The 115,343-nt window shown below is 38.2% G+C and carries 113 protein-coding genes, 10 pseudogenes and 3 riboswitches (1 of these 126 running past the window's edge); of the genes and pseudogenes, 90 read left to right on the top strand and 33 right to left on the bottom strand.

Annotated features, from left to right (window positions below):
- The 3 genes from J7E67_RS04825 to J7E67_RS04815 form a co-directional block, all read left to right on the top strand.
- On the top strand, nt 1–518 hold the 3' portion of the coding sequence (locus tag J7E67_RS04825) for a response regulator (protein ID WP_214716840.1). Its footprint begins 199 nt before the window's first position; only the last 518 of its 717 coding nucleotides appear in the window; its start codon lies off the left edge, out of view; its stop codon occupies nt 516–518.
- 245 nt (nt 519–763) lie between these two features.
- Nucleotides 764–1,258, top strand: coding sequence for a flavodoxin domain-containing protein (locus J7E67_RS04820; RefSeq protein ID WP_214716839.1), 495 nt, complete (start codon nt 764–766; stop codon nt 1,256–1,258).
- Nucleotides 1,259–1,458: 200 nt separating this feature from the next.
- Complete coding sequence (locus J7E67_RS04815) at nt 1,459–2,490, top strand: ATP-grasp domain-containing protein (RefSeq protein ID WP_214716838.1); 1,032 nt, start codon at nt 1,459–1,461, stop codon at nt 2,488–2,490.
- A gap of 70 nt (nt 2,491–2,560) precedes the next feature.
- On the opposite strand, the gene J7E67_RS04810 is transcribed toward J7E67_RS04815, so the two are convergent.
- The gene (locus tag J7E67_RS04810) at nt 2,561–2,935 is read right to left on the bottom strand and encodes a nucleotide excision repair endonuclease (protein ID WP_088086990.1); all 375 of its coding nucleotides are present in this window, start codon (nt 2,933–2,935) and stop codon (nt 2,561–2,563) included.
- Between the two features lie 334 nt (nt 2,936–3,269).
- On the opposite strand from J7E67_RS04810, the gene J7E67_RS04805 reads away from it, so the two are divergent.
- The 7 genes and pseudogenes from J7E67_RS04805 to J7E67_RS04775 all read left to right on the top strand — a co-directional run.
- On the top strand, nt 3,270–3,851 hold the full coding sequence (locus J7E67_RS04805; protein ID WP_214716837.1) for a TerD family protein: 582 nt from the start codon (nt 3,270–3,272) through the stop codon (nt 3,849–3,851).
- Nucleotides 3,852–4,230: 379 nt separating this feature from the next.
- A complete protein-coding gene (locus J7E67_RS04800) occupies nt 4,231–5,739 on the top strand; it encodes a helix-turn-helix domain-containing protein (RefSeq protein WP_214716836.1) in 1,509 nt (502 codons plus the stop codon).
- 36 nt (nt 5,740–5,775) lie between these two features.
- Nucleotides 5,776–6,054 (top strand): hypothetical protein, encoded by a 279-nt coding sequence (locus J7E67_RS04795; protein ID WP_214716835.1) that lies wholly within the window; start codon nt 5,776–5,778, stop codon nt 6,052–6,054.
- Between the two features lie 251 nt (nt 6,055–6,305).
- A complete protein-coding gene (hutU, locus tag J7E67_RS04790) occupies nt 6,306–7,979 on the top strand; it encodes a urocanate hydratase (RefSeq protein ID WP_214716834.1) in 1,674 nt (557 codons plus the stop codon).
- A 21-nt stretch (nt 7,980–8,000) separates the two neighbouring features.
- The gene (gene hutI, locus J7E67_RS04785) at nt 8,001–9,293 is read left to right on the top strand and encodes an imidazolonepropionase (RefSeq protein WP_214716833.1); all 1,293 of its coding nucleotides are present in this window, start codon (nt 8,001–8,003) and stop codon (nt 9,291–9,293) included.
- Nucleotides 9,271–10,266 carry an agmatinase family protein gene (locus tag J7E67_RS04780; RefSeq protein ID WP_214716832.1) on the top strand — a complete coding sequence of 332 codons (996 nt, stop codon included), beginning with the start codon at nt 9,271–9,273 and terminating at the stop codon, nt 10,264–10,266. Before hutI ends, J7E67_RS04780 begins: the two co-directional genes overlap by 23 nt.
- A gap of 346 nt (nt 10,267–10,612) precedes the next feature.
- Nucleotides 10,613–10,960: pseudogene (locus J7E67_RS04775) on the top strand (alpha/beta fold hydrolase); the annotation flags it as partial.
- Between the two features lie 97 nt (nt 10,961–11,057).
- Here J7E67_RS04775 and J7E67_RS04770 read toward each other — a convergent pair.
- Nucleotides 11,058–11,624, bottom strand: coding sequence for an undecaprenyl-diphosphatase (locus J7E67_RS04770; protein ID WP_214716830.1), 567 nt, complete (start codon nt 11,622–11,624; stop codon nt 11,058–11,060).
- A 324-nt stretch (nt 11,625–11,948) separates the two neighbouring features.
- Here J7E67_RS04770 and J7E67_RS04765 point away from each other — a divergent pair, with 324 nt between their 5' ends.
- Complete coding sequence (locus tag J7E67_RS04765) at nt 11,949–12,320, top strand: hypothetical protein (RefSeq protein ID WP_214716829.1); 372 nt, start codon at nt 11,949–11,951, stop codon at nt 12,318–12,320.
- Between the two features lie 236 nt (nt 12,321–12,556).
- Here the strand turns inward: J7E67_RS04765 and J7E67_RS04760 are convergent, their stop codons facing one another.
- The 3 genes from J7E67_RS04760 to J7E67_RS04750 form a co-directional block, all read right to left on the bottom strand.
- Entirely contained in the window at nt 12,557–13,120 is a 564-nt protein-coding gene (locus tag J7E67_RS04760; protein WP_214716828.1) for a hypothetical protein, read from the bottom strand.
- A 269-nt stretch (nt 13,121–13,389) separates the two neighbouring features.
- Nucleotides 13,390–14,175 (bottom strand): spermidine synthase, encoded by a 786-nt coding sequence (locus J7E67_RS04755; protein WP_214716827.1) that lies wholly within the window; start codon nt 14,173–14,175, stop codon nt 13,390–13,392.
- A gap of 98 nt (nt 14,176–14,273) precedes the next feature.
- Complete coding sequence (locus J7E67_RS04750) at nt 14,274–14,417, bottom strand: hypothetical protein (RefSeq protein ID WP_214716826.1); 144 nt, start codon at nt 14,415–14,417, stop codon at nt 14,274–14,276.
- Nucleotides 14,418–14,920: 503 nt separating this feature from the next.
- Between J7E67_RS04750 and J7E67_RS04745 the strand changes: the two genes are divergently transcribed.
- Together J7E67_RS04745 and J7E67_RS04740 are read left to right on the top strand one after the other, a co-directional pair.
- Nucleotides 14,921–15,685 (top strand): TatD family hydrolase, encoded by a 765-nt coding sequence (locus J7E67_RS04745; RefSeq protein WP_308160739.1) that lies wholly within the window; start codon nt 14,921–14,923, stop codon nt 15,683–15,685.
- Nucleotides 15,686–15,878: 193 nt separating this feature from the next.
- Complete coding sequence (locus J7E67_RS04740) at nt 15,879–16,118, top strand: glutaredoxin family protein (RefSeq protein ID WP_214716824.1); 240 nt, start codon at nt 15,879–15,881, stop codon at nt 16,116–16,118.
- A 69-nt stretch (nt 16,119–16,187) separates the two neighbouring features.
- Here J7E67_RS04740 and J7E67_RS04735 read toward each other — a convergent pair whose 3' ends face one another.
- Nucleotides 16,188–17,453: a dicarboxylate/amino acid:cation symporter gene (locus tag J7E67_RS04735; RefSeq protein ID WP_214716823.1), complete on the bottom strand. Its 1,266-nt coding sequence runs from the start codon at nt 17,451–17,453 to the stop codon at nt 16,188–16,190.
- Nucleotides 17,454–17,710: 257 nt separating this feature from the next.
- Here J7E67_RS04735 and J7E67_RS04730 point away from each other — a divergent pair, with 257 nt between their 5' ends.
- From J7E67_RS04730 to J7E67_RS32515, 14 genes and pseudogenes are all read left to right on the top strand, one after another.
- Nucleotides 17,711–18,388 (top strand): response regulator, encoded by a 678-nt coding sequence (locus tag J7E67_RS04730; protein ID WP_214716822.1) that lies wholly within the window; start codon nt 17,711–17,713, stop codon nt 18,386–18,388.
- A gap of 43 nt (nt 18,389–18,431) precedes the next feature.
- A complete protein-coding gene (dcuS, locus tag J7E67_RS04725; protein WP_214716821.1) occupies nt 18,432–20,045 on the top strand; it encodes a DcuS/MalK family sensor histidine kinase in 1,614 nt (537 codons plus the stop codon).
- A 78-nt stretch (nt 20,046–20,123) separates the two neighbouring features.
- Nucleotides 20,124–20,233, top strand: a riboswitch (TPP riboswitch).
- Nucleotides 20,234–20,421: 188 nt separating this feature from the next.
- A complete protein-coding gene (thiM, locus tag J7E67_RS04720; RefSeq protein WP_214716820.1) occupies nt 20,422–21,234 on the top strand; it encodes a hydroxyethylthiazole kinase in 813 nt (270 codons plus the stop codon).
- Between the two features lie 15 nt (nt 21,235–21,249).
- Nucleotides 21,250–22,068: a bifunctional hydroxymethylpyrimidine kinase/phosphomethylpyrimidine kinase gene (gene thiD / locus J7E67_RS04715; protein ID WP_214716819.1), complete on the top strand. Its 819-nt coding sequence runs from the start codon at nt 21,250–21,252 to the stop codon at nt 22,066–22,068.
- The gene (thiE, locus tag J7E67_RS04710) at nt 22,065–22,721 is read left to right on the top strand and encodes a thiamine phosphate synthase (protein ID WP_214716818.1); all 657 of its coding nucleotides are present in this window, start codon (nt 22,065–22,067) and stop codon (nt 22,719–22,721) included. Before thiD ends, thiE begins: the two co-directional genes overlap by 4 nt.
- On the top strand, nt 22,721–23,233 hold the full coding sequence (gene thiW / locus J7E67_RS04705) for an energy coupling factor transporter S component ThiW (RefSeq protein WP_214716817.1): 513 nt from the start codon (nt 22,721–22,723) through the stop codon (nt 23,231–23,233). Before thiE ends, thiW begins: the two co-directional genes overlap by 1 nt.
- A gap of 25 nt (nt 23,234–23,258) precedes the next feature.
- The gene (locus tag J7E67_RS04700; RefSeq protein WP_214731111.1) at nt 23,259–24,584 is read left to right on the top strand and encodes an acetylornithine deacetylase; all 1,326 of its coding nucleotides are present in this window, start codon (nt 23,259–23,261) and stop codon (nt 24,582–24,584) included.
- Complete coding sequence (gene tenA / locus J7E67_RS04695) at nt 24,547–25,218, top strand: thiaminase II (protein ID WP_214731123.1); 672 nt, start codon at nt 24,547–24,549, stop codon at nt 25,216–25,218. The genes J7E67_RS04700 and tenA overlap by 38 nt, the downstream gene beginning before the upstream one ends.
- A gap of 7 nt (nt 25,219–25,225) precedes the next feature.
- Complete coding sequence (locus J7E67_RS04690) at nt 25,226–25,969, top strand: ABC transporter ATP-binding protein (protein WP_214731109.1); 744 nt, start codon at nt 25,226–25,228, stop codon at nt 25,967–25,969.
- Nucleotides 25,959–26,729 (top strand): ABC transporter permease, encoded by a 771-nt coding sequence (locus J7E67_RS04685; RefSeq protein WP_214731107.1) that lies wholly within the window; start codon nt 25,959–25,961, stop codon nt 26,727–26,729. Before J7E67_RS04690 ends, J7E67_RS04685 begins: the two co-directional genes overlap by 11 nt.
- Before the next feature lie 16 nt (nt 26,730–26,745).
- A complete protein-coding gene (locus J7E67_RS04680; RefSeq protein WP_214716813.1) occupies nt 26,746–27,750 on the top strand; it encodes an ABC transporter substrate-binding protein in 1,005 nt (334 codons plus the stop codon).
- A 179-nt stretch (nt 27,751–27,929) separates the two neighbouring features.
- Nucleotides 27,930–28,247: a hypothetical protein gene (locus J7E67_RS04675; protein ID WP_251026566.1), complete on the top strand. Its 318-nt coding sequence runs from the start codon at nt 27,930–27,932 to the stop codon at nt 28,245–28,247.
- Between the two features lie 114 nt (nt 28,248–28,361).
- Nucleotides 28,362–32,018 (top strand): annotated as a pseudogene (locus J7E67_RS32520) (DUF5724 domain-containing protein); the annotation flags it as partial.
- A gap of 9 nt (nt 32,019–32,027) precedes the next feature.
- Complete coding sequence (locus J7E67_RS32515) at nt 32,028–33,254, top strand: DUF4132 domain-containing protein (protein WP_483861509.1); 1,227 nt, start codon at nt 32,028–32,030, stop codon at nt 33,252–33,254.
- 54 nt (nt 33,255–33,308) lie between these two features.
- On the opposite strand, the gene J7E67_RS04660 is transcribed toward J7E67_RS32515, so the two are convergent.
- Together J7E67_RS04660 and J7E67_RS04655 are read right to left on the bottom strand one after the other, a co-directional pair.
- Nucleotides 33,309–34,037, bottom strand: a complete 729-nt coding sequence (locus tag J7E67_RS04660; RefSeq protein WP_214716810.1) for a protein-glutamine gamma-glutamyltransferase — start codon at nt 34,035–34,037, stop codon at nt 33,309–33,311.
- 54 nt (nt 34,038–34,091) lie between these two features.
- Nucleotides 34,092–35,327, bottom strand: coding sequence for an MFS transporter (locus tag J7E67_RS04655; protein ID WP_214716809.1), 1,236 nt, complete (start codon nt 35,325–35,327; stop codon nt 34,092–34,094).
- Nucleotides 35,328–35,709: 382 nt separating this feature from the next.
- Between J7E67_RS04655 and J7E67_RS04650 the strand changes: the two genes are divergently transcribed.
- From J7E67_RS04650 to J7E67_RS04625, 6 genes and pseudogenes are all read left to right on the top strand, one after another.
- Nucleotides 35,710–35,910: a cold-shock protein gene (locus J7E67_RS04650; RefSeq protein WP_066253749.1), complete on the top strand. Its 201-nt coding sequence runs from the start codon at nt 35,710–35,712 to the stop codon at nt 35,908–35,910.
- A 179-nt stretch (nt 35,911–36,089) separates the two neighbouring features.
- Nucleotides 36,090–36,920, top strand: coding sequence for a hypothetical protein (locus J7E67_RS04645; RefSeq protein WP_214716808.1), 831 nt, complete (start codon nt 36,090–36,092; stop codon nt 36,918–36,920).
- 138 nt (nt 36,921–37,058) lie between these two features.
- Complete coding sequence (locus tag J7E67_RS04640; protein ID WP_251026575.1) at nt 37,059–38,093, top strand: MBL fold metallo-hydrolase; 1,035 nt, start codon at nt 37,059–37,061, stop codon at nt 38,091–38,093.
- Nucleotides 38,094–38,435: 342 nt separating this feature from the next.
- Nucleotides 38,436–39,914 carry a SulP family inorganic anion transporter gene (locus J7E67_RS04635; protein WP_214716806.1) on the top strand — a complete coding sequence of 493 codons (1,479 nt, stop codon included), beginning with the start codon at nt 38,436–38,438 and terminating at the stop codon, nt 39,912–39,914.
- 282 nt (nt 39,915–40,196) lie between these two features.
- Complete coding sequence (locus tag J7E67_RS04630; RefSeq protein WP_214716805.1) at nt 40,197–41,555, top strand: MATE family efflux transporter; 1,359 nt, start codon at nt 40,197–40,199, stop codon at nt 41,553–41,555.
- A gap of 516 nt (nt 41,556–42,071) precedes the next feature.
- Nucleotides 42,072–42,440, top strand: a pseudogene (locus tag J7E67_RS04625) (hypothetical protein).
- 42 nt (nt 42,441–42,482) lie between these two features.
- On the opposite strand, the gene J7E67_RS04620 reads toward J7E67_RS04625, so the two are convergent.
- Entirely contained in the window at nt 42,483–42,671 is a 189-nt protein-coding gene (locus J7E67_RS04620; protein ID WP_214716804.1) for a hypothetical protein, read from the bottom strand.
- Between the two features lie 134 nt (nt 42,672–42,805).
- Nucleotides 42,806–43,003, bottom strand: coding sequence for a hypothetical protein (locus tag J7E67_RS04615; protein ID WP_066253763.1), 198 nt, complete (start codon nt 43,001–43,003; stop codon nt 42,806–42,808).
- A gap of 197 nt (nt 43,004–43,200) precedes the next feature.
- Between J7E67_RS04615 and J7E67_RS04610 the strand changes: the two genes are divergently transcribed.
- From J7E67_RS04610 to J7E67_RS04595, 4 genes are all read left to right on the top strand, one after another.
- Complete coding sequence (locus tag J7E67_RS04610; protein ID WP_214716803.1) at nt 43,201–44,187, top strand: LacI family DNA-binding transcriptional regulator; 987 nt, start codon at nt 43,201–43,203, stop codon at nt 44,185–44,187.
- 156 nt (nt 44,188–44,343) lie between these two features.
- Nucleotides 44,344–45,777, top strand: a complete 1,434-nt coding sequence (locus J7E67_RS04605) for a sucrose-specific PTS transporter subunit IIBC (RefSeq protein WP_214716802.1) — start codon at nt 44,344–44,346, stop codon at nt 45,775–45,777.
- Nucleotides 45,778–45,844: 67 nt separating this feature from the next.
- Nucleotides 45,845–47,317, top strand: coding sequence for a sucrose-6-phosphate hydrolase (locus J7E67_RS04600; protein ID WP_214731103.1), 1,473 nt, complete (start codon nt 45,845–45,847; stop codon nt 47,315–47,317).
- Between the two features lie 17 nt (nt 47,318–47,334).
- Nucleotides 47,335–48,321, top strand: a complete 987-nt coding sequence (locus J7E67_RS04595) for a carbohydrate kinase family protein (RefSeq protein ID WP_214716800.1) — start codon at nt 47,335–47,337, stop codon at nt 48,319–48,321.
- Nucleotides 48,322–48,391: 70 nt separating this feature from the next.
- Here the strand turns inward: J7E67_RS04595 and J7E67_RS04590 are convergent, their stop codons facing one another.
- Nucleotides 48,392–48,808: a DUF6220 domain-containing protein gene (locus J7E67_RS04590; RefSeq protein WP_214716799.1), complete on the bottom strand. Its 417-nt coding sequence runs from the start codon at nt 48,806–48,808 to the stop codon at nt 48,392–48,394.
- Between the two features lie 353 nt (nt 48,809–49,161).
- On the opposite strand from J7E67_RS04590, the gene J7E67_RS04585 reads away from it, so the two are divergent.
- From J7E67_RS04585 to J7E67_RS04560, 6 genes are all read left to right on the top strand, one after another.
- Entirely contained in the window at nt 49,162–49,881 is a 720-nt protein-coding gene (locus J7E67_RS04585; protein WP_214716798.1) for a sigma-70 family RNA polymerase sigma factor, read from the top strand.
- Between the two features lie 27 nt (nt 49,882–49,908).
- Entirely contained in the window at nt 49,909–50,490 is a 582-nt protein-coding gene (gene clpP, locus J7E67_RS04580) for an ATP-dependent Clp endopeptidase proteolytic subunit ClpP (protein ID WP_088087025.1), read from the top strand.
- A 278-nt stretch (nt 50,491–50,768) separates the two neighbouring features.
- On the top strand, nt 50,769–51,224 hold the full coding sequence (locus tag J7E67_RS04575) for a GNAT family N-acetyltransferase (RefSeq protein ID WP_214716796.1): 456 nt from the start codon (nt 50,769–50,771) through the stop codon (nt 51,222–51,224).
- A 22-nt stretch (nt 51,225–51,246) separates the two neighbouring features.
- Nucleotides 51,247–51,636, top strand: a complete 390-nt coding sequence (locus tag J7E67_RS04570; protein ID WP_168246077.1) for a YybH family protein — start codon at nt 51,247–51,249, stop codon at nt 51,634–51,636.
- A gap of 197 nt (nt 51,637–51,833) precedes the next feature.
- Complete coding sequence (locus tag J7E67_RS04565) at nt 51,834–52,160, top strand: antibiotic biosynthesis monooxygenase family protein (protein ID WP_214716795.1); 327 nt, start codon at nt 51,834–51,836, stop codon at nt 52,158–52,160.
- A gap of 114 nt (nt 52,161–52,274) precedes the next feature.
- The gene (locus J7E67_RS04560) at nt 52,275–52,490 is read left to right on the top strand and encodes a hypothetical protein (protein WP_214716794.1); all 216 of its coding nucleotides are present in this window, start codon (nt 52,275–52,277) and stop codon (nt 52,488–52,490) included.
- 251 nt (nt 52,491–52,741) lie between these two features.
- Here the strand turns inward: J7E67_RS04560 and J7E67_RS04555 are convergent, their stop codons facing one another.
- The gene (locus J7E67_RS04555) at nt 52,742–52,960 is read right to left on the bottom strand and encodes a hypothetical protein (protein WP_214716793.1); all 219 of its coding nucleotides are present in this window, start codon (nt 52,958–52,960) and stop codon (nt 52,742–52,744) included.
- A gap of 237 nt (nt 52,961–53,197) precedes the next feature.
- On the opposite strand from J7E67_RS04555, the gene J7E67_RS31765 reads away from it, so the two are divergent.
- Nucleotides 53,198–54,019, top strand: coding sequence for a GNAT family N-acetyltransferase (locus tag J7E67_RS31765; RefSeq protein ID WP_214716792.1), 822 nt, complete (start codon nt 53,198–53,200; stop codon nt 54,017–54,019).
- Between the two features lie 46 nt (nt 54,020–54,065).
- On the opposite strand, the gene J7E67_RS04545 is transcribed toward J7E67_RS31765, so the two are convergent.
- Complete coding sequence (locus J7E67_RS04545) at nt 54,066–54,287, bottom strand: hypothetical protein (protein WP_088087032.1); 222 nt, start codon at nt 54,285–54,287, stop codon at nt 54,066–54,068.
- A gap of 138 nt (nt 54,288–54,425) precedes the next feature.
- Complete coding sequence (locus J7E67_RS04540) at nt 54,426–54,743, bottom strand: hypothetical protein (protein WP_088087033.1); 318 nt, start codon at nt 54,741–54,743, stop codon at nt 54,426–54,428.
- A gap of 238 nt (nt 54,744–54,981) precedes the next feature.
- Here J7E67_RS04540 and J7E67_RS04535 point away from each other — a divergent pair, with 238 nt between their 5' ends.
- Entirely contained in the window at nt 54,982–55,575 is a 594-nt protein-coding gene (locus tag J7E67_RS04535) for a DeoR family transcriptional regulator (protein WP_214716791.1), read from the top strand.
- Nucleotides 55,576–55,633: 58 nt separating this feature from the next.
- Nucleotides 55,634–56,287 carry a YcnI family copper-binding membrane protein gene (locus J7E67_RS04530; protein WP_214716974.1) on the top strand — a complete coding sequence of 218 codons (654 nt, stop codon included), beginning with the start codon at nt 55,634–55,636 and terminating at the stop codon, nt 56,285–56,287.
- A 136-nt stretch (nt 56,288–56,423) separates the two neighbouring features.
- Here the strand turns inward: J7E67_RS04530 and J7E67_RS04525 are convergent, their stop codons facing one another.
- Together J7E67_RS04525 and J7E67_RS04520 are read right to left on the bottom strand one after the other, a co-directional pair.
- Complete coding sequence (locus J7E67_RS04525) at nt 56,424–57,161, bottom strand: metallophosphoesterase family protein (protein WP_214716790.1); 738 nt, start codon at nt 57,159–57,161, stop codon at nt 56,424–56,426.
- A 72-nt stretch (nt 57,162–57,233) separates the two neighbouring features.
- Nucleotides 57,234–58,331, bottom strand: coding sequence for an AbrB family transcriptional regulator (locus J7E67_RS04520; protein WP_214716789.1), 1,098 nt, complete (start codon nt 58,329–58,331; stop codon nt 57,234–57,236).
- A 213-nt stretch (nt 58,332–58,544) separates the two neighbouring features.
- Here J7E67_RS04520 and J7E67_RS04515 point away from each other — a divergent pair, with 213 nt between their 5' ends.
- On the top strand, nt 58,545–59,057 hold the full coding sequence (locus tag J7E67_RS04515; protein ID WP_214716788.1) for a hypothetical protein: 513 nt from the start codon (nt 58,545–58,547) through the stop codon (nt 59,055–59,057).
- A 61-nt stretch (nt 59,058–59,118) separates the two neighbouring features.
- Here the strand turns inward: J7E67_RS04515 and J7E67_RS04510 are convergent, their stop codons facing one another.
- Complete coding sequence (locus J7E67_RS04510; protein ID WP_214716787.1) at nt 59,119–60,381, bottom strand: MFS transporter; 1,263 nt, start codon at nt 60,379–60,381, stop codon at nt 59,119–59,121.
- Between the two features lie 236 nt (nt 60,382–60,617).
- Between J7E67_RS04510 and J7E67_RS04505 the strand changes: the two genes are divergently transcribed.
- The 4 genes from J7E67_RS04505 to J7E67_RS04490 all read left to right on the top strand — a co-directional run bounded on the left by J7E67_RS04505 (nt 60,618) and on the right by J7E67_RS04490 (nt 63,323).
- A complete protein-coding gene (locus tag J7E67_RS04505; protein WP_214731101.1) occupies nt 60,618–61,424 on the top strand; it encodes an HAD family hydrolase in 807 nt (268 codons plus the stop codon).
- Nucleotides 61,425–61,567: 143 nt separating this feature from the next.
- A complete protein-coding gene (locus tag J7E67_RS04500) occupies nt 61,568–62,131 on the top strand; it encodes a DUF2062 domain-containing protein (RefSeq protein ID WP_168243346.1) in 564 nt (187 codons plus the stop codon).
- 128 nt (nt 62,132–62,259) lie between these two features.
- Entirely contained in the window at nt 62,260–63,078 is an 819-nt protein-coding gene (locus tag J7E67_RS04495; protein WP_251026573.1) for a histidinol-phosphatase, read from the top strand.
- 65 nt (nt 63,079–63,143) lie between these two features.
- Nucleotides 63,144–63,323 (top strand): hypothetical protein, encoded by a 180-nt coding sequence (locus tag J7E67_RS04490; RefSeq protein ID WP_214716784.1) that lies wholly within the window; start codon nt 63,144–63,146, stop codon nt 63,321–63,323.
- A 122-nt stretch (nt 63,324–63,445) separates the two neighbouring features.
- Here the strand turns inward: J7E67_RS04490 and J7E67_RS04485 are convergent, their stop codons facing one another.
- A complete protein-coding gene (locus tag J7E67_RS04485) occupies nt 63,446–64,267 on the bottom strand; it encodes an SGNH/GDSL hydrolase family protein (protein WP_214716783.1) in 822 nt (273 codons plus the stop codon).
- A 193-nt stretch (nt 64,268–64,460) separates the two neighbouring features.
- On the opposite strand from J7E67_RS04485, the gene J7E67_RS04480 reads away from it, so the two are divergent.
- Together J7E67_RS04480 and J7E67_RS04475 are read left to right on the top strand one after the other, a co-directional pair.
- Nucleotides 64,461–65,342 (top strand): tetratricopeptide repeat protein, encoded by an 882-nt coding sequence (locus J7E67_RS04480; RefSeq protein ID WP_214731099.1) that lies wholly within the window; start codon nt 64,461–64,463, stop codon nt 65,340–65,342.
- Nucleotides 65,343–65,556: 214 nt separating this feature from the next.
- Complete coding sequence (locus J7E67_RS04475) at nt 65,557–66,930, top strand: M20/M25/M40 family metallo-hydrolase (RefSeq protein WP_214716781.1); 1,374 nt, start codon at nt 65,557–65,559, stop codon at nt 66,928–66,930.
- Nucleotides 66,931–67,046: 116 nt separating this feature from the next.
- Here the strand turns inward: J7E67_RS04475 and J7E67_RS32040 are convergent, their stop codons facing one another.
- Nucleotides 67,047–67,733 carry a YhcN/YlaJ family sporulation lipoprotein gene (locus J7E67_RS32040; RefSeq protein ID WP_214716780.1) on the bottom strand — a complete coding sequence of 229 codons (687 nt, stop codon included), beginning with the start codon at nt 67,731–67,733 and terminating at the stop codon, nt 67,047–67,049.
- Nucleotides 67,734–67,836: 103 nt separating this feature from the next.
- Entirely contained in the window at nt 67,837–68,745 is a 909-nt protein-coding gene (locus J7E67_RS04465) for an MBL fold metallo-hydrolase (RefSeq protein WP_214731097.1), read from the bottom strand.
- A 249-nt stretch (nt 68,746–68,994) separates the two neighbouring features.
- On the opposite strand from J7E67_RS04465, the gene J7E67_RS04460 reads away from it, so the two are divergent.
- Nucleotides 68,995–70,545, top strand: a complete 1,551-nt coding sequence (locus J7E67_RS04460; protein WP_214716778.1) for an amino acid permease — start codon at nt 68,995–68,997, stop codon at nt 70,543–70,545.
- A gap of 680 nt (nt 70,546–71,225) precedes the next feature.
- Here J7E67_RS04460 and J7E67_RS32250 read toward each other — a convergent pair.
- A pseudogene (locus J7E67_RS32250) lies at nt 71,226–71,322 on the bottom strand (EamA family transporter); the annotation flags it as partial.
- Nucleotides 71,323–71,702: 380 nt separating this feature from the next.
- Between J7E67_RS32250 and J7E67_RS04450 the strand changes: the two are divergent.
- The 5 genes and pseudogenes from J7E67_RS04450 to J7E67_RS32030 form a co-directional block, all read left to right on the top strand.
- Complete coding sequence (locus J7E67_RS04450; RefSeq protein ID WP_214716776.1) at nt 71,703–73,391, top strand: DUF6044 family protein; 1,689 nt, start codon at nt 71,703–71,705, stop codon at nt 73,389–73,391.
- Between the two features lie 23 nt (nt 73,392–73,414).
- Complete coding sequence (locus tag J7E67_RS04445; RefSeq protein ID WP_214731095.1) at nt 73,415–74,407, top strand: glycosyltransferase family 2 protein; 993 nt, start codon at nt 73,415–73,417, stop codon at nt 74,405–74,407.
- 8 nt (nt 74,408–74,415) lie between these two features.
- The gene (locus J7E67_RS04440) at nt 74,416–74,847 is read left to right on the top strand and encodes a GtrA family protein (protein ID WP_214716774.1); all 432 of its coding nucleotides are present in this window, start codon (nt 74,416–74,418) and stop codon (nt 74,845–74,847) included.
- Nucleotides 74,848–74,871: 24 nt separating this feature from the next.
- Nucleotides 74,872–74,988, top strand: a pseudogene (locus J7E67_RS32245) (hypothetical protein); the annotation flags it as partial.
- Between the two features lie 63 nt (nt 74,989–75,051).
- Nucleotides 75,052–75,274 (top strand): annotated as a pseudogene (locus tag J7E67_RS32030) (hypothetical protein); the annotation flags it as partial.
- A gap of 298 nt (nt 75,275–75,572) precedes the next feature.
- On the opposite strand, the gene J7E67_RS04430 reads toward J7E67_RS32030, so the two are convergent.
- Together J7E67_RS04430 and J7E67_RS04425 are read right to left on the bottom strand one after the other, a co-directional pair.
- Nucleotides 75,573–75,728 carry a hypothetical protein gene (locus J7E67_RS04430; RefSeq protein WP_214716773.1) on the bottom strand — a complete coding sequence of 52 codons (156 nt, stop codon included), beginning with the start codon at nt 75,726–75,728 and terminating at the stop codon, nt 75,573–75,575.
- 142 nt (nt 75,729–75,870) lie between these two features.
- Nucleotides 75,871–76,056, bottom strand: coding sequence for a hypothetical protein (locus tag J7E67_RS04425; protein WP_214716772.1), 186 nt, complete (start codon nt 76,054–76,056; stop codon nt 75,871–75,873).
- A 255-nt stretch (nt 76,057–76,311) separates the two neighbouring features.
- Between J7E67_RS04425 and J7E67_RS04420 the strand changes: the two genes are divergently transcribed.
- The 4 genes from J7E67_RS04420 to J7E67_RS04405 all read left to right on the top strand — a co-directional run bounded on the left by J7E67_RS04420 (nt 76,312) and on the right by J7E67_RS04405 (nt 79,688).
- Entirely contained in the window at nt 76,312–76,500 is a 189-nt protein-coding gene (locus J7E67_RS04420; RefSeq protein ID WP_308161349.1) for a hypothetical protein, read from the top strand.
- Nucleotides 76,501–76,598: 98 nt separating this feature from the next.
- Nucleotides 76,599–76,946, top strand: coding sequence for a hypothetical protein (locus J7E67_RS04415; RefSeq protein WP_214716771.1), 348 nt, complete (start codon nt 76,599–76,601; stop codon nt 76,944–76,946).
- 231 nt (nt 76,947–77,177) lie between these two features.
- Nucleotides 77,178–79,058: a molecular chaperone HtpG gene (gene htpG, locus J7E67_RS04410; protein ID WP_214716770.1), complete on the top strand. Its 1,881-nt coding sequence runs from the start codon at nt 77,178–77,180 to the stop codon at nt 79,056–79,058.
- Nucleotides 79,059–79,457: 399 nt separating this feature from the next.
- Nucleotides 79,458–79,688: a hypothetical protein gene (locus J7E67_RS04405; protein WP_214716769.1), complete on the top strand. Its 231-nt coding sequence runs from the start codon at nt 79,458–79,460 to the stop codon at nt 79,686–79,688.
- A 100-nt stretch (nt 79,689–79,788) separates the two neighbouring features.
- On the opposite strand, the gene J7E67_RS04400 is transcribed toward J7E67_RS04405, so the two are convergent.
- Nucleotides 79,789–79,992, bottom strand: a complete 204-nt coding sequence (locus J7E67_RS04400) for a VOC family protein (RefSeq protein ID WP_214716768.1) — start codon at nt 79,990–79,992, stop codon at nt 79,789–79,791.
- 216 nt (nt 79,993–80,208) lie between these two features.
- Between J7E67_RS04400 and J7E67_RS04395 the strand changes: the two genes are divergently transcribed.
- Nucleotides 80,209–81,192 (top strand): aldo/keto reductase, encoded by a 984-nt coding sequence (locus J7E67_RS04395; RefSeq protein WP_214716973.1) that lies wholly within the window; start codon nt 80,209–80,211, stop codon nt 81,190–81,192.
- A gap of 110 nt (nt 81,193–81,302) precedes the next feature.
- Here the strand turns inward: J7E67_RS04395 and J7E67_RS04390 are convergent, their stop codons facing one another.
- Both J7E67_RS04390 and J7E67_RS04385 read right to left on the bottom strand, forming a co-directional pair.
- Nucleotides 81,303–81,848, bottom strand: a complete 546-nt coding sequence (locus tag J7E67_RS04390; RefSeq protein ID WP_214716767.1) for a TetR/AcrR family transcriptional regulator — start codon at nt 81,846–81,848, stop codon at nt 81,303–81,305.
- Nucleotides 81,849–82,207: 359 nt separating this feature from the next.
- Complete coding sequence (locus J7E67_RS04385) at nt 82,208–83,596, bottom strand: aminotransferase-like domain-containing protein (protein ID WP_214716766.1); 1,389 nt, start codon at nt 83,594–83,596, stop codon at nt 82,208–82,210.
- Between the two features lie 224 nt (nt 83,597–83,820).
- Here J7E67_RS04385 and azlC point away from each other — a divergent pair, with 224 nt between their 5' ends.
- The 3 genes from azlC to J7E67_RS04370 all read left to right on the top strand — a co-directional run bounded on the left by azlC (nt 83,821) and on the right by J7E67_RS04370 (nt 85,614).
- The gene (gene azlC / locus J7E67_RS04380) at nt 83,821–84,564 is read left to right on the top strand and encodes an azaleucine resistance protein AzlC (protein ID WP_214716972.1); all 744 of its coding nucleotides are present in this window, start codon (nt 83,821–83,823) and stop codon (nt 84,562–84,564) included.
- Nucleotides 84,561–84,893, top strand: coding sequence for a branched-chain amino acid transporter permease (locus J7E67_RS04375; RefSeq protein ID WP_214716765.1), 333 nt, complete (start codon nt 84,561–84,563; stop codon nt 84,891–84,893). Before azlC ends, J7E67_RS04375 begins: the two co-directional genes overlap by 4 nt.
- A gap of 349 nt (nt 84,894–85,242) precedes the next feature.
- Nucleotides 85,243–85,614: an iron chaperone gene (locus J7E67_RS04370; RefSeq protein ID WP_214716764.1), complete on the top strand. Its 372-nt coding sequence runs from the start codon at nt 85,243–85,245 to the stop codon at nt 85,612–85,614.
- Between the two features lie 142 nt (nt 85,615–85,756).
- Here the strand turns inward: J7E67_RS04370 and J7E67_RS04365 are convergent, their stop codons facing one another.
- On the bottom strand, nt 85,757–86,566 hold the full coding sequence (locus J7E67_RS04365; RefSeq protein WP_308160737.1) for an MFS transporter: 810 nt from the start codon (nt 86,564–86,566) through the stop codon (nt 85,757–85,759).
- Between the two features lie 112 nt (nt 86,567–86,678).
- Here J7E67_RS04365 and J7E67_RS04360 point away from each other — a divergent pair, with 112 nt between their 5' ends.
- The 6 genes from J7E67_RS04360 (at nt 86,679) to J7E67_RS04345 (ending at nt 91,700) form a co-directional block, all read left to right on the top strand.
- Nucleotides 86,679–87,593 (top strand): VOC family protein, encoded by a 915-nt coding sequence (locus tag J7E67_RS04360; protein ID WP_214716762.1) that lies wholly within the window; start codon nt 86,679–86,681, stop codon nt 87,591–87,593.
- Between the two features lie 451 nt (nt 87,594–88,044).
- Entirely contained in the window at nt 88,045–88,494 is a 450-nt protein-coding gene (locus J7E67_RS32240) for a CBO0543 family protein (protein WP_374102993.1), read from the top strand.
- A gap of 96 nt (nt 88,495–88,590) precedes the next feature.
- Complete coding sequence (locus tag J7E67_RS04355; protein ID WP_214716761.1) at nt 88,591–89,616, top strand: threonine aldolase family protein; 1,026 nt, start codon at nt 88,591–88,593, stop codon at nt 89,614–89,616.
- A 93-nt stretch (nt 89,617–89,709) separates the two neighbouring features.
- Nucleotides 89,710–89,790, top strand: a riboswitch (ZMP/ZTP riboswitch).
- 183 nt (nt 89,791–89,973) lie between these two features.
- Nucleotides 89,974–91,173, top strand: coding sequence for a phosphoglycerate dehydrogenase (locus tag J7E67_RS04350; RefSeq protein WP_214716760.1), 1,200 nt, complete (start codon nt 89,974–89,976; stop codon nt 91,171–91,173).
- 131 nt (nt 91,174–91,304) lie between these two features.
- Entirely contained in the window at nt 91,305–91,430 is a 126-nt protein-coding gene (locus J7E67_RS31760; protein ID WP_285290631.1) for a hypothetical protein, read from the top strand.
- 123 nt (nt 91,431–91,553) lie between these two features.
- Nucleotides 91,554–91,700 (top strand): hypothetical protein, encoded by a 147-nt coding sequence (locus tag J7E67_RS04345; RefSeq protein ID WP_214716759.1) that lies wholly within the window; start codon nt 91,554–91,556, stop codon nt 91,698–91,700.
- Nucleotides 91,701–91,972: 272 nt separating this feature from the next.
- Here the strand turns inward: J7E67_RS04345 and ppnP are convergent, their stop codons facing one another.
- Nucleotides 91,973–92,287: a pyrimidine/purine nucleoside phosphorylase gene (gene ppnP, locus J7E67_RS04340; protein ID WP_214716758.1), complete on the bottom strand. Its 315-nt coding sequence runs from the start codon at nt 92,285–92,287 to the stop codon at nt 91,973–91,975.
- 461 nt (nt 92,288–92,748) lie between these two features.
- Between ppnP and J7E67_RS04335 the strand changes: the two genes are divergently transcribed.
- Nucleotides 92,749–94,146, top strand: a complete 1,398-nt coding sequence (locus J7E67_RS04335; protein ID WP_214731091.1) for an NCS1 family transporter — start codon at nt 92,749–92,751, stop codon at nt 94,144–94,146.
- Between the two features lie 93 nt (nt 94,147–94,239).
- Here the strand turns inward: J7E67_RS04335 and J7E67_RS04330 are convergent, their stop codons facing one another.
- Entirely contained in the window at nt 94,240–95,850 is a 1,611-nt protein-coding gene (locus J7E67_RS04330; RefSeq protein WP_214731089.1) for a PucR family transcriptional regulator, read from the bottom strand.
- Between the two features lie 150 nt (nt 95,851–96,000).
- Between J7E67_RS04330 and allC (J7E67_RS04325) the strand changes: the two genes are divergently transcribed.
- The 13 genes and pseudogenes from allC (J7E67_RS04325) (at nt 96,001) to J7E67_RS04265 (ending at nt 109,112) form a co-directional block, all read left to right on the top strand.
- Complete coding sequence (allC, locus tag J7E67_RS04325; protein ID WP_214716755.1) at nt 96,001–97,242, top strand: allantoate deiminase; 1,242 nt, start codon at nt 96,001–96,003, stop codon at nt 97,240–97,242.
- 55 nt (nt 97,243–97,297) lie between these two features.
- On the top strand, nt 97,298–98,503 hold the full coding sequence (locus tag J7E67_RS04320; RefSeq protein ID WP_251026570.1) for a pyridoxal-phosphate-dependent aminotransferase family protein: 1,206 nt from the start codon (nt 97,298–97,300) through the stop codon (nt 98,501–98,503).
- Nucleotides 98,504–98,611: 108 nt separating this feature from the next.
- Nucleotides 98,612–99,946 carry a uracil/xanthine transporter gene (locus J7E67_RS04315; RefSeq protein ID WP_214731085.1) on the top strand — a complete coding sequence of 445 codons (1,335 nt, stop codon included), beginning with the start codon at nt 98,612–98,614 and terminating at the stop codon, nt 99,944–99,946.
- A gap of 4 nt (nt 99,947–99,950) precedes the next feature.
- A complete protein-coding gene (locus tag J7E67_RS04310; RefSeq protein WP_214731083.1) occupies nt 99,951–101,144 on the top strand; it encodes an amidase in 1,194 nt (397 codons plus the stop codon).
- Entirely contained in the window at nt 101,141–102,007 is an 867-nt protein-coding gene (locus J7E67_RS04305) for a fumarylacetoacetate hydrolase family protein (RefSeq protein WP_214731081.1), read from the top strand. The genes J7E67_RS04310 and J7E67_RS04305 overlap by 4 nt, the downstream gene beginning before the upstream one ends.
- Before the next feature lie 58 nt (nt 102,008–102,065).
- Nucleotides 102,066–103,424, top strand: coding sequence for an allantoinase (locus J7E67_RS04300; RefSeq protein WP_214731079.1), 1,359 nt, complete (start codon nt 102,066–102,068; stop codon nt 103,422–103,424).
- Between the two features lie 352 nt (nt 103,425–103,776).
- Nucleotides 103,777–104,079, top strand: a complete 303-nt coding sequence (locus tag J7E67_RS04295; RefSeq protein WP_214731077.1) for a Ger(x)C family spore germination C-terminal domain-containing protein — start codon at nt 103,777–103,779, stop codon at nt 104,077–104,079.
- Nucleotides 104,080–104,547: 468 nt separating this feature from the next.
- Nucleotides 104,548–104,703: pseudogene (locus J7E67_RS04290) on the top strand (LLM class flavin-dependent oxidoreductase); the annotation flags it as partial.
- Between the two features lie 17 nt (nt 104,704–104,720).
- Nucleotides 104,721–105,023 (top strand): annotated as a pseudogene (locus J7E67_RS04285) (LLM class flavin-dependent oxidoreductase); the annotation flags it as partial.
- Nucleotides 105,024–105,136: 113 nt separating this feature from the next.
- Nucleotides 105,137–105,283, top strand: coding sequence for a hypothetical protein (locus J7E67_RS04280; protein ID WP_214716748.1), 147 nt, complete (start codon nt 105,137–105,139; stop codon nt 105,281–105,283).
- A 116-nt stretch (nt 105,284–105,399) separates the two neighbouring features.
- On the top strand, nt 105,400–106,647 hold the full coding sequence (gene allC / locus J7E67_RS04275) for an allantoate deiminase (protein WP_214731076.1): 1,248 nt from the start codon (nt 105,400–105,402) through the stop codon (nt 106,645–106,647).
- 123 nt (nt 106,648–106,770) lie between these two features.
- On the top strand, nt 106,771–108,345 hold the full coding sequence (locus tag J7E67_RS04270) for a phytoene desaturase family protein (RefSeq protein WP_308161348.1): 1,575 nt from the start codon (nt 106,771–106,773) through the stop codon (nt 108,343–108,345).
- A gap of 299 nt (nt 108,346–108,644) precedes the next feature.
- Complete coding sequence (locus J7E67_RS04265; protein ID WP_214731074.1) at nt 108,645–109,112, top strand: SRPBCC family protein; 468 nt, start codon at nt 108,645–108,647, stop codon at nt 109,110–109,112.
- Nucleotides 109,113–109,227: 115 nt separating this feature from the next.
- On the opposite strand, the pseudogene J7E67_RS04260 reads toward J7E67_RS04265, so the two are convergent.
- Nucleotides 109,228–109,923 (bottom strand): annotated as a pseudogene (locus J7E67_RS04260) (AraC family transcriptional regulator); the annotation flags it as partial.
- Between J7E67_RS04260 and J7E67_RS04255 the strand changes: the two are divergent.
- Nucleotides 109,879–110,082: a hypothetical protein gene (locus J7E67_RS04255; RefSeq protein WP_214731072.1), complete on the top strand. Its 204-nt coding sequence runs from the start codon at nt 109,879–109,881 to the stop codon at nt 110,080–110,082. The pseudogene J7E67_RS04260 and the gene J7E67_RS04255 overlap by 45 nt on opposite strands.
- A gap of 693 nt (nt 110,083–110,775) precedes the next feature.
- Here J7E67_RS04255 and J7E67_RS04250 read toward each other — a convergent pair.
- The 3 genes and pseudogenes from J7E67_RS04250 to J7E67_RS04240 all read right to left on the bottom strand — a co-directional run bounded on the left by J7E67_RS04250 (nt 110,776) and on the right by J7E67_RS04240 (nt 112,457).
- Nucleotides 110,776–110,931, bottom strand: a complete 156-nt coding sequence (locus J7E67_RS04250; protein WP_214716742.1) for a hypothetical protein — start codon at nt 110,929–110,931, stop codon at nt 110,776–110,778.
- 188 nt (nt 110,932–111,119) lie between these two features.
- Nucleotides 111,120–111,362, bottom strand: a pseudogene (locus J7E67_RS32510) (DUF6429 family protein).
- 966 nt (nt 111,363–112,328) lie between these two features.
- Nucleotides 112,329–112,457, bottom strand: a complete 129-nt coding sequence (locus tag J7E67_RS04240) for a hypothetical protein (RefSeq protein ID WP_214716740.1) — start codon at nt 112,455–112,457, stop codon at nt 112,329–112,331.
- Nucleotides 112,458–112,612: 155 nt separating this feature from the next.
- A riboswitch (cyclic di-AMP (ydaO/yuaA leader) is annotated at nt 112,613–112,757 on the top strand.
- 159 nt (nt 112,758–112,916) lie between these two features.
- On the opposite strand from J7E67_RS04240, the gene J7E67_RS04235 reads away from it, so the two are divergent.
- Nucleotides 112,917–114,743 (top strand): APC family permease, encoded by a 1,827-nt coding sequence (locus J7E67_RS04235; RefSeq protein WP_214731070.1) that lies wholly within the window; start codon nt 112,917–112,919, stop codon nt 114,741–114,743.
- Nucleotides 114,744–115,096: 353 nt separating this feature from the next.
- Nucleotides 115,097–115,240: a hypothetical protein gene (locus J7E67_RS04230; RefSeq protein ID WP_214731068.1), complete on the top strand. Its 144-nt coding sequence runs from the start codon at nt 115,097–115,099 to the stop codon at nt 115,238–115,240.
- Nucleotides 115,241–115,343 lie beyond the last annotated feature (103 nt).

Genomic DNA, 115,343 nt, shown 5'->3' with positions numbered 1-115,343 from the left:
GAATTGATTTACTTAAAGAAACAAAGCAGCAAAAGAAACAAATGGATGTAATCATGATTACCGCCACAAAAGAGATTCATAAGGTTCAAGAGGCAATTAGTATAGGTGTGTTTGATTATATCATTAAACCAGTGATTTTCGAGAGATTCAAACAATCATTGCTTAGGTATCAGGAATTTCATACCAAGCTAGTTGAATTGAGGAATGAAAATCTCCATGTCACCCAACAACAGGTGGACAAGCTGCTGCGAAAAGAAATAGATCGATCCCTTAGCGAAAAAGCTTATTTGCCGAAGGGAATTGATCCGCTTACACTTGAAAAGGTTTTGGATGTCCTGTCGAAAGTCGAATTCGGGTTAACAGCCGAATTCGTCGCCAAAGAAATAGGCGTTAGCAGAACAACGGCCAGAAGGTATCTTGAACATCTCATGTCTGAGGAAAAAATTGCAGCAGATTTAGCTTACGGAACGGTGGGGCGTCCTGAACGTGTCTATTTGGTAAGAAGTGGAGTCAAATAGTATAACCACTAATAAGAAGAAGGCTATAATGTAGAGCCTTCTTCCTTTTTGATGTAGGCAGTGATTAAGAAGGCGGTGCCTGACACCATGTTGTACCTTTGTTTAATTGTAATAATATTGCCAATATTACCACAGGCGGGGATTGAATTTAGTTATATAATTAGATTAAATCTTCATACCCGGCACGATAGCAAGTAAATGTGGCCGTTTTTTTTGTAATGTAATATGAAGGAGGGGTAATTGACATGAAAAGTTTAATTGTGTATTGCTCGTCTCATGGGACTACAGAAAAAGCAGTAAAATTTTTAAGCGGAAGTCTTGAAGGAGCAGTTTTAACGGTTGATTTGAAGAGGGAGAAAGAAGAGTTCGTACTTGCCAATTTTGATACCGTTATCATTGGCGGCTCGATTCATGCAGGGAATATTCAACGAAAAATAAAACAGTTTATAAGAAACAACCTAGAAACACTTTTGGAAAAAGACATCGGTCTTTTCCTTTGCTGCATGCATGATGGCGAGACCGCCATCGAGCAATTTAACAATGCCTTTCCACAAGAATTACGCAAAAATTCCGCCGCAATGGGGTTATTTGGCGGTGAATTTCTCTTATCAGAAATGAACTTTATAGAGAAACAAATTGTAAAAAAAGTGAGCGGTGCAACCATTGATCAATCCAATTTAGATTATGAGGCCATCAAGGAATTTGCGTCCAAATTAAATAATATAAAAAGTCTTGTTTAGTATCAGCTTCTTAAATTAAAAATGGAATGAGAGCGTTTCTGCATTTGCAGAGCGTTTTTTTGTTGTTTTTTAAGGGCTTATAGGCATTTTATTCGATGTCCCACATAGGAATATGAATTTTTTGTCAAATTTTGCTTATAAAAAAAAGAAACAATGACTATAATGAAAGAGGTCTTAATACTACAAGGAAGAGGATTCAAATGAAGATTTGGTTTAACAGATGGTTTACAACGGTTTCCCATTATATTGATATGATCCGGTTCAATGAAGATAAGCGGAAATTTATCATTTATGGGACACATCCGAACAAAGATGCCCTTTATTTACAAAATTGTGATTACGCCTTTGTCGAGCCAGATATATCTGGTGAAGAATATATTGGTTTTTGTCTTGAATTTTGTCAGAAGAATGGGATCGATATTTTTGTCCCAAGGAAAGAAAATGTCCTCATCTCAAAAAGGCTTAGTGAGTTTGAGGCTTTAGGTGTTAAAGTGCTAGTTTGCCCTGAAGCAAAGTTAATGGAGACAATGGATAATAAAGCAGATACCTATCGGCTTTTATCAAACGGAGCAGCAAACTTTTTGATTCCGGACTATTATGTCGTCAATAATATTGAGGATTTTAAGAGGGCGTATGAAAAACTCAAGGAAAAAGGACATAGGGTTTGTTTTAAACCAGTGATTGGTGAAGGTGCCAATGGATTTCGGGTCATAATAGACCAAATCGTGTCCATTGACCAGTTTTTCAATCATGGAATTGGTTTCCGTATTCCCTATGCCCATGCTTGCGAAATTTTGAGCCAGCAAGATACATTTCCTGACTTAATGGTGTTGGAATTTCTTGAGGGAAGAGAATATAGTATTGATTGTTTATCGTCCCATGAAAAATTGTATGCTGCTATTCCTCGAATGAAGGGGGATGGAAGAGTCAGGGAGCTTGTGGAACAGGCGGAACTCATTAAATTAGCTCACGATTTTCACCAGGAGTTTAGATTGCCATATGTATTCAATATTCAGGTAAAATACAACAACATTGGTGTGCCGAAACTGTTGGAGATTAATCCACGAATGAGCGGGGGAATGCACATTAGTTGTTTGTCAGGGATTAACTTGCCATATCAAGCCATCAAGATTTTACTTGGTGAAGAGGTGGAAGTAGTCAAGCCAAGGTTTGGAATTCGTGCAAGTCATATTGAAAAGGAAATGATTCTGAAATATGGGGATATTAGTTAATTGAACAGGCAAAGCAAAAGAAAAGAGCAGGTTATTTTGTATCGACCTGCTCTTTTCACTATTAGGAAGCTTATTTATAAAAAACTTTATCGATATTGTATTTTGCATGTAGTGTATTAATGATAAAGGTTTCATAAATTTCTCTCTCCATCGGATCTTCCACAACACATACTGCTATCCGATAAACTTCATCACGATGTAATTTGATCGGCGAAACAGTATCTTCAAAATGTCTTTTTACACGAGGGCGCAACTTCCTTGCTTTTCCTACAAATAGTAATTCGTCATTTGCGTTTGAAAATAAAATAATCCCGCCTTTGTCTCTTGGGATCTTATTGTAATCAGTAAATCCATAAACGCTGCTTAGCGGCGCCTCTATTTTTTCTCCAACTTGGTTCTTCTTCGTAATCACTATATCAGGATTAGGTATTTCAATTTTTATCATTAAGAAAATCGCTCCTTGCTTAAAATAAACGGTGTCCCCGTTTTGCTAACAGTTCATTATAGCACAAACTTTTGTTAATAGATTTGACTTTCTTATTTTAACCATTTTTCAGTCCTCAAAACCGGTTATACAGAATCTCTTTGAATTTATTAGAGTGAGTAAATAATGGTAGAAAAAAATTCCTTATTTTTGTAAACTTAAGGAAAGTGCTGTGATTTTGCTGATTTAATTATGTTCGCAAGGTAAATATTTCTTGGTAGGATTCGATTGTTATGAACTTTCTATTTATAATAGAAGGTGACATAAAATATTAAGATTGGAAAGGGTGTTTTTTATGGCTATTTCATTGTCTAAAGGGCAAAAGGTTGATTTAACAAAAACAAATCCTGGTTTAACGAAAGTTGTTGTTGGTCTTGGCTGGGATACAAATCGTTATGACGGCGGGAAAGATTTCGATTTAGATGCAAGTATATTCTTATTAGGAGCAAATGGAAAAGTGACTTCTGAAAAGGATTTTGTGTTTTACAACCAGCTAGAGGGCGGAAATGGTTCCGTGGTACATACAGGTGATAACCGCACGGGAGAAGGCGACGGGGATGATGAGCAAGTAAAAGTAAATCTTAGCGCGGTTCCTTCTCAAGTGGAGAAAATCTCGTTTGTTATTACTATTCATGATGCAGAATCACGCGGTCAGAATTTTGGACAGGTTTCTAATGCATTCTGCCGCATCGTAAACGAAGAAACAAACCAAGAAATCATTCGCTATGATTTAGGGGAGGATTTCTCCGTTGAAACTGCCATCATTGTAGGTGAATTATACCGACACAATGGAGAGTGGAAATTCTCAGCCGTTGGCTCAGGTTACCAAGGCGGACTCGTACGAATCGCAACAGACTTCGGCCTAAACGTAGGCTAAGATGGTGAAAACAAAAAAGGACAAAAAGGTCAATTGACCATGTTGTCCTTTTTTCTTTGTTTATAGTGGGGTGTCATATTCGTGGTGTCAGGCACCGTAAAAAGACATTTGGTTGTTTTGTCCGCCTGGGGTGGACAAAGTCGAATTTGTTTGTTGGAAGTGTTTATAACTATCTAAATGGACAGGATTTTTGGTTTGGGGTATTGTGGAGTTAACTATTTTATTTTGATTTGATAATGGATTTTATATGAAATTTTTGTTTAAAACACAGGTTCTTTCGATTATTTTTGCAATCATTTGGGTTGTATGCCTCAATATATTAGCTTTTTTAGACCAGCCAGAACATTAAAAGAAATACGAACGAAAGAGGGACATTACGATGGGAGGAAAATGGCTGATTGCCGATCGCGATTTGAATGAACGTGAAGGATTAAAATGGCTGTTGAAAACGACTTCCATCCCTGTCACAAACATATTATTAGCTTCTAATTACCAGGAATTTGTCGCTAGGTTTGAACAAGAAAGGCCAGATGTTGTTTTAATCGAACTTGATATGATCTCCAAGGAGGTTTGGACAACCTTTCGCGATCTGATGAAAATCTATGATCCAGTATTACTGTTAACTACCGCAGAAGGAACCTTTGAAAAAGCTCGCCTTGCCATTGACATGCAAGCGTTAGATTTAATGGTTAAACCTCTGTCAGCAACAAAGGTTACATCTGCTTTCCAAAAAGCCTCACGAAAACTTGGTACTAAAAATCAGGCAGACGGAATTCTTAGTCCCCAAACATATAAGGACATATCATATGAAGCTTTATTTATTTCTCAACCATCTTTATCAGAAAATTTTCATATGGCCGCTTTTCAAACGGAAAGTATCGGTATGATACGTTCATTGCATTCTTTCTTAAGAGAATTTCCGTTCAAGGGTGTCCAAGGTATATTCGCAATGGACGATATGGTTGTGATTTTGTTTAAGGAAACGGCTCATCAGTTAATAGAGCAGTGTCAAAAAGCGATGAGAAAATGGGAGGAGGAATTTTCTGACCCTCTTGCCATCGTTGTCCATAAAGGAAATTCTTCGGCAATAAGCTTGAATCAACAATACTTCCAAACCCGAAAAATGCTGGAGTTCACCTATTATAAAGGCTATCGTCAAGTAGCTGAATTTGAACACTCACCAGAATGGGTACATATTGACCCTTTTTTAGCCCCTCCTGAACAGAGAGCATGGGTCGACATGCTGACAAATACCGATTTAGAAAAAATAAAGAAGTGGCTGTACGAGGAATTTTTACAATTACAAGAACCATTTCCTGATCCAGGATTGGTTAGAATCCAGCTTACGAGTATACTCGCCCAGGTTAGAAGGTTTATGAAGACCAATAATTTAGACGAGGACCAAAGTTATGAACGAGAGTACCGCTATATTTTCAATTCAATTTTGTACGATAAGGTCCTTTATCGTACAGTTCAAAATCTCATCTTATTTATTCAAAAATTGTTTATAGGTGCAGAGAGCAGCCCCAGAAAAAAACAAGATCCGATTGAACGTGGCATATCCTATATGGAGACTCATTTTTCCAATAGTTCGCTCAGGCTTGAAGATGTGGCGCAGTATGTTGACCGAAATCCTTCCTATTTCAGCCATATGATGAACACTAAAACTGGTTCGAGCTTTACAGAAGTATTGACGGCCATAAGAATGAAGGAAGCTAAACGGTTACTGATTGAAACGAACAAACCGATTAAAGAAATTTCAGACCTTGCAGGCTATCAAAATTCAAATTATTTTAGCCGGATGTTTAAGGAATTTGTAGGTACTTCACCAAGAGAATTTCGCATGAATACAGTGAATATGTTTAAAAACGAGAGGGAGACAGACTGATTTTTGTTAAATTTATTTTGGGAGAGGTGGGGAAAATTGAAGACAGTTATTATTATTCTGGTTTTATGCTACCTGTTATTTTCGTTACTTCAATTGTATTTCAATAGAAAATGGCAGCTGGTTTACACGGCGTTTGGACATGATCATTATTTTATGATTATTGCTAAGTTAAATGCTGCAGGCGTTAAATATAAAATCAAAACTCCTGTGAATTTTCGCAATGACGCTGGGTTTAAGGATCAAAAACAATATGATATTTTTGTGAAAAAAGATGAAGAACACAGGGCACATGCTGCCCTCCAAAATAAAAATTAATACTTTGTTTGTGTTCCTTAAAATAAAGTAAGTATTGGACCCATCAGGAAAGTGATTGGGTTATTTTTTATGTAATCAAACCTAAAGATAATATCTAATTTATAAAGATATTATGGTTATAAGGACGAACTATCTAAAAAAAATCTAGTACAAACTACAAATATTATCTATTATCTAATGTTCCATTCGTATTTTTCAGAAGATTTTATTTTTATAATAAAAATAGACCTAAAACAAAAGGAGTGGAAACAATGGAAACAAACATAACGAATTCAAGAGTTATTAAAAATTATAAAGGTACTGAATTACATGCAAAGGGCTGGATCCAGGAGGCGGCACTGCGCATGCTAATGAACAATCTGGATCAAGAGGTTGCCGAAAGACCGGAGGATTTAGTCGTTTATGGAGGAATTGGCAAGGCAGCCCGGAACTGGGAGTCCTATGATGCTATCGTGAATACGCTGCTAGAATTGGAGAATGACGAAACGTTAATGATACAATCCGGTAAGCCAGTGGCTGTTTGGAAATCGCATAAGGATGCACCGCGTGTGTTGCTCGCTAACTCCAACCTGGTTCCAGCTTGGGCGAATTGGGAGCATTTCCACGAGTTAGATAAAAAGGGCCTGATGATGTATGGTCAAATGACCGCTGGAAGCTGGATTTATATTGGCAGCCAAGGAATAGTGCAGGGAACGTATGAAACGTTTGCCGAGCTTGCCCGTCAGGAATTCGGAGGAACATTAAAACACACCATCACGCTAACAGCAGGACTAGGCGGCATGGGTGGAGCACAGCCTTTATCCGTAACAATGAACGATGGTGTATGTATCGCAATTGATGTGGATGAGACAAGAATCGACCGCCGCCTTGAAACCGCTTACCTTGATATTAAAACAAATGACCTTGAGGAAGCATTAAAAATGGCTCAAGAAGCTAAGGTCGCAGGTAAAGCATTATCAATTGGTTTATTAGGTAATGCGGCAGAAATTTTACCAATCATGATTGAAAAAGGCTTTAATCCAGATGTATTAACGGATCAAACTTCTGCACACGACCCGCTAAATGGCTATGTTCCAGTTGGTTTTACATTAGAAGAAGCGGCCGCCCTTAGAAAAGCAGATCCGGTAAAATATGTGAAGTTGGCGAAGCAGAGCATGGCACTGCATGTGAAGGCAATGCTCAAAATGCAGGAGAAGGGTGCGGTAACTTTTGACTATGGTAACAACATTCGTCAAGTAGCTAAGGATGAAGGTGTGGAAAACGCATTTGATTTCCCAGGCTTCGTTCCCGCCTATATCCGTCCATTATTCTGCGAAGGAAAAGGTCCATTCCGGTGGGCAGCACTCTCGGGTGATCCAGAAGATATTCGCAAAATTGATGAAGCCCTGCTACGTGAGTTTAAAGATGACGAACATCTTTGTAAATGGGTGAAGATGGCCCAAGAAAAAATCAGCTTCCAAGGCCTTCCAGCCCGGATTTGCTGGCTTGGATATGGTGATCGTGCTCGCTTTGGTAAAGTTATCAATGATATGGTTGCTTCTGGAGAAGTATCGGCACCAATCGTTATTGGACGTGACCACTTAGATGCAGGTTCTGTTGCATCGCCAAATCGTGAAACAGAAGCCATGATAGACGGCAGTGATGCCGTTTCCGACTGGCCGATATTAAATGCGATGATTAATGCTGTTGGCGGCGCAAGCTGGGTTTCCTTACACCATGGCGGCGGCGTTGGCATGGGTTACTCTCAACATTCCGGAATGGTAATTGTTGCAGATGGTACAAAGGATGCAGAAGTGCGTCTACAAAGAGTCTTAACTACAGACCCTGGCATGGGTGTGGTCCGTCATGCCGATGCAGGTTATGAGCTGGCAATAAAAACCGCGAAAGAGAAAGGCATCAAAATGCCAATGCTTAAGCAAGACTAAGACTGAGAGGATGGTAGATTAATGAGTACACCAATTTTTATTAGAAATGCCTCTCAACTTGTGACTTTACAAGGGAGTTCCGATGCTCCTCGTGTAAAGGGTGAGATGTCTGAACTTGGCATTATTGAGAATGGCAGTGTTTGGGTGGAAGACGGAGTGATTCAGGCTGTTGGAACGGATGTGGAGCTTTTTGAAAAATATGCTGGTCGCATTGATGAGGCAGAAGTGGTAGATGCGAGTGGTAAACTCGTAACTCCAGGACTTGTTGACCCACATACACATGTTGTTTTTGCCGGCAGCAGGGAAAATGAGTTTAACATGCGACTTCAAGGTGCAACCTATATGGAAATCATGAACAGCGGCGGTGGAATCTATGCGACGACTAGACGGACACAGTCGGCGACACATGAAGAGCTTTTTCAAGAAAGCTATGAGCGCTTGAATCAATTCCTGCGCCACGGTGTCACAACAGTTGAAGCGAAAAGTGGCTACGGGATGGAATGGGAAACGGAACTAAAGCAGCTGGAAGTGGCCAAACAGCTTAACGACAAGCATGTGATTGATGTTGTTTCAACCTTCATGGGAGCTCATGCCGTTCCAAAAGAGTACAAACAAAATCCTAATGAGTTTGTTAGATTGCTAATTGAGGAAATGATTCCTAAGGTGGCAGAGCTCGGACTGGCTGAATTTAATGATGTTTTTTGTGAGCATGGCGTTTTTACTCCGGAGCAATCGAAGCAGATTCTTGGAGCCGGCCTGCGATATGGCTTGATTCCGAAGATTCATGCGGATGAAATTGAGCCCTATGAAGGGGCTGAATTAGCGGCAGAGGTTGGCGCAATTTCGGCAGACCACCTATTAAAGGCATCGGAAAAAGGTATGAAAGCTATGGCGGAAAAGGGAGTAGTTGGCGTGCTGCTTCCAGGAACAGCTTACTTCTTAATGGCGGAGTCTGCAAATGGCCGTAAAATGGTTGATTTAGGGGTACCTGTAGCACTATCGACAGATTGTAATCCAGGCTCCTCACCAACCGTTTCCCTTCCATTCATTATGAATCTTGGTTGTTTAAAAATGGGGTTAACTCCTGCAGAGGTAATTGTGGCTGCGACCATTAATGCTGCTCATGCTATTAACCGTGGTCGCGAGATTGGCAGCCTCGAAGTAGGAAAAAAAGGAGACGTTACGATTTTTAACGTTGGAAATTATATGAAACTACAATACTCCTATGGTGTGAATCATACGAATACAGTTGTGAAAAATGGTCAGGTGGTTGTCAGGGGAGGTCATTTAGTTGAAGAGCTTTCTCTATCCTAAACTGGTTCCGCCAAGTTTTACATGGGTGAGGACTGATGAAGGGGCAGAGGTTGCGAAGGTGCACGAGTGGATCCAACCACTGACCGCTGCCTCGGATCCTGAAAAAAGCAAGGACGCCGACTTTGTCGTCGTTGGTGTTCCGCTGTCTCGTTCATCGATTAGCGCTTCAGGTGCCTCGGAGTTTCCTGAGGCATTTCGACGCGCATGGAAGGGTTTCACTACGTATAATCTTGATGAGGATATCGATTTGGCGGAAATGACAGCATTGGATGTTGGTGATGTACCGATGCATGTCACGAATATCCAGCAGTGTCATGATAATATCATCGAAGCGTCTGCTGCCCTTCAAAAGCACTTTGGAACTTCTAAAGTGTGTGCAATTGGCGGTGATCATTCAATTACAGCGATGATGGTAAAGGGCATGAACCACGTAAGGCCTAGTGAAAAAATTGGGATTCTCCAATTTGATACCCACTTTGATTTAAGAGACATGACCGATAATGGTCCGTCCAACGGGACACCAATGCGGAATCTGATTGAAAGTGGTGTGGTCGAAGGCAGGAATATGTACAACATCGGCCTGCATGGATTCTTTAATACAAAAGACTTAAAGAAATATGCGGATGAAAAAGGTGTTAACTATTTCACACTGCGTGAAGTAAGAAAAAAGGGAATTGAAGAAACTGTTGTTGCTTGCTTAGAAGCACTCGCTGCGAAGGTAGATACCATTTACTTAACAGTCGATATGGATGTCCTTGATATCGCTTATGCTCCAGGAGTACCGGCTTCTACACCTGGCGGCATGACAACAGAGGAACTTCTCGAGGGAGTACTAGCAGCTGCTAAGCATCCAAAGGTAAAAGCGATGGACATCGTTTGCCTCGACCCACTAAAAGACACCCATGTCCAACCAACAGTCAAACTCGGCACGCACGTATTTCTAACTTTTCTAACAGGTGTAATGCTGCGTTAGAGAAGGGATAATAATTTGGTGTCAGGCACCACCAAAAGACACTTCATTCAATTTATCCACCACGGATGGACGGTGTTTTATGAAATTTCTAGTGATGAATGGGATTTAAAATTGAAAGCAGGCAACCATTATCTTTTGGTTGCCTGCTTTTTTATGGATAAAATAAATAAATAATCCTCCACAAAAGTCATACCTATTTATTGTATATTATAAAAAAACTAAGATAAATACTAACTAATGATGCTATAACTTGGTATTAAATGAGTATGCCATTAAAGATCCTGGAAAACATTCTTTCTAATGACTTTTTGGAATTATTTAAGATTTATGAGGTGATCAAACACACATGACAATGTTGGATGTGGACGGTATCAGTCTGTATTATAACGTTAAGGGGGAAGGGACTCCAATTGTTTTTATTCATCCCCCACTACTCACAAGCGCGAATTTCAAGTACCAAATAGATGAATTATCTCAAAAGTTTAAAGTTATTACATTCGATATTAGGGGACATGGAAGGAGTTCGTACTCAGTACAACCAATAACGTATCCGCTAATTGTAGAAGATATCAAACGTCTATTGGATCATCTGAAAATCACAAAAGCATTTCTATGCGGATATTCAACCGGAGGGTCTATTGGATTAGAATTTTTATTGACATTCCCGAATCGTTCCATAGGTCCTTTACTATTGAGGAACAGGAAATGCAACTGAAGAACAGTTTTTAGGAGTTAAAAATACATAAAGAGGTAATTCCTACCGTTATGGAATTACCCTGATAGCAAAAGTGTTAGCGGTATCTTACTAAAGAACAGAAACTATTATAAGAATGGATAACGCGATCAATGAATGGATTCCAAACCTGTCTGGTAATGTAAACAATTATTGAAGTTAAACTTCCTAGGAAGGCACTGCCTACAATATCAGAAGGAAAATGTTGACCCATCCAAATGCGTGAGAATCCTGCCAAGAAAGCTAAAATGAACATAATAGAACCCACTACGCGCTTATAAAGTAGTACAGAAGTTGCTGCAGCAAACGCTAGAGTGGTGTGTTTACTTGGAAATGATGAATTCTTTTTTGAGGGGGACGGGGGTAATAAATGTACCCAGAATTTCAAAAATGGACGTGGTTTAAAATAAAACAGTTTAATAAAACAATTGAGGAGTATTGTTAAGACAACAGATATTCCTACATATAGGGTGACTTTTTTATAACTGTTGTTCCGAAACCACATAAAGATTAATAAAACCACATACAAATAACGAACTTTTTGAGAAATTATAATCATAATCATGTCGAAAAGTCGATAACGACCAGCAAATTGGTTTATAGCTCTAAATATTCTGTAGTCCATTCCAATCACTCCTCCAATTTTCCTCCCAATAATAATGCTAGTTTTTCCGATCAAAAAGTAAATATGTATATGGTGTCAGGCACCATGAAAAGACATTTGTTCAATTTGTCCACCACAGGCGGACAGTTTGATTTTAATTCATTAAAACGATTAAAAAATAGCGGTGGCCTGTGGATTCCTACTATTTTTTTTAAAACGTAAATAAAAAAACTGTTGGAATAGATGAGAACAAGAAATTCTAATGCACACTTGTCCATTCCAAGGAGTTTTTTCAATCATATACTATTGTAATTTGTTGTTTACGATGATATTTGGCAGTAATGAGTGAGATTCATCACCTGGGCTGCTATAGCTTCTGTCGACAAGGCAAGAGAAATAGGAATGGACTGGTGGGAAAAGGACCCATACTATTCTTCTAAAGACAGATTAGCTGAAAAAGAGCATGACCTGTTACTCGAAAGAATCAATCGCATTGAACAGCTTGTTGAGACAAAGGCACTCCCTCAAGAAGAAAGAGCATTACTTGAACCAATTAATGAAAATATTTTACAACAGCCGGATGAAATGCCTATGCTGGACGAGGAAATAGAAATAACAGAAGTGGAAAAAACTGATTCAAAAAAAAATGGGAAGAAAAAGGACTCACAAAATAAGAAAAACGAAAAGAAAAAGTGTCGAAGCAAACAAAAGGAATAAAATTTAAATGTTATTTTATTTTAGGAAAGTGGAGTCGACACTTTCTTTTTTATTGTAATTTCCTTGTGTGTGAAGTAATCAAGAAAGAAAGTTCGGTAAGTGTATGTTAGTTACCTTAAAACTTTAAAAAGTATTTGACATGGAAGCTTAATCAAAAAAACCCTGATATTCTCAAGGTTCTTATTGTTTAGTAATGGGATAAGCGAAAAAATATAAATGTATTTAATTATAAATGACTATTTTTTATTGTTTTTCAATATTTTTTTGAGTAATTTAATAAGATCATAATTTTGTTCTTTTACGTCTTTTAGTTCTTTTTTTAACTCTAAAATATCATTAGTGATATTCTCTAGTTTTTGAGACAAAGATGCCAGCTCTGCATTTTCTTGTTTTTCAGAAACCTTAGATACTGGGAGTGTAGCGTTTAGATTTTTTTTACTAAGTTCTGTAACTGAATCCAATAATGACTCATTTTTCATAGTTGTTGCCAGTTGTTTCATGATAAAATTCAAATCAAGCGAATCCTTGTCTACATTGTTACCCGTATTCTGTACGCTTTTATCATTAGTGACTTTCTTCCGTTTTTCAGTAATTTTTGACTCAGGAGGCGCAGGGTTTTGATTTTTTTTACTAAGTTCCGTAACAGAATTCATGAGCGAATCGTTTTTTAGAAGAGTTGTTGCCATTTGAATTAATGATCCAAAATCAAGCGAATTTGGATTTTTTAGTAAATTGTTGGCGAGATTTTCTAAATTGTTACCAGTATTCTGTACGCTATTTTCATTATTGTTTTCCTTCATAATTTAACCACCTTTTGAGTTTTAATTAGTAATAAGCTCAGAAATTTCCTAATATCTTATGTCGTTTGACTAAAAATGTAGTGTGTTAATATCATCATGTAACGAAATATTTTCTCTTTAATTCTATAAAATATTAAGAAAAAACCTAGAAGATTATTTTATTTTTAAATAATCTTCTAGAGTTCATCACTCATCCATTAGGAATTCCTTGAAAGTTAAGTCCCATTGAGTACATAGAATGGATTGTGTAAGGAGCCCCATATGAGATTCTAATCCCGTAAAGGGGGAAAGATATCCATAATCTGCATAGGGGACGCTTCATGAGGTGAATAGTCCTCCAGAACGCGCCGACTTGCAACGAAAAATATATTTTGTTTCGATATTATATTAGGATCGGTAGCAAACAGCTTTACGTAGGGATAAATTCCTGAAATCGTAGCGTATAGTGTATGCAATAATTTATCATTACTTACCTTTCCAATATAATTCATAATTAGAATTCCTTTGTCGGACAGCTTTTCGTTTGTCAGAGTAAAAAATTCTTTAGTTGTTAGGTGAAACGGAATTTCACTGCTGCTGTACGCGTCCAAAAAAATGATATCCTGAGATTGTGCCTCCTGAGTTTTTAAGAGCGCTTGTCCATCACCGACTTCCACGTTCTTTCCCGTATACCCAAAGTACTTCTTGGATACCTCGACGACAAGCGGGTCAATCTCCGCCGTTACCAAATATTTATGCGAATAATAAGAGCTAACGGTGCCAATTCCATGGCCAATAATGTATCCTTTTTTAAAATGAGATGCATAGTGATCAATAAGATCAACTGTGATTCGACTGTATGAAGCGACTAGGCATTGCGGTTGCTCCATATTTATTACTCCTTGGACACCATCGGAAGAAAATTGAAGTATTCGGAATTTTCCTCGCATTCCTTCGTATCTACTTCGATCCGTAACGTATATATTTTGATACGAGCTTGAAGTCTTATAAATTAACGTGGATCCGTAACGAGAAATATGTCTTTCCAAACCTTCATTTCTATTAAACGGATTCATATATACACCTCCAAAATACCGTTATCGTATAAAAAAGACCTTCTTAGACTTGGCTAAGAAGATCCCTAAATTGACTGCGCATTTTAATCCTGCCTAAATTATAAGCAAAGAGCAGTAGCGATGCAGTCTCCAATACATGCTTGTACGTCCGCACGAGCTCCGAGCAAAACAGCTAACAGTAAAGCTACAATCAAAACGATTGCAATAAGAACTTCAACAACACTTACTGTACAAGTTTGCATGTGTCATCCCCCCTTATTATTTTTTTAGATAAGGAAGGTTTTTAATTTCCTTATATTAGACAAGCTATGGTGAAAGAAAGCGATTGGTACTAGTTATATATATCAATTTATGAAATTATGTTATTGTCCTAATTGAGGTTCTTTCCCATATGTCCAAAGTACTTCTTGGATACTTCGGTCCAAAAGGCTGCCCAATTTTTTTAGGATAAATGAAGCGGGACTATTGGAATATTTCCTTGAGGGAAATGCATAAAAAGTCGAAAAAGAGAAAAATCATATATTTCCCTAAACCGCCATTTTATTAACCAAAAAAAAGCCTAGGATAGTAAGGAAATAGGTAATAAATGCCCCATCATTATGGAAATAATTTAAATTATTCCTTGGGAAAGCGCATGTTCAGACAATTATCGAGTTTTATTGTCGGAAAATTGAAAATTTAATTGGAATAAAGTAGATTATTATTACAACAAGTCTGAATAAAGGAAGTGAGCATTTTGTTAAAAATGATTGATGCCCACATTCATCTCGATCATTATAAAGATGATGAGATTAGTCAGCTGATGGAAACTATTCCGCAAATTGAAAATCTGATTTCGGTTTCTTATGATTTAGAATCGTGTAAAAGAAACCATGGGTTTACGGGAAAATATCAAAAGGTGAGAGCCGCATTCGGATACCATCCTGAGCAGCCGCTACCGACTGTTGAACAGCAGAATGAGCTGTTCTCTTGGATGAATGATCATATTGACGTTATGATAGCTATTGGAGAGGTTGGGCTTCCCTATTATTTACGGAAAAAACAAAAGGTTACCACTTGCCAGTACGAACGGTACATAAAGCTGTTAGAGGCTTTTGTTCAAAAAGCAAGTACATATGGGAAGCCAATTGTCCTCCATGCCGTTCATGAGGATGCTCCCATTGTTTGTGACCTTTTAGAAAAATACTCCATTAAAAAGGCTCATTTTCATTGGTTTAAAGGAGACAATAAAACAATTAAGAGGATGGAAAAAAATAAGTACTATATATCGGTTACACCTGATGTGGTCTATGAAGAGGAGATACAAAAATTAGTTCAAAGATATCCGCTAGAACAAATGATGATTGAAACAGATGGTCCATGGCCATTTGAAGGTCCATTTTGGGGAACTATGACACATCCGAATATGATGCTTGAATCCATTAAGGAAATTTCAAAAATAAAAAAATTGTCTGAAGAAGAAGTGTCGGAAAGATTATGGAAGAACACAAGATTATTTTATCAATTATAAACGCATTATTATGATTTGTACTTAGAATGGAGTATGATTATGAAAATTGTCGTCCTTTCAGACACGCATTTGCCTAAAAGGGCTAAAAGCTTGCCACCTAGATTAATTGAAGAATTAGTCAATGCTGATTTAATAAGCATATCCTTTTCACAAAAGAGCCTTCAGAAAATAATAAAAAAGGGGAACACGAATAATGAACAAGCCGGTAATCGTCTATACAACAAAAGACTGTGTTGAATGTACGATGGTCAAAAAGGTCCTAAGTGAGGAAGGAATCACTTTTGAAACTAGAGACTTATCCGTCAACCCAGAATACCAAAAGGAAGTGGAGAAATACGGCTTTCTAGGGGTTCCTGTTACTGTCGTTGATAATCGAGCAGTGAAAGGATTTACAAATGAATTAAAGGAACTAATAGATATAGCAAAAAGTTAAGGTGCAACTGTAAATTCAGTACAAAAATGGCTTGGAGGAAAATCCCCCAAGCCATTTTTCTGTAAATTATTATGCACTAATCGATTTATCTGTTTTGGTACTTTCGAGTTCATCAGTAGGGTGGAATTCGTTCTCCATCTTGGAAACCACTACAGTTGCCACACCATTTCCGATTAAGTTCGTAATTGCACGTGCTTCAGACATAAAACGATCGACACCTAGTAACAGGGCAATCCCTTCAACTGGTATTACCGGGAAAGCAGATAGAGTAGCAGCAAGGGTAATAAAACCTGAGCCCGTTACACCGGCAGCCCCTTTAGATGTCAGCATTAGAATACCTAACAAGGTGATTTGATGCCAAATCGTAATATCGACATTGTAAGCTTGAGCAATAAAGAGTGCAGCCATTGACAGATAAATAGCAGTACCATCTAAGTTAAAGGAATACCCTGTCGGAACAACAAGACCAACTACTGATTTAGAACAGCCGTATTTTTCAAGTCTTTCCATCATTCTCGGTAAAGCAGATTCAGAGGATGAAGTACCCAACACCAAGAGAATTTCTTCCTTAATGTAGGCGATGAATTTCAAAATATTAAAACCATATAGCTTCGCGATCCCACCTAGTACAAAGATGATGAAAAGAAACATCGTTGCATAAACGCTGCCCATCAATTTTCCAAGCGAGACTAACGAACCAAGACCAAAATTACCAATCGTATAGGCCATTGCACCAGATGCTGCAATGGGTGAAAATTTCATTATAATATTAACAATCTTAAAAAAGATTTCCGTAAATTGCTCAAACAAGGCAACAACTGGTTTCCCTTTTTGCCCTAAGGAAGCAAGTGCAATCCCAAATAGTACGGCAAAGAATAAAATCGGGAGCAGCTCGCCCTTCGCCATTGCCCCGACAAAATTATCAGGAATGATTCCTAAAATAAATTCGATAAATCCATGGCTTGTTTCTTTTGCCTGCGCGGTAAATTGTGAAATATCTCCGCTTTTAACGGAATCTGTATTAAACCCAGATCCTGGCTTAATGATATTAACTAGGAGTAAACCTATCGCTAAAGCAAACGTCGTTACAATTTCAAAATACAGGAGCGCTTTCCCACCGATACGCCCAACCTTCTTCAAATCCCCCATGCTACCGATGCCAATGACTATTGTAAAAAATACAATTGGAGCAATGACCATTTTAATTAACTTGATAAAGATATCCGCCAAAACCTTTAATTCTGTACCGAATTTCGGAAAAAGAAATCCGATGACAATCCCAAGTACGATCCCCAATAATACTTGGACGGTCAAATTTTTAAAATTAATTTTCATTTCCTCATACACCCCTTTGTTTAGTATATCTGTTAACGCTTTCATCCCACCCATTCACATAATAAATGAAAATTCAGATAATAGTAAGGTTTTGGTCATATTGGTCTTATTGTTCCTTTTGTTATAGAAGATACTTAATTAACTCTCATAAAAATCGAACAAAATTGCCATCTATGAATTTACTATTTCAATAAAATAGGCCATGATAATAATATAAAGTGAAATTTAATTTCATTTATTATAAGGGGGAGCAGGGGATGTTTCCGTTAAAAGTACTATTGATTGAAGATGATCCGATGGTTCGAGAGGTGCACCGCCAATTCATTGATAGGATTGAAGGGTTTTCGATTATCGGAATCGCCTCCAATGGGATGGAAGGATTAAGATTGGTGAAAGAACTCAGTCCTGATCTAGCTATTATCGATATTTATATGCCTTATATGGGTGGATTGGAAATGCTCAGCGAACTTCGTTCAGAGGCCTATTCTGTGGATGTGATAGCGATAACAGCCGCGAGCGATATAGAAACGATCGCCCGTGTTCGACAACAAGGGGCTGTTGATTACATCATAAAACCGTTTACCTTTGATCGAATTAAAAAGTCACTTGATAATTATAAAAACTATCGAGTGAAATTAGGAGAAAAGAAAGCTCTTTTACAGGAGGAGCTCGATCAAATTTTATTTATTGATAGCAAAGAAGAAAGTGAAAGAGAGAGTTTACCAAAGGGATTAAATATGAATACGTTAATAAAAATTACCGATTTCATTTCGCAGGAAAAAGAACCTATTTCTGCTGAAGAAGTAGCGGAAAGCATCGGAATGGCTCGGGTAACGGCTCGAAGATACCTTGATTACTTAGAAAAAGAAGGAAAAGTCAAGATTCATATCCATTACGGCGGCGTCGGAAGACCAATCAACCGTTACGGTGTTTAACACAAATACCTTGAAAAGATTGCCTGTAAGAAAGGAGGGAATCATGTTGGGGTGGAAAATAAGGTTGGGCAAACCAAGACTTCGTTTACAATCGACGATTACCCTGCTGGTTTGTATCGTGGTCGTGATGGCATTGTTGGTAACCGAGATATTAATCACCAACAGAATTTCACAAGAAACAGAAAAAAGCCAAGCCGAGAAAGCAACAAATATTGCGAGAATTGTTGCAAGGTCTCCGATTGTCATGAATGGGCTTAAAAATAAAACAGCAGAGAAGGATATCCAAACATTTGCGAATGATATTAAACAATCAACGCATGTTGAATTTATCGTCGTGATGGACATGTATGGAACAAGAAAATCACATCCTAACCGCAACCTATTAGGTCTGCATTTTGTCGGTGGAGATGAAGGACCTGTTTTAAAAGGGAAAGAGCATATTTCAATTGCCAAAGGGACATTGGGATTGTCTTTACGCTCGTTTGTTCCTGTTTATGATCAAGAAAATAAACAAATAGGAGCAGTCGCGGTTGGGATTTCTTTAGAAAAAGTTAATCAGGCGATCGAACAAAGCAGGAAAATTATTTTGATCGGCGTGGGAGTGGGAATTCTAGTTGGGATTCTAGGAGCCCTTTTTCTAGCTAGAAAAATCAAAGCGATTCTTTTTGGACTTGAGCCGAGTGAGATGGCAAAATTGCTTGAGGAACGTAGTGCGATGCTTCAATCCACAAAGGAAGGAATTTTGGCAGTTGACGAGGATGCGTTTACCACTCTCGTAAATAATGAGGGGATCCGACTTCTTCAAAAAGCTGGCATTCATGGGTCCTTTTTAGGAAGAAAAGTGGATGACTACATGCCAAATTCAATGCTATCTTCTGTTCTAGAAACGGGGGAATCTCAATTAGACCAAGAACAAGAAATCAATCATATTACCATTTTAACCAATCGGGTTCCGGTTGTTGTCAAAGGAAAGATTGTCGGTGCGATTGCTACCTTCCGAGAAAAAACCGAAATCAAGCAATTAGCTGAACAATTAACCGGTGCAAAGCTATATGCGGAAGCACTGAGAACCCAGTCACATGAATTCATGAATAAACTGCATGTAATATCAGGTTTAATTCATATGAAAGACTATCAAATGGTCTCGTCATATATTACCAAAATTGTCGATCACCAACAAACTGAAGTAGAATTTGTTGTCAGTCGTTTTAAAGATCCTGTTTTAGCAGGTTTTATTTTAGGAAAACTTAGCTTCGCTAGGGAAAATGGCTGTGAATTAATCATTGATGGGGAAGGAAGTCTACCTGAACCACAGCAGCAGGAATTAACCCATGAAGTGGTAACGATTCTTGGGAATTTAATCGATAATGCTTTAGATGCTGTTGCGGACCGTCCACATAAAAAAGTTACCTTAAGGTTTGACTTTTACGATGAAGTCCTAGCGTTGGAGGTCCATGATACCGGACAAGGAATCGATGAGGATGTAAGACATCACTTATTTATCAAAGGATATTCTACCAAGGGTGAAAATCGCGGAATCGGTTTATCATTGGTGCAGAGAAGCTTGGAAAAATTAAATGGACAGATAGAAATTCATTGCCAAAAAGGAAAAGGGACAACATTTATTGTTACTTTTCCTTATAAAAGCAAACAATAATAATGTTATGTTAACTGACACTTTTTCCTTTACATTCTAGTACCATAGGAATATTATGTAGTTAGTTAAATAAAGTATTAGATCTACTAGGGGTGCCCTGTAAACAGGCTGAGAGAAAATGGAGAAATTTTCAACCCTTCGGACCTGATCTGGGTAATACCAGCGTAGGAAAGTAGCCAAGTGAATGTTAATTATTTCTTTGACTAACTAACCAGGTCCATTATTGGATCTGTTTTTTTTATTTTAAAGGCTTTGTTAAATGTCATTTTTGATTTTAAAGCCTGCGTTGATTGGAGCGGAAGGCGAAGCGCCTGGAGCGGAAATCAACAGCCAAGTTTAACAGAGCCATTTTAAAAAAAGAAATGGGGAAATTAAGATGGAAAAAAATAGTTTGTATGAAACGTTGGAAGAAGTTAGAAAGGTTAACCCGCTGGTACATAATATTACCAATGTGGTTGTTACGAATTTTACGGCAAATGGGCTTCTTGCCCTTGGTGCCTCACCGGTTATGGCATATGCAGCTGAGGAAGTAGCAGATATGGCTAAGATTGCAAGTTCATTAGTATTAAACATTGGAACATTAAACCCACAGACAGTAGAATCGATGATCATTGCCGGAAAAGCGGCCAATGAATCCGGTGTTCCCGTCATATTTGACCCGGTTGGTGCAGGGGCTACCCGATATCGAACGGAAACTGCACAAAGAATTATGAGCGAGGTAAAAGTTTCTGTGATTAGAGGAAACGCAGCCGAAATTGCCAATGTGGTTGGTGAAGAATGGGAAATTAAGGGTGTTGATGCTGGGGATGCAAAAGGAAATATCATTGAACTAGCTATTGCTTCAGCACAAAAATTGAATTGTCTTGCCGTCATCACTGGAAAAGAGGATGTCGTTTCGGATGGGAAAACAACCTATGTCGTGTCAAATGGACATCCAATTTTAACGAAGGTGACAGGCACTGGCTGTTTATTAACCTCTGTGATTGGAGCGTTTGCAGGAGTGGAAAAGGACCTGCTTCAGGCTTCGGTGGCTGCTTTAACGTACTATGGTATCGCGGCAGAAAAGGCAGCGGCAAAAACTGTAGAAATGGGACCTGGAAGTTTCCAAATCGAATTCTTAAACCAATTAACTTTAGTTTCTTCCGAAGATATCATTTCACATGCTTCTGTTAAAAAATTCAATCGATAACTGGGGGTAATTTAAATGAAAAAAGCATTAACAATCGCTGGTTCTGATAGCGGCGGAGGAGCAGGAATTCAAGCGGATTTAAAGACATTTCAGGAATTAGAGGTTTTCGGGATGTCGGCATTAACTGCAGTAACGGCCCAAAATACTTTAGGAGTCCATGCTGTCTATCCAATGACAGCTGAGGCAGTCGTAAAACAGATCCAAGCGATCGGCGAAGATATCGGTACGGATGCGGTGAAAACAGGAATGCTTTTTAATGCTGAAATCATCGAGGCAGTCGCAGCACAGCTCAGAAATTATCAATGGCAAAATGTTGTTGTCGATCCTGTCATGATTGCAAAGGGTGGCGCTTCTTTGTTGCAAATGGAAGCCATTTCTGCCATGAAAAAATACTTATTGCCGCTAGCAACGGTAATCACCCCGAATATTCCAGAAGCGGAAGTACTAACGGGCATGTCGATTCTGACAGTGGAAGATAAACTGGAGTCTGCTAAAAGACTACTTGCGTTAGGCGTAAAAAATGTCGTGATTAAGGGCGGCCATGATGAAAATGAGTCTGAATCCACTGATTTATTATTTGATGGAAAGGAATTTTACTACTTTACCAGCAAGAGAATTCAGACAAAGAACACACATGGAACAGGTTGTACTTTTTCCGCAGTAATTACTGCTGAACTAGCAAAAGGGGAAACTCTTTATGAAGCAGTATGTAAAGCAAAGGATTTTATTCAGGCCGCAATTGAGAACCATTTGGAGATAGGGCAAGGACATGGTCCAACAAACCATTGGGCATATCGAAAAAGAAAAATTGCAAAGGAACTGGCTGAATTATGAAAAACTTACGAGCGGCTTTAAGTGTTTATTTTATCATGGGCAGCACCAACTGTTTAAAGGATCCAGCCGAAGTATTAAAAGAGGCAATTGCCGGTGGGATTACACTTTTTCAATATCGAGAAAAGGGTGACGGCGCGTTAACTGGAGCTGATAAATATGCACTTGCGAAAGAACTTCAAGCAATTTGCAGAGCACATCATATCCCTTTCATTGTTAATGACGATATCGAGTTGGCTGTGGCAATTGATGCGGACGGTGTACATATCGGACAAGAGGATGAATCGGTGTACGCAGTTCGGGAAAAGATTGGCGATAAGAGAGTCCTTGGGGTTTCCGTCCATTCAGCGGAAGAAGCCATGACTGCAATAAGCGGTGGAGCTGACTATTTTGGCATGGGCCCTGTTTTTCCGACAAAAACAAAGGCGGATGCTAAACCATCACGGGGAACAATACTGATCGAAAAATTTCGAAAAGATGGCATTGATATTCCGATTGTTGGAATCGGAGGGATCACGATCGAAAATGCTCAATCGGTAGTGGAAGCTGGGGCAGATGGGGTTTCCGTTATTACCGCCATAAGCCATGCAGAATCACCAATGGAAGCAGCCAGGGCGTTAAGAAATAGTGTCGGTATTAAAGGAGAAGTATTCTAGTGAACAAAACACATAAACTGACGTTAACTGCGATGATGATAGCGATCGGTACCATTTCAAGCAATCTGTTCTATATACCGATTGGATTTACAAAGGTCTTCCCGGTTCAGCACTTTTTGAACGTTTTATCAGCCGTTCTTTTAGGACCTTATTATGCTGTAGCTCAAGCCTTTTGTGTATCCCTGTTAAGAAACCTGATGGGAACTGGTTCGATTTTTGCCTTTCCTGGAAGTATGGTTGGAGCTTTACTGGCCTCGCTTTTATTTTTGAAAACTAGAAAGATCTATCTTGCTTTTATCGGAGAAGTAATTGGAACGGGTATCATTGGGGCACTGCTTTCTTACCCAATCGCTACTCTTTTTCTCGGTCAAAAGGCAACATTATTTGGGTTTATTCCATTATTTATATTTAGCTCGTTTGCTGGAGCGCTGATTGGATTTATTATTTTAACCGTATTTTTAAGAAAGAAAGTTTTGATTGTTAGTGAAAATGATACCACTATCAGGAACTAATCATCGATAGTAAGGGAGTGAACAAATGAAAGAGGATCTGCTTGAAAAAATCGCACAAGAAGTAGAAGCGAGAGAAGCGGAATTAATCGAATTGTTGACCACGCTTATCGCGTTTCCAACCGTTAGTCCTCCTGCACGGAATACAAATGATGTCCAGGAATTTATAAGAGGGTATTTAGAAAACATGGGATTTTCCACAGATAAGTGGGATGTCTATCCCGGAGATCCGAATGTGGTTGGCAATTTACCTGGTGAATCTTCTGATCAATATAATAGTTTGATTGTAAATGGTCATGTGGATGTCGCGGAAGTTGGGGATAATACAGAATGGGATTATTCTCCGTTTTCTGCCTATCGCAAAGATTCCTACATATATGGACGTGGTGTGGCCGATATGAAAGGTGGAATTGCGGCATCACTAATCGCAATTAAACTTTTAAAAGATCTGGGTATCCCGCTAAAAGGTGATCTCCAATTTCAATCTGTTATCGGTGAAGAAGTTGGAGAGGCTGGGACGCTGGCGTGCACTGAGAGGGGTTATACCGCTGACTATGCAGTAGTGGTTGATACAAGTGATTTACATATTCAAGGACAAGGCGGAGTCATAACTGGATGGATTACCATTCAAAGTAAAGAAACTTTTCATGATGGAATCCGTAGGATGATGATTCATGCAGGTGGCGGTGTTAAAGGGGCCAGTGCGATCGAGAAAATGATGAAGATTATTTCGGGACTACAAGACTTAGAACGCCACTGGGCAGTTACGAAAAGTTATCAGGGCTTTCCTCCCGGCACAAATACGATTAATCCTGCCGTAATTGAAGGTGGCAGGCATGCAGCATTTGTGGCCGATCGCTGTGCTCTATGGGTTACGGTTCATTTTTACCCGAATGAAGACTATGAAGAGGTAATTAAAGAAATAGAACAACATATTGGTGCAGTTGCAGCGGCAGATCCGTGGCTTCGCGAGAATCCGCCACAGTTTGTTTGGGGCGGAAAATCAATGATTGTTGACCGTGGTGAAATTTTTCCTTCGTTAGAAATTGATTCTGATCATCCTGGAACGAAGGTTTTAGCTAATTCCTATGAAAAATTGTTAACAGACAAGCCGACGGTGGGCATGTCAACCACCGTTACAGATGCAGGCTGGCTGGGTCGAGCTGGTATTCCAACGGTCATCTTTGGACCTGGTAAATTGGAAGATGCCCATGCAGTCAATGAGAAAGTTGAAATTCGCCAATTATTAGATTTTACAAAAGTATTAGCTGTATTTATCGCGGAATGGTGCAACACGAGGAAGGAAGAGTATGGAAATGAAATTCACCGAAAGACTTTATCAATCAGTAAATGATGTATGGCAGAAAACCCATCAGCATCCATTTGTAGTCGGAATAGGTACAGGGGATCTGCCTGTTGAATCCTTTATCCGCTACATGAAACAGGACTATGTGTTTTTAATTGACTACTCTAAGCTGTTTGCTATAGGGGCTGTTAAGGCAAAGGATATTGAAACCATGGCCGCATTTGCGAAGCTTTTGCATGAGACATTGCACGGAGAAATGGATCTGCACAGACAGTATGCTGAGAGGTTTGGAATTACCCATCAACAGCTGGAGGAAACAAAACCAACGCCGGTTAACTTAGCTTATACTCGGTATATGCTAAATGTCGCTCAAACAGGTTCGCTCGAGGAATTAATTGCTGCTCTCTTGCCGTGTATGTGGAGCTACTGGGAGATTAGCAAGATGCTAGCAGATACCTATCCGAATGCTAGTGATCACCATCTTTATGGAGAATGGGTGAAAATGTACTCTTCTAATGAATTTGGTTCATTAGCAACTTGGTTGATCGATTTATTGGATAGATTGGCGGAAGGGAAACCGGAACGGGAGTTAGCGATCTTAGAAGAACATTTCCTGACAACATCTCGATTTGAATATATGTTCTGGGATATGGTCTATCAGGGAGGCGAGTGGCCTGTCTAGCTCAACCATGTTATCTATCAAAGACCTATCCTACTCTTTTCAAAGTGAAGGAAACTCCAATCCTATTTTCGATCAAATTTCACTAGACGTTAAGCCAGGAGAGTTTGTCTCAGTGATTGGCGCAAGTGGATCTGGAAAGAGCACTCTTTTTAAATTGATTTCTGGTTTACTTGAACCTGACCAAGGAGATATTCTGGTCAATGGTCAAAAGACTGGAAAGAGATTAGGGAGTATCGGTTACATGCCGCAAAAGGATCTGCTTTTACCATGGAGAACCGTTTTAGAAAACGTGTTACTACCTTTAGAAGTGATAAAGGAACCAAAGCAAGCGAGAATTCCTGAAATACGAGAGTGGTTATCGCGGTTTGGTTTGGCAGAATATGAAAAAGCTTATCCGAATGAACTTTCGGGAGGTATGAAGCAGCGCGTAGCCTTTTTACGAACCCTTATGACAGGAAAAGATCTTTTATTATTGGATGAGCCCTTTGGCGCACTCGATTCCCTGACAAAACGGAACATGCATAGCTGGTTATTAGGACTGTGGGGGGAATTACAAAAGACGGTATTGTTCATTACCCATGATCTTGAAGAAGCGGTTTTGTTGAGCGATAGAATCTATTTGCTCCAAGACACCGGAATCAAAGAAATGAAGGTCAACCTGGTGAGACCAAGAAGCTCACAGCTAATCTATCAATCAGAGTTTATTACGATGAGAAAAGAACTGGAGTGGCTGATTCACAATGAAAGCTAGTTTGAAAAAATGGACGGAACAGTACGGTTTGTTTTTGATAGTGGTGATCCTCCTTGTCAGCATATGGGAATGGGTAGTTAAGCAAGGCATGATTCCTTCCTTTATTTTGCCAGCGCCTTCGGCTATTTGGGGGTCATTACAAGAAAACCGACAGCTTTTGTTTGAAGTGCATTTGCCGGCTACCGTAAAGGAAGTTCTGATCGGTTTTGTGCTCTCCGTAATCGGTGGATTATCGCTGGGAGTTGCTATGCATTTTTCTCGTTCCATTGAAAAGGTATTATATCCATTTCTTGTTATCTCACAAACGGTGCCGTTAATTGCAATTTCACCGATTTTTATTATGTGGTTTGGCTATTCGATTTGGAGCAAAATTGCCGTGACTATTTTAACCGCCTTCTTTCCCATCGTCGTAAGTACCTATGATGGATTGAAATCTGGTGGAAGTGAATACCGGGAATTACTGTTAACAATGGGCGCCAATCGCTGGACAATTTTTAAAAAAATCCAGATTCCTATGGCATTACCAGCCATTTTTTCAGGATTGAAGTTGTCAGTTGTTTATTGTGTTGTCGGAGCGACTGTTGGTGAATGGCTGGGTGCTAGTGAAGGCCTAGGGTACTTCAGTCGACGAATGTCTGGTAACTTACAGGCAGACTCCGTGTTTGCTGCAATATTTTTATTATCGCTTTTAGGGATTGTGTTGTTTTTATTCATAGGTTTATTGGAAAAACAGTTATTGAAAAATAAAATTCGCAGCTAGAGAGGAAGAAATCTAAATGAAGAAAAGTTTTTTGATCATGGTAAGTCTTTTGTTACTGCTATTAAGTGCTTGTGGTAAAAATAATGAAAAGGAATCAGATAAAACCACGGGGGCTGCCGATAAACTACAAAAAGTTAGCTTAATGTTAGATTGGTATCCAAATGCGGTGCACTCCTTTCTTTTTGTAGCCGAAGAAAAGGGCTATTTTAAAGAACAAGGCTTAGATGTGGATATCCAAATGCCTGCAGATACCAATGATCCGCTTAAACTGGTTGCGGCCAACCAAATTGACATGGCGCTTAGCTATCAACCACAGGTACTTGTGGCACGCAGTGAAGGTATTCCTGTTCAATCCATTGGAGCAATTGTCCGTCATCCATTAAATCAATTAATGGTGCCAGCAGATGGTTCGATAAAATCACCCAAAGATTTAGCTGGGAAAACGATTGGCTATCCATCGATTCCATTAGATGAAGCGATCGTTCAAACGATGGTGAAAGCTGATGGCGGAGACGCCGGAAAGATAAAAATGGTCGATGTGGGCTGGGATCTCATTCCTGCAATGGCAACGAAAAAAACTGATGCGCTGATCGGCGGCTATATTAACCATGAGAAGTTATTGCTGGAAAAAGAAGGTCACCCGATGAGAGCATTAAATCCTGCGGACTATGGGGTTCCAGATTATTATGAATTAGTTATGGTCGCTAGCCAAAAGGGATTAAAAGAAAAACCAGAAGTCTATAAAAAGTTTATGGCTGCGATTACGGAAGGTCAAAAATACGTTCAGGAACATCCAGAAGATGGTCTTTCGATCTTAATGAACCATGAAGATAAAACATCACCACTTGAGAAGGATGTCGAAACAAAAAGCCTAGAAATCCTTCTCCCACTAATGGATGCAAAAGAAAAACCATTCGGCTACCAAGAACCAGAAACCTGGAAAAACACAGCCCAATGGCTAAAAGACAACAAAGTCATAAAAGACACCGTAAAAGCCGAGGATGCATTTATTAACTATTAAAGTAAATTGGTGTTAGTGTCAGTGCCAGTAATTTGGTGTCAGGCACCACAAAAAGACAAAACGAGCAAAATGTCCACCCTGGGTGGACATTTTTTTGTTGTTCCATTTATCCGGTTGTTGCTGAATACCTCATTGAAGTTTGCTAATATATAGTTAAAATCTATTATTGAGGTAGTTATATGAAAATCTTTGTGACAATGAAAAGTCTGGCTAAGAGGAAGGCTTATCTTACGAAAAAGGAGATTCATTTAGATAGTTCTCCGCCGACACTTAGAGTGCTGTTGACAGAATTAGTGTCAATCCAAGTCCAGGTGTTCAATGCAACCGAAACAGAAACCAACTTGGTAAGTTTCCTAACAAACGAGGAAATCGAACAGGAAGTCCATGCCGGAAAAGTAGGGTTTGGGACTAAATATAGTGACCAAAAAGCAATCTGCAAACGGCAGTCAGAGTTGCTATCCAAGCATTTGAAGATGGTTTATACCGAGTATTTATAAATGAAAAAGAGTCGCTCGAATTAGATGAGTCATTGGGTTTACAAGAGGATGATCAACTTTCTTTTATAAAGCTGACAATGTTAGCAGGACGTATGTGGTAAGGGGGGAAACGGTATGAGAGCAAAAAATAAGGACCTATATTATGAGAGTTTAGAAGCGAAGGCAAACAAAGAAATTTCTGGAACAGAGCAGAAATTGGCGCTGCTTCTAATAAAATTAATGGACGCGACCTACATCGTACGGGACACAAATCTTCAAGAAATTAGAAACATCCTATTCACACAAAAAAGCCCCCGTGACCCCCTCATTTTCCAACCGCTAGTGGAAATTGTGCACACCTTAATCGGAGCAGAATACGGGGCTCTTTTTCAATATATCATCGACCATAAGTGTGAATATCCATACAGTGAAGGATATTCGCGCCGACCGTTTCGGACAAGAAACCTCGAGTATCACTACCATGGAATGATCGAGAGCCTCCTTTATTTGTTTGACTTGGATTTTGAAGAGTTTTCGATTATTGATTATCTATCCAGCCGTGAGGGTTCGTCGATATACAATCCACTGATCAGTGATGTGATTGCCTATGAAATCGACCAAAACAATGAGCGGGTAATCCAAGCCTTAACTGAAGTGATTTTCGGAGAAAATAACACGGCACTACTAACATATGAAATGATCAAGGGCGTTTTTAAAAGCCATAGCCAGGAAGGATATAAAATGCTCGGTGATTTGTTACTTGCCGCCAGACTGTAAGAGGGCCTGCGCCAAAGCATTGTCGAAAATATGGATGAAGGTACATTAGAAGCAACTAAATACATGCTTAAAGTCATCCTTGACAACGAACTTATTCGTTACAGTTCCGTCGTGAGAGCGCTTGACCTTTGGACAGGCTTGGACCTGCAAGCCTCGGATAAAAGAGTGACTAAACGATCGATTCAATACGCGTCAGATTCTCTATCAAATCGAAAGCTGCGTGAAGAGGGAGTTAGAAGCGAGAATCTGAATACACTTTGCATTAGTCTTTGGGCAACAGCAGTGAATGAAGAAGACGATATAAAAGAACCGATCCAATTCCTGATGGAAAACGGCGAAACCTATCAAAAGGTGATGGCCCAATACTTTTTAACACAAAGCCAAAATGCGGGTATGAGATTTGAGTTAGCGCACCCGTTTTTATTTGAAAAGAATGTAGAGCTGCAATATTATCTTCTCAAAAACTATGTCTATGACTACGATATCCATTGGTCATACGATTCTGAAAAAAGTGAAAGCACGCTGACAGTCAACCAGGTACCATTGTTAGAAAACAAGAAGGAACGATCTCGACATTTTGAGTTGTTTAAAAACATGTTCTTACACATGCCTAAAAGAGAGGTTTCAATCGAATCAAAAGCCATTCAAGGACTAACCCTATTTTTCTCAAGGAACGAAATTGCGAGAAAAATGATGTTCTTAACTGCCTACGACTTGGATAAGGATTGGCTAAGACAATTAATTGAATCGAAGGACAAGGTAAGTGCTGAATTAAGAGAAGATCTTCTTTCATTTTTTATCAAGGATTACTCGGATAAAACACAACGCGATTTCCTTTTTGAAAGTCTTGCTGATAAAAGTGTGAAAAATCGAGAAATCGCCCTTGCGCATATCAAATCAATTGAGTTGATGCCTGAGGAGATTGAAAAGATTGAAGCGATTTTAAAATTAAAAACTGGAGCCCTCCGACAAGGAGCCATTCAGATTTTACTAGGACTCCCGAAGGATCAACTAGAAACCGCGCTTGACCGTTTATTATCAAGTAAAGCAGAGTTGCAACGAGTGGGTGCGCTTGAAATCTTATCAGAAATCAATGATCAAGAGGAGCGTGTAAGACTAGTTAAAGCGTTTAAAAATACAATCCTTCAAATGGAAGCTGGCTCAAAAGAACAAATATTACTTGATAAGTTGTTTCAAACCGAGGAATACAACCTGGTTAATGGGTTTGGATTATATGACCCGAATCATCGAGTAAACCTCGAATTCAACCATCCTGAACTAATGTTAAAGAACCTTTTGCAGCCAACAATAGATTCTAGTAAACAATTTCTTCAAGGTTTAGCCGCATTAGTTCATGAACATCGTCAGGTAGAATATGAGGTCGAGTGGTATGATGGCTCAAAGGATACGCTCCATATTGGCGAGGAATTAAGGTGCTCTTATCAAGAGGATGAAAAACAGAAAATCGATCATCTTCCATTAGCTGAAGTTTGGAAGGAGTATTTTAATACCCATGTGGTACCAGCATCAGAGCTCATTCAGACTGCCTTTTATCTCCACTCGGACAGAATCATTAGCTATTACCATAATAGGCTGGATGTTTGGGAGGTTATGGATAATCCAAAGGTAGAGGGCTGGAGAAAAACATTATTAGAAGAAATTTATCCAATCGAAAACATCGAAGAAATGAATCGCTTTCTTGATGATTTGAATTATCGTTCCCAAGTAGAAAATCTTTTCGATGCTTATTTTACGAGTCAAGATTCAAAAGAGCTTTTCGACAACATCAGTGCTGTTTTAAATTTTCTTGTTCATTCGATCCCTGAAGATAAACTCAAAACCGAATATAAGCTGCTTGATTTTCTTACCGATCCATGGCTGGAATGGGCTGAACACTTTGCCGATATTACTAGTGAATCCTTTGATGTGTATTTCAAGCTTCAGTATCAGTTATATACGATAGCTAATTTTGAAAGTTTTCTTCCGTCAATGGAAGATTTAGCAAAAGGTTATGCACGAAAAATGATTGATGAACAGGTCATTTTTCATGAGCTTTTGGGTCGAGATGATACAAGTAGAGACTATGTATCAGAATTAACCAATCCCAAAGATCATTTTTTAAAAAATTATCCTGATATGATTCCTATTAAAGATCAGGTGGTTCAAAGAATATTAGAAATTGAACTAAAAAGAGGGGATCTCCAAACAGATATAACTACCGTGGCTATGGGAATTGAACGCCATGAAGGCATAGAATCCTTTGTGCAAATCCTATTAGGCCTTGATAAAGAATCGTTCGTGCGCGGCTATATTTATGGTAATGGCAGCGATCTCACTAAAAAAGAAGTTTTCTCCTACTTATTAAAAACAAGTTACCCAAAAGATGGGGACAGCGACACACAACTGAAGCAATTTATAAAGGGAAAGACATTGTCAGAAAATAGATTATTAGAGGCAGCAATGTATGCCCCGCAATGGCTTGACATTGTTTCGAGGCATTTAAATTGGAATGGTTTGAGGAGTGCCGCCTGGTATTTCCATGCCCATATCAATGAGACATTTTCCGAGGAAAAAGAAACCATTGTTGCGCATTATTCGCCCATCTCACCACAGGATTTTCAAGATGGTGCTTTTGACATTAGGTGGTTTAAAGAGTCTTACGAACAGTTGGGTGAGGAACGGTTTCAAATTCTCTATCAATGTGCTAAATACATTTCGGCAGGTGCGAATCATCGCAGATCACAGCTGTTTGCGGATGCGGTCTTGGGGAAATTAGCGCTTGAAAATACTAAAAACCTAGTTCAGGAAAAAAGAACAAAGGATCAAGTATTATGTTACAGTTTGATTCCAGTGAAAAATGAACAAGATGTTCTCAATCGATACGTATTCTTACAAAGATTTTTACAGGAAAGTAAGAAGTTTGGGGCACAGCGCCGTGCCAGTGAATCGAAAACAGTCTCGATTGCCCTTGATAACCTCGCCAGAAATGCAGGTTATAAGGATGTAACTAGGTTAAAGTGGGCGATGGAAGCGAAAAAAATGGAAGAGATTACGCCATTTCTTGAGCCAAAAGTGATGGATGATCTGACTGTACAGCTCGTGATTGATGCCAATGGGCGAGGAGATATCAAAGCAGTAAAAGGGGATAAAACACTTAAAACGCTCCCAGCCAAGTACAATAAACATGATTATATTGTTGTCTTAAAAGAGTTTAAATCAGATTTAAAGGAGCAATACAAACGAGCAAAAGAAGAATTGGAACGCTCGATGGAGCTTGGAAGTAGTTTTCTTTTAAGTGAACTTTATAATATGATGAAAAATCCGGTGTTAACGCCACTGATGTCATCATTGGTATTAAAAGTGGGGAACTATTTAGGCTTTTTTGAAGACGATTCTCTAAATGGTGTTGGGACGGTTGACAAGTATTCCATTCAGGCCACTGATGAAATTTTCATCGCTCACCCAGTCGATCTCTTTGAGAGTGGGCAATGGAGTGGATTCCAACGGGCTTTATTCGCTAGGAAGGTGAAACAGCCGTTTAAGCAGGTGTTTCGAGAACTATATTTACCAAATCAGGATGAACTTGCAGCGGGAACGGGAACACGAAGATACGCGGGTCACCAAATCCAGCCGCAAAAAACAGTTGCCTTATTAAAAAGTCGATTGTGGACGACGAGCTATGAAGCGGGACTTCAAAAAGTCTACTACAAGGAAAATATTATCGTGCAACTAAATGCTTTAGCAGATTGGTTCTCTCCATCGGATGTTGAGTGTCCAACCTTGGAAACAATTGAATTTTTCGACCGTCTAACCTATCAACCTCTAGAAATTAAAAATATTCCAAAGGTGATTTTCTCAGAAACGATGCGAGACATAGATTTGGTTGTCAGTATCGCCCATGTGGGCGGGGTGGACCCAGAAGCGAGCCTAACGACGATTGATATGAGAAAAGTAATAGTCGCGGAATCAGTTCGATTAATGAGATTGGAAAATGTAAGAATCCAGGGCAATTTTGCGCTGATTAACGGAAGTCTTGGGGATTATAGTGTTCACCTTGGAAGTGCCAATGTGTATAAACAGGCCACAGGTGCCATTTATATTGTTCCCGTCCATTCGCAGCAGCGTGGTCGAATCTTCCTGCCATTCATGGACGAGGACCCAAAAACAGCCGAAATTGTTTCAAAAGTCCTTTTGCTCGCGGAAGATAAGAAAATCAAAGATCCGTTTATTTTGGAACAAATAAAAAACTAGCAAAATTTCGTTCATACAAAAGACCGCTATTTCGATGGTAGCGGTCTTTAAATTTTATAAAAATGTACGATAAACGGGTCTCGTGATAAGATTCATGAAATATGCAGAGATCCGCGGATTTGGCTTTCTTTTTTTATTTAGGAAGGTAATGATGGTGTCTGCCTTTTTGATCCCTACTCCATGTCCATAGAATTGGTCATCGGACATAAAAATCACATTTTCAGCGCGCCAATGTGACTCCTTCGGGTTGACATCTGGATTATTGAAATGCAAGATGTCACCAGGTATGAAATCATACCCATATTTTTGAGTTAGCTTTAGATCGTTATCAAATTGCCAATCCATTAAGTAAAGCCCGTTAAAGAGTAGATCAAACCTTGTGCTTCCAATCGAATAAAGGGTAGCAAGATATAAGACAATCGCAATTCCTGTTGAACAATCAAAGGCATAAAGGGATCCATTTTTTAAAACGTCTAGAATGGCGACGCTAGGTCTTATATTTGGTTTGAGAAGAAAACCACCATTGCCTAAACGATCCCAATACTTTTTGCTGCAAAAGGCATACGAAAAGGTTGTAAACTGTACCTTACTTTTATTAAGCTCTCGGGCAGCTTGCAGCGTCTTTGTTCGGAACAGCAGCTCAAATTGGAATTGACTTAAAGTTTGATACTGATAAATATCCTTGTATTTCTCCATTTTAGTAACGATGTCTTTCTGTTCTTTCGTTGTAAGGGTATGACTAAGATCATCCACGTGAATCGTTTGCTGATTTATTTTAATCATTTTCCTACCTTCTTCCCTAATCCACTCCTTCTAAAAAAATATGAAACTTTTAAACTAATAGTTCCAATTATCTGCTAGTTTTTTATTTTTCATAAATCTAACGTACATTAAGAAGAAGACGATTGCGCTGATAAATCTTAGGATGGATATGATGTTCATTGATTTTTGTATGCCTGTTACTTCGAGAAGCCAAATGCCGATTTGCGGCGCGATAAATGCAACAAAGGATAATAGGACATTATAGGTTGTGATGCAATACGTTCTTTTGTCCTTTGGAGATTGCTCCAACAACAGGTTGAACAATAGCAGCATGGTACCTGAAAGAAAGAACCCTGAAGTCATCGAGACAAAGGTTAAATAGATTAGATTAGTGGACAAAACGGTCAAAAACGGTGCAGTTGCCATTCCTGCAGCAACCCAAACGAGCATTAAGGTATTGGATTTTTGTTCAGCCCATCTTTTCCATAATGGAAAGGAAAATATCTGCACTAATTGATTAGCTACTGAAAATATACTAATCCAAAGAATCGTTGCATGAGCATATTTCACATTATAAATATTAAATAATCCCCATGTCATTTGCCATGAGAAATTAAAACATAAGGCAGTGATTAGAAACCACTTGTATCCGTTATCCTTAAAAATCGACCAATCCATAGATGAATTCTTTTGCTCCTGCTCCTTGTTCTTGTTCGTCTTCGGTTGGACCGTTTCCTTGTGCCTCATTAAGAAAAATACTTCTAATAACCCAAAAAGAAAGGCCATGAGAAATAAAAGCTGGTAGGCGACCGCATGGTTGGTTTGGTTTTTCATAACGATCCCAATGATCAAAGTAGTGATCATGCCTACAATGGTTAATAGTCGATTTCTGTCACTGAAAAACGCTCCTCTTCGGTCTTCCTTAATCATCCCACTAATAAGAGTTTGCCACCCGATATTTGATATAGTTCCGGGCACATTCATTAAAGCCACTATGATCAAAAACGCCCATGCTTGATAATCCGAACGAATAAAAAGGACTCCAGCTAAAAGAACAAATAAGATTCTTGCCCATAAAACGGACATGGCAACGGTCTTCTTTTGCTGCTCTAAACGATTCAACATGAAAGCGGCTGGAATTGTCATAATAAGTGCAACCAATGGAGGAAGCGAGCTGATCAATCCGACTTGATAGTTGCTTGCGCCGAGAATAGAAATAGCGAAAATAGGAAAAAAATTACTGGCAAGGTTCACAGCTATGGTAGACACCATTCCATGATAGATACTTACTTTTTCGTTGTATGTGCGCATGTTCATCCACCATCTTCATAAAAATTCTAAAGCTATTATACAACAAGAATACTGGATTTTTTCAAAATTATTTTAAAATAACGAACCAATGGATCATTTATGAAAGTGTTTTGTGATAGCCTTAGATTTTTTGTTTGGATTGTAGTATTTCTGCCTTTTAATGATAAAAAGACAATAGTATTTCTACAATATTTTTACAAAAGAAATAATAAATTCCTCAGATATATTTGCATTATCCGGGACCATCTGTTATAGTTAAGGAGAATTATTTTTGTTAGTCGGTAAGGATGAAAAAAGGGAATACTGCTTTTTGTCTAAAAGATCGAACTGAGCAAGGATAGTAATTTTATGTGTGCAAAGCACACAGCAGGAGGAAACACAAATGGAACAAGGTAAAGTAAAATGGTTTAATGCAGAAAAAGGTTTTGGATTCATCGAGCGCGAAGCTGGAGACGACGTATTCGTACATTTCTCAGCTATCCAAGGCGAAGGTTTCAAATCTTTAGACGAAGGTCAAGCAGTGACTTTTGAAGTTGAACAAGGTCAACGTGGACCACAAGCAACTAACGTTCGTAAAGCATAATCTAAACCACATAAATGTGAATGAAAAGGCTCTCTAGTAGAGCCTTTTTTTAATTTAAAACAATAAATAAGCAAATACATATAAATACCACTGGGAGAAGAGGAAAAGCTCTTTCCCTTTTTTATTGGCAGAAGTTGAAATATAATGAAATCACAAACATAGTGGAAGGAAGTGTTAGGATGATCATCCAGCGTCCTCAATTAGAGCAGTCCGAATTGACGAAGTATATTCCGCCCAAAGGTGAATATGAAACATTCCGTGATATGGACCATTACAAAGAGAAACTCAAGGAATGGGGTTTATCTTCAGCGAGAGAAGCGAAAAAAGAATTCTGGTACAAGGATCGAAACTATCAGCGCCAAGTAACTATTAAAGGGTATGAAACTTACGGGAGCGCATTGGATATTAATACGCTTGTGATTGAATTCCAAGACGGAAATCTCACTTGTATCCATCCAGCCTATTTAAAAGAAATGCAGCAATCGAGCTTTGGAAAAGAAAGCTTGTTAACTTTTGATGAAAAAGAAACGGTTGCACCTGAACTTGTGACTGTGGACGAAAGTGAACCAATAATTGCAGAGGCAATCACAGAACCAGCCGAAAAACCTGCCAAAAAAGAAGTAGCTAAGCCACCAAAAACAAAGGAATCGAAACCTAAAAAGGAGAAGGCTCCAAAACTCGAACTTCCAGTGGACAAGGTCCATTTTACTGCCAATGTAAAACAGTTCGCGCTCGTTTACAATCCGTTTAATGAGGAAAATGATGAAGTTGTTGTCTTAGAAAATGTTCAGATTGTCCACGAGGAAAATCCACTAGAAATCGGTCTAGCCTGGTGTAGCCACAGCAAGACACTCAAAAAGTTTGAATTGGCGATAGGGGATTCACTTGAATTCGATGGTAAAGTTGCTGCTAAGAAACTTGGAAAAGGAAAAGATGTGGACGAAGAATTCCTGGTAGCTGTACCGGTCTTGTATAAAATTAATAACCCTTCAAAAATAGTTAAGAAATAGGACGCTCTCACAGAGGTCCTATTTTTGTCAGACCAACATGTAAAAGGAAGAGGCACTTGTATGATCGCACTGATTATTGTTTTAGGCTTAGTTGGACTTACTTATTTATTCTTGAGTTATTATCCTCCATTTGGGAAAATGGCTTCGAAGGAGAGGCTTAGTAAATATGAGCAATCCGAAAACTTCTCTCATAAAAGGAAATTCGTCAACCGCGTTCCAACAATAATGGAAAATAGCTTTAAAGAAACGGTTTCAATATTAATTGATTTCATCAAAGGTAATCCCAATGGAAGACCTAAGAATGCCATCCCAATAGAAAAATTGAAAATTTTGGATCACCCAAATGATACACAACCAAAAATCACCTGGTTTGGTCACTCGGCTCTACTATTAGAATTGGATGAAAAAAGAATACTATTAGATCCGATGTTTGGCGGGGCACCTACACCATTTCCAATCTTCGGCATAAAGCGCTATAGCAAAGGCCTTCCATTTATCATAGAAGATCTTCCAACGATTGATATTGTCATCATCAGTCACGACCATTATGATCATTTGGATTATGGATCGATTAGAAAAATAAAGGAAAAGGTCAAACAATTTATTGTCCCGCTAGGTGTTGGAAGCCACTTAGAAAAATGGGGAGTAAATCCAGAAATCATAATAGAGCTAGATTGGTGGGATGAGCTTCATCATGAAGGACTTAAGATTGCTTCCACACCAGCAAGGCATTTTTCAGGCAGAAGCTTAACAGACCGCAATACGACATTATGGTGTTCATGGGTAATTAAGGGGGAGAATACTAAAATCTTTTTTAGTGGGGACAGCGGGTATGGGCCACATTTTAAAGAGATAGGTGCTAAATACGGTCCCTTTGATCTGACACTAATGGAATGCGGTCAATACGACAGACGTTGGGCGGCAATTCATATGACGCCAGAAGAAACCGTCCAAGCACATCTCGATGTGAAGGGGAAAATAATGATACCAATTCATTGGGGAGCCTTTACACTAGCCTTACATGACTGGACGGATCCAATTGAAAGAGTAACAAAAGCTGCCCAAAAAGAAAGACAACTTGGCATTTCAACACCCAGAATCGGTGAAACGGTTTATATTGATTCGGAAGATTACCCACGTAAAGTTTGGTGGAAATATAGTTACAAAAGCTAAAGATTGATGTCCGCTATTTAAGTGGAATCAATCTTTTTTTGTACGATCATTTATTACACTTAATTGATAAGAATCCTTTTTATTTAATACATTTTTGCTTCCAACAACTTTTCTCTATATTTTTGGAGATAAGACGAAATCCAAAGTAAAAAGGCGCAATACAAAGAAAATGTAGATTGTATCCGATTACATTGAATTTCACAAACTTGTTACAATCCTTTATACTTTGTTCTGTTAATAACGGACACGACTTTCATGAGAGTTGAAAGTCAAGTTATAAATCTGAAACGACTGTACAGTAAGAATCTGTACATTTAGTGAAACAAAGGGAGAGATGCAATTTTGGATTTAAATAAAATTAAATATGCGTGGTTTGGAAATACAAAGGGAGATATTTTAGCAGGTATTGTGGTAGCACTTGCATTAGTTCCAGAGGCTATTTCTTTTTCCATTATTGCTGGTGTTGACCCAATGGTCGGATTGTATGCTTCTTTTTGTATTGCGATGACAATCGCGTTTGTTGGTGGAAGGCCTGGGATGATTTCTGCTGCTACGGGTGCCACAGCCTTACTAATGGTGACATTGGTTAAAGACCACGGATTGCAATATTTACTTGCTGCAACGATTCTAACGGGTGTTTTACAAATCATTATGGGAGCTTTAAAGTTAGGGCGATTGATGAAATTTGTTCCCAGGTCCGTAATGACCGGGTTTGTTAATGCACTAGCGATCCTTATTTTTGCCGCTCAATTACCGCATTTCGTCGGGGAGTCATGGCAAATGTATGCCATGGTCGCACTTGCGCTCGCGATCATTTATATCTTACCTCGTTTTACGAAGGCTGTCCCTTCAGCGTTGGTTGCGATTATTGTAGTAACAACGATTGCTATTTTTACGGGCAGTGATGTTCGGACCGTAGGAGATATGGGAGAATTAACATCCAAATTACCTGTCTTTTTGATTCCGGACATTCCATTCACCTTTGACACACTACAGGTTATTTTTCCCTATTCATTATCCATCGCGATTGTAGGATTAGTTGAATCACTTCTTACGGCAACGATTGTCGACGATCTGACTGATACAGAGAGTGACAAGAACAGGGAAGCCGTTGGACAAGGTATTGCGAACATTGTTTCAGCATTCTTTGGAGGAATGGCTGGATGTGCAATGATTGGTCAGTCTGGTATTAATATCAAATCTGGCGGCAGGGGCAGATTATCCACTTTTGTCGCAGGTGCGTTTTTATTAATCTTGATTGTTTCGTTAAGAGGATTCCTCGTGCAAATTCCAACGGCCGCACTTGTTGGTGTGATGATTATGGTTTCGATTGGAACATTTGATTGGTCTTGCCTAATGTCATTCAAAAAGGTACCAATTACAGATACCATTGTGATGATTGTGACCGTTGTTACAGTAATACAGACTCATGACTTGTCTAAAGGGGTTTTAGCGGGAATCATCTTAAGTGCGATATTCTTTGCTTCAAAAATCTCACAAGTGAAAGTATCAAGTCTTTCAGCTAAAGGCTCAAATAAAAAAATATATCATGTTACTGGGCAACTTTTCTTTGCTTCAGTAACTGACTTTGTAAACAGTTTTGATTATAAAGAAAACGTTAGTGAAATTGACCTAGACCTATCCAATGCCCACCTTTGGGATGATTCTGCGATTGGTGCGATTGATAAAGTAGTCATCAAGTACCATCAAAATGGAGTTAAAGTAAACTTAATAGGATTAAACTCTGAAAGCAATAAACTGATTGAAAAACTTGCTGTTCACAACAAACCGGGTGGACTGGGAAAAGCAGTTGGCCACTAAATAAATGAACGCTGGATCATTGAATCCAGCGTTTTTTTTGCATATTATTTTTAGGGAAAAACTCCTCTAAAGACTGTTTTAAGGTGGAAATCATAGAGATAAGTGAAACTCGAGAAGACACCCAAACTACACACGAAAACTGCTGCACAGATTCAGGAGAAAAGAAATCATCTAGCTGTTTAGGTAAACTCTTCCAAGGTTCAATAATTTAATGGAGGAATAATAATCCAATATAGAGTATAATGAAGTTTCGGATTTTTATTTCTCAAGGAGAACCTGTATATGAATCAAACCTATACGTTAAAGGAAAAGACAAAGCAAATTTTTATTTTGTTGATTCCTATCTTAATTACACAACTTGGCATGTTTTCAATGGTGTTTTTTAATACGATTATGTCAGGGAAGTACAATTCCACCGCTTTAGCCGGAGTAGCAATAGGGTCCTCGATTTGGAGTCCGATTTTTACGGGGATCAGCGGAATACTTCTTGCGGTTTCACCCATTGCCGCTCAACGCTTTGGTGAAAAGAAGAGCAATGAAGTAGCATCAGTGGTGAAGCATGGAATGTATCTTTCCATTTTAATTGCACTAGTGGTCATCATCCTGGGGTTCTTTTTGTTAGACCCGATCCTAGATTTAATGAAACTTGATTCCGGTGTGCATAACACTGCCTTTCATTATCTAGTCGGACTCAGCTATGGAATTCTTCCGCTATTTATTTTTAATGTACTTAGATCATTTATTTATGCACTTGGCAAAACTAGGGTTATTATGGTGATCATGCTTTTGTCGTTACCGTTCAATTTCTTTTTGAACTATGTGCTCATTTTTGGAAACTTGGGTTTCCCAGAGCTTGGTGGTGCAGGGGCAGGGTATGCAACATCGATTACGTATTGGGGGATTATGGGGATGACGGTGTTTATTGTTAAAACCCAAGAACCTTTCTCCACGTACTCCGTTTTTGCTGATTTAAAAGAATTTTCTTGGGATAAATGTAAAGAGATATTAAAGATCGGCGTGCCGATGGGACTCTCTACATTCTTTGAAACTAGTATGTTTGCGGTGGTTACCATCTTACTAAGTAAATTTGATGTCACTACCATTGCTGCCTATCAATCTGCTTTAAATATCGTCTCTTTTCTATACATGATTCCGATTAGTATTTCGACGGCACAAACGGTCCTAGTCGGGTATGAAGTTGGGGCCCGTCGTTATAAAGATGCGAAACAATACAGCTGGTTAGGAGTTTATCTTGCCATCTTGATTGCCGTTGTGACTGGAGTATTAGTAGTGATTTTTCGTTATCAAGTTGCCGGTTTTTACTCGAATGAAATGGCCGTCATTAATTTAACCGCCAATTTCTTAATCTTTGCGCTGTTTTTCCAAATTTGTGATGCCATCCAGGCAACTGCCCAAGCTGCCTTAAGAGGATATAAGGACGTCAACCTTGCCTTTATCATGACACTCATAGCCTATTGGCTCATCTGTCTTCCATCAGGATATCTACTCGCACATTATACGAGTTTAGGAGCAAGAGGCTACTGGATCGGACTAACCATCGGCCTGCTCGCAGCCGGAATAGCCCTATCCATCAGACTCATCTACATCCAAAAGCGGAAATTCGTCAGTAGAGCGGTTTAATGGTCTCATTTATTTGGTGTCTTTATTGGCGTCTTTACTGGTGTCTTTATTTGGTGTTCTTTTTTGGTGTCTTTATTTGGTGTCAGGCACCACGAAAAGACAGTATTTGGATTTTGTCCGTATGGAGTGGACACTTTGATATTGTTGGAAACAAAAAGGGTTACGTAGATTAGCTACGTGCTCTTTTTTGTTCATTTTCACATTTTAGGGTCACGTAGAGCACGTCTACGTGCCTGTAATTGTATAACTACACCGATTAGGGTCACGTAGAGCACGTCTACGTGCCCGTAATTGTATAATTACACCGATTAGGGTCACGTAGAACACGTATACGTGCCTGTAATTGTATAATTACACCGATTAGGGTCACGTAGAGCTCGTTTACGTGCCTGTTTTTGTTTTTACTAAGCAATTAGAGTCACGTAGAAAATTTAATAAATAATTGGCTTACTGAATCTTCTAATGGTAAAATATAGATGATGGTAAGTTTCAAATCTGCAGGTGAGGTGACCCTTTATGGGAAGGGAAGTACACTTTAAAGAGGAAGAATTCGTACTGAAGTTAACTGCGCTTTTAAGCATTTTTGCATTAAAGTGGCAGTTGAAAATTCCTTACAAATCGATAAAAAGTGTTTATATTGATGACTTTGATCCTCCAATGTAGATGCTCCGCATGCCTGGAACCGCCATTGCACCACTCAACATTTACGAAGGCAGCTTTAAGTTTGGTAATGAATGGTACTTCCTTTCATGTAAACATAAAGTACCACTTGTCCATTTTGAATTAGAAAATTTCGGAAAGTATAAATATGTCATTTTTGAAATTGAAAACCCAAGAGCTGTAATGATAGAATTAAGAAAGAAATTAAGACATTTGGAAGAGTGAATAATGCACAAAAAAGAAAAAAATGTAATGATGATTACGTCATTACATTTTTTTTCTTTTTCCTTTACGTTTTTTAACTAATCTACTAATAATATAAATACCGCCAATTAGAGAGAATAAATTTAATGGATCCCCAAGGTTAATATTCAAAGTGAAATTATTAGTTACCCTGACATCATTTTTATTGTTATTCGAACCTGGTTGATTATTAATTTCCTTCAATTCTTTCAAAAAAAATCACCTCTCTAATAAATATAGTATAATTATATTCATAAAAAATTCCAACTATAAAAGGCTAGGTGTGAATACACTAGTAATCTAAAAAATAAATGACGCCATTCTATTAAGAATGGCGTCTGAAAAGATTAATATAATTTTTTTAAGTTAAATAGTTTAGAGAATAAAGTTTGATTTTTATCAGTTACCTTTAATTCTTCCATGATTAATTTTTCTTGATTGGTTGTAATCCAATTTTGTAATTCTTGTTTATCTTTACAAAGCGTATAATATGTTTCCCCACCTTTACCAAGTGCGTTGACAACATATCTACAAGTGTTCGCCATAATGTCCACCTTTAAAAATAAATTATTGTTTTCTATATGGATTATATCAGGCTTGAAAAAATAGTCCATCATTATTTTTCAGCAAAAATCAGCAAATAAGGCTGTTTACAACGAATGTAATATCTAATTTCGATTATTGAGTGGAAATTGTGTATAATACATTCATAATAGTGATTGGTTTAAATGGAGTTGAAGATATGATTACAATAGCGGATATAGCAAAACTGTCGGGTGTTGCAAAGAGTACGGTTTCTCGTTACTTAAACGGGGGATCTGTGGGTGAAAAAACCAGTAAAAAAATTGAAAGTGTCATTAAAGAAACGGGATATACACCTAATAAATTTGCCCAAAGCCTAAAAGCCAAGAAAACAAATATTATTGGCACGATTGTCCCAAGATTAGATTCATTCGCCACATCACAGACTCTGATTGGGATGGATGACCAGCTAAGGGAACAAGGATATCAATTAGTAATATCCAACTCTAGTCAGGATCTCGATCGAGAAATTGAAAACATATATAGTTTGGCCAAACAAAAGGTAGCAGGAATAATTCTTCTTGCAACCGAAATCACCGAAAGACATATTGAAGCCTTTGATAATATTCAGGTTCCCATCATATTAGTGGGGCAGGAGCATTCTGATTTTCACAGCGTTATCCACGATGATTATCAAGCTGCATACGAGTTAGGCCAATATATTCTGGAAAAAGGACATAGAAGAATTGCCTACTTGGGTGTTACAGAGAGGGATATAGCTGTAGGTGTCAAACGAAAAGCCGGGTTTATGAAGGCAGTTTCAGAACAACCTAGGTGTGAAGTTCAGTATTTTGAAACAAGCTTTAAAATTGAAGATGCAATCAAAAATGTCCCCAATATTATTAAAAGCTTCCATCCTACTATTATTGCTTGTGCAACCGATAATATCGCTTTAGGTGCTTTAAAAGCAGCAAATATGGAGGGGCTAACGGTGCCTGACCAGCTTTCCATTACTGGATTTGGCGGCTATGACATCACGAAAATCACATTTCCAGGCATCACAACAGCAAAGTTTTTCTATAAAGAGGCAGGACATGTAGCCGCAATGAATATCGTTAAATTGGTTAATGAGGAACAAATTGAAAAAACAACACTTTCAAAATTTAAAATAATGGAGCAAGAAAGCGTTGACAAGGTAATCTATTAATCTTATAATCTAGTTGAAACCGGTTCCACTTTAATATATTTATTTTTGGAACCGGTTCCTACGAAAGCATCTTGGAACTCGTTCCTTTAATTGATTTTTTTTGAATGATTTCGGAACCGGTTCCACAACATAACTAATAGGATAGGGTGATAGTTGATGAATTACAAAAAGATTGCTGAAGAGATACTTGATGCAATTGGTGGTAAGGAAAATGTATCGGCAGCAGCACACTGTGCAACAAGATTAAGAATGGTTTTAAACGAAGATGAAAACATTGATAAAGCTAAATTAGAAGAAATGGATGTAGTTAAAGGTACTTTTTCTACGGGTGGTCAATTCCAAATTATCTTGGGGTCAGGAACAGTAAATGAAGTATACAAGGAACTCGCTAAACTAACAGGATTATCTGAAATGTCTACTAAGGAAGTTTCCAAAGCAGGATCAAAGAAGTTAAATCCTATTCAACAATTTGTCAAAATGCTATCGGATATCTTTGTTCCGATTATTCCAGCCATCGTTGCTGGCGGATTATTAATGGGAATCAATAATCTCTTAACTGCTAAGGATTTCTTTATTGCAGGAAAATCATTAATCGAAGCTTATCCAAATATCGCCGATTTGGCAGGACTTATAAATACATTTGCTAATGCAGCCTTTGTATTCTTACCAATATTAATTGGCTTCTCCGCAACACAGCGGTTTGGTGGTAATCCATATCTTGGTGCTGCACTTGGAATGCTCATGGTCCATCCCGACTTATTAAATGGTTACGGGTATGCTGATGCGGTAGCTAAAGGCGAAGTTCCAATTTGGAAGATTTTTAACTTTGAAATCGAAAAGGTAGGTTATCAGGGCTCTGTGCTTCCTGTCCTAGTTTCATCATTTGTTTTAGCAAAAATGGAAACATTTTTACGAAGAAGAGTCCCTTCTTTCCTTGATAACTTAGTTACACCATTATTATCTATTTTCATCACAGGAATTCTTACGTTCACATTAATCGGACCGATCACTCGTGGAGCGGGTAATCTGTTGACAGACGGTTTAGTTTGGTTATATGACACAACTGGCTTTATCGGCGGGATATTATTTGGTCTTGTTTATGCTCCAATCGTCATCACTGGTATGCATCACAGCTTTATCGCCATTGAAACCCAGCTTTTGGCTGATATTGCAAAAACTGGCGGTTCATTCATTTTTCCAATCGCTGCTATGTCTAACGTGGGTCAAGGTGCGGCAACGCTGGCAGTCCTTGCACTGACTAAGGATGCGAAAGTAAAAGGAGTAGCTTCTGCTGCAGGTATTTCAGCACTTCTTGGTATTACCGAACCAGCCATGTTCGGGGTTAACCTTAAGTTAAAATATCCGTTTATTGGTGCAATCGTTGGTTCTGCCGTAGGTTCCGGCTTTGTTACTTTGTTTAAAGTGAAAGCTATTGCCATGGGGGCTGCTGGTTTACCTGGAATCATTTCTATTAAACCAGGAACAATTACTTTCTATATTATCGGCATGGCACTTTCTTTTGCTGCGGCTTTCCTTGTTACTATTATTCTCGGGAAACGCGATGCGAAAAAGCAAGTAGCAGCCAACTAGAGATCTATAAAATCGGAAAGGGAATCATTAATGATTCTCTTCCATTTATTTAAGGAGTAGAAACATTATGGAGTGGACTAAAGAGAAAAGATACCGCCGAATTGAAAATGAAAGCCCTGAAGCAATGCAGGAATTAATGAAAAAGGTAAATGTTTGCCCTTGGAGGCAATCGTTTCATATACAGCCTAATACCGGTTTACTAAATGATCCAAATGGCTTTGCTTTTTATAATGGTTACTATCATTTATTTTATCAATGGTTTCCATTAGGACCTGTCCATGGGTTGAAATATTGGTACCATGTGAAATCAAAGGATCTAGTGCATTGGGAAGACGAAGGAATAGGCATTGTACCGGGGGATTTTTTCGATAGCCATGGAGCATATTCAGGCAGTGCAATTGAACAGGATGGAAATTTATATTTAATGTATACAGGGAATACACGCGATGAAAATTGGAAAAGGCATCCATATCAATGTTTGGCTGTTATGAATGAACAAGGTGATATTGAAAAAGAGAACCTGCCAGTAATCTCAACTGTTCCAAGTGGTTATACCGACCATTTTCGTGACCCAAAGGTGTGGAAGTCTGAGGATGGCCAATTTTATACGGTTATTGGTGCACAACGTGATAATTTAACCGGTACTGCTGTCCTTTATCGTTCGTCCAATTTAAAACAATGGAACTTTGAAGGGGAATTAGAAACGGAGCTAAAGAATTTTGGTTACATGTGGGAATGCCCGGATTATTTTGAACTCGGCCATCAAGGCATTTTTGTATTTTCTCCTCAAGGGCTCGAACCCCATGGCGATGATTTCCACAATATTTATCAATCGGGGTATATTTTGGGAAAGAAACTAAACCTGCCGAATAGAAATTTTGTCCACGGTGATTTTCGTGAGCTTGACCGCGGCTTTGATTTTTATGCCCCGCAAACGACACTTGGACCGGATGGGAGAAGAATTCTCATTGGCTGGATGGGGTTACCGGAAATAGAATATCCAACGGATCCTAACGGCTGGGCTCATTGTTTAACGATTCCTCGCGAATTAAAGATGAAAGATAACAAATTAATCCAACAGCCAATAGAAGAAATGAAACTGCTTCGTAAAGTTGAACAAAAAATTACGGAATTTATTGAGAATGATGTGAAAAGCTTCCCAGGTATGAATGGTACAACCTTTGAATTGTATTGTGAAATGTCTGATATTTTTGCAGAAGAATGTGGAATTGAGTTTCGGGCGAATGATACGAAAAAAACCGTAATTAAATATCATCTTGCCGAACAAAGGGTGATTTTGGATCGCAGTTATTCTGGTACGGAGGTTGGAACTGCTTACGGGACAACAAGAGCATGTCAACTTAATAGCAAAAAGATTTCGATTCATATGTTCGTAGATACCTCTTCTGTTGAGATATTTATCAATGATGGGGAAGAAGTCTTTACAGCACGGATTTTCCCAGAGTCAGATTGCGACCAAATTAGGTTCTTTGCGTCAAAAGGCAGTGCTATGTTCAATATAAAGAAATGGGATTATTGAAGAAGTAGGTGTAAATAATGGGGACTTTATTTTGTATTGGGGAAGTATTAATTGACTTTATTCCTCTTCAAAAAGGAAAAGCGTTGAAGGATGTTGAGACATTTGAACGGGCACCAGGGGGAGCGCCAGCAAATGTTGCAGCTACAGTTGCAACGTTCGAAGGAAAATCCTCGATGATTACCAAATTGGGGAAGGATGCCTTTGGAGACTTTCTTGTGGAAAAGTTAAACCAATCCGGTGTCCAAACAGATTATATTTGTAGGACGGAAGAGGCTAACACCGCATTAGCTTTTGTTTCCTTACGGGAAGATGGGGAAAGAGATTTTTCCTTTTATCGGAAACCTTCTGCTGATCTCTTGCTTACAGAGGCAGAAATAAATGGAGAGTGGTTTAACAAAGGCGACATCCTCCATTTCGGTTCAGTGGATTTAGTGGAAAGCCCGATGAAACAGGCACATAGAAAAGCAATTGAACAAGCGGAGCAAAAGGGGACATTGATCAGTTTTGACCCAAATGTTCGTTTACCCCTTTGGGAGGACCATGAGTGCTGCAGGCAAACAATCTTAGATTTTGTTCCGAGAGCTCATATTTTAAAAATATCAGACGAGGAATTGTTCTTCATTACAAAAATCAATGACGTGGAAGAAGCGATTCAATCATTATTTATAGGTAATGTTAAGGCGGTTCTATTTACAAAAGGTTCTTTAGGGGCAGATCTTTATCTAAAAAATGAAAAGTTTGAATCAAAAGGTTATCGGGTCACGGTTCAGGATACTACAGGTGCCGGGGATGCATTTATCGGTGGATTTTTGTATCAATTACTGGAAAAACAAGTAAACCAAACAAATCTTGATTCAGTATGCAGAACATATCAAAAGACACTTCTCAAATTTGCGAATGCTGCTGGGGCACTTACAACCACTGGTAAAGGGGCAATTAGTTCGATACCGACGAAAAAATTAGTAATGAAATTAATTGGGGACAAAACCGGAGGAGAAAACTAATAGATTAAAAGCTGCAAGAGAATAAGGCGTCAATTGGGTTATTGACGCCCCTTTTATTTTTATGAAGTGTTTAAGCGTTTTCAACCTTCGTTGACTTAAATGTCATTCCCCAGGCTCTTTTCATGACTGTGATCGACATCCAGAACAACAGGACAGCGATCACTGGGTGAGCGGCTGCAGCCCATGGTAAAACAGAGGTCATGTTGGCGGTGAAATAAATGACGAAAATAAGACCAAAAAGCCCGGCACTTTGCCAAATGGCCCAGCGCGGCAATCTCCCTACCAAAGACATCACTAACATTAAAATAGGAATAAATTCAAATAAATGCACAAACATTTCATGATAAGGCCAGTTTCCTTGATTCACAAAAACGGCTAAACCAGCCAAAAACACCTGTCCAATAATACAAAGCACAAACAGGATACTTAATAAAACAAAACTAATCTTTCCGACTCGCCCTTTTTGCGGCTCTTCTTTTTTCTCCATTGGTTAATCCCCCTTCAAAATAACACCAGTGAACACTCTCACTCCTGGATTCTAGTTTATCAAGATATTCATAGTTTAAATATGAGCCAGAGGCGTAATTTCGCCTAGGTCTGTAGTCTTAGCTAGGGATTTCATTGTTTGAAAAAAATAAACAAAAGCCGTTAAGGTTACTTGTCAGTTTTTTGTGGGATAGGTTTCTAAATCGAGAGATTCTTTTTGATTTCTGCAATGGTCAAGATTATATTAATTATCAACAACATAAAGTAATCTAATAAAAGAAAATTTTTTGACCCGTATCTTTTCATCCCTCTTGAAACGTTTAAAGGATAGAGAGTGCTAAAGGAGTGAAATCAATGTCACACAAGCATAGTCAGGTCAGCTTAGAAGGGAAAGTGCACGAAAATAGGGTTGAAGAGGATTTTTGGAGCGAAAATTATCCAAAACTTCAACGATATTGTCAGTTTCTCGCCCGCAATAGATGGGATGGGGACGATATCGCTCAGGAGACGTTTGTGAAGGCCTTAAGATATGGCAATCAGCAAAAGTTGACCTCTGCATTACTGAATAAAATTGCCTATAATCATTGGGTTGATTTGCTTCGAAAAAGGAAACATGAAGCAGTGGAAGCGGATCCCGATTTTGCCCATCAGACTTTAACAAATCAACTTGATGAAACAAGGGATTCGGTTGAGTTACTTTTGAAAAACTTCACCCCAAATCAAGCGATCATCTTTTTGTTAAAAGAGGGCTTTCGATACCAGATGAAGGAGATTGCAACGATATTGGATTCGACAGAAACCTCAGTAAAGTCCAATCTTCATCGCGCAAAAAAGCGTCTCGAAAAAGCAAACGAAGAGAAGCAATTTGATTCGGTTGATTCATATTGGGATGAGGAAGAAAGGGAGCTTCTTTCGGAAATATTTTATGAAGCACTGAAAAACCAAGACCCAGCCATCCTCATCCAATTTATTTCTTCACGAACAAGGAAAAGTAACGTGCCTAAACTAGTTACTGGAAAATTTTCGTCCAAACCAAATTACACTCCTTCAAGCACTCTCTGTATGGCTGCATAGCCAAATTGCTTTCAAGGAGGGATTGGGATGAGTACCATTCCATATGTAATCGAACAATCTAATCGTGGAGAACGTTCATATGATATCTATTCACGATTGTTAAAGGACAGAATTATTATCATTGGGGATGAAATTAACGAACATACGGCCAATAGTGTCGTGGCCCAATTATTATTTTTAGCAGCAGACGCACCGGATAAAGAAATTTCGCTCTATATCAACAGCCCAGGAGGTTTGACTACAGCTGGTTTTGCCATTTTTGACACGATGCAATACATTAAGCCAGATGTCAGGACAATCTGCACAGGGATGGCCGCATCATTTGGGGCGATGTTACTGCTTGCTGGAAAAAAGGGAAAACGGTACGCACTGCCAAATAGTGAAATTATGATTCATCAGCCGTTAGGTGGAGCAAAAGGGCAAGCAACGGAAATCGAGATTTCTGCACGAAGAATCTTAAAGTTAAGAGAGCATATCAATAAGATTATTTCAGAACGGACCGGACAACCGCTTGAAAAGGTGGCAAAGGATACGGATCGAGATTACTTCATGAGTGCCGAAGAAGCGAAAGAGTATGGGATAATCGATGAGATTCTCTACCCAAAATAAGTTTAATGGAAGAGATATCGTGTATTAATAAAATGCAACCCATAGAGGCTGTACTATTCTACCCTTATTCTAAGGGTCACATTTGACATTATAGAGAATCAAATTAGCTGGTTGCTTGTGTCGGGTCAAGTTCAAAATCAAGTTGGGTACAATCGTTCAAGAAAGCTGCCATTGGCAGCTTTTTTGATTGGATATGGAAATATTGAAAAAATATACTAGAACTATTCCTGCTAATAGTTTAATATATTTTCCAATAAAGAGACTGAGGGGGATTTTCTATGGATATAAAAATAGATGATTTAACGGGAGCAGAAGTGGCTGAATTGGTGGGGGAGCATCTTCATGGTATGACACTGAATTCACCGCCGGAAAGTATCCACGCATTAAATCTTGAGCAATTGCGAAAACCAGAGATTACATTCTGGAGTGCATGGGAAGGCAATGAATTAGTTGGTTGTGGGGCACTTAAAGAACTTGACGGTCAACATGGAGAAATAAAATCCATGCGAACATCTTCCTCACATTTAAGAAAGGGTGTAGCAAAACAACTTCTGCAACACATAATTGAAGAAGCCAAACAGCGGGGCTATCATAGGCTGAGCTTGGAAACGGGATCAATGGATGCTTTTGAACCAGCAAGAAGACTATATGCAAGTTTCGGGTTCCAGTCTTGTATGCCTTTTGCGGATTACATGGACGACCCAAATAGTGTATTTATGACAATGGAATTATAAGTAAGTTTGGGAGGGATATATGATGGAACACGAATTAAAAGAGGTCATCAAAAAGTGTGATATGGCCATTAAACAGGAAGATTTTGATACGCTGATGAATTACTATACCGATGATGCCATTCTTGTTGTAAAGCCTGGAATGATTGCACGCGGAAAAGAGGAAATCAAAAAAGCATTTATTGCGATTGCAAATTATTTCAATAACAGTGTTGTACCAACACAGGGGGAAATGATTATTCTAGAAGCTGGAGACACAGCATTAGTCATTTCCCAAACACTACTCGCTGCCGATAAAAAGGATTCAGAATATTCTATGGATAGAAAGGCGACCTATGTATTTAAGAAAAATTTACAAGGTGATTGGCTTTGTGCAATCGATAACTCATATGGGACCGAATTGATCAATAATTAGACATCCGAGGACAAATAAAAAGAGTTGGTTACCTCTCATACTTGGGTAATCAACTCCTTTCTTATTCAAATCTAGCACACTTGTGCCGATATGGTCGACCGATCTTCTACGTTATTTTCAATGATTGCGTAGGCTGCATTTAATTGAAAAAAAGTATTAAAATTATTATTAGATTAAACTTTTTGGGGGAATGAAATATGAGTGGAATTGCAAAAACGCCTGAACCACCGTACTACGCAGTGATTTTTGCTTCACAGAGAACTAAAGGTGACAGTGGTTATGGAAAAATGGCAGATAAAATGGTAGAGTTAGCTTCTCAGCAAAAAGGATTCTTAGGTGTGGAAAGTGCAAGGGATGAAGGGTTAGGAATTACAGTTTCATATTGGGATTCTTTAGAATCTATAAAGAACTGGAAGGAAAATTCTGCTCATAGAATAGCACAGGATAAAGGGAAAAAAGAATGGTACAAGAATTTTTCTCTTAGAGTATGCCGTGTAGAGAGACATAACTTTTTTGAAATGTGACTTTTGGCTGATTTTTGTATTAATTACCTTGATAAAATGGTGCTTTTCAGTGTAAAAAAAAGAGGTGAATAATTCACCTCCATCTTGATTGTTTAAAATATCAGTCCTGTCTATGTGGATACATTTGATGCCATTGCTGCCAGGTACCATGAGGATGATGGTGATGCCACTGCTGCCAAGGTACCCAAGGATGTTGTTGTTGCCACTGATGATGAGTGCCATGAGGATAGTGGTGATGCCACTGCTGCCAAGGCATATAAGGGTGTTGTTGGTGCCATTGTTGCCAACTACCGTGTGGATTGTGCTGATGCCACTGTTCCCAAGGCATAAATGAGGAATGTGATTGACCATGTCCATGAGTCATTAAATTCACCTTCTTTGCAATAAATTAATTCTTTATAGCTTATGCATAGTATATTTTGATGGACATATTTCCACTAAATTTAGGCTAATTCACCAATAATTCGCACTGTCAGAAGATAAAAAAATCAGCTGTGAATATATTTCAAGGTTGTGAAAACAAAATAAAAAGAACGCACATATTAGAGATGAAAATCTAACATGTTCGTTCTTATTCTTGTTTACCGCTTTTTCTTTTTTGAATTATCTACAACAAGTTTATTTTTATTAACAACCTCTATAGAAACCAGAACATGAATATTGAGATCATCAATATTCTTAACACTTTCAACTTTTGCCTTTCGACCTTTAATTTTTAACTCTTCACCTTCGGTTGGAACACGATTAAGCAGCTGAGTTAATAAAACGTTATTTTTTTCAATAAAATGAACAGCAAACATTTTGGTCTCACCTATTTCTTATGATATATGATACATAAAAAATGCTCATATAAAATATATGAGTTAAATTTAGACCAAATTACTAATACAAAAAAAAATTGAAAAATGCTGTTTACCTCAATTTTAGCTGGGGGTAATAATCGTAACTTTTCAAAATAAAAAAACTGTGTAGAATTAATATTGGGTATGTTTATTGAAAAATGAAAGATACATAAATGCGTTCGGGGGCCGACATCGGTGATTTTAAATAATGAAGAATTAGCAAGGAAAATAGAGGATATAAAAATTCAAGGGACCATGGAATACATTATTAATCGAAAGAAATTGTCACCAACTTATAATGGAGATTATTTGTCTTTAGATGGAAAGGGCACTGTGTTTCATATGGATAATTATTGTTTTGGTGTAGGCTTTGGCTTAAATGGAGATGTTTTAACCAGTGATATCGAGAGGGTAGAAAACATCATTCGGAAAAAAGATAATTGTTCAAATATACATTTAGAGTTAACTCCCTTTTCTGATCAACCATTACTAAAAATACTCCAAGAATCAGGATACACTCTAGAACAATTTCTAGCTGTTTGGGTACTCAAATTAGAGGAGTGGAATCCAAACAAAGGAAACCTAAGAAATGACGAGGTTTCAATAGTAAAAGTGGGTGCTGAAGAATCATATGAATGGGCACGAACCGTTGCCCTTGGTTTTTCAAGCGACCAGAACACAACGGAGGATTCAATCGAATCCGTAAGAGGTTTTTTAAATTTATCTCATTCAGCTGCTTTTTTATTAAAAGAAAAGGAAGAAAGTGTGGCAGGGGGATTCGTAGCAATATCTGACCAGCTCGGTGAAATGTTCTTAACTAGTACGATTCAAACACACAGAGGAAGAGGCTATCAAAATGTACTAATTGAAGAAAGAATTAAGTATGCAAAGTCTAAAGGATGTACTCATTTGACTGTGACGACAAAACCGAATAACACATCCGCTAGGAATATGGAAAGAAACGGTTTTAAATTAGCTTATAATAAGGTAATTATGAAGAGCCCGCTATTTAAGTAATCTCAAATAGAGAGGCAAAAGATTCCTTCCAAGGCTAACAGCTAGTTTATTTGACTAATATCCTTTCATTAATTATTCGTACAAAACGAACTAAATAGGAATTTATAATATAATTCCCTTGATCATTTTTCACGATAAAGTATTTGTTACGCTCCATCATTTCCACTACTTCTTGTTCAACATCTTCTTTATTAACATCTAATTCTTTTATCATTTTTTCGGTTATTATCTCATGATCAAACGTATAGCAAACTGTAAATTCCTTCAATCTAATTTTCCTTTCTGTAATTAATTGTGGTTATGAATAGAAAATCACTTCATTTTTTGCAACAATACTTCTGTAAAAAAGAAATCTACCCCTCGAATGAAGTGGGCAGAAGCCACACAAGGGGGTATCTTGTAATATCTATTTCTTCTCCACTTTGACTAACCCTTTTCCTAAATTATTCTTATCAAAATAGCATATGACCACATCATGAACGCGTATCTTATCACCCGAAAGGATGTTCTTTGAAGAAAAGATGATATCTGTTCCGTCATCACTTTTTCCGTAGTATTGCTTCCCTTTAATTTTACTAATCTTGTATTCTACCGTGGTGTACTCAGAGGAACCATTGTTTTTAGTTATAGTATTGTTAACAGGAGCAGAAGTATGATCTTTTACTAATACTAATGCTATTAAAATTGATGAGAGCACCAAAAGGATGATCACTCTTTTAATCATTGTTCTCTACCTCCTTCTATGTATTTTAAGAGAAATGATAGGAATGTAAATCCTCCTATCTTCCTTATGTCTTTATACCTATTTCTTAATTCAACCACCTGTTAAGTTTTGTGAGAAAATGTGATTTCGTTGATAAAATTTCACAAGTTATTCACATTTATACCTTGTTAGTATCTTAAAGGTATTCTAATCTTAATATATAAAAGCAATTTCAACAAATCTTGAAGGAGGTGCACAATTGTTACCTATTGAACGTCGACAGCAACTATTAACTTGGTTAAATAATGAAGGAACCCTATCTATTACAGAAATTAGCAATCGTTTACAAGTTTCTGAAATGACCGTTTATCTAGATATAAAGCCATTAATAGAGGACAAAAAGGTCATTAAAACTTCAGGTGGAATCTGCATAACACAAGAAACTAACACTTCTTCAAGCGCATGTACATATTGCTTGAAGGAATCAAATAATCGCCACCCAGTTCAAATTATAACCCACGAGTTAAGGGTAGAGCACCTTTGCTGTCCTCATTGTGGCTTATTACGATATAAGGACATAGAAAAAGATGTTTCTCAAATCATTTGTCGCGATTTCCTTCAGGATACGACCATTAGTGCAAAAATGGCGTATTTCTTACTTGACGCAGATTTTAATTTGAATTGCTGCCAGCCACAAGTATTAGCTTTTGATTCATTAAAACATGCCGATCAATTTCAAAAAGGTTTTGGTGGAATTGTTCTCCGATTCGGAGAAGCCATCTTAGAAATACAAAAAAGAATGAATGGTCAAAGTGGATGTGGATGCAATAAAAAAGAGGGATTATTGGAATGAAAGTAAGAAGGAAGCTTTTACTTTTGCAGTAATTAATCAACATAGAGGAGCAAAAATGATGAAACGTACATTGAAAAAGATTTCTAAAGTGTTTTTACCAACAGTATTAGGTTTATTATTATTCTCAAGTGTGGCAAGTGCCCATGTGACAGTAGCACCGAAAACGTCGACAACAGGTGCATGGGAAACATATACAGTTAAAGTTCCAGTTGAAAAGGATATAGCCACAACTAAATTCACATTAAAAGCACCAGCTGGAGTTGAAATTAAGTCTTATCAGCCAGTCCCTGGATGGAAATATTCCAATGAAAAAGATGCGAAAGGTATTGTAAAATCATTTACTTTCGAAGCAACAGGTGACGGAATTTTACCTGGTCAATTCCAGCAATTTACGTTTGTTGGAAAAAACCCTGAAACAGCAACTAAAGCAACTTGGGATGCTTTTCAATATTATAAAGATGGCAGCATAGTAGAATGGACAGGGGACGAAGGAGCAGATAGTCCTCATTCCATAACTGACATTGTTGCAGGCGCATCAACGGATGACCACAACGACAATGCTAAAATGGAAGAAACGAAAAAAGAAGAAACAAAAACAGTTGAAGCTAAAAAAACAGACTCTGATAACACTAATTCACTTCCGACCATCTTATCGGTTGTTGCAGCCTTGTTATCATTAGTGGCTCTTGTATTTGCCATTCGTAAAAAGTAATACCTATTAAAAAAATGACGATAAGCTTGGAATGATCCAAGTTCATCGTCATTTTTTATGGAAATTTTAATCGAGGGCTATTATTTTACGAATAAAAAAGTCTGCCCGGGGTTTACCTTAGATGCGGTAAACAGAATTACATAAATTTCAAATGTTGATCGCCATAAAATATTTTTAAAATATAATCCGCATCAGGTACATTCAATCTGTTAAAACCGATCAGAAATTCTTTATTGTCATACGGCACTTCCCTAAAAGCAACAGAAATATCACCCTGTTCACCAATCGTCACAACAGCGTATGTGGCCAATGGCTTATTATTACAGCCCAAAGAGCTTGGGTTGAGATAGAGTCGCTCCATGGATTTAAAGTGATGGATCACGTGATGATGGCCAAAACAAACAATATCCGCATTAGATGTCTGGTAAAAGGCGTCAAGTTTCTCCTCGGTTGGCTCTTTATCCACGGAGATAAATTTATTTAGTTCATTCAAATGGTAGTGAACAAAAAACAATCTTTTACCATTGTAAATCGATTCTAACGTGACAGGAATCTCGGTTAAAAACGGAATAAACTTATGTTCTAGATGGGCTGCAATCCATTGATGATGTACCTTTTCACTACCCCTGCTATAAGGCTCTCTCCCTGCAATAATATCCAAAATAGCTTCATCGTGGTTTCCCATAACAAACGAAATATCAGAACGTGAACTTAGGAGCTCAAGAACCTCATTTGTTTCATACCCAATCCCGATCAAATCTCCCAAACAATAGATATGCTCAATCTTTTCGTCCTTGTCAATCTCATTCAAAACTGCCATTAATGCCGAATAATTACCATGAATATCCGTTATGATTGCTATTTTCTTCTCCATTTTCTAATCTCCGTTTTTCCGATAGTTTACACATCTGCAAGTAATAAAATACAAATATTTGGGCCATAGGACCTAAGGGGTCTTTGCTGTATTCCTCATCCCGACTTTAAAAATCCATCTTAGAAGCGGTGGAACGGCAAAGTAAATAAAAAAGAGTCGAAAAAGTTGATAGCCGGTCACCATCGATAAATCGGCATGGACCTCATGAGCGAGAATTCCCATTTGATCCATTCCTCCAGGAGCCAAAGCTAAAAAACTGGTTGAATGGTTGATAGGGTAGTAAGCAACGAGTAATAAACTTAGCCCGATGGAGACCAAAATCATTACCATCCCACTAAGGAGCGCAAGTGTAATAATTTTTGTTTTGTGCTCCAGTTTTTCAGGCTTTAATAGCAAACCAATGTACCCGCCAATCATAAATTGAGATACATCAAGAATCGAAGCTGGTAACGCTGGACCATGCAAGCCAGATAAATGGATGACTGCTGTTCCTAAAATTGGACCTAACAAATAGGGAGTAGGAAATTTGAATTTCCGAGCAAGAAATGCACAAACCACACAAATAACAACAAACCAAATGATGGTTGGAAAAAGTGGGATAGGGGAGACTGTACCACTATTAAACAAGTCCGAAGTTGTGTTTGTCGTATTTTTAAAAAGCGGACCTAATATTAGAAAAGGAACAAAGAAAATAATCATAATCAATCTAGCTACCTGAAGAAAGGTCACCGTAGTAATATTAATTCCTTTTAATTCTTCGGCGAAAATAATCATTTGTGATAGCCCGCCCGGAATACTTCCAATCAACACGGTTGGATAATCTACACCAGTTAACTTAGAAACAACAAAAGCAATTCCAGCACAAAAACAAACAAGTAATACTGTCATCAGCAACATGGAAGGCAGTTTAGCCATTATTTCCAAAAGTGCTTCTTTTGTGAACGAGAGGCCAACCGAATATCCGACAATCACTAAACCTATGTCGCGAATGGTACTAGGCCAGTAAAACTGAACCTTTCTAAACCTTGAGCCAATTAAAACAGCTGCCATAGGTCCAAGCAGCCATGGAATAGGTGTATGTAGTGCAACGAACGTAAATCCTCCTATTAAAGCGATTAACAATGAGACACAAAATCGAATCCTTTTGTCGTCATTTGCAAATTTGATCAAGCAGAACCCTTCTATCTCTATAAATTAATTGAATATTAACAACCTTGAAGCAAGGAAACACGATATTTATGTAATTCCGCGCATAAACTATTTTATCATGGTGTGGAAATTTAATCTAAACTGGTGCATTTGAGTGAAGTAATTTTGGGAAGAATTACACATAATAATCGGGAAAGTTTACATGGAAAATATAGCTGAAAAGGAGAGTAATATATGAAAGCACCATTTATTTTAGGACTGGGTATTACCTTCTTCTTATTAGTCCCACTTGGCATGTATACAAATATCTTCCCATTCTGCGCGATTGGCTTAACTGGCGCAGGTTTATCATTCATATTAATTAGTTTAAAAGTGAAAAATGTCTGGAAGGGATTCACAAGGGTGCAAGAATTACCTTATATCGGCTCATCGGTCATGTGGATCTATCGCTTAGGGATTCTGGGACTTGGAGCTCTAGCCTTGTTCAGCGCTTCTGCGTTTTGGGCAGATTCACCGGCTTACATAAAAAAGAATTACACAATATTAGAAGGGATTCCTTCAAAAATTGTTTATGAGAAACCTTCCAAGGGTGAAATCCAAGGAACTATTACTGTAATAATCCATAACAAACGTTTAAATATATCTCCAAATCCACAATATCCAATCGAAAAAAATGTGGAAGGACGCCGTTTCCTGATTAACTACCTGCCAAACACCGAGTGGGTCATGGATTACAAAATCGAATAATAACAGAAAAAAACTAGGAAGCCCATTATGAGTTCCCTAGTTTTTTGTTTAATTAAGAAAATTAATTTACCTGACTTTGCAAAACTTCTTGTCGTTTCTCCACGATAATCAATCCACCCAATAACCCTAGTAAAGAGAAAATGACAGGAATAATAAAACCATATTGGTATCCTATACTACTTGCAGATGCGTGGAAATGGTCTAACACTTTCCCAAAAATACTTGGCAAAAGAACAGCACTTAAAAAACCGCCCATATTGGCAAAGCCAGAAACAACCCCGACTTCTTTAATATCGAAGGATTTTCTAACAATCGCAAAGGTTAAAGCACTCGCTCCATTTCCGTATCCTATAAGAAAGAAAATAATCGTAAGCATTAAGACTGGCGGCTTTCCATTCATGAAAAGGAATGACGCCCAGCATAAAAACACAATGCAGTGAACAATAACATACGGACGTTTAATCGAGTCTAAGCGGCTGGAAATCCAGCTAGTTAATGGAGCACCAATAATTGCCCCGAAAAGACCTACCATAATCAGTTGACTCGCATCTGAACGAGACAATCCATATACATGCATCCCATAGGGGACAGCCCACGAACCAATAAATCCTACATACGTTCCAACAGTACCAAAGTGACAGAAGAACGTGGCCCATGCTTGGCGGGTGGAAAAAATACGACGTAACAAAATCAGCGTTTTTTCACGAGGCTTTTTTTGTTTTTTAGGTATGGTATCGTTCCATTCAAAAGTCTTTGGTTTTTTTACTAGGACATAGTAGAGAAGTACTCCACAGAGAACTACCATAATTCCAGATGTAAAAAAGGGGGCGCGCCAACCGGATAGTGTAATCCATGCTGAAAAGGGGACGGTCGCTAGCAAAAAGCCAAAACTCCCTGCCATTCCAGCTATGCCCAGTAATCCAACAAACTCCCGCACTTTAAACCATTGACTTAGGATCAACACTAAATTAACCCAAATAGCTGAATCACCCGTACCTACCAATAATCTAGCAAAAAGAAGCACTATTTCATTCGTGGCTAGACTATAAATTAATGTACCTATTCCAGTAAGAAGCGCCCCAATCACTAGAAAAAAGTTGGGGCCAAATCGATCAGACAAGATCCCAATAGGAATTTGCAGACCAGCATAGGCAAAAAATTGAATACTTGTCAGTAATCCAATCGTAGAAGCTGTAATGTTGAAATCTTTCATCAATTGATCGGAAATTAACCCTGGAGCTGTTCGTTGACTAACAATTAATAAATACGTTAATAAAATTGATACAAAAACGACCCATCTATACTTGCTATTTTGTTTTTCCAATGTTCTCTTCTCCTGTTTGCTATAATTTCCTTATTATACTATATAAATCTTAATTAGGGTCTATCGAGACACTGGCTTTTGTTAGTGTCACTATTATATTGAAAAGTTTATTTCCGTTTTTACATTGTCCGCTAATACTAATGCACTAACTTTTGATGGGAAAGGCTCATTTTATCATGAAAATGATTTTAACCCATATACTTAGGTTACACCACTATTTAAGGGGGGATTGGTTCATGAATCAACAAACCTTAATATTGGATTTAGATGACACCTTGATTCATTGTAATAAATACTTTGTAGAATCTAGAAACAGATTTGCAAATGTGATGAAGAAATGGTTTAAATCCGTTCCGAAGCAGGAAATTCTCCAAAAACAATCTGAAATTGATATAAAAACTGTTGAAATTAATGGCTTGCATTCTTCCTTATATACGCAATCCCTTGTGGCAACCTATCGGTATTTTTGCGAAAAAACGGGGAGAAAAATGAAAGCGTCTGAACTAAATCAAGTAGAAAAAATTGGCCAAAGTGTTTTTCAAAGAAAGGTGAAACCTTTTCCTTATATGTATGAAATCTTGGATACCTTACAAGCAGAGGGGCATCAATTATATTTATTTACTGGAGGAGATGAAGAGAATCAAAAAAGAAAAATTACCCAATTGCGCTTAACGGATTACTTTGAAGAAAGAATCTTTATCTTTGAACATAAAACTACAGAAGCATTGCAACAGGTTTTAAACAAAATAAACGCAGATAAAAAGAATACTTGGCTGATTGGAAATTCACTCAAAACAGACATCAAGCCGGCGATTGAGCTTGGTCTAAATGCTATTCATATCCCAGCGGAGATAGAGTGGAGCTATAATATCGTGGATATAGAAATTGAACCAAGCGGTACGTATGCCGAATTAAAATCACTTGTTCAATTACCAGAATATATTAGAGAACAAGCATATTCTCGTGGAAAAACTAGGAGGGATTCTGTCAAAGAAATCCGGTCTCAAGAATGGGTTCATTTAAAAAAAGAGGTTCAAGCGTAAGTCAGTGAAGTCCCATTTAATGCAGAGCTGGTTCCAAGATGGAATCAGCTCTATTTTTATTTAATTAGTTGATTTCTTAGAATAGTAGTTATGGCTCATATAGAGTATAATAAACTTATCAATTGTAGTAAGGAGATACCATCATGAGCATAAAACCAAAAAAGTATAATTTTTTGCAGCGATTTGGACGTGCTTTTAAGTTTAATATTACTAAACTTCTACGGTCTCCTGGTGGAGCTAGAAAAGTATCCTTAGGATTTGCGCTGGGCCTTGGTTTGGAAATGTTGGTTCTCTCAACAGGTTCGCTTATTTATATATTATTTGTACCGATCGTCCGTTTAGCGAAAGGTTCATTACCTGCATCCATTATTGGTAATGTCATCGGGAAACTAACCCTTCTTCCAGTTATTCTGTTACCTTTTGCAAAAAAAATCGGGAAATTGATTTTTCCTATGAAGGTAAATTTAGGCCACAAGTCATCATTTTCTTTTCAAAAGTTAATTCACGGTGATCTTCATAGTCTAATAAGTATCCTTCATGGAGGCTTCCATACTTTAATAGGTATGACCATTTTTGGGATGATCCTAAGCTTTAGTTCTTACTTTATTGTTTATCATTTTTATGAAAAAGAAAAAACGAAAAGGCTTAAAAGAAGGCGCAATAAACGAGAGACACCTCTCAATTCAATCAAGCAGAATTATGTTTAATTGTTTCGAAATAGAAAACGCCTCCACTTAACATCTGAACTAGTGGAAGGTGTTTTCTTTTTTTTACTTTGATTAATCTTTTCTGATATATGTACATATTAATAGGTGAGGTGATTAACGTGGACAAGTTGAATTCAAATCCCAAATTTGATTTACATACGCATCATGATCGTTGTGGCCATGCACGCGGAAAGATTCGTGATTATATTGATGCCGCGATCGAGCGAGGGCTAAGTGTAATCGGGATTGCCGATCATTCCCCTTACTTTAGTAGTGACGAAGATCATCTCCGTCCCCATATCGCGATGGCAAAAAGTATGTTTCCAGAATACGTCAACGAAGTACTGCAGCTGAAACAAGCTTATAGCGATAAAATCGAGGTGCTTCTTGGAGTGGAATCCGATTTCTTCCCTGAGTCAGTGGAGATTTATCGTTCCTGTTTTGAGCCGTACCCTTTTGATTACATCATTGGTTCGGTTCACCATGTGGACGGGGTGAGTATTTTTAATAAAAAGCGCTGGAATGGGCTAACAGAACAAGAAAAAATCAGAACGAAAGAAAATTATTATTCGCTTATTGAGCAATCGGCTCGAAGTGGGATGTTTCAAATCCTCGGCCATATTGATGCCATGAAAGGATTCTATCCTGCCTTTTCATCCATCCAGACAGCTGCAGTTGAAAATACCATTAAGGTGATTGGAGAAAATGATATCGCGATTGAAATCAACACATCCGGAAAAACAAAAGACGTTGGCGGCTGGTATCCGTCGGATGATATTTTAGAGCTGGCACTTCAATATGGTGTGAAGGTAACGTTTGGATCGGATGCCCATGATCCACATCGAGTAGGGGACGAGTTTGATCAAGTTCAACGGCGCCTTAAGGAAATCGGCTTCAAGGAATGGGTTTATTTTAAAAATAAAGAGAGAGTCACAGTCAGAATTTAGGAAATCCATGCTCCGCATATTTATTCTTGAATTACAAACACTACCAGTAAAAAGGCGGTGTAATCATGGATAAAGAGAAAAAAAATGTACCACAAGAGTTTCAAAATAATGTAAATGATCATAAAAATAGCAAAACAAATCTTACAGCTAACTTAGAGGATAATGATATTCAGCCAGACAGCGCCATTATCACTGGTGGCGGAGATCCCAATCTTTCACCTGATGCGGGAAGACCTCTAATATAATCTCAGGGGATTAATTTTTCTGGTCAAAAAAGCACCTTCTCACATTCATTTTGCGAAAAATGAATCGTGGAAGGTGTTTTTTGGGGTTTTAAGAAGTTAAGGAAATAATTCTTCCTTCGGTTCTATACGGAACTTTTTCTGTATTGATGTTTAAATTGATAAATCATTTGCTCCGAAATGGCTGTATAACCGGCCAAATTTGGATGGACGCCATCAGGGGAAAGATTTTGCAGGTGGTCCCCGTTAATGACCTTTGTTGTTTCAATGACAATCGACCCAGGGACTTTATGAGCAACCTCATATATATTAACATTCCATTTTGGCAGCATTTTATCTGCCAGAGGGTACAGTTGGTCATCTGGTGATAATGGATTATACAATTCTAAGAATACAATTGTAACCTTGGGATTTAGCTTGGTAATTCTCGATGTAATATCAGACAAATTTTTCGAGAAGGTGGTTTGCAATTGGTCATAGCTTTGAATGACGGTACGAAAATTTTGCCCGTTTGCCATTCGAAGAATATCATTGCCGCCCACATTAATTGTGACAATGTCGGATTGCTTGATCGATTCATCAAATCGACCCTCTTGAACCAGGTCATTTAATTCACTACTGGTGATCCCATTGATTCCTTGATTTTGAAATTCAATTTGTTTTGCGGTTTGTTCTGCCAATTTGCTAGAAAATAGACTGCCAAAATTTTCATTCTTTCCTGCACCGACTCCACGTATAATAGAATCACCAATCGCCAAATGGTGAATCTGAGAAGTTTTAGCATTTCGATAATAATTGAGATAAGAGATTTGGTCAGAACTCTTATTAACCACCGCAACCGCGTGTTTTTTCATTTGGTGGATTTGGTACTGAGGATAATAAAACCACGCAGAAATACCAAGGCCAATGAGCAATACAAAAACTATTAGATATTTTACTATTTTCATACCAACCACTCCTTGAATATTCTATTATAACAAGAATAACAAGTGAAAATAAGTAGGAGTTGATTTCCAGTTAAAGTAAGGTAAATAGAGATACAATTGAAAAATTGGGTTGAACCTAGAGGGTTAATGAAACGAGTATCGAAATAAGTAAAGACAAGTTGACACCGCCATTCTGAGCCGAGGGGGTTTGAAAATGAGTTTAAGACATAAAACACTGGAAGAACTAGAGGATTTGGAGGCAGAACTGTCTGCCCGTGAAGCAGAACGAGGTTCTAACAATTACACAATGAAGATTAATTTATATGAGGAAATGTATCGCAAACTTCAGCACCTTGTCCGACAGAAAAATGATGATTATACTAGTTCGTTAGAATACGTTAAACGAAAGCTGATATACTGCCTAATCAATTATGGCACGTATTTGAAAACCGAATATCAAAAAGATGATCGATTGGCGGCAAAATGCTTAGAGGAAGCTATGAAATATGACCATACAAATCCTATCTCACCATACCGCCTTGGTTTTTTATCGTATAAGAATCAAGCATATTCAAAGGCGACTCAATATTTCCAAAAGGCGATCGAAAATCAGAAGTATTATCAAAACAATCAATATAAACTAAATAGCCAACAACAGGTTAATGCTTATTTGTATTTGACGAATAGTGCACTCCATATCGCCAAATCCACTTATGAAGAAATGAAACAACTGCCTGCTTCGAACGATTTAGAAATTCCAAATCACGGGTTCTCTCCTCTCTTTAAAAGGCTGCTAGAAAATGATCAGTACCTCCAATCACATGCTTTTTATAAAATTAGTCAGACAGAAAAAACTACCTGTTCAAAAGAGGAATGTGAGGATCTAATTAAATCTAAACCATTTGAAACGATTATTTTATATTTTAGTGACCGAAATATTTCTGTATTTTTTGAAGGAGAAGAAACCTCGCTTACTCAAGATCAAGGGAATATGCTGAGTTATTTTCTGTTAAAAAGTGCAGAAGAAGACCCGCGACGAGAAATGCATTCTCAGTCGTTGAGAGGATTGAAACGAATACGTATATCCAAGCTGTAAACAGATTAAGAAATAGGTTAAGGAATGCAGGATTTCCCTCAATTATCCAAACCACAAGATACCAAGAGGAAACCGCCTACTTCTATAATGGTGCGTATCGATTTTACGTCCTATACAGGGTCGATGAAGAAATTGAATATGCTTAAAGTGCGATGACATAGCTGTCATCGCACTTTTCGTATACTTAGACCATCAGAAAAAAGGAGATGGTTACATGAAGAATTGGAATCAATTATTTATTCGTCACGGTTTTATGGTCGAGGAGATTCGTCCCAATGTCTTTGAGAGTCTAAGAGAAACGGAGGAAAACGTTGCATTTTTGATTGAAAGCTTTGAGAAACTTTCGATTTCATTTGTGTTAGAAAAAGGTCTCTTATCGGTTACGAGCCCAGTTATCGCAGAAGAAATCTGGTTGGCTTATGTTGATTTTAAGTATCGAGGACGGGGGGAAGGATTATGGTTTCGTCCTGGGTTGGATCAGCCAAAGGTGAGGGAGCTAGATACGTATATAGCAGGTATGGTCAGGCAATTGAATCGACTTGGCTTTTATACCAACTCTTGCTGTGATGGCCATGAAAAAAGAAGTCCTTCGATAGGTTTTACAAATGAGGTTGATATGGAAAAGGTCATTGAGGTCCTGATAGCAGCGGGTGTTCCTCGGATATTAACTAGAAATCGTGTCATTTCTTTGAATATCTCGAGAAAATTACTTCTTGATATCACAGAAAAGCTTTCTGCTATTCAACAAGATTGGTTAGAGAAAGGTATAGTATTTATTCGAAAACAGTTATTTTTGATTCAACTTGAACAGCTTTTATCGATAGCTGGAGAAAGTGGGAATGAATCGAAGGTGCGCCAATATATCATCGAAAAACTACGTTATCATGTAGATTATATGACCGTTGACAATACCGGAAACCTTCTTGCACAAAAAACTTATGGAAATGGGCATGGACCTACAATCTTACTCAACGCTCACATGGACACAGTTGACCGAATTGAACCGGACAGAACGATTGTTAAAAATGGAGAAATATGGTCGAGTGATCATGGGATTTTAGGTGCAGATGACCGGGCAGGGGTTGCCGTTCTATTAGAGATGGCTCAACGTTTACAATCATCTGGTTTTAATGGTCGAGTCAAATTCATATTCACTGTCGAAGAGGAGATCGGTCTCATTGGTGCAAGAAGCATCGATGAAACCTTCTTGTGGGATGTGGATGCCGCGATCGTCGTAGACCGGCGTGGAACGGGTGACATTGTTACATCTTGCGGCGGCTACCAACGTTTTTGTCATGAGAATTACGGGAATTTCTTTGAGGAAGCAGCAAAACAGATAGGTTTACTTTGCTGGAAAACAACAATCGGTGGTAGCAGTGACACCAGAATCTGGGCAGAACATGGTATCCAGAGTGTTAATCTTTCAGCCGGTTACAGGAATGAACATACGGAATTTGAGACGCTTGATGTGGAGGCGTGCTACAACACAGTTTCATTAATCACTAAAGTATTTAATGAGGCGAGAAATTTACAAAGGACATTTAGGAAAATAGAAATTTTGGAGAACGTTAGGAGTGAAGTCAGGTGAAAAAACAGTTTGTTTTCGTTTATGGAACATTAAGAAAGTTTGAAAGTAATGATCATTTGCTCAGAGATGCAAAGAAAAAAGGGGCTGCCGAAAATTTATTCGGCAGCTGATTCCTCTTATTTAAACATCCTGTTAACAGAATTCGTAAAATCGTTCCACAGGCCATTTCTGTTTGTTCCAGTACGAATATCATTTGAATAGTTTGTCATTTGGCCGAACGTATCTGTTTCGTAAGAAACATATACGTTGTCAATATTTCGATCCGCTGCACGGACCTGATCGATGATTTTCTGATCAAGTTTGGTGTTAGTCCCACGGGTCCCAGTAGTAGTAGTTCCGCGATTATTTCTTATTCCATTGGTAACCGTGTTGTCAAGATTGCCGGTAGTAGCACTCATATTTGTAGAGCCATTGGTTCCTGTTGTGCCGGAGTTATAGCCATTCCCATAAGTAGCATTCATATTTGGCCCCGTCCCAGTTGTGCCTTTATTGGCGCGGGTGCCGTTTTGAATATTATTATTTAAACGAACGGCCACATATGCATCATTATTTCGAATGATTACATGGGCTTGGTCAACTTCTTTCAGGCTTTCTACATTATTAATGGCACGACCTGAAACACGTAAATTTTGGTTCGAAACATTCCTTACGTTTACACCATTGATGGCATTGTTTCTAACATTGTTTACTCCCATATTGCCTGCATTATTGTCATTCAATGCATTTTTATTATTATTTGCGCAACCAGTTAATCCTAATAAGGTAGTTGCTAAAACAAAAGTTACCCAACTTTTTTTCACCACAGAAGTCACTCCCTTAAAAATGGTCTTACAAATATATAGTGACCAATTAAAGTCGAACTATGCGAGTCAAAGAGCAGGTAAATTTATAATTAGAAAACCCCAACTAAAAAACCGTTTCCCCAAGTAGAAGCACCGTTAACTGTTCCTTTCTAAGCTGCTGCTTTTCCCACGCACGGATTAATCGTTCCAAGGCTTCTGGTCCCGTGTCGTCTGCTAACCGATATGTGCCATAATGCATCGGGACGAAGTTTTTTGCCTTTAATTCAATGAATGCTTTCACACTGTCTTCTGGTGATATATGGGCAGGCGCCATGAACCATTCTGGCTCAAAGGCACCAATCGGCATAAACACCGTATCAATGGTAAATCGTTCGGCTATTTGTTTAAAACCACTAAAATAGCCGGTATCGCCTACAAAATAAAGCGTTTCATCTCGTGTTTGAAAAATCCAGCCACCCCAATGAGATGTATTCATATCCTTCAGCGACCTTCTTGTCCAATGCTGAGCGGGGACGAAATGAATAGTTACTCCCTCATGTTCCGCGCTTTCCCACCAATTCATTTCCATTACCTTCTGATAGCCTTTTTTGTTAAAAAGGGACTTCATACCCGCTGGAACAAAGTATTGGGGATTCCCATTTAATTTTTTTAGTGTGGGGAAGTCCAAATGATCGTAATGACCGTGAGAAATTACAACCACATCAATCTCTGGCAGATCTGCTAACGAGAGGCCCGGTTCCGTTAATCTTTTTTCTAGTCCCATCCGCTTGGCCCAAACAGGGTCCGTTATTATATTCATCCCATTTATTTGAATCAAAAAGGTGGAATGTCCAATCCAAGTATAAGAAGTCTGGCTCCTGTTCTCATTTAATTCTCTCACTTTTTTAGAAGGACACTGTTCAATGTTTACGGATAAATCTTTCACTTTCTTCCTTCGTTCACTCTGCCATTTCCTCATGTCCTTAAACGATTTGTAGCTCTTCACATTATCCAAATTAGTATATATCTTCATTAATAATCACCGATTTTCTTTTGAACTTTTTTATAACCAAATCATTGATATTTAAGTAAAGGATACCATGTATCAAAGCATTTTTAAAAAAATTTATGATCAATTAATCAAAGTTGTCTTTCGTATATGGCATAACTGGGAGACCTTGCATGTCCGACGTTTTTCCATGTCAGAATCTTTTTGTAAAGCTGAGTAAATAATAACCGTTAACCTCAGTTTACAAAATAAATGGTAGGGAGAAAAACCTTAATGGAGAAAAAGCGCAAAGGACTGTCCGCATGGCAACTCACAATGATGGCCTTAGGAAGTGTAATTGGCGGGTCCTTTTTTCTAGGTTCATCAATCGCCATTCATGCAGCAGGGCCCTCAATATTAATATCCTATATTTTAGCAGGTGGATTGGTATATTTAATTCTTTACGCTTTGTCAGAAATGACTGTAGCTAATCCTACAACAGGTTCTTTTAGTAATTTTGCATCACGAGAACTTGGGGAAGGGACGGGATTCGTTGTTGGATGGCTGTATTGGACAGGTACAGTTTTATCCATGTCTAGTGAAGCAACAGCTATATCGATACTAATTAGGGAATGGGTTCCAAATGTATCAATAGGCTTGCTAGGAAGCGCGATTATCATAGGTGTTACGCTGCTTAACCTTTTAGGGGCTGATAAGATTGGTAAGCTCGCAAGCGGTCTTTCTGGTGTAAAAATATTTGCGATTATTTTTTTCATCCTTACGGCATTAGTACTAATTTTCGGAGTACTTCCAGGGTCCCCGCCGGTTGGTGCTGGAGAGTTGAGGACAGAGCCAATCATGCCAGGAGGAATAAAGGGGATTGCCGGAAGCATGCTCCTCGTGATTTTTGCCTATGCAGGTTTTGAAATCATTGGATTAGCCGCGACGGAAGCAGAGAATCCGCGAGATACGATTCCAAAAGCCATTCGTTATACAGTGTTTTCTTTGGTCGGATTGTATATCGTCTATGCTGCAGTCCTACTGCCACTCATCCCAACAGCCTCTCTGAATGAAAGTGTAAGTCCGATGGTCTCCTCGCTTAAAAGATGGGGTATCGGTTGGGCTGGGCGGGCCATTAATCTGGTGTTAATTTCGGCCATTCTATCGGCCATGCTGTCATGCATATTTGGTCTTGGACGAATGATCAGGTCGCTCAGAGATGAAGGGCATGCGCCGAAATGGCTTCAGGATGATCAGGACGTACCTTATAGAGGGATATTATTTTCGGGATTTGCGATGCTTGTAGGATTAGGTTTTGGGCTCTTGTTTCCGAGAGTTTACTTGGTTTTAATCACCACGGGCGGCTTCGCTTTAATTTTTACCTATATTGTCATAATGGCCAGTCATATCCGCTTTCGCAAAAGGAATGGCTGTCCCCCAGAAGGAATTTGTCAAATGCGCGGTTATCCGTACACTTCTTGGATTGCGTTAATAAGCATGATCATAGTCCTTATGTGTATGCCGTTTATTCCCGGGCAGGGAGTTGGTTTGGTAGCAGGGATCGTAATGGTTGTCTTATATTCTTTGATTTATTACGTGATGAGATTTAGCACTAGGTCCAAAGTACAAAATACGACAAGAAAAGGAAAACCGATTATGAAAAAACAACCAAGTTTTGTGCCTGAATTTTCTGAGGAACTGAACGGAAATACCAATGAACAAGAGATTCTCTCGCAAAAAAACGATTCGCACAAATCACAGGATTTGCTCAAGGGCAACCCAATCAAAGATAATGACGAAATGTTTGAGGAAGAAGAGAGAGAAAGAGAACACTACGATGGATGATAGATATCATTAGGTGCGATGCTTCTATTTAAGAAGGATCGCTTTTTCTTTTTAATGCTGGGCGATAAAGAGAAGCATTCGCGGTAAATGGAAGAGAGGTTACATTGACCAAGTAACGAAAAAATGAGCATCCGCGGTAAATGAAAGAGGGTTACATTGACCGAGTAAGGAAAAAATGAATAGCCGTGGTAAATGAAAGAGGGTTACATTGACCGAGTAACGAAAAAATAAGTATTCGCGGTAAATGAAAGAGCGTTACATAGAAGGGTAAATTGGATGTGAGTGTGGAGAAACCTTTACATTAGAAACGGTTATTATGAACTGTCCAAAATGTGAAATGACCTATGCAGTAACACCTTGTGGGTCACATGATAAATACAATATTAAACTTGCTGGCATAAAGTACGCATAATATTAGACAATTAAAAATAATGTCATATCCATCATGATTTTTGCCTTTTGAATTAAAAAGAATAGGTTGCTTCTGCAACCTTTTTTTTTGAGCAAACAAGCAGAGAGTTTAATATGAATAAGTGTCCGAAAGAGTACTAAATAGACAAACTAATGCCATGCTGTTATGATCACGCCGAGAGCAATAAGGGCTATGCCAATTACATTTACCAAACTAAGCTTTTCCCCGATAATTACCGGGATTTCCCCTAAATTCCCCTCGAAAATGAACACTCCCATTAAAAAGATTGCCATAATGATGGCCCTAATGGCCGTCGCAGTGTTGGCATCAATATTTTGTAAACCTAATTTTCCAAATACGGACACTAATGCAGCTGATGTAGCTGAAAGTAGAGCAAATACAAGTCAGGACATATCCACTCACATCCTTCTTTTTCTATCAATCTACTGTTTCGACTTTAGGAACACTAATCCCCTTACTATGGATTTTTTAATTAACTTTTAATATTGCATTAATACAATTTTTAGGTTATCAGACTATACTTTACCTGTATCAATATATTGAAACTTTTGATAAGTGATCATCGAATATAGAAAGATATAAAGTAAAGGAGTAAAAAGGAAATTCATTAAAATTCTTAAACTGTCTGATAATTTGGAGATGCACATAAACAGGTAGCAAATGTCATAAATGAAGCAAACGATGATATTAGTTTACGAAGAAATTTATATAATGTGGTGAAAAAATGTTTAATTTTTGGAAAAACGCTAATCAAGAGAAAAAGCATTTATATTTTGCAATACTTTTATTGATAGTTTACGTTTCGCCCTTATTTATTTTAGGGGAAAACGCCCATATTAGGATTCATGATAATTTAGATTCTAACATTGCCTGGTACAAAGTGTTGAAAAATAGCGGACAATTATTTGGCGGAATTAACAGTACAATCCCGCAAATTATTAATGGCCTGCCGCGAAATGCTTTTGGAACCGAATTCAGCGGGATTCAATGGCTGCATAACTTGTTTCCATCCATGCTCGCGTATTCCATAAGTCAATCGATTACAAGAGTGTTTGCCTTTTTAGGTATGTATCTACTTCTAAAGAAGCATTTTGTAAGAGATGAAGAAGCGTACCTTATCCGTGTATGGGTATCGGTGGCTTTTGCCCTGACCCCATTTTGGCCGTCCGGTATGCTTAGTACTTTGGGAATGCCACTTGCATTATGGGCTTTTTTGAATATTAGAGAGGGTAAACATACCTGGAAAGAGTGGCTCACTCTTATATTGTTACCTTTCTATTCTAGTTTTGTGTTAGGATTTTTCTTCTTTTTATGTTTCATGGGGTTATTGTGGCTAAGAGATTTTCTTGTGAAACGAAAAAGCAATTGGTGCTTCTTTTCCAGTATCGCACTAATGACAGTTATTTATTTACTGATAGAGTATCGTCTTGTTTACTCGTTAGTGTTTCCCGAAGCACCAACCAGCAGAAATGATTTTGTTAATTCAAAGCTTGGACTTTGGCGCACCATCCGATTAGTTTTTAAAAACTATTTTTTAGGCCATACACATGTATTAACACTTCACACCTTAGTAATCGTCCCTCTTTCTTTTCTAGTTCTATGGATGTTGAAAAATAAAAAAAGAAACTGGTTAGAAAATCGCTATCTTTATCTTTTCATGTTTAATATCGTTTTATCCGTTTGGTATGCTTTTTGGTTTTATAAAGGCTGGGAGCCGCTAAAGGAGCGCGTCTCACTCTTAAATACATTCAACTTTGCAAGATTTCATTTCCTAAGACCGTTAATCATTTACCTCATGTTTGCAGTTGGTTCCTATTTACTTTGGAGGATGGGAAAGAATTGGCGGAGATTTGTTAAAATATGTCTCATTGTTCAGATTTTCGTCTTGTTTGCAGCAAATGATGAAATTGTCTACAGGAGTGCTGGAAAGCCCTCTGTAAAGCAATTCTATTCGACAAGCCAATTTCATGAAATTAAAAAATATATCGGTAAACCCCAAAGTAGTTACAGGGTGGCAAGTATAGGACTCCACCCGGCGATTGCTCAATATAATGGTTTTTATACACTAGATACCTATAATAATTTCTATCCCTTAGCTTATAAACGAGAGTTTCGGAAAATTATTTCGAAAGAATTAGATAAAAGTCCTACCTTGAAGGAATACTTCGATGAATGGGGCGGCAGATGTTATCTTTTTGTCGCAAAATTAGGTAAAAAATATGATTTTAAAAAAGATTCAAAGGTAAAGATTGACCATTTACAACTTAATACAAAAGTATTTAAAAAGATGGGCGGACAATATATCTTCTCAGCAGTCCCTATCTTAAATGCGGATGAAAATGGGCTTGTATTCAAAAAGGCCTTTGAGCAAAGAGATTCTGCCTGGAAAATTTACCTTTACCAAGTCAAATAATGTGGTTACAGGAGTGATTCCATATGAATAAACCGGTGTTAACGATTGTGGTCCCTTGTTTTAATGAAGAGGAAGTATTAGCTGAAACGTCGGCACAATTATCTTCTGTTTTATTTGAATTAATGGAGGAGTCGCTTATTTCAATAGACAGCAAGATCCTCTTTGTAGACGATGGCAGCAGGGATCGGACCTGGGAATTAATTGAAGTGGAAAATGAAAGAAATCCAAATATAAGAGGATTGAAGCTTGCTAGAAATGTTGGTCATCAAAATGCACTCTTAGCTGGATTAGAGATAGCCTCTAAGCAATCAGATTGTGTCATTTCAATCGATGCGGATTTGCAGGATGACATAAAGGTCATCCATCAATTTATTGAAAAGTTTTGGGAAGGACAGGATATTGTCTATGGTGTAAGGGATAGCCGAGAGACGGATACGTATTTTAAGCGGACAACTGCTTTAGGTTTTTATCGGATGATGGAAAGAATGGGGATAAAACTTGTCCCAAACCATGCAGATTTTCGTCTTATGAGTAAACGTGCTTTAAATGAGCTATTAAAATATAAAGAAACAAACTTATTTCTTCGTGGACTTGTTCCACTTGTAGGTTATAAATCCACAAAGGTCTACTATGACAGAAAAGAGAGATTTGCTGGAGAATCAAAATACCCACTAAAGAAAATGCTTGCCTTCGCATTTGATGGAATGACATCCTTTAGTGTCGCCCCAATTCGATTTGTCACATTTATTGGATTTATGGCCGTGTTAATAAGTGCCATAGCAGAGGGCTATGCGATAACCCAAGAAATATTAGGTCACACTGAATCCGGATGGACTTCTTTAATTATTTCCATTTGGTTTGTTGGAGGTTTACAAATGTTGGGTATTGGTATTATTGGAGAATATATCGGTAAAATCTATCATGAGGTTAAAAGACGGCCAAGATATGCTGTTGAAAAAGACTTATACTCGCGTTTAGTAGTGGAACAACTGCAAAAGGCAGCAGTTGAAAAATAGGAGAAGCTATGAAATATTCATTCGTTCGCTTTATTATAGTAGGAATTGTTAATACTGTGGTTGGGTTATCCGTTATGTATCTTCTTTTACATCTACTTGGACAGTCCTATTGGATGGCCACTTTTGTTGGCAATTCAATTGGAGCCTTTGTTAGTTTTATTTTAAATAGAAATTTTACGTTCAAAAGCCAAAATTCAATGTCAAAGAGTGCGGTCCGCTTTGTAATTGTTATCTTGTGCTGTTATTTCCTTTCATATGAAATGGGAAGGCGTTTCGTGGTAGACATGTTAAAAAATAATGACTTCATCCCAAAGAATATTCAAACTGATCTCTCAGTCCTAGTTGGTACTTGTTTGTACACGGTATTAAATTATTTAGGACAAAAGCTATTTGTGTTTTCAAAAAAGGATACCGCTATATTCAGTACTGATTCAAAATAAATAAGAAAAAGAGGAGAATTTTAAATGAGTTATTCAGGGGATATACAAAATCCATCCAGTGGCCGTCAAATGTTGAATAATGATCCAGAAGTTACAATCTTCTTCTGGATCATTAAAATTTTGGCAACCACGGTGGGGGAGACAGCTGCAGACTTTTTGAACGAGCAATTGCCACTAACCCAATCAGTACAGCAAACATTGCACTACAAATTCAAGCTATATGCAGTGCTGTCCTTCTGGATTGCCTATGTCTTGGACCCGTCCATTCGGCGCTTCTCTTGGTGATTTCCTGTCACAGTCTCAAAAAAACGGTGGTCTTGGTTTGGGTACGGTGGGAACCAGCACAATCTTCCTGATAACCATCTTGGGATTGCTTACCTACCTAACTAAGACGAAGATCGACTCTCCGAGTATAGTAGAGAAGTAGAACTTGTCTTGGTACAATATTACAAGTTTATTAGGGAAAGAAAATGGACGTTACGTGATTATATTATTCTTGTGATATTATTGCCGGATATTTAACGAGCGGATTTTGGTAACAGTTCCATTTGGTTTTTCCAATACTATGAAAAAAAGGTTACACCAAGAAATATAAACGAGGAGAATAATGGTGAAAATTATAATGGAGTAGCCATACTCCTTTTCAATTTTGATCTTATTCGCTTTTTCTTCACAGTATTGGAATTACTTTATAGAGATCGTACATGTTCTACCCTTAGATTAAATCAGCTAGGATCGTTTTCATCCAGAGACAAAACAGTTACATTTGTTGAATCCCCATTTTCAATTTCTGTTTGAGTGGCATCTCTATTTAGTACATCCTCTGTATCCATACCTTCTGCAATAGTTGGATCTCCTTTTGAATATGTATCTTTTTTCATTTTAGATTCTCCTTTAAATCGGTTTGAGTAATAAATAACACTATTTTATTGTTTGCAAAAATAATTAATTTATTTTATTAGTTGGATAACATTTAATTCAAAGAGAAAAGCACCCTATTTAGAGTGCTTTCCATAATCATATTTACTTACTGAACAAACTTCTAACTCCTTTATAAATTAAGACGAGTGAGAAGATTAAAACAGTTAGTATACCAATGATATCAGTGATTGGGGAAACGCTTTCAAGAAATGAATCAGCTAAGGGAACTCTAATAAGTGCGAAACCAGATAAAATTGTAGCAAGAAATAAAAAAATTCGATTATCCATTTGGTTTACCCTCCTTCCGATGCGATTGATAAAATATATGTCAATATTGTTACGGATATGTCAATTGCGTAAAAAATATAATTACAAAAGAAATGTGTAGAAGTGAAATGATTTTAGAAATAAGGAGGAAGAATGAACCAATAAAACTCAATTTAAGTCTAAATGTAAAATTGACATAATATTTTCATAAATTGCACATTTAAAAAGCCAATTAATATGATATGTTATACAAAAATAGTTCCCAAAATGGTGGGTGTGAATCTGGCTAACTTTTATGATAAATTACCGCTCGATGTACTTGCACAATTTCTTTATCATATTAATAAAAAAATTGAAAATGGCATACTTTCCAAATCGTTGAACTATGAAATTGAACTCATCAATAATTGCGTTAATAAAAAGGGATTAAGTATTACAGAATTAGATAAATATTTAATTAAATAGTTGGTTTTTAATTTAAATGAGAGTTGGGTTTGCAGCCTTTTTTCATATTCCCATTAGGAAGAAAAGCGTATTAATATGCCGAAATTCGGAGGTTAACCATGTTTATTAAAACCTTAGAAAATACAGAAGTTAGCTCAGTCATTTTTATTAGAGATTATTTGCAGTTTTATTTTGAAGGTGAACAGATTAATGGAACCTTGACTACATATTCATTGCCAGTTTCAGTCGTGAATGGCCGATATTTTGAAAGCGCCTCATTAGGATATCGAGATTCTTTATGTTCTCTTATTAACCATCAAGTAAAGAAGTCGAAAATTATTAGTGATCAAAATATTGTTTTAACATTCGATAATGATGATAGGTTAGAGGTTTCATTAAAAAAAGAAGATCGTAGTGGACATGAGGCAGCAATGCTCCGGGTCAATAACGAGATTGCAGTTTGGTAAAAACGCTCTTCATAAAACGGAAGAATAAGCTGCCTTTATTGGTGGCTTTTTTTCACTTTGTTAAAAGATTTGTGAAATAAAAATAGATACTTATTGACACGACAACGTGAAATATGATATTTAAATATATGGATTAGCACTCAGGTGGTGAGAGTGCTAATAGGTGCTGATTTACTTTTTAGATAATCTAAATCAGTTTTTACATATTAAGAATAGAAAGGGGCTTTTTCTATGTCGAAGATACAGTTTAAAGCAGAATCTAAACGATTACTAGAGATGATGATTAACTCCATTTATACTCACAAAGAGGTATTTTTAAGAGAGTTAATTTCGAATGCCAGTGACGCCATTGATAAAATTTATTACAAAGCCTTAACTGACGATGCTTTAAGTTTTGATCAATCCAATTATTATATTAAATTAGAAGCTGACAAAGAAAACCGTACACTTAAGATTATCGATACAGGGATCGGGATGACCAAAGAAGAACTGGAAACAAATCTTGGGACGATTGCCAAAAGTGGTTCCCTAGCATTTAAAAAGGAAAACGAATTAAAAGATGGCTATGACATTATCGGTCAGTTCGGAGTAGGTTTTTATGCTGCTTTTATGGTTGCTGACGTAGTTACTGTGATTAGTAAAAATTTAGATAGTGATGAGGCTTTTAAATGGGAATCCACAGGTGCTGATGGATATACGATTGAGCAGGTAGAAAAAGATTCAGTTGGGACAGAAATTATTTTAAAGATTAAAGAAAATAGTGAAGATGAAAACTATGATGAGTATTTAGAGGAATATCGCTTAAAAGCGATTATCAAGAAATATTCAGATTTCATCCGTTATCCAATCAAAATGGATGTTACCAACAGAAGACTCAAGGAAGGCAGTGAGTCCGAATACGAGGATTATCAAGAAGAAGAAATTATCAATAGCATGGTTCCAATTTGGAAAAAAAATAAGAGCGAGCTTACCGATGCAGATTACGAGAACTTTTATACCGAAAAACGCTACGGTTTTGACAAGCCAATTAAACATATCCATATCAGTGTCGAAGGGACCATTAGATATAATTCAATCCTATATATTCCTGAAAAAACTCCGTTCGACTTCTATTCGAAAGAATTTGAAAAGGGCTTAGAACTCTATTCCAATGGGGTTCTGATCATGGAAAAATGTGCTGACCTGCTGCCAGACCATTTCAGTTTCGTTAAAGGGATGGTCGATTCCGAAGATTTATCTCTTAACATTTCAAGAGAAATGCTCCAGCATGATCGCCAATTGAAGCTGATTGCTAAAAACATTAACAAAAACATCAAAAGCGAATTACTAAGCCTTCAAAGGAAAGAACGAGAAAAGTATGAAGAATTTTATCAATCCTTCGGTCGTCAGTTAAAGTACGGAGTTTATAATGACTTCGGTGCAAACAAAGAATTATTACAGGACCTGATCATGTTCTATTCTTCTAAAGAGAAGAAACTGGTTACGTTAGATGAATATGTATCAAGGATGCCAGAAGATCAAAAATATATTTATTACGCTTCCGGTGAATCGATTGAACGAATTGAAAAATTACCACAGGCCGAATTCGTTTCTGAAAAAGGCTATGAAATCCTTTATTTCACTGAGGATATCGATGAGTTCGCAATCAAAATGTTAATGACCTACAAAGAAAAAGAATTCAAATCCATCTCAAGTGGTGACCTGGGAATCGAAGGGGAAGAAAACAAGGACGATTCCGAATCAACAGAGACGGAAAACAAAGAACTCTTTGACTATATGAAAAATATTTTAGCGGATAAAGTGAAGGATGTAAGGATTTCAAAAAGGTTAAAGTCCCACCCGGTCTGCCTGGCAACTGAAGGGGAAATATCGATTGAAATGGAAAAAATTCTTGCTGCGATGCCGAATAACCAAAATATCAAAGCGGATAAGGTCTTAGAAATCAATAACAATCACGAAGTCTTCCAATCATTAAAAGAAGCATTTGAAAACGATAAATCAAAATTAGATCTCTATACCAAGTTATTATACAATCAAGCACTATTGATTGAAGGATTACCAATTAGTGACCCAGTAGAATTTACGAATGATATTTGCAAAATAATGGTGTAATCTTCTAATGAACTGGCCGTTCTCGCATAAAGTGAGGGCGGCTTTTTAATTTTCATAGGCAAGTATCTGAAATGGTAATATTTAGATCATTGGCGACAGAAATCTAATAAAAATGGCTAATATGGTATCCTATAGGGCTTATTGGCAACAATAATCCGATAAAAAAGGTGAAAAATGAATCCAATAGGGCTTATTGGCAATAATAATCTGATAAAAAAGGTGAAAAGTGAATCCAATAGGGCTTATTGGCGACAATAATCCGATAAAAAAGGCTAAAATAGTATCCAATAGAGTTCATTGGCGACGTTTTTCAGATAAAAAATCCATGAAATGTATCCAATCAGTGTTTTTTATAACAATAAAAAAATACTTCAGTTAAAAGAAAGGCAGGCTACTAAATTGATAAGAGAAATTGTTGTCGAGGCTGACAGTGTAATCATCGATGGGGTGGAAATCTATGGCACATTTGTGAGAGAGTACTGTAAGTCTTGTGGGAATGAATTAATCCTTTATGAGTTATATGATTCGGAATTTTGTCCTCAATGCAACGAGTGGAAAGCTAATGTTTGTGGCGATAATAGTTGTACCTTTTGTAAGGAAAGACCAGAAAAACCATTACCGTTGAAATAGACATTTTTTCCTTAAAAAGAAAAGGCTATCTGTTGTGCGATTCTAATATTTCCTATCAAAATAACTCTTCTTACTTTAATGAGTAAAATCTGTATACGTATTACCTACCTACCAATCTATCTTCTCTTATTAAATAATCATTTCCATCTTGATCTTTAAATGAGAACATGTTTCCAAATGGAAGTCTTAGCATTTCCTCTACTGATACTCCATTTTGTTTCATTTTTTCAAAAGCTGCTTCAATGTCAGTGGTGCTGAAAAGAATGGAGGGATGGGCAACTTTAGAAGGTTGATGTTGTTCCATATTCTACTTAGGAGGGTTTACTGAAGGTCTACTATTATTGGAGCTAGTGTGTTGATTTTATTTATTTTCCTTACAATTTTTAGAGATAATGAACAATTTTAATGGATTTGTTTAGTAATACACAAATTCCGTTCATTTAACAATTGAATGTGCTTTCCTTCTGGTTATAATAGGAAATAGTTAACTATGTTATTTAAGAAAGCGAGGACAAATCAATTGGATTATATGAAACTTGGAAATACCGGTTTGGATGTATCTCGGCTTTGCCTTGGCTGTATGGGTTTTGGTGTAGCAGAGAGTTGGATACATCCTTGGGTAATAGGTGAGGAACAAACTCGTCCTATTATTAAAAAAGCCCTTGAGTTAGGAATCAATTTTTTTGATACAGCAAATGTATACTCAGATGGAACAAGCGAAGAGATTGTTGGAAAAATTTTAAAGGAATATGCCAATCGAGATGAAGTCGTTCTTGCAACAAAAGTATATTTCCCTATGCATGCAGGTCCAAATGGAAAAGGTCTTTCTCGAAAGCATATTATGAGTGAAATTGACAAGAGTCTTAAACGGCTAGGGACAGATTATGTGGATCTTTATCAAATACACCGGTGGGATTATAATACCCCTATAGAAGAGACTATGGAAGCATTGCATGATGTTGTGAAGGCTGGTAAGGCAAGATACATTGGTGCTTCTGCCATGTTGGCATGGCAGTTCCTAAAAGCAAACCATGTCGCTGAAAAAAATGGTTGGACGCGGTTTGTATCCATGCAGAATCACTTAAACCTTTTGTATCGTGAAGAGGAACGTGAGATGCTGCCGTTATGTAAGGAAGAAAAAATCGGAGTGATTCCGTATAGCCCGCTTGCTTCAGGAAGATTGACGCGTGATTGGGCTGAAACAACGCATCGTTCCGAAACGGACCAAGTACAAAAGTCTAAATATGATGCTACTGCTGATACGGACAGATTGATCGCGAAGCAAGTTGCTGCCATTGCCGAAAAACGTGGCGTACCTCGCGCCCAAATTGCACTTGCTTGGTTGCTGCAAAAGGAACCGGTAATAGCTCCTATTATTGGGGCTACAAAAATATCGCATCTTGAAGATGCAGTACCAGCTCTTTCAATCAAGCTAACACCTGAAGAAATAGCATCACTAGAGGAACCATATGTACCGCACCCAGTAGTTGGTCCCTTAGTTTAGGTCAACACGAGCTATACATTGTGTTTTAACGGTGTTCATGATAACAAAGACCAAAACAGTAAAGAAACGGAACTTCCTTCGGAGCAGTGTGCCAACACTGCTCTGTTTTTTTATAAATTCCTATCTAATAAAATCCCTACTTGTTCTGCCATCACACGAGGCGTACAAGGCATTCCATTGTTGAACCACCATTCCACTAGCCCTACGTAAGAAGTGACAATAAATTGAAGAATAATATCTTCATTTAATCCTTGATTTTTTCCTTTTGCTACATCCACTTCATCTTTAAATTCTTCGATGAGAAATTCAAGGAACTGATTACGAAATGAAGGGGCTCCTTTACTGGCTAACATCGTGGAAAAGAATAAATAATGATTTTCAAGGTATTCGAACCAAGGGAGATTTGCATCTATATAATCCAATTCAGATGACGATTCACATATCTCCCGTAGTTTTTCAATATGTTCTGCAATGAGCTTATCCAGTAGATCATATTTATCCGTGTAATGAAGATAGATCGTTCCCCGGCTAACATTGGCCCTGTCGGAAATATCTTGTATTGTAATGTCATCAAAATTTTGTTCGGACATCAATTCAATAACTGCTTTTTTAATCGCTTCTTGGCTTTTGGCTATTCTTCTATCCACTTTAGGCATTGTGAGGGTCACCAAACTTTCATAAAGATATTTAACAATTTAAATGGATTTGTTCATTACTTAACAAAACGTGTTTATTTAACCATTGTAAGTATTTTGTATCTGATCATAATTATAGACATGTGTTCACTAATTTATCAATGTTTATTATATAAATCATCTTGATATGGGAAAATCGAATAATGTACATTCAAATTTTTAGTATTACCAAGTAAGAATTGTGTTGTCTTAATGTGTAACAATCATAAAAACCTAATGACCCGTGTTCTAAGTGTCCCAGGTGCAAAAGCACCATTTGAAAAAACTACTATTGGAAAAAAACGGATGATTTTTCTCATCCGTTTTTCATGTTGTTCGAATTAATTGAGATACTGTCTTAATATACTTAATCCTATTTTTAACTCATCTAATGAGTTTGTGGAAGCTAGTGCAATACGCAAATACTTATCAGGGGTGGTCTGCCCACTTAAAAAACGATCAGAATGAAAGACTCTGATACCTTGTCTTTTCAAATCCGATTCAAGCTGAAAGGCATCGTTAAATCCTTGAATTGGAAGCCAACGATAAAAACTAAAAGGGTGTCCAACATTCTTCCTTAAAGGAAAATATTCAAAATAAATATCATTTGCAGTTTGTGCAAGCTGTTTCTTTAGAGAGACAATTTCATGAGCCTTCCCTGATAAGATAAGCTCTGTGATCACCTCTGCGTCTAAAGAAGAGGTTTTTACATTGATGTTAAAAATAGCCCGCTGAATTTTCTCGCATAACGCATCACCATAGACCATATAGGCAACTCTTAAGCCAGAACATATGGACTTAGAGGTGCCGCAAATATAAATGCTCTGTTCTGGGAGTGAATTGAACATTGGCTGCTGGTAATCGGAGATTATACCTGCCGTCAGAAAAGCATGAATATCATCCTCAATTAATATTAAACGATGCTTACTGATGACTTTAGCTAATTCTTGCTTTCGAAACTCTGGAATCATCACTGTGGTAGGATTACAGCAAGAGGGCATTAGGAAAATGCCGTGAATATTTATTTGGCTACACTGCTTTTCAAGTTCGACTGGTAATATCCCAAACTCGTCTCCAAGAATGGGGACTAACTGAATATGGAACATTTTTGCCAACTCGATAAAATTTGAATACGTGTATAAATCGGTGGCAATTCTATTGCCAGGCTCAAACAAAGCAGCTAAAGCAATTGCCAGTGCATTTTGGGCACCAGAAACGATTGCTATATGCTCATGGTCCGTGTGAATTCCGAAAGACTCAATCCAGTTTAGAGCTGCTGTTTTTTGATGTAGAATCCCTGTCGGTTCGTTGTAGTTTAGTAGCTGTTCTACATAACTTTTGTTCACAACCTTTTGAATAACCTCTGTTACGATAGCATTGGTTTGCTCAAACGATGCCACAAATCCGAGCTCAATGAGGTTTGCTGTTTTATCAGCGGAAATGGTTATAGAACGGGCGGCATTTGGAGCTACAAATGTTCCACTTCCCGTAACGGCATAAATCAATCCCTTGACCTCACATATTTTGTAGGCACGGGTAATCGTGGTGAAGTTTAAGTCAAGAAAATCCGCTAATTCTCGTTGCGGAGGTAACTTTGTCCCAGGTGCCAAAAAGCCATTAATAACATCCTGTTCAAGTAGTAACGCAAGAGATTTATAAAAAGGACGATTTAAGGCTTTCTTATCAGGTTTCCAAGACATTGGATAATTTTCAAATGAATTGATTGGCATAGTACACCTCTAATATTTGTTTTCCATACAATCATATCATTTTTGTATGGAAAACTTATAATTAAATCGGATCGTTTGAAAAGGTGAAGAAACGAGTTTGTTTTATGTATGGAAAAATCAATCTGTACCCTCGTTTTGATAAAAGGGGGTATTTTCTATGTAGGGATAATTGTAATCCATACAATTTTTGAGTTTTTTGTATGGATTTTGTATGTTAAATTTAAATAAATTTAGCAATTGAGGATGTGAATCATTTGAAAAAAAGAAATCAAATATGGATTGCATTTCGTGCGGCTTTTCCATATACAGTCCCCATTTTTGCTGGATTTGTATTCTTGGGAATTGCATATGGCATCTATATGAATTCATTAGGGTTTAGTGCATTTTACCCGATTCTGATGAGTCTATTCATATTTGCAGGATCAATGGAGTTTGTGGCAGCCAATTTATTGCTTGTCGCTTTCAATCCGATTAACGCCCTTTTTCTAACTTTAATGGTGAATGCACGACATTTGTTTTACGGCATATCCATGCTGGATAAGTATAAGGGAATTGGGAAAAAGAAGATCTACATGATTTATGGGCTTTGCGATGAGTCTTTTTCAATCAATTGTACTGTTGATATTCCGAAGAATGTAGACAAGGGCTGGTTTATGTTCTTTGTGACACTACTCAATCATTCCTATTGGGTCATTGGTTCAGCAATTGGCGGCATTTTTGGATCACTTGTCAAGTTCAACACAGAAGGACTCGATTTTGTTATGACAGCTCTCTTTGTAGTCATTTTCATTGAACAGTGGATGAAAGAGAAAAAGCACCACAGTGCTCTCATCGGTGTTGGGCTTTCAACTGTCAGTCTCTTTATTTTTGGCGGAGACCACTTCATTATCCCTGCGATGTTTGCCATTCTTGGGATACTGACCCTCCTTAGAAAGCCAATGGAGAAAGTTGAGGTTAGCACCATATGACAATGAGTTTAACGCAACAGATTATTACGATTGCTATGGTGGTTTTGGGCACAGTGCTTACAAGGTTTCTTCCATTCATCGTTTTCCCATCGGGAAAGCCTACACCGCAGTATGTACAGTATCTCGGTAAAGTGCTGCCAACAGCAGTAATTGGGCTTTTGGTCATTTATTGTTTTAAGGACGTGAGTTTAGTTTCTGGAAGTCACGGTTTACCTGAATTGATTGGGGTAGTAGTAGTGGCATTGCTTCACTTTTGGAAGAAAAACATGCTCCTGTCTATAGCTGTAGGAACGATTGTATACATGATTTTGGTTCAATTGGTATTTTAATTCATCACGTATACCATCCAGTTTATTGAAGCAGCAAAACCAGGACACAGAATAGTTGCCCATGCGACTGAAATAAGACGAAACTTTCGTACAGGATTTTATCGAATTGACAATTTTCATGAGCAAAATCTAATTGCAACCATGGTGTCAGTGTCATATCGTAAGGATCATTATTTTATTGAGCTTGATGAACAAGTCTGAGTCGACGACCTTTTTTCTTGTTTCACAAACGAGGCAGTTTTATGGAAGAAGGAGATTGTGTATTATCTGTAGAAGTTTAAAAAGTTACAAACGAATGGGTTTGAGGAATTTCTCTGAACGACTACATTTTATTTTAGGAGGGAACAACATGGAAGTTTTTGCAGAATATTTAGCGCATATTGATAACCCGCAACATCGGGCCCGAACGGAAGAAGTTTTGGCTTGGGTATCTAAGAAATTTCCAAATTTAATGCCAAAAGTTGCGTGGAATCAGCCTATGTTTACCGATCACGGCACATTTATTATTGGCTTTAGCGTAGCCAAACATCATTTGGCTGTTGCCCCTGAAAGGGCAGGGATTATTCATTTTTCTGATGAAATTGTGCAGGTTGGCTATGACCACACCAAGCAGTTGGTACGTATCCAGTGGGATAATCCGGTTGATTTCACATTACTTGAGAAAATGATCGAGTTTAATATTTTGGATAAGGCAGACTGTTCAACTTTTTGGCGGAAATAATGAGCGTAAAAACAACCACTTTTTTGGTTGCTTTGGTTTTAGGATTTGATTTTAAAAGCGTTCCCGAAGCAAATGAAATTTATCGTGTGCAATAAGAAAAGCGGCAACTCATGAGATTGCCGCCGTTTGTATTGATTAATTTCTAACTAGCAAGTTGTTGTTTGATAGAACTATATATGTAGTTTCTTAGTAATATGGATACCAAACTCAATAGTAAGAATAGTAATCCACCTAAAACGATATATTGAGTACCCATTCCTGATATAAATAATCGGCCAACGGCTGTACCAAATGTTATCCCTAAGTTTCCAAATGATAGAAACAATCCATTAGCGAAATCAGGAGCTTCTGGAGCCGCAGATGTAATCCAAAATTGATTAATCATACCTCCAATAGCAAATAACATTCCCCATGTCAAAACAGTGAGTATCATAGGTAATGTGGACTTCCCCGTTAGAAATGACAATACATAAACTATTGCTAATACGATTGGGTAAGATGTTACAGTTTTCACGGCATTTTTAGTAAGCAACTTACCACCTACTAGGTTTCCTACTAAACTTGCTAAACCAAGTAAAAATAAAACCAAACTTAAACTTTTTCCCGATATATTAGTAGTCGTTTCAAGGTACTCTGCAATGTAACTATTGATACTAGATTGTGAAGAACCTATAAATACGACAGTAGCAATAGCTAACCAAGTAATTGGTTTTTTTAATACGCTTAATTGGGTTCCGTAAGAAAGTCCTTCTTTAACAGGCATAGATGGTACGAATAATAATGTAGCTATGAATGCCATAGCGTTAACGATAGCAAAGAATAACATCGCCATTTCTATGGAAGTTTCACTGGCAATATAATTAGTGATTGGTGAACTAACTAATAAACCTGCGGTTACTCCCAACATTACTTTAGAAACAGCCTTTGGTGCTACTTCCTTGCTGCAAACTATAAGAAATTAAAACAGAATGAAAATGGTAAAATAAATTGGAAAGATAACTAATTTCTTTACACTGGAATTTTGGACACATTCTTGTCGAATAAAAATTAAGGAGGAATAACTATTGTCAAAAACAAATCAAAAAATCGTTCCGCATTTATGGTATGACAAGGAGGCAAAAGAAGCAGCCGAGTTTTACGCTTCGGTATTCCCGGACTCAAAAATTACGGATGTAACAACAATCCACGATACTCCTTCAGGTGACTCCGATATTGTCTCGTTTGAACTTTGGGGGCAGAAGTTCATGGCAATCAGTGCAGGGCCCTATTTCAAGCTCAATCCGTCAGTGTCTATCGTCGTAAATTTTGACCCATCGCGAGAAAAAGAAGCGGGAGAAAAAATAAATGAGGTTTGGAACAAATTGTCCGAAGGTGGCACCGTGTTAATGCCACTTGATAAGTATCCGTTCAGTGAGAAGTTTGGCTGGATTCAGGATAAGTATGGTTTGTCCTGGCAGTTAATCCTTACCAATCCAGATGGTGAAGAGCGGCCTTCATTAGTGCCGTCACTTTTGTTTGTCGGCGATAATGAAGGCAACGCGGAAGAGGCGATTAATTTTTATTTATCCGTATTTAAGAACGCAAAGCAGGGACTTATCGCCCGCTACCCTAAGGGCATGGAACCTGACAAAGAAGGAACCATCATGTTCTCTGATTTCATGCTTGAAAATCAGTGGTTTTCCGCAATGGATAGCGCACATGAGCACAAATTCAGTTTTAACGAGGCATTCTCATTTATGGTGTACTGCGACACACAAGAAGAGATTGATTACTACTGGGAAAGGCTCTCTGCCGTTACTGAAGCCGAGCAATGCGGCTGGCTGAAAGATAAGTTTGGCCTATCCTGGCAGATTGTGCCAACTGAGATGGACGAGATGATGAGCAAAGGCACTCCAGAGCAACTTGCGCGCCTAACGGAAGCATTTCTTAAAATGAAGAAATTTGATCTTGTGAAATTACAGAAAGCATACAAGGGCTAATGAGAATACAGCCTACGGAAGATCTGAGTTAGTCGATCAAATGATGAAGAGTTCAGTGAAATGCTTATATGAAACTAAATTTTCCTTGATGAATGATAATTTTACATAAAAATGTGATTGAATTAACGGGTGCAAGAGTTTAAAATCCGGCTACATAGCCGGATTTTGTGTTCTTCGACTAACGATGCATGTGATATTTAATGTGGAAGACGGCATTCTGTTAGTTGTACTTCGAAACAGAATTGTTCATTGCGCTTTGAGAGAAAGTAAAATGATTGAATTTTGCCATATCCAAATCCATTGAACAAGTTATTTAAAAAGCAATATAGAATTATAAAAGAGACCCTCAGAGGTCTCTTTTATAATGAACTTCTTTCATAGAATAGACGAAACCAAATTTTGGAATACTGTGGGTAGTATGTAAAGCCGGATATAAGGAGGGAAATTTAAGATGTGGATCCTAATTTTTATCATATTTATTATCTTTAATATAATTTCCTTTTTTGTTCCAAAAAGGATAGGCAGAATTGAGATTTATGCCACTTGTTTTTTTGCTTATGCATACGGAATGACGACTGACATGGTACTCGATTTGCATTATCATCTTTATGGTTATTTTGAAAAGGGTTTTCAATGGAAATCTCTTCTTGGGATCCTTCTCTACTTTCCTTCCATTAGCTTTTTATTTCTTAATTATTATCCGTCAAAAAGAAAGATAGCTTATAAAGCACTTTATATTATCCTTTGGTCCATATTCTCAGTGATTTTTGAATGGTTCACCGTGCAAACTGAATTTTTTTATTATAGTGGATGGAAACTTTGGTATTCTGCGGTAGTATATCCGCTCATCTTTTTAATTCTTGTAATTAACATGAAATTTGTTCAAAGACTAATTAGATAATTACCGATTTATCCTCTAATTACCCATCTTTCTTTAAGAAATATGTTAGGATGGACATGAAGTTACACTTATAAATAATTAGACGGGGGCAATCTGATGTATAGCTTTAAGAACGATTACAGTGAAGGCGCACATCCTAGAATATTAAATGCTTTAATAGAATCCAATCTTGTCCAAGATGATGGCTATGGGGAGGATCAATTTTCCCAAAAAGCGGTTGAACTGTTAAAGGAGAGAATGGGACGGACAGACGTTGATATTCACCTCTTATCGGGCGGAACACAAACAAATCTAATTGCGATTTCTGCTTTCTTAAGACCGCATGAAGCAGCAATGGCAGCGAGTACTGGCCATATTTTGGGGCATGAAACAGGAGCCATTGAAGCGACAGGACATAAAGTACTATCAATTGAAACAGAGAACGGGAAACTTACCCCATCTGATGTGCAAGCGGTACTCGACGGTCATCCAGATGAGCATATGGTCAAACCTAAGCTGGTATACATATCAAACTCCACCGAAATTGGCTCAATTTATAACCGGAGTGAACTCGTGCAGTTAAGTGATTTTTGTAAAAAGAACCATCTCATATTGTATATGGATGGTGCAAGGTTAGGCTCAGCACTTTGTTCAACAGAAAATGATCTTCAGTTTAGCGATCTGCCAACACTTGTGGATGCCTTCTATATCGGGGGAACAAAGAATGGGGCGCTTATTGGTGAGGCTTTGGTGATTTGCAAGGATTCTCTTAAGGAGGATTTCCGATACCATATGAAGCAAAAGGGAGCACTGCTCGCGAAAGGGAGACTTTTGGGCACCCAGTTTCTTGAACTATTCAGGGACAATTTGTTCTTTGATTTGGCCGCGCATGCTAATAAGATGGCTACCATACTTAGAGATGAAATCAGCAAAGCAAATATTCCGTTTCTAACCCATTCACCATCGAATCAAATCTTTCCGATTTTACCAAATGCGCTGATTTCGGAATTAGAGAACCATTATGCCTTTCATATTTGGGAAAAGGTCGATACCGATCACTCGGCGATTCGACTTGTAACATCCTGGGCAACAAAAGAGGAAGAGGTAGCAGCTTTCCTTGAGGATTTGAAAAAATTAATGTAAGAAGTGGAAATAATTTGAACACAAACCTCAAAAAATAATGCCTTTTCTAGCTTGATTATTGTAAGAAAATTTGATATAGTAAGAGAAATTAAAAAGACGATGTGTAACTGGCGAAACACGGATTACCGTGAGGGAGCACATAATGTCTCGTAGCCGTTCGCCTGGGCAGAGGTAGGGATTTATTCCTTACCTCTTTCTGTTTATAGGAGGGGATATTTCAACCGGCTAGGAGCCAAGATTACTTTAATATTTTAAAAATCAAGTAGATACAGATTTTAATAAAATTTGACCATTTCCGCTTGCTTAATGAATTTAGGGAATTTCAAACTATCATATAAGAATAGAGGAGAATACGAGATGAGCACAACAACACTAGACAAAATGAAAACAATCAAAACGTTAAATAATATCGCTGAGAGCGGGCTAAATGTATTCAATAAGGATCATTTTACGATTGACAATGACAGTGAAAATCCTGATGCGATTGTTGTGCGCAGTTTTAATATGCATTCACTAGAATTAGGTCATAATGTAAAGGCCATTGCACGTGCCGGAGCGGGTGTTAATAACATTCCGGTTGAAAAATGTACAGAACAGGGAATTGTGGTTTTCAATACCCCTGGTGCGAATGCGAATGCTGTAAAAGAAATGGTTCTTACTACATTGATGGCTTCATCCCGAAACCTTTTTGACGGCATAGCATGGACAAAGACATTAGAAGGCCAAGGTGACCAAGTACCGAAGCTAGTTGAAGCAGGTAAGAAACAATTCGTTGGAAAAGAAATTAAGGGGAAAACGCTGGGAGTAATTGGTTTAGGCGCCATCGGAGCACTTGTAGCGAATGATGCCCTTGATTTAGACATGGACGTGATTGGTTTTGACCCGTTTATTTCTGTTGATACAGCTTGGAATTTGTCTAGAAATGTTCAGCGCGCGATGACGATTGAACAGTTGTTTGCTAATTCTGATTATATTACGGTTCACGTTCCATTAACCGATGACACAAGAGGAATGTTTAACCAAGCAACCTTTAGCATTATGAAGCCTGGAGTTCACATTTTGAATTTCTCACGCGGAGAGCTTGTGAATGAAACAGATATGGCAGCAGCGCTTGAAGGCGGCAAGGTTGGTAAGTATATTACAGACTTCCCAAATGAAAATGTATTGAAAATGAAAAATGCAATTCCAATCCCTCATCTAGGTGCATCTACGCAAGAATCAGAGGAAAACTGTGCAATTATGGCTGCTCGCCAGGTGAAGAATTTTCTGGAAACCGGAAATATCAAGAACTCAGTGAATTTTCCGAACGCATCCATACCTTATACAGGAAAGAAACGTGTGGCAGTATTCCATAAAAACGTTCCAAACATGGTTGGACAGCTTACACTAGCTATTTCAAGCTATAATTTAAACATCGCAGACATGATTAATAGAAGCCGTGGTGAATATGCTTATACGATGATTGACATTGACAATAAAGTAAATGGCGATATCATTCCTAGTTTGCAAGAAAAAATCGATCAAATCGGTGGAATCGTAACCGCACGTATTATATAAACAAAAAAGTTCAAGGTCCCATTAATAAAATTAATGGGGCCTTGAACTTTTTTTATTTCTGATGTTTTTCTTTGATTAATTGTATCTTGATTTTTGTCTGTTTTATAATCATACTTGCTGGGGTCAAAAGCATGGCCATTTCTAGTGGGTTTTTACTTCCGCTTGTTCTGTTATTTGGGATATTTATTGCTCTTATTAACACACACGTAAAAGACCCAAGGCTGCAGGGATTTATGCGGGATATTAATCAGGTATAAGGACGAGAATTGTATACCGTAATTACTCCTTTGCAAATATTACGTAAGATAAGGTAACAAAAATGGAGACTCACAAAGATAATTGTATTAAATTATCTATATATAAATATTAGAGGGCTTGATATGAGCACGAATGACAAAGTTCTTTTTGCTGGAGATGTATATACGATAATATACGATTATAAAAATGGTCTGTACGAAATTAAAAAAGAAGATGAACGCGGGAAAGTGGTATTGGTTACTGAAAATGAGATAAATATGTTGTTGTAATTTTTATAAGAGGTGCAATCGATTCTAGAGTCTATTCATTTAAGGGAATAGGCTTTTTTTAATAAAGCAACTGGCAAAGGCAGTAAGGTAAAACTTTACGGAAGGGAGAAGACTTACTTGATTGTGGAAAGTAAGTCTATCTTTGATGCTTAAAAGTAGTCTGTTTTTTCTAAGTCTCTTATTAGCGGGTCAGTTCAACCTTATGGGCGAGTCTTTTGTTGTGAAAAAAGCTATACCATTAAAGAAAATATAGTATTTTTATAAATATATGATTACTCTGAAATATAGGAGCAGCAGTAATCAACTACTGAGTGGACTTTTAATTGAAACTTTTCATTTGCAGGTACATAGAAAACACCCGATCCATCAATGACTTTCCAATCTTCTCCTTGTAATTTATATTCTAAAAACCCCGCTAAAATTTCCATTTCTTCTTTTAAATCTGTAGAGAAATCGTAATCCCCTGGCAGCATAATTCCTAGTGTCTTCTTCGTTCCATCTTCAAATAAAACCGTCCGACTCGTTACTTTTCCGTCAAAGTATGTATTAGCTTTCTTGATAATCGTCACATGATTAAATTGTTCCATAGCTTCAATCTTCCTCTCTTCTTAGATACAACCAATTTAACATAAAAATACTTTAGTATAAATAGACAGTAAGAATAAATAGCATTTGAAAATTTCTTTACCAAGGTTGGGGAAATCAAGCTTTCTTATCTTTTGAGATCCCTGCTCCACTAAAACCTCCTCTCTCTCTTTCAAAACTCATCATAGTTTTCTTATCTACAAAAGAAAATGTACAAATGCTCCAAATGAACACTTTAAAATTCACTATTTTACCAATGACTTTTAAATAGAATTTTCATAATATTACTTTATTGGACATCATGTAAGGTTTGATAACATCAAAATGGTATCTTAGCTAACAATACAATCGACCATGAATTTAACACCATCTAGGTTGGTGAACCGTATTTCAAAGGTGATTTGAATAAGATTCAACGTTTTTTATTGATCAAGAAAATAAATTTTGAGGAGTTGAAGGGACAATGTCGTCAAATTTGGCAAGTCATCGATTAGAAGAAGTAGAGATTCCTTTTGAAAAGGGATTGGACGAATCACTAAAGCCCAAAACGGAAAAAAGCAGAACAGTAGGGTCCATACCGTATATGTTTATGTGGATTGGAGATGGTGTCAATTTAGGTAACATGACACTAGGGGCTAGCTTGATTGTAGCAGGAAGCGCAACACTAAATCTTTTTCAAACATTTATCGCGGCTGCCATGGCAATTGCTATTATTTCAGGGCTATTTGCTTTAAATGATCGTCTCGGATATAGAGCAGGAATCCCCTACGTAGTACAGCTTAGAATGTCTTTCGGAATAAAAGGTTCTGTCATTTCAGCACTTTTGCGAGGCATACCTGCCATCGTTTGGTATGGTTTTCAAAGCTGGATTGGTGGTTCGGCATTAAATGAAATTGCGAAAGTTGTGACAGGCGGTAGCTTTGATAATGTTGTCATTTGTTTTGTTGTTATTCAATTGGTGCAAATTGTGCTTTCATTGTACGGTTTTCATGCCATCAAATGGGTGGAAATTCTTGCTTCGATTGTGATTATGCTTGGGCTTGTTTATGTATTTGGCGTTCTTTTAGTATCCCACAGTGAGGTTATTGCAGAAAAATGGGTCCATGCAGAAGGTTCATGGGGCTTGCCATTCTTCTCATTCATTATGATATTTTTAGGGAACTATGCAGCAATCTTTTTAAGTGCAGCGGATTACTCACGTGAGCTTAAAACGGGAATTAGTGACACGAAGCGTGGATTTTTATATTTCTCTCCTATTATTATTGCATATGGATTTGTTCTTACAATCGGTGCCATGCTTGCTTCGGCCACTGGTATTTCTAATCCAGTGAAAGCTTTCGCAATTGTGGTTGACAATCCTTATATAACAGTTGCTGTATCAGCGTTTATCGTGATTGGTGCTGTTGCTGTGAACATGGTGGCAAATATAATTCCGCCTACATACGTGATCACATTGCTTACAAAAATGAAGTATAAACCGGCTGTTGTGATATCTGGATTGCTTGCATTTTGCTCGTTTCCATGGGTACTTGTCCAGGATGATTCTGCAAAAGGTCTTGGTACATTCATACTAATTTATTCCACATTCTTAGGCCCAATCGTTTCCATTTTGGTTGTTGAATATTATATATTAAGAAAGCAAAAAGTAAACATTGCGGATCTATATGATGAAAAAGGTCCATTTGCCGGATTTAATCCATGTGCGATTCTTGCGATGTTAATTGGTGCTGGAGCTGCCTTTATAGAAGTTGATTTGGGTTGGATCATTGGGGTTATTGTTGCAGGTATTGCTTACTTTTTATTAACGAAGTATGCGTTCAAAGATTCAACGTTTAAAAAAGGTACCATTTTCGAGCGGTAATTGTTATTTCACTGCTGCAATAAATTGCCAAAATGACACCCCTGTATTGAATTAGTTTAACTAATCCAATACAGGGGTGTTTTAATTTTTTGATCAATCATTATGAAGCAATGCTTTGATCTGGAATCCAATTCGGAGGCATAATGTTTGTTCAGGGTCTTTTAAACTTCGACCTAGCAGTTCCTCACACTTTTCCAAGCGGTAAATGACTGTGTTTCGATGAACAAATAGCCGCTTTGCTGTTTCAGAAAGTTGGCAGTGTGACTCCAGGTAAACGGATAGAGTTTGTAGAAGGAGATCATAGTCTTTTTTCGGCTCTGTCACCAGTCCTTTGAATGTGTTTTGGTAGAATTGCTTCATTTGTTCGTAGGGAAGCATACGTAAAATTTCTGGTACTTCTTTCGGTTGGTATGCTTCAATAAATTGGGTATTGCCAAGCGTCGTGCCGTAATAAAGAGCGTTCAATGCTTCTTTGTAAGCGTCTGGAAGACGAAGTGGTTGTTCGGCATAATTGCTAATACCAAAAGAAATCGTTTTGCTGAGTAGAAGAAAAAGAGTCGACTGGATCGTAGTTAAAAAAGTATGAAAGTCTTTCTCTTTCTCTTTCCAACTTCCTTTTGTTTCCATAAGGATAATGAATTTATTATCTATAGAAAATAATTGCATCGTTTCGGCGGATGCATGGACCGATTCTTCAATCAGGTCGTAAATGTGTTCTTTTTCTGATTGATGTTCAGAAAGTAAAAAACTTTTTTCGAAATTGTCTAGTTTGCCAACGGCACAGAAATATCGATACTCGCCAAACAACCCAAATTCTTTTCCGCGGTTAAGTATTTCCTCTGAGGAGGAGAAAGCACCATTTATGAAGTTTGTGAAAAATTCGTTTCGTAGTCGTTGTGTTTTTTGTCTTAAAGCATTTTCTTTCATTAATTCAAAAGCTATCACATTTGCAGCCTGTTCTACTGTTAAAACAGTTGTTCGGTCTGAAGGTGGGATGAATTGATGAATGAAAAGGTAACTTGGCTTTTTTTTGTGAGTATAGACAGGAAATACTGTAAAGGTTCTGCGATTCTCTCCTACGAGTGAAAATGAGGTAAAACCAGCATTTGGTAAGAAAGAAAAACTACCTGTGAGTAAAGAGTAAAAGTCGTATGACATTCCCTTTGTACTGTTAATCTGACGCAATTGATGATTTAACAGTGTCACGGGACTGCTAATCAAAACAGATAGGCTCTCAAGAATGATATCAAGTCCCTGACCATTGACGATGAGATTCGTGAAGTGTTGATGTGTCTTCATCGCCTGGTGAAGTTCGTTTGTGCGCATATCCAAAATACCGCTGAGGGATTGATGTACAATATCCCCTAAAGCTGTCTCAACCGGAATATCGATAATAGGGATGTTCAATTCATTAGCTAGTTGGATCGCTTCCATTGGAAGGTCATGCAAAAATCTGTTCGTTTTAATGCCAAGGCCGGCGCATCCTTGTTTTTGCATTTCCGTTATTAATTCTAATAGTGATAGGGGATTGTTTTTTAAGTGAAATCCAGTGGTAACAAGTAACCCGCCTTTTTTCAAGTATGGAATAATATCAGGTGCATCCATCATATTAACCGTATCAACTTCACGATTTAATCCATTGTTACCGGCAACAACGACTGCGCCAGCATAGACTGGAAGACGTAATAAATTTTCCAGCAACATTTTTATTCACTCCCAGTATGATTTTTGTATTACTTTTTAGTTAAATTAAACAACAAAACAGACAAAGTTTCTACATATTTGTGAATGTTCTTTGAGTTCTTTTCTATTAAAATAAACATAGACAAGAAAAGAGTGGGGGGAGGTTATAAAATGGAGACAGATTCGTCTGTATTATCGAAACCAGTAAACAATATGATTGAATGGCTGTCCTCCTACGGACAGACGGAAAGAAATGGTGTTACTCGCCTATTATACGATAAAAAGTGGCAAGAAGCCCAACAGGCTTTAAAGAAAGTGATAGAGACTCTTGGACTCGCTTCTTACTTTGATGACGTAGGGAATTTATACGGAAGGCTGGAAGGGTCTGGAGAAAAAGCGTCGTCTGTTATTTTAACAGGTTCACATATCGATACCGTAAAGGATGGCGGAAAATATGATGGTGCTTATGGTGTTGTTGCCGGTGTTATTGCACTTGATTATTTATCCCGGAAATATGGACAGCCAAAACGAACAATCGAAGTTGTGTCACTTTGTGAAGAAGAAGGAAGCCGCTTTCCATTAACATATTGGGGTTCCGGGAACATTACAGGTCTACGGACAAAAGAGCAGGTAGAAAAGATAGAAGATAATCATGGTATACCATTTATCCAGGCAATGAACGAAGCTGGTTTTGGACTTGGTCACTTCCGTGAAGCAAAACGAAACGACATAGATTGTTTTATCGAACTTCATATCGAACAAGGTGAAATACTTGAGCGGGAAAACAAATCGATTGGCGTTGTCAGCCACATTGTAGGTCAGCGTCGGTATAATGTAAAGGTAACAGGAGAAAGCAATCATGCGGGGACCACGCCGATGCATTACCGAAAAGACGCTGTTCATACGGCCGCTTTACTTATTCAAGCTTTAATGGAACAGGCAAAAGAAACAGATCCTATGCTTGTGGCAACGGTCGGCAGAATGGAAATTAAACCGAACATACCAAACGTGATTGCGCGTGAAGCCTTGTTCTCAATTGACATCCGCCATAGTGAAGAAGCCTTGCTTGAAGAATTTAGTGTAAAGGTTTTTGAGGCTTTCAAGCAAATTTGCCAGAAACAACAAACAAATCTTCAGATTGACAACTGGATGAACGAACAACCGGTGAAAATGTGTGAAAAGCTAAGTGATTTATCAGCAACGGTGTTAGAAAAAGAAGCAGTACCCTATAAAGTGATGACAAGCGGTGCAGGGCATGATGCCCAAGTATTCGGACAATACATGCCTGCATGCTTGTTATTTGTACCAAGTCATAGGGGCATCAGTCATTCCCCTGATGAATATACAAAAGCCGAGGATTTGGAAAAAGGCGTTCAGCTTTTGATCAAAGTCCTGCACAAATTAGCCTATTAAGGAGGACAATAATGTGACAGTATTTCGCGAATTAAACACACCTTTACGGACAATTATGACACCAGGACCAGTCGAAGCTGACCCCCGGGTATTACGGGCAATGAGTACACCAATTTTAGGGCAATTTGATCCGGCTTTTACCCAGATTATGAATGAGACAATGGAAATGCTTCGCCAAGTGTTCCAGACAAAAAACCAATGGACATTTCCGATTGATGGAACTTCACGTTCTGGTATTGAAGCAGTTTTAACTAGTATTTTAGCACCGGGAGATAAAGTGTTAATTCCTATATTTGGACGGTTTGGGCACTTGCTTACGGAGATTGCTGAACGGAACGGTGCTGAAATTCATACAATCGAAACAGAGTGGGGACAAGTGTTTGATCAGGATGAAATCATTAAAGCCATGGAACGTGTAAAGCCGAAAGTGCTTGCGATTGTGCACGGCGAAACATCGACTGGATGCATGCAGCCACTTGATAAACTCGGAAAGGCCTGCCGTGAAATGGATATTCTTTGTGTCGTGGATGCGGTCGCGACCATTGCTGGAACAGAAGTGAAAGTAGATGAGTGGCAACTTGATGCTGTTATTGGCGGAACGCAAAAATGTTTTTCAGTTCCTTCAGGCATGGCACCAATCACTTACAATGAGCGGGTAGAGAAACTTCTCGCATCCCGGAAAAAAGTGGAAAAAGGCGTACGGACAATTGGAGATGCAGTAGACGTACGTAATCCTATTCAAAGTAATTATTTTGATCTAAGCCAACTCCAGGATTATTGGGGGCCGCGCCGTCTTAATCACCATACGGAAGCGACTTCCATGCTGTATGCTTTACGGGAAGGTGCTAGAATTGTTCTTGAAGAAGGGCTAGAAGAGCGTTTTGCCCGTCACCGTCTTCATGAGAAAGCCATTATGGAAGGGATTAAAGCAATGGGGCTGACACTCTTCAATGATGTAACTTGGAAATTACCGATGGTTACATGTGTCAACATTCCAGTAGGAATTGACGGTGAAGCAGTCCGGTCTATGTTACTTGGACAATTTGGTATTGAAATTGCCAGTTCGTTTGGTCCGCTTCATGGGAAGATTTGGAGAATTGGTGCGATGGGATACAGTTGTAGGAAAGAGAATGTTTTCGCTGTTTTGTCTGCTCTTGAAGCAGCACTTATCCGGAATGGGGCATCTGTTCAAAGAGGCGAAGCTCTGCAGGCAGCACTAGATGTCTATGACCCAGCCTCTCGTATGGCAGTTTTGGTGTAATAGTAAGCCGGTTCTTATCCAAGTTCGTTTATGGTTAAGCCGGCTTTTTTTCTTTAAAGAGATACAGTTGCTATAGTGAAATGCATTTTTTGAAAAGAAGGTGGACATATGTGGGAATGGACGCGGGTAAAACATTGGACAGCAGGGCTACAATGGCTGTTTTTCCTTTTTACCAATACGGTTGTGATACCGATAACCATCGGGAGTGCCTTTCAATTGGAACAAGGAAAAATAATTGCGCTTCTTCAGCTTTCTTTTCTTGTTACCGGAATAGCTTGTATTATTCAAGCACTATTGGGTCACCGCCGTTCAATTATGGAAGGGCAGTCAGGTCTTTGGTGGGGTGTTATTTTAAGTATGTGCTACATAGCGCCGGCACAAGGACTGCCACTGACTGTTGTGGGCGGCAGTATTTCAGCCGGCATTATCATTTCAGGCGTTATTACAATGATTGTCGGTCTATCAGGTTTATCAAGATTCATTGCAAAATGGTTTAATCCGGGGGTCATGGCTGTATTTACGTTTTTATTGGCCGTCCGGCTTAATACCATTTTTTTAAAAGGAATGCTTGGTATTCCTTTTAGTGTAGGAGGGTCACCGGCTCAGATTGACATTCCAGTCTTTTTATTATCAGCTATGGTCGTATTACTCACGATTTTCCTTAGTGTAAAAGGTGGAAACGGCATTGGACGGTATTCACTTCTCATTGGGATTATCGCTGGTTGGATCGCTTATGAAACCGTCTTTAAATCAACAAGTGAGACGGTCAATATGAGCAGTGAGTCAACGATTGGGTTATTTCTTCTTGGAAATCTTTCTTTTGATATTGGAATTATCATCACGGCTGTAGTCGCCGGGATGTTAAACCTTTCAAATACATTTGGCGCCTTAAAAGGAACAGATGAAATTTACAAAAGTGAAACAACGAATGAACAGTACCGGCGCTCGTTTACAATTTCGGGTGCATTTACAATCATTTCTGGCTTGTTCGGCATGGTTCCGTACGCACCGTATGTATCGTCTATCGGGTTTTTAAATCAAACACGAATAGTAGAACGTCTACCTTTTATTCTTGGAGGCGTTATGTTTATTGTCATGGGTGTGGTTCCTGAAATCGGCAATCTAATTGCTAAAATGCCACTCAGTGTCGGGAGTGCTGCGTTACTTGTCGCTTATATGCGCTTATTACAACCAGCGCTTGGCTACTTTGCACAAATTGAACTGACAACAGCCAACTTGTACAGAGTGGCCACACCACTGTTTATCGGAATTATTTTTATGTCTTTTCCGACTGAATACTTTGGATCTGTTCCAGCAACCATTCGTCCGTTGTTAAGCAATGGGCTGCTGATGGGTATTTTATTGGCTCTTGTATTGGAAAATATTCATTTTCGCAATATCTGGAAAAAGAAAGATTATAAGCATATTAAGAGGGGGGCATAAAAAAATGATCGATAAATGGAATGCATTTATGAACAAAGACCAAACTCTTGAGCCAATAGGGTCTGGAGTATTAAACGGACAGACATTTGCGGTAAAAGATGTTTATTCGATTAAAGGGCATACATGTACGGCTGGTAATCCAGACTGGTTACGAACACACGATTCGTCTGTTGAGACAGCAAGCAGTATTCAAAAGCTTCTTGCTGCAGGGGCAAAGTTGACAGGTACCTTACAGACTGATGAACTGATGTACAGTTTAAATGGTGAAAATGCTCACTATGGTACCCCGGTAAATCCAAAAGCCCCGGGCAGAATTCCTGGAGGATCATCGAGCGGTTCCGCTTCTGCGGTGTCCGCAGGCCTAGTAGATTTTTCGCTTGGAACGGACACTGGCGGTTCGGTGAGAATTCCATCTTCTTACTGCGGATTGTACGGGATTCGTCCGACACACAATCTTGTAAGTAGTGATGGTGTCATTCCTTTGGCAAAGAGTTTTGATACAGTTGGATGGATGGCACAGGATGCTAGATTGCTTGCCCAAGTTGGGGAAGTATTACTGCCATCTTCAGATGACAATGGTTTCTTTCAACGCATTTTTCTAGAAGAAGATGCCTGGTCATTGCCGGATGCGAAATCAACTGAAGAGCTTAAAAAACTTTTGCCTGCTATTAAAAATAGTACAGATCATTTTGAACAGGTCCGGGTAGCGGATGAAGGATTTCCAGCATGGACAGAAATATTTAGGACGATTCAAGCGCTGGAAATTTGGGAAGAACATGGCCCGTGGATTACAAAGGAGAAGCCATCATTTGGGCCCGGAATTGCGGATAGATTTCAGATGGCCAGCATGTTGAAGAAAGAGAAGTGCCAAAGCCAGTTTGAACAATGGAAGATGATCAGGCACCGGATGGATCAATTATTAGTGGATGATGCACTTCTCGTTATACCAACTGCTCCAGGTCCCGCACCACTTTTGAATTTACAAGGTGAAACAGCCGAACAGTACAGGGCAAGAGCCATGCAATTAACATGTATTGCTGGGCTTGCAGGATTACCCCAAGTAACTCTTCCGCTCGCAACTGTTGACGGTCTGCCAGTTGGCTTATCAATTATAGCGGGTCGAAACCAGGACAAGCGTCTGTTGGAGTGGGTTGTTTCATTCGCAGAAGTTCACAATTCCAAGGAGGAAAAACGATGAAATTAGCAACAATCCGTCATAATGGAGAAGAAATTGCGGCTATTATTGAAGGGGACGGAGTTTTTCAAATGCAACAGGTCAATGAGCTGTCAGGAAACCTGTGGAGTGAAAAATTGCTTCCACTCATACAGTCTGGGGAGCTTAGCGAATTGACAGCATGGTATAACCATGAAGGTAAGATACAATTACAACAACAAAATGGTCTTGTACTAAAAGAAGTTGTATTTGCGCCTTTGTTCCGCGCTCCCGAGAAAGTACTCGGTGTAGGCATGAACTATCTGGAAAAGGCTCTTGAGTTATCGGGTAAGCCACCGGAGTTAGAGCCAGTTGTATTCATGAAGCCAAATTCAAGCTTAATTGGTCAAGGGGACACGATTGAAATTCCTCCTCAATCACCGAATGTTGCAGGGGAAGCGGAACTGGCGATTATCATCGGAAGAACTTGTGAAAACGTGGAGGAAATAGATTTTTACAATGTTATCGCCGGTTTTACGACTAGCCTTGATATGACGGCAAAAGATATTCAAAATCAAAACCCTGTTTTTCTGCAGCGGGCTAAAAGTTTTAATACGTTTTGCAGCTTCGGGCCGTATTTGATCACGGCAGATGAATTTTCCGATTTAGCATCCATAAAAGTGGAGACGGTATTAAACGGAACTGTTTTTCACGAGAATACCATTGAAAACATGATGTACCAGCCTGCCTTTATTGTGTCTTTCTTTTCCAAGATCATGACACTTCAGCCAGGAGATGTCATATTAACAGGAACACCGGGATCCGTCTTGATCCGTGAAGGTGATACGTTGGAATGCCGTGTAACCGGATTTTCAAGTTTAACAAATAAGGTGAAAAAGCGGGCATAGTAAAAAATGAAAAAGCAGTTTTAGAAATCGGCGTTTTCAAATAACAGGGGGAAGAAAATTGAAACAATTTGATATGATCATTAAAAATGGAACAGTAGTTTTACCGGATAAAGTTAAAAAAACAAATATCGTCATTAAAAATGGAGTAATCGTAGCTATTAGTGATGAGTCCTCATTTGAGGCGGAACGTATTATTGATGCATCAGGCCAGTATGTATTTCCCGGCATGATTGACGTACATGTTCATTTTAGCGATCCTGGCCGTGAATATTGGGAAGGGTTCCGTACCGGCTCACAGATGATGGCGGCAGGTGGTTGTACAACTTTTTTTGATATGCCCTTGAATGGGATTCCTTCCACTATTGATAAAGAGGCACTATATGCTAAAAGCGACAAAGGCAATCAAGAATCTTATACTGATTTCGCGCTCTGGGGAGGACTTGTCCCAGGGAATGAAAATCATTTGGCGGAATTGGCTGAAGAAGGAGTTATTGGATTTAAAGCGTTTCTGTCAACGACCGGGAACAAGGAATTTGAAAATGTGGATGACATAACATTATTAAACGGGATGAAAATCATTGCCGGTTTAAACAAAGTACTCGCGCTTCACTCAGAAAGCGGCCCGATTACTGACTGGCTTACAGCAGAAAAAGTAAAAGCAGGACACGTATCAGCGGACGATTATTTGGCAACCCGACCGATTGCGGCTGAGGCAGAGGCTGTCCAACGTGCATTATATTATGCGGAAGTAACCGGCTGTCCGTTACATTTTGTGCACATCAGCTCGGCAGAAGCAATTGAAAAAATTGAGGAAGCAAAGAGTAAAGGTATGAATGTAACAGTCGAAACATGTCCACATTATTTACTTTTTAATCAAAATACTTTGCGTGAAAAAGGAGCGGTCGCTAAATGTGCTCCACCGCTACGTATGCCAGAAGAGCAGGAAAAACTTATTCAATTACTCATCAACAAGAAGTTTGATATGATTTCTTCTGACCATTCACCATGCACGAGCGATTTAAAAGATCCGGCTACTTATAACCTTTTCCAAGCATGGGGCGGTATTAGCGGTGGCCAATTTTCCTTCCTTTCCATGATGGAATTGGCTTTGAAACACAACATACCATTCGAACATATTGCAGAGTGGACAGCCTTGAACCCAGCAGAGCGCTTTGGACTTTCATCAAAAGGGAAAATTGCTGAAGGGTATGATGCAGACATTGTCCTCGTTTCTGTTGACGAATCATTTACTGTTACAGAAGATAACTTTTTCGCTAAAAACAAAATCAGTGTTTATATAGGACATACGTTCCCATGTAAAGTGATGAGCACGATCAACCGTGGACAGGTTGTCTACGAAGAGGGTGTCATTCGTTCCGAGCAGGCTAGTGGAAAATGGATAACACCAAAAAAATAAAACCAATAGTAAAAGCTGATTGAAGATGAGCATGTTGCTTATCGGTGGCATCGATTACATCGATGTCATTTTTTTATATAACTGTTATTAACAATCATCACCCATCTGAATACTAATAATTGATTGTATTATTTATAAAATTGGTAAAAAGGGAATCGCTATATAATAAACTGTGGTCAATTGGAGGGAGTAACTTTGAAAATTGAGTACGATTATAAATTCGGATTGCCACGAAGCATTGTATGGAAGTATATAAAGGATGAAAAGGTACTAAGGAACTCCATCCCAGGCTGATCTCTACTTTTTTACCTGGAGCATGGATGCATTTTTTAAGAGACTATTATGAGCCTATGTGTGTGGCGCAGATTTAGTAGAAAAAATAAAAGATATTCCCCTAACCAAATTAGAGAAATTAACTGAAGAAGAAATAAAAAGAAAACTTACCTCCATTTATAAAAAAGGAGTTGAAAATAATACAGATCTACTAAATGTTGGTGAAAAATGGTATAGAAAACACCCAGAGCAATATAGGGAATTAAAAAAATCAACTGGCTTTTATTTAGATAATGAGTCCTTAAAGAATCTAAAGGTTAAGGTTCAAATATTTCATTTTAATAGCTATAAGTATGAACCGAGAATCAATGAAGGCTTTTAACTCCACTCTTAAAAACAAACAGCAATTGAAAGCTCGCCAACTGTCGAGTTTTTTATTCTAGTGACTAATAAAGATGCAGATCAATTAACTAATCAGTCAAGTGGGAATTTATAAAAAAATTTGTCTAAAAATTCAAAGTAATGGATTGACAACAACACTAATTAAGATTTATAGTGTATTCAACAATTAGTATCATTAATACCAAGTAAACCAGTAGGTGAAATAAGAGTTAGTGTTAAAGTTTTATGGGACCTCTCCTCAGCAGCAAAAAATTTAATGAAAATTGTACTTTTGAAAATATGTAAGCTCTGCTTTTGTTGGAGTTTTACCTATAATTGTAAAAGCCGATTGGACTACCAAAGGCTCCTGTTATTAACAGGAGTCTTTTTTATTGGTTTTGGTGATGAAAGTACTATAAAGGCCAGATAAACCCAGACAAAATAAGAGTGCATTGGAGGTATTAATATAGTGAAATTCGCATTGTTTACCCTTATAATGAATGAACCCAATGCGGTAACCGGTGTATCACTGACTGCTCAGCAGAAATTTCAAAATGTAGTGAATCAGGCAATTTTAGCAGAGAAACTAGGCTTTGATGCCTATGGTGTAGGGGAGCGTCATGGACCTAGGAAGGGATCCTTTTGGGATTGAAACTTAGCATTTTGGATCAAAGCGTCATTGCTGAAAATGAAACCGCCTTTGATGCCTTTAACCATTCCATTGAATTATCACAACGGGCAGAAGAGTTGGGGTATCAACGCTTTTGTGTATCTGAGCATCATAATGCTGAGAAATTAGCAGGATCAGTTCCAGAAGTATTAATAGCCCATCTTCTCGTAAAAACGAAACAAATTCGCATTGGCTCTGGAGGTGTGATGCTCCAGCATTACAGTCCATATAAAGTGGCCGAAACCTTTAATGTATTACCTTTATTATCACCTGGGATCGAGTCTATTTTCTACAAGCAAATATAACGTAAGATAAGTTAACAAAAATGGAGACTCACAAAGATAATTGTATTAAATTATCTATATATAAATATTAGGGAGGGCTTCATATGGGCACGAATGACAAAGTTCTTTTCGCTGGAGATGTATATAAGATAATATACGATTATAAAAATGGTCTGTACGAAATTAAAAAAGAAGACGAACGCGGGAAAGTGGTATTGGTTTCTGAAAATGACATAAATAAGTTGTTTTAATTTTTATAAGAGGTGCAATCGATTCTAGAGTCTATTTTCTTTTAAGGAAATAGGCTTTTTTTTTAGTAAAGGAAACATAACATAAATTACATAACTATTTTTGAGGAGTGACGTAGATGGCCATTCAAGTTGACAAAAAGTTTTTGGAAAAAGGTCATGTGGGAGTAATGATTGAATGGCTTGCTTCGTTTGGAAAAACGGAGAATGAGGGTGTGACAAGACTTTTGTATTCTCCATCCTGGCTCGATGCGCAGCTGGCGTTAAAAAGTAAAATGGACCAATCGAAACTAGATACGTATTTTGACAGTGTCGGAAATTTATTTGGAAGATTACCAGGTTCAGAATCCAATGGGAAAACCATCTTGACCGGCTCTCACATCAATACGGTAGTCGATGGTGGGAAATACGATGGTGCCTATGGAATCATTGCCAGTTTCATCGCTGTATTAAGGCTATTTCAAACCTATGGTTACCCAAAGAAAACGATAGAAGTCGTCTCTTTATGCGAAGAAGAAGGAAGTCGTTTTCCGCTCGCCTTTTGGGGTTCGAGAAGTGTTAGTGGTGCCTACAACCTTGACCGAGTGAAAGAGGTGAAGGACCCAGAGGGAATTCCATTTTTAGAAGCGATGACACAAGCGGGGTTTGATCCGGAAAAGTATACTCCTCCAGTTCGGGATGATGTGGAACGGTTTGTGGAGATTCATATTGAACAAGGAATGATTCTCGAGAAAAATCAGAATCAAATCGGGATTGTGACCCATATTGTTGGACAACGCCGTTATTCGGTTCAAATCAAGGGAGAAAGTAACCACGCGGGGACGACTCCAATGCAATATCGGAAGGATGCAGTTAGCACGGCCGCCCATTTTATTTCATTTTTAACAGAAAAAGCGCAAGTTGTTGACCCGCAATTAGTCGCAACGGTTGGAAGATTAAACGTCAAACCGAATGTACCGAATGTTGTCGCCGGTGAGGTAGAGTTCAGCCTGGATATTCGACATCATCAGGAAGCTGTGATTGACCATTATTGTGACGTGATTTTCGCGGAGTTTAAACGATTCGCAGAAAACTTAAATATGGAAGTGACCATCTCCCAGTGGATGGATGTAAAGCCGGTTAAGATGGATGGGGAGATGTGTATGTGGGCCAGTGAAATTGCAGAGGCGAAAAACTACCGTTACCAAGAAATGATCTCGGGTGCTGGACATGATGCCCAAGTATTTGGTCCGGTCTGCGCCACTTCCTTACTATTTGTACCTAGCCATAATGGAATCAGCCATTCACCAAAAGAATTTACGAGTTTGGAAGAGTTAGAAACAGGGATTGAACTATTAACTGAACTTTTATATAAACTAGCCTATTAAAGGGAACTAAAGGTAGAGACTGCATAAAAAATTTTAAAAAAATGTACTAGATTTAGTACTTAGTATCCATCCTCCAGAATATCTTTTTACGTAGATATGGCTTGATCATATTAAAGGAGAGATATGATGGATAACTTTGATGTCATTATGATTGGCAGCGGCCATAATGCTTTAATTACGGCTGCCTATTTAACGCGGGCGGGTCGCAGCGTTCTAGTATTAGAAAAAAATGATCGCCCTGGCGGATTTCTGCGCACCGAAGAGCTGACGCTGCCAGGTTTTAAACATGATGTGTTTGCTGCTGCACATCCTCTCTTTACAACCGGACCAGTCTACGCTGAACTAAGAGGGGATCTAGAAGCACGCGGGCTCCGATACATAAATACGGACCTGCCGACCGGTGTTTCGATGGAAGACGGACGAACGGCTGTCCTGCCTAGTTCATTTGAAGCGCTCATCGCTGAGGCGGAACGGCTGGCTCCCGGTGACGGCGCAGCTCTGGCCGGTATGTTTGAACAGCTAAATCCATATGTTAACGATGTATTTGGATTATTCAATATGGATCTCTCCAGTCCTGAAGCTGCACCGATCCTGAAGCGCTTGCTTCACGAAGGGGGCGGGGCGGGCTATTCGCCTTTCGCTGCCTCATTAGTTTCAACCGCCCGTAATACCGTCAGTTCTTTAAAGTCACCAGTGACACGGGCAATGCTGGCATCCTGGGTCACACACCTTGGCCGCACGCCGGATGAAGTCGGAAGCGGGATTTGGGTACCGCTGACGGTGATGGCACTGATGGGCGGCGGGATGCCGATACCTGAAGGCGGCAGTGAGAAACTGGTTCAAGCATTATCTCAACTGATAAAGGATCAGGGCGGCGAGATTCTTACGCATACTCATGTTGAGCGGATCTTAGTGGAGAATGGTCTAGCGGTTGGCGTCCGAACTTCAAAGGGGAAAAAGTATCGTGCTAAGCTGGCAGTCGTGGCCTCAACCACACCTGATCAGCTCTATCTCTCGCTCTTGGCCGATACGGAGATTTCACCACCACTTCGGGCACAAGCGAAACAGTACCGATATGGCCGTGGCTGCGTCCAAATTCATCTAGCACTAAGTGAGCCGCCAAACTGGCCAGATAAACGGTTTAACCGTGTCGGGCAGCCGCATCTAACAGATGGACTGGACGGATTTACTCTAGCGATTGCCCAAGGGGCGGCCAATCTGCTTCCGTCCAATCCTACCTTTACGGTCGATTGTTCTACCAACCTCGATCCAACGAGAGCACCGGAAGGAAAAGCAATCATGCGCATTCAAGTGCTGGAAGTGCCCATCCGTCCACGTAGGGATGCGGCTAACCTTATCGATGTCGGAGATGGTACATGGACACATGATTTAACCGAGCGGTTCACAGAACGCGTGCTAAATGTGGTGAGTAAGCATATACCAAACATCCCAAGTGCGGTGATTGGAAAATATGTCGTCACCCCAGATACGATTGCCAGGTTTAACCCGAACGCAGGACCGGGGGATCCCTACGGCGGGGCGCACGATTTGGCGCAAAGCTATCTTTTTAGACCATTACCAGGGCAGCCGGGTCATCAGACAGCTATTCCAAATGTGTATATGCTCGGTGCCGCAACCTGGCCTGGACATGGCGTGAATGGAGGATCAGGTTATATTGTTGCGCAGCAGCTTCTCTAACAATAAAATATCTGAAAAGAGTAAGACCCTATTTCCCAGTGGAAGTAGGTTTTTTTTACTACAAATAGGAGAATCAGAATTGAATTCTTCATCGTGATAGTTGTGAAAGACAAATTTATAGTTTTTGCTGCGAGATTTGTCCTTCATACCGCTTAGACGGCCAATCATAAAAAAAGGAATGATAATAAAGAGCAGGTATCTGTTCCTTAAACAGCATATTCAGTTCCTTTTAACCATTCCCCCTCCAATTGAATACATATAATTGATTGTAATTTATGTGGTCAATTGGAGGGGGAACAGTGAAATTCGAGTACGAATACACATTCGGGCTGCCAAGGAACATTGTTTGGAAATATATCAAGGATGATAAGGTGCTACGGAACTCACTCCCTGGTTGTAAGTCTTTTTCAGAAGTGACCAGAGGTGTATACCAAGCTGAAGTGGAGATAAAAATGGGCCCCATTCAAGATCACTTTGTCCTTGAGATTCGACTCCATGAGAAGAAGCCATCCTCCATCCTTCAATTACAAGTAATTGGAACTGGTAATATCGTAGAAATTTCCGGTAAAGCTGAACTTTATTTTAATGATCAACAAGGGACGACCCAACTAAACTGTAAAGCTGAAGCACAGGTAACAGGTGCCCTCGCTTTGGCAGGTCAGCGAGTATTAGAGGGTGGAGCTAATAAGGGTTTGGAGACGTTTTTTCAAAAAGTAGAAAAGGAAATAAAAAGGAGTCTTTATTATTTGAAAAAAAAGGGCAGGTGAAAAGGGTTCCATTAGTCGAATCGATCTCTACTCAGTAACCATCATGGTGGGGAATGTAAATTGGCAATAAATAAACCAAGGAGCAGTGGTCTAAGGCCGCTGCTCCTTGGTTTATTTATGCGTTTATCCTTTGGTCATAGGATTCCTTCAGGAGTTTTATATCCTCTTTAGGTGGTAAACCAAATAGTCGGGATTATTCACGGCTGAATTGCGATGGACTCTCATAACCTACCCGGAAGGCAACATCATCTGCACCTGCTGCCTCAGTTAATAATAAATGCCGTGCTTCCTGCAGTCTCAGTTGTTTTTGGAACTGTATAGGGCTCATCGCGGTAACCTCTTTAAAAATTCTATGAAGCGAAGAAACACCCATATTCGCTATTTCCGCAAGCTCCTCCACCCGAATAGCTCGATCATAATTATTCATGATATGTTCGATGGCGTCACTGATTTGATAGGTAGAACTTCCTTCTACTGCAATTTGCCCCAGTGCAGCACCATGCCGTCCTTGTAGAACCCTATAGATGATTCCCTTTTTGATAAGAGGAGCAAGTATTGGGATATCTTCAGGATAGTCAAGTAAGCGAACAAATCTGGCTACCGCGTCCAATAGAGATAACTCTATCAGGTTAACATACATACCTCTTTTAGTATTTTCTTTTTTACTCACACCTATTTGAAACTCTCCTAAAACTTCTAAAATTTCATTAGGCGTAAATTCGAGCTTAAGAGCGAGATATGGAGCCTCGGGAGAAGCTTCCGTTACTTGCCCAATAATTGGCAAGTTAACGGAAGTAACAAGGTAATCGGATTTTCATTCATCATCAGCCCCATAATCCACAGTGATGTTCAGATCCATGTCCACATCCTGCTGCACCTTGTCCGTAAACAAGCTGAACAAGCACAAGGCATTCCTGATACAGATCCTGAAATGGTGAAATGGATTGGTACAAGGAAACTCGAAATTTAATTATACAAAACAAGGCTGTCCCACTTTATATTGGGGCAGCTTTTTTAATTGTGAATCATTGGACTTAAGCTAACGGGGGCGTTTACTTGAAAATCAGGGCTACCAATCGGGTGGCTCTTTTTGTAAATAACCAAAGGAGCAGGTTAGCTGAAAAGATTTGATATAATGTAGAGAATACCTAGTAAGGAAAAAGGTGGTCTTGTATGGATAAAAGTGTGCAAGCAGATATTTTAGGTGCCCTATACGGAGAAATTAAACGATAAGACAATAATAGCAGTAGGTGATTAAAGTTTCTTGAATAATCCAATGTGGATTTAAGAAGATCCATAACTGGAATTTTTGTAAATGCTGGCAGACTTATAAAAGTAATACAACTGTTTATATGTCAGATTTAATAAAGATGATGGGGAGTAGCTAGGTAAGATAATGAAGGTATATAAGCTAAAGAATAATTTTAATGGAATAAAAAAGGGAACACAATTCTATTTGATTGCTGAATCTGAATTTATAGGTGTCAAAGATTTTGTTTTACGAACTAGTGACTTAGCAATCAGGATATCAATTAATGAAAGGGAGCTGCATAAAAATTTTATTTTATTGAAACATAGCTGAACGGTTTGACCAGTTAATTCAATTAAAGTAAACACGGGTGAAAGAGTGAAGGAAAAATAAAAAACCACTCAGAGTGGTTTTTTAATCTTGCATTGCTCCTGCCTCTCGGGAAGTCATTGCACCTTGTCCTTGGCTTACATCTTTTTGAATTTCTTGTTTTACTTTTTGTGCATCAGTTCCGGCAAATTCTGGTCTCATAATAGAACCCACATTCTCTTTAGCTTGTTCCTGTTGCATAGAATTCCTCCGCATTTTATTATTTAACAATCTTATTATTTACAAAAAAACACTCGGTTTATCCTGAGGATTTGATCGAATTTCACTTAAAGGTAAGGGCTCTTTCCACTAAAGGGTGCTAGAGTTCAAGACCTGCTTAATATACAACGCGGGTCTTTTTACGAAGGATAAAGGGAATAAGAGATTCCTTATTGTTCTTCTATATTATATTTCTTCATCAGTTTCTTGGATTGTTCGATTCCTTTTTCTGTTAGATACACTGATTTTGATTGATTGCTGCCACGAATTAAATCATTCTCGGTTAATTAATTTAGTGACTCAAAAGGATAACCTTTCCAACTTCTCTGAGCCTCACTCAATCCATAATCTTCTGTAAAAGATGTTAAATGTAATAATAATAATAACGTTAATTCATCAATCTGATCTTTCATTTTATGCATTCCTTTACTTTTTACCTCCATTATAGCTAAAACAATTTTCTATTTTCAAAAGTAGAAAATAATGCGTAAAACATATTTGTTGTTGAAAAATGGAACCTATGCCTTTTTAGTTCCGATAGCTTATTAAAGTAACGGGATAGTTGAAGAAGAAGGTGGCAAAAAAAAGACCCTTATTGACTGATTTTATTCAATAAAGGGTTTTTATATTTTCTTATTTTCTCAAACAATAATTGAAAGCTATATAAAAGCAAGGCTCTAAATTGAAGGAACAAAAAATGCTGGAATGGATTTATTCTGACTAACGTAGCTATTCGTGTTCGTTTTAAAAATTTTAATCCCCAAACATCAAATAATATATGAACGGATATTTGTAATTAGATACAAAGGAAATCTACTGTATGTCAATTTAAGAATCCAGAGTGCTGAAAGAAAGAAAGGACCAAATACAAATGCAGTGTCACCACTTATTTTAGGATTTACTTTTGTATAAAACAACCACCACCTACGTTTTTTACCTATCGTGTATAATATTTTTGAGATGACACTAATAAAAATAGTAGCGGGTAAAAATCTAATTATTGTTCTCCGACCTAATATAGGGAATGAAAGCCAGGGTAGAACAAACAGTAATATTAATAGCATCTTTGGTTTCTTCATTATGCACCTCAAATTTTCTCATTAAGCAAATCAATGAGCGATTAGGTTTTATCCTTTATATTTGATCCGTGAATATTAAATACATACAAACTACAAAAGTCCCCCCCTGAGGGTTCAAGGAAGAGTGCAATTAAAGAGCTGGTGCTTGTTAAGCTGACGGGTGCTTATGTTGAAAATCCAGCTGCCATCGAAGCAGCTTTTTTCTTCAGCTAACGGTCAGTAAGCAGAGGACAACAAAAAAAACGCTTCAATGCGGTTTATAGATTCAATATTTAAGTTATACCGTCTTAGCGTGCCAATTTAATCAATATCATTGTTGGTAGGCTCTACATATTGTTCATTTGTAGGAACTCCAAATTGTTTGTTAATTTCTTTAGCTAATTCATCTAAAAAGTCATCAGATAAAAAGGGACTATTTTCTTTGAACATATAATTCCTCATTTCTGTGTGGAATTTTAAAATATTCTACGAGGTTGAAATAATATCTATATTACTAACATTACCACTGTCCTAAAGTTTTAATCTTTTTACATAAATTTCATTTACTTTTGCTATTTACAGGAGTAATATAATCACAGTTTCAAATTCTTAAGTCGCTGAAACCATATGGTACGGGGGAACCATTTTTGTGGGTTGTTATTTAATCCATGGGGTGAATCCTTTCAAGGTAGGGCTACTCAAAGGTCCGAATCCGCCAGCTAACCTCGTAAGCGTTAAATGAGAAGGAAGGTGGAGCTTGTGACACAAGAAAAATGACGTGTCTACAGGTCTATTTACTATGACTTGTAGGCATTTTTTTTATTTATGTAAAAATATTGCTCTTTTTGTGGAAATTACTGTTTAAAGGGTAATATAAAACTTATTAACACTATTGGGTGGTGAGTAATTATGATTTCAGCCTTAAAAAGGTTTTTAATTGGACGACCTTTGAAATCCAATGAATTAGGAGAACAGAAACTTAACAAAACGAAAGCATTAGCTATCCTTTCATCTGATGCTCTATCATCGGTGGCATATGGTCCTGAACAAATACTGATAGTTTTAGTTACAGTTGGTGCAGCTGCATTTTGGTATTCAATTCCTATCGCAGTTGGTGTATTAATACTTTTAACAGCTCTTATCTTGTCTTATAGGCAAATCATCTTCGCGTATCCTCACGGTGGGGGAGCATATGTGGTTTCAAAAAATAACTTAGGTGTAAATCCTGGCTTAATAGCTGGAGGCTCTCTATTGGTAGACTACATACTAACTGTTGCTGTAAGTGTGTCTGCTGGTACTGACGCTATAACATCTGCCTTTCCGACCTTACATAAATTTAATGTCGAAATTGCCATAGTATTCGTCATTTTAATTACAATTTTAAATTTAAGAGGAGTAACGGAGTCCGCATCAATTTTAGCCTACCCCGTGTACTTGTTCGTATTAGCGTTGTTCATATTAATTGGTGTGGGAATTTATAATATTCTAACAGGAGGAGTTTCGCCTGAATTACATCCCCCAATTGGTACACCTGTTACCGGAATCAGTTTGTTTATTCTTTTAAGGGCGTTTGCCTCGGGAAGTTCCGCCTTAACTGGGGTTGAAGCTATATCCAATGCAATTCCTAACTTCAAAGATCCCGCACCTAATAATGCTTCTAAAACGTTAATGATAATGGGCGCATTACTTGCCATATTATTTTCAGGAATTATTTATTTAGCCTACTATTATGGGATTACGCCAAGCGCAGAGGTAACCGTTGTATCACAGATTGCTGAGGAGACATTCGGACGGAATTTCATGTACTTTTTTATTCAAGGTACTACAGCATTAATTTTAATCCTTGCTGCAAATACTGGTTATTCTGCTTTCCCATTGCTGGCAGTTAATCTTGCAAAAGATAAGTTTATTCCAAGGATGTTTCTTGTTAGAGGAGACCGATTGGGATACTCAAATGGCATTATCATACTTGCAATCACTTCAATCATTTTAATTATTGCTTTTCAGGCAGAAACAGAGCATCTAATTCCTCTTTATGCTGTTGGTGTGTTTATTCCATTTACCTTGTCCCAAACCGGAATGATCGTTAAATGGATTCGCGAGAAGCCTCAGGGGTGGCTTCCAAAACTAATAATTAATACAATAGGGGCCATTATTAGCTTTATTGTCACAATGATGTTCTTTTTAACTAAATTCACTCAAGTATGGTCGGTATTAGTTTTTTTACCAATTATTCTTTTTGTTTTCTACCGAATTAGAAAGCATTATGAAGCAGTCGGTGCCCAGCTTAGCCTCACAACTTGTGAACCATTGATGCCAATTGAAGGAAATGTACTAATAGTTCCTGTTGCTGGCATGACTAATGTGGTAGCGAATTCGATCAACTATGCAAAATCACTTTCTCAAGATCAAATTATTGCAGTCTATGTCTCCTTTGAAAGAGATGACGAGAAAAACTTTGAAGAAAAATGGAAGAAGTGGCAACCAGATGTAAGACTGGTGACGCTGCATTCGCATTACAGAAGTATCATTAATCCCCTTACCAAATTTGTTGATACTATTGAACATAAAGCTAGTGAATCGAATTACCGAGTCACAGTAATCATCCCACAATTTATTACAAAGAAAGGTTGGCACAATATTCTGCATAATCAATCAAGTTTACTGATTCGGGCCTACTTACTGTTTCGAAGAAATGTTATTATCACGACTGTTCCTTATCATTTAAAAAAATAAAGACTATAAAAAATATCAATTCTTTCAGGCAGCTCTACTTTATATAGAGTTGCCTTTTATTATAGACAAGGGTAGCAATAATTACGAATTGAAGTTGCATTTTTACTTTTTGAACAAGGAGATCTCAAAACTGAACCTTGTAGATTTGTCGGTAATAAGGTAGGCACCTTCGGTGAATTCTTCGACTGAAGTAGCTATAGCAGTATGATTAGGTAAACTAATGTTGCTTAACAACAACCATTAAATCGCTCTGTTGCAACAGCCTATTTCTTATTTAACTAACGTAAGCAGTTTAGTTGAACAAGGAATTAGATAATTATGCTAATATTAGACTTAAGTTAGGGGGAGAAAATGTGGATGACAAATTAATGAAAATGCCCTTTCCAGAACTTATCTCAAAATTAGTGGTAGCACCTTTATTTATTGTAGTGGTAATATTGGCTATTTTAAATGTAATACTAAATAGAAAAGATAATTGTGCTAACAAAGCAGGTTGAAGAAGGAATAACTACTTTATGTTGGAATTATCCATTAAATTAAGAAGCTAATTAAAAATATACCCCTCACTAATGAGGGGTATCAGACTGTCGACAAATCCGA

The sequence above is a fragment of the Bacillus sp. ISL-46 genome, assembly GCF_018613205.1.
This window is presented reverse-complemented; position numbering and strand designations above follow the sequence as displayed.

What these genes read in the sequence shown, in the direction of transcription:
- J7E67_RS04820 (WP_214716839.1), top strand. Translation starts at nt 764, where the DNA reads ATGAAAAGTTTAATTGTGTATTGCTCGTCTCATGGGACTACAGAAAAA.
- J7E67_RS04815 (WP_214716838.1), top strand. Translation starts at nt 1,459, where the DNA reads ATGAAGATTTGGTTTAACAGATGGTTTACAACGGTTTCCCATTATATT.
- J7E67_RS04810 (WP_088086990.1), bottom strand. Translation starts at nt 2,935, where the DNA reads ATGATAAAAATTGAAATACCTAATCCTGATATAGTGATTACGAAGAAG.
- J7E67_RS04805 (WP_214716837.1), top strand. Translation starts at nt 3,270, where the DNA reads ATGGCTATTTCATTGTCTAAAGGGCAAAAGGTTGATTTAACAAAAACA.
- J7E67_RS04800 (WP_214716836.1), top strand. Translation starts at nt 4,231, where the DNA reads ATGGGAGGAAAATGGCTGATTGCCGATCGCGATTTGAATGAACGTGAA.
- hutU (WP_214716834.1), top strand. Translation starts at nt 6,306, where the DNA reads ATGGAAACAAACATAACGAATTCAAGAGTTATTAAAAATTATAAAGGT.
- hutI (WP_214716833.1), top strand. Translation starts at nt 8,001, where the DNA reads ATGAGTACACCAATTTTTATTAGAAATGCCTCTCAACTTGTGACTTTA.
- J7E67_RS04770 (WP_214716830.1), bottom strand. Translation starts at nt 11,624, where the DNA reads ATGGACTACAGAATATTTAGAGCTATAAACCAATTTGCTGGTCGTTAT.
- J7E67_RS04760 (WP_214716828.1), bottom strand. Translation starts at nt 13,120, where the DNA reads ATGAAGGAAAACAATAATGAAAATAGCGTACAGAATACTGGTAACAAT.
- J7E67_RS04755 (WP_214716827.1), bottom strand. Translation starts at nt 14,175, where the DNA reads ATGAATCCGTTTAATAGAAATGAAGGTTTGGAAAGACATATTTCTCGT.
- J7E67_RS04750 (WP_214716826.1), bottom strand. Translation starts at nt 14,417, where the DNA reads ATGCAAACTTGTACAGTAAGTGTTGTTGAAGTTCTTATTGCAATCGTT.
- J7E67_RS04745 (WP_308160739.1), top strand. Translation starts at nt 14,921, where the DNA reads ATGATTGATGCCCACATTCATCTCGATCATTATAAAGATGATGAGATT.
- J7E67_RS04740 (WP_214716824.1), top strand. Translation starts at nt 15,879, where the DNA reads ATGAACAAGCCGGTAATCGTCTATACAACAAAAGACTGTGTTGAATGT.
- J7E67_RS04735 (WP_214716823.1), bottom strand. Translation starts at nt 17,453, where the DNA reads ATGAAAATTAATTTTAAAAATTTGACCGTCCAAGTATTATTGGGGATC.
- J7E67_RS04730 (WP_214716822.1), top strand. Translation starts at nt 17,711, where the DNA reads ATGTTTCCGTTAAAAGTACTATTGATTGAAGATGATCCGATGGTTCGA.
- dcuS (WP_214716821.1), top strand. Translation starts at nt 18,432, where the DNA reads ATGTTGGGGTGGAAAATAAGGTTGGGCAAACCAAGACTTCGTTTACAA.
- thiM (WP_214716820.1), top strand. Translation starts at nt 20,422, where the DNA reads ATGGAAAAAAATAGTTTGTATGAAACGTTGGAAGAAGTTAGAAAGGTT.
- thiD (WP_214716819.1), top strand. Translation starts at nt 21,250, where the DNA reads ATGAAAAAAGCATTAACAATCGCTGGTTCTGATAGCGGCGGAGGAGCA.
- thiE (WP_214716818.1), top strand. Translation starts at nt 22,065, where the DNA reads ATGAAAAACTTACGAGCGGCTTTAAGTGTTTATTTTATCATGGGCAGC.
- J7E67_RS04700 (WP_214731111.1), top strand. Translation starts at nt 23,259, where the DNA reads ATGAAAGAGGATCTGCTTGAAAAAATCGCACAAGAAGTAGAAGCGAGA.
- tenA (WP_214731123.1), top strand. Translation starts at nt 24,547, where the DNA reads ATGAAATTCACCGAAAGACTTTATCAATCAGTAAATGATGTATGGCAG.
- J7E67_RS04690 (WP_214731109.1), top strand. Translation starts at nt 25,226, where the DNA reads ATGTTATCTATCAAAGACCTATCCTACTCTTTTCAAAGTGAAGGAAAC.
- J7E67_RS04685 (WP_214731107.1), top strand. Translation starts at nt 25,959, where the DNA reads ATGAAAGCTAGTTTGAAAAAATGGACGGAACAGTACGGTTTGTTTTTG.
- J7E67_RS04680 (WP_214716813.1), top strand. Translation starts at nt 26,746, where the DNA reads ATGAAGAAAAGTTTTTTGATCATGGTAAGTCTTTTGTTACTGCTATTA.
- J7E67_RS04675 (WP_251026566.1), top strand. Translation starts at nt 27,930, where the DNA reads ATGAAAATCTTTGTGACAATGAAAAGTCTGGCTAAGAGGAAGGCTTAT.
- J7E67_RS32515 (WP_483861509.1), top strand. Translation starts at nt 32,028, where the DNA reads ATGGAAGCGAAAAAAATGGAAGAGATTACGCCATTTCTTGAGCCAAAA.
- J7E67_RS04660 (WP_214716810.1), bottom strand. Translation starts at nt 34,037, where the DNA reads ATGATTAAAATAAATCAGCAAACGATTCACGTGGATGATCTTAGTCAT.
- J7E67_RS04655 (WP_214716809.1), bottom strand. Translation starts at nt 35,327, where the DNA reads ATGCGCACATACAACGAAAAAGTAAGTATCTATCATGGAATGGTGTCT.
- J7E67_RS04650 (WP_066253749.1), top strand. Translation starts at nt 35,710, where the DNA reads ATGGAACAAGGTAAAGTAAAATGGTTTAATGCAGAAAAAGGTTTTGGA.
- J7E67_RS04645 (WP_214716808.1), top strand. Translation starts at nt 36,090, where the DNA reads ATGATCATCCAGCGTCCTCAATTAGAGCAGTCCGAATTGACGAAGTAT.
- J7E67_RS04640 (WP_251026575.1), top strand. Translation starts at nt 37,059, where the DNA reads ATGGCTTCGAAGGAGAGGCTTAGTAAATATGAGCAATCCGAAAACTTC.
- J7E67_RS04630 (WP_214716805.1), top strand. Translation starts at nt 40,197, where the DNA reads ATGAATCAAACCTATACGTTAAAGGAAAAGACAAAGCAAATTTTTATT.
- J7E67_RS04615 (WP_066253763.1), bottom strand. Translation starts at nt 43,003, where the DNA reads ATGGCGAACACTTGTAGATATGTTGTCAACGCACTTGGTAAAGGTGGG.
- J7E67_RS04610 (WP_214716803.1), top strand. Translation starts at nt 43,201, where the DNA reads ATGATTACAATAGCGGATATAGCAAAACTGTCGGGTGTTGCAAAGAGT.
- J7E67_RS04605 (WP_214716802.1), top strand. Translation starts at nt 44,344, where the DNA reads ATGAATTACAAAAAGATTGCTGAAGAGATACTTGATGCAATTGGTGGT.
- J7E67_RS04600 (WP_214731103.1), top strand. Translation starts at nt 45,845, where the DNA reads ATGGAGTGGACTAAAGAGAAAAGATACCGCCGAATTGAAAATGAAAGC.
- J7E67_RS04595 (WP_214716800.1), top strand. Translation starts at nt 47,335, where the DNA reads ATGGGGACTTTATTTTGTATTGGGGAAGTATTAATTGACTTTATTCCT.
- J7E67_RS04590 (WP_214716799.1), bottom strand. Translation starts at nt 48,808, where the DNA reads ATGGAGAAAAAAGAAGAGCCGCAAAAAGGGCGAGTCGGAAAGATTAGT.
- J7E67_RS04585 (WP_214716798.1), top strand. Translation starts at nt 49,162, where the DNA reads ATGTCACACAAGCATAGTCAGGTCAGCTTAGAAGGGAAAGTGCACGAA.
- clpP (WP_088087025.1), top strand. Translation starts at nt 49,909, where the DNA reads ATGAGTACCATTCCATATGTAATCGAACAATCTAATCGTGGAGAACGT.
- J7E67_RS04575 (WP_214716796.1), top strand. Translation starts at nt 50,769, where the DNA reads ATGGATATAAAAATAGATGATTTAACGGGAGCAGAAGTGGCTGAATTG.
- J7E67_RS04570 (WP_168246077.1), top strand. Translation starts at nt 51,247, where the DNA reads ATGGAACACGAATTAAAAGAGGTCATCAAAAAGTGTGATATGGCCATT.
- J7E67_RS04565 (WP_214716795.1), top strand. Translation starts at nt 51,834, where the DNA reads ATGAGTGGAATTGCAAAAACGCCTGAACCACCGTACTACGCAGTGATT.
- J7E67_RS04555 (WP_214716793.1), bottom strand. Translation starts at nt 52,960, where the DNA reads ATGTTTGCTGTTCATTTTATTGAAAAAAATAACGTTTTATTAACTCAG.
- J7E67_RS04540 (WP_088087033.1), bottom strand. Translation starts at nt 54,743, where the DNA reads ATGATTAAAAGAGTGATCATCCTTTTGGTGCTCTCATCAATTTTAATA.
- J7E67_RS04530 (WP_214716974.1), top strand. Translation starts at nt 55,634, where the DNA reads ATGAAACGTACATTGAAAAAGATTTCTAAAGTGTTTTTACCAACAGTA.
- J7E67_RS04525 (WP_214716790.1), bottom strand. Translation starts at nt 57,161, where the DNA reads ATGGAGAAGAAAATAGCAATCATAACGGATATTCATGGTAATTATTCG.
- J7E67_RS04515 (WP_214716788.1), top strand. Translation starts at nt 58,545, where the DNA reads ATGAAAGCACCATTTATTTTAGGACTGGGTATTACCTTCTTCTTATTA.
- J7E67_RS04505 (WP_214731101.1), top strand. Translation starts at nt 60,618, where the DNA reads ATGAATCAACAAACCTTAATATTGGATTTAGATGACACCTTGATTCAT.
- J7E67_RS04500 (WP_168243346.1), top strand. Translation starts at nt 61,568, where the DNA reads ATGAGCATAAAACCAAAAAAGTATAATTTTTTGCAGCGATTTGGACGT.
- J7E67_RS04490 (WP_214716784.1), top strand. Translation starts at nt 63,144, where the DNA reads ATGGATAAAGAGAAAAAAAATGTACCACAAGAGTTTCAAAATAATGTA.
- J7E67_RS04485 (WP_214716783.1), bottom strand. Translation starts at nt 64,267, where the DNA reads ATGAAAATAGTAAAATATCTAATAGTTTTTGTATTGCTCATTGGCCTT.
- J7E67_RS04480 (WP_214731099.1), top strand. Translation starts at nt 64,461, where the DNA reads ATGAGTTTAAGACATAAAACACTGGAAGAACTAGAGGATTTGGAGGCA.
- J7E67_RS04475 (WP_214716781.1), top strand. Translation starts at nt 65,557, where the DNA reads ATGAAGAATTGGAATCAATTATTTATTCGTCACGGTTTTATGGTCGAG.
- J7E67_RS04465 (WP_214731097.1), bottom strand. Translation starts at nt 68,745, where the DNA reads ATGAAGATATATACTAATTTGGATAATGTGAAGAGCTACAAATCGTTT.
- J7E67_RS04460 (WP_214716778.1), top strand. Translation starts at nt 68,995, where the DNA reads ATGGAGAAAAAGCGCAAAGGACTGTCCGCATGGCAACTCACAATGATG.
- J7E67_RS04450 (WP_214716776.1), top strand. Translation starts at nt 71,703, where the DNA reads ATGTTTAATTTTTGGAAAAACGCTAATCAAGAGAAAAAGCATTTATAT.
- J7E67_RS04445 (WP_214731095.1), top strand. Translation starts at nt 73,415, where the DNA reads ATGAATAAACCGGTGTTAACGATTGTGGTCCCTTGTTTTAATGAAGAG.
- J7E67_RS04440 (WP_214716774.1), top strand. Translation starts at nt 74,416, where the DNA reads ATGAAATATTCATTCGTTCGCTTTATTATAGTAGGAATTGTTAATACT.
- J7E67_RS04430 (WP_214716773.1), bottom strand. Translation starts at nt 75,728, where the DNA reads ATGAAAAAAGATACATATTCAAAAGGAGATCCAACTATTGCAGAAGGT.
- J7E67_RS04425 (WP_214716772.1), bottom strand. Translation starts at nt 76,056, where the DNA reads ATGGATAATCGAATTTTTTTATTTCTTGCTACAATTTTATCTGGTTTC.
- J7E67_RS04415 (WP_214716771.1), top strand. Translation starts at nt 76,599, where the DNA reads ATGTTTATTAAAACCTTAGAAAATACAGAAGTTAGCTCAGTCATTTTT.
- htpG (WP_214716770.1), top strand. Translation starts at nt 77,178, where the DNA reads ATGTCGAAGATACAGTTTAAAGCAGAATCTAAACGATTACTAGAGATG.
- J7E67_RS04400 (WP_214716768.1), bottom strand. Translation starts at nt 79,992, where the DNA reads ATGGAACAACATCAACCTTCTAAAGTTGCCCATCCCTCCATTCTTTTC.
- J7E67_RS04390 (WP_214716767.1), bottom strand. Translation starts at nt 81,848, where the DNA reads ATGCCTAAAGTGGATAGAAGAATAGCCAAAAGCCAAGAAGCGATTAAA.
- J7E67_RS04385 (WP_214716766.1), bottom strand. Translation starts at nt 83,596, where the DNA reads ATGCCAATCAATTCATTTGAAAATTATCCAATGTCTTGGAAACCTGAT.
- J7E67_RS04375 (WP_214716765.1), top strand. Translation starts at nt 84,561, where the DNA reads ATGACAATGAGTTTAACGCAACAGATTATTACGATTGCTATGGTGGTT.
- J7E67_RS04370 (WP_214716764.1), top strand. Translation starts at nt 85,243, where the DNA reads ATGGAAGTTTTTGCAGAATATTTAGCGCATATTGATAACCCGCAACAT.
- J7E67_RS32240 (WP_374102993.1), top strand. Translation starts at nt 88,045, where the DNA reads ATGTGGATCCTAATTTTTATCATATTTATTATCTTTAATATAATTTCC.
- J7E67_RS04355 (WP_214716761.1), top strand. Translation starts at nt 88,591, where the DNA reads ATGTATAGCTTTAAGAACGATTACAGTGAAGGCGCACATCCTAGAATA.
- J7E67_RS04350 (WP_214716760.1), top strand. Translation starts at nt 89,974, where the DNA reads ATGAGCACAACAACACTAGACAAAATGAAAACAATCAAAACGTTAAAT.
- J7E67_RS31760 (WP_285290631.1), top strand. Translation starts at nt 91,305, where the DNA reads ATGGCCATTTCTAGTGGGTTTTTACTTCCGCTTGTTCTGTTATTTGGG.
- J7E67_RS04345 (WP_214716759.1), top strand. Translation starts at nt 91,554, where the DNA reads ATGAGCACGAATGACAAAGTTCTTTTTGCTGGAGATGTATATACGATA.
- ppnP (WP_214716758.1), bottom strand. Translation starts at nt 92,287, where the DNA reads ATGGAACAATTTAATCATGTGACGATTATCAAGAAAGCTAATACATAC.
- J7E67_RS04335 (WP_214731091.1), top strand. Translation starts at nt 92,749, where the DNA reads ATGTCGTCAAATTTGGCAAGTCATCGATTAGAAGAAGTAGAGATTCCT.
- J7E67_RS04330 (WP_214731089.1), bottom strand. Translation starts at nt 95,850, where the DNA reads ATGTTGCTGGAAAATTTATTACGTCTTCCAGTCTATGCTGGCGCAGTC.
- allC (WP_214716755.1), top strand. Translation starts at nt 96,001, where the DNA reads ATGGAGACAGATTCGTCTGTATTATCGAAACCAGTAAACAATATGATT.
- J7E67_RS04320 (WP_251026570.1), top strand. Translation starts at nt 97,298, where the DNA reads ATGACACCAGGACCAGTCGAAGCTGACCCCCGGGTATTACGGGCAATG.
- J7E67_RS04315 (WP_214731085.1), top strand. Translation starts at nt 98,612, where the DNA reads ATGTGGGAATGGACGCGGGTAAAACATTGGACAGCAGGGCTACAATGG.
- J7E67_RS04310 (WP_214731083.1), top strand. Translation starts at nt 99,951, where the DNA reads ATGATCGATAAATGGAATGCATTTATGAACAAAGACCAAACTCTTGAG.
- J7E67_RS04305 (WP_214731081.1), top strand. Translation starts at nt 101,141, where the DNA reads ATGAAATTAGCAACAATCCGTCATAATGGAGAAGAAATTGCGGCTATT.
- J7E67_RS04280 (WP_214716748.1), top strand. Translation starts at nt 105,137, where the DNA reads ATGGGCACGAATGACAAAGTTCTTTTCGCTGGAGATGTATATAAGATA.
- allC (WP_214731076.1), top strand. Translation starts at nt 105,400, where the DNA reads ATGGCCATTCAAGTTGACAAAAAGTTTTTGGAAAAAGGTCATGTGGGA.
- J7E67_RS04270 (WP_308161348.1), top strand. Translation starts at nt 106,771, where the DNA reads ATGATGGATAACTTTGATGTCATTATGATTGGCAGCGGCCATAATGCT.
- J7E67_RS04250 (WP_214716742.1), bottom strand. Translation starts at nt 110,931, where the DNA reads ATGCAACAGGAACAAGCTAAAGAGAATGTGGGTTCTATTATGAGACCA.
- J7E67_RS04240 (WP_214716740.1), bottom strand. Translation starts at nt 112,457, where the DNA reads ATGTTCAAAGAAAATAGTCCCTTTTTATCTGATGACTTTTTAGATGAA.
- J7E67_RS04235 (WP_214731070.1), top strand. Translation starts at nt 112,917, where the DNA reads ATGATTTCAGCCTTAAAAAGGTTTTTAATTGGACGACCTTTGAAATCC.